This window comes from Actinacidiphila alni, from assembly GCF_900112845.1.
Taxonomy (GTDB): Bacteria; Actinomycetota; Actinomycetes; order Streptomycetales; family Streptomycetaceae; genus Actinacidiphila; species Actinacidiphila alni.
Map to the genome: position 1 here is coordinate 1 of NZ_FONG01000012.1, position 115079 is coordinate 115079.

Consider the following 115079-nt stretch of genomic DNA (forward strand, 5'->3'; position numbering starts at 1 on the left):
GCCCGCGACTCCGCCGCACAAGTCGTCAAACCCGCCAACGACGCCATCGAACTCGGCTCCCCCTACACCGAGACCGACGCCTCGGCAGGTCTGGCCGTCCTGACCGGACAGTCCTCCAAGACCCTCGCCGAACAACAGGCCGCCCTCGGCCAGGCCAAGGCCGACCAGGCCGCCAAAGCCTCCGCCCAGGCCGCCGCCCTCGCAGCCGCAGCCGACGCCGACGCCAAGGCCGCCGCCACCGCGGCAGCCGACGCCGCCGCCTCCGCCGCCAAAGCCCTGATCTCCCTCAACAAGGCCAGAGCCTCCGCAGCCGAAGCGGCCACCGCCGCCAAAGCCGCCGTCACCGCAGAACAGCACACCGTCACCTACAACCAGCAGGCCACCGACGACGCGGCAGCCGCCGCCGGCGCCTCCACCACCGCCGCCGGCTACGCCACCGACGCCCGCGCCTCCGCCGACGCCGCAGAACAGGACGCCGCCACCGCCCGCAACGCCGCCAGCGCCGCCGAAACCGACGCCGCCACCGCCCGCGGCCTCGCCGACCAAGCCGAAGCCGACGCCACCACCGCCGAACAAGCCGCCGCCAACGCCCAACAAGCCGCAAAAGACGCCCAAGACGCGGCGGCCGACGCTGAGGAAGAAAAGGACAACAAGCGGCAATCTGACCAGCTGAGCAGCGGCGTCACCAACGGTTCTAGCGGAATTTACCTCAGCTACGACCTTGACGACACGATGAGCTCAGACGGTTTCTGTTCAGGCACCCACACTGGTGATGGCATTGGTTGTGAATACACGGTCAAGCACCATGTCACCGGCACAATTATGTATTTCGTCGCCTTCTGCCCCGTCCCTGACACGCTAGTCGCAGAGTGCATCGGCGATCTCGATTTCCGGTATCTGACAATGGCGACAGTCGACATCACGCACGAGCAGAAAGAGCATGTCGATGGCCTCGAGCTGACCGAGTCTGTCCTGATCGCAATCAAAGATGCGATGCTGGGACACATTGTCGGATGCGCGCAGTCACCGAGCCTCGGCGACTGCGCCTGGGCCGCCCTGGACATCTCACCAGTACTGCTTGGGACGATTTCCAAGATCGTCGAGTCGATGCGAGCGGCGGTCGCTGCCGGCGAGTCGTTGGATGCGCTCCAAGCGGCAATGGAGGCTCAGGGCGTCGGCCGGGGCGTAGCCTCCGGAATCGCTGACGGCGCCAAGGTGTCGGAGATCGTCGCCGAGGAAATGGGCAAGGTCAAGGAAATCGCCACGGCGCGCGGGACGACGCTCAGCGCGATGGGCAAGGATCTGTGGGGCATGAAGGACGGCAGCCTCGCCCTGCGCACCGCGGAGCACGTCGCCAAGGTGAAGGAGCTCCGCTACACCAAGGACGAGATCCAGAAGATCTACGCCGCCTACAAGCGGGTCGACGAGGTCAGTCCGACCAACCCCAGTGCCAACCAGCGCTGGCAGCTCATGCAGTACATCCTCGACAACTGGGGCTGATGATGAGATTCCGAGTCCAGGCCGGCGCCGACGCGCCGACCACCGTCGTGTTCGAGCCGTGGGGCGAGGAGCATGTGCTCGCGCCCGGCGACCACCTGGAGATCGTCTTCCCCTCGGGAGTGGATGACGACGAGATCACCATGGGCGTGGAGTACGCGGCCGGCAGCGTGATCCTGCACCAAGAGGTCATCGCGACAGTGCGCGTCTGGGATTCTGCAGGGAGGGAAATCAACCTGGTCTGATTCCCTGGGCAGCTCACAGCCCCGGTGCGTGGTGCTCAACAGGCGCCACCCACCGGGGCTTGTTCACCGGGCCTTCAAGACTCCGGACCAGGACGCCCAGCGTCATATGCGGTGTCGGGCCGTGCTCCGACCTCAGTCGCACGACCACCCAGCGGCATCACGGCGCCCCGTTCATCGCACCCCATTCCGCCGCCTCCACGCCCGCCACGAAGTGGTCGAACTCCCCCGCGCGGACGCCCTTCACGAACGCCTCCCATTTGGCGGGGGTGGTCACGGCCACGATGTCCGGCTGTTCGGTCTCGCGGATGTGAATCATCCCGTCGTCGCCGACGGTCGCTTCGAGGGCCACGAACGTCCTTCCCTGGAAAGGGTGGGTGAGTGCGAGGCCTTGAGGCTACCCAGCGGACGGCCTGCTCAAGGGGCCGTGGCGGGCAGCGGACTACCCGAAGGACTACAGGTCAGAAGCGGGCGGGTTCGGTGTAGGTGCCCCATTCGGCGCGCAGGGCGTCGCAGATCTCGCCGAGGGTCGCCTCGGCGCGGACCGCGTCGAGCATCGGGGGGATCATGTTGGTGCCGCCGCGGGCGGCGGCGAGCATGGCGTCCAGGGCGGCGCGGACGGCCGCGTCGTCACGGGTGGTGCGGCGGGCGGCGAGGTCGCGGACCTGCTCGCGCTCGACCTCGTGGCTGACCCGGAGGATCTCCAGGTCGCCGGTGACCGAGCCGTGGTGGACGTTGACGCCGACGACCTTCTTGTCACCCTTCTCCAGGGCGCGCTGGTACTGGAAGGCGGACTCGGCGATCTCGCCGGTGAAGTAGCCGTCCTCGATGCCCCGCAGGATGCCGGAGGTGATCGGGCCGATCGGGTGTTCCCCGCTGGGTACGGCCTTGGCGCCGAGCGCCCGGATCCGGTCGAAGATCTTCTCGGCGTCCGCCTCGATCCGGTCGGTGAGCGCCTCGACGTACCAGGAACCGCCCAGCGGGTCGGCGACATTGGCGACGCCGGTCTCCTCCATCAGCACCTGCTGGGTGCGCAGCGCGATCTCCGCGGCCTGCTCGCTGGGCAGCGCCAGCGTCTCGTCGAGGGCGTTGGTGTGCAGCGAGTTGGTGCCGCCGAGCACCGCGGACAGCGCCTCGACGGCGGTGCGCACCACGTTGTTGTACGGCTGCTGCGCGGTCAGCGACACCCCGGCGGTCTGGGTGTGGAAGCGCAGCCACTGCGCCTTGTCGGACGTGGCGCCGTACTCGTCCCGCATCCAGCGGGCCCAGATCCGGCGCGCGGCACGGAATTTGGCGATCTCCTCGAAGAAGTCCAGGTGCGCGTCGAAGAAGAAGGACAGGCCGGGCGCGAAGGTGTTGACGTCCAGGCCGCGCGACAGGCCCAGTTCCACGTAGCCGAAGCCGTCGGCGAGGGTGTACGCCAGCTCCTGCGCGGCCGTCGCCCCGGCCTCGCGGATGTGGTAGCCGGACACCGACAGCGGCTTGTACGCCGGGATCGAGGCGGCGCAGTGCTCCATCAGGTCGCCGATCAGCCGCAGGTGCGGGGCGGGCTCGAAGAGCCACTCCTTCTGGGCGATGTACTCCTTGAAGATGTCCGTCTGGAGCGTGCCGTTGAGCACCGCCGGGTCGACGCCCTGCCGCTCGGCGGCGACCAGGTACATGCAGAAGACGGGGACGGCGGGCCCCGAGATGGTCATCGAGGTGGTGACGTCGCCGAGCGGGATGTCCTTGAACAGGACCTCCATGTCGGCGGCCGTGTCGATGGCGACACCGCAGTGCCCGACCTCGCCGAGCGAGCGCGGGTCGTCGGAGTCGCGGCCCATCAGCGTCGGCATGTCGAAGGCGACCGACAGACCGCCGCCGCCCGCGGCCAGGATCATCTTGTAGCGCTCGTTGGTCTGCTGCGCGTTGCCGAAGCCGGCGAACTGCCGGATCGTCCACGTACGGCCGCGGTAGCCGGTGGGGTGCAGGCCGCGGGTGAACGGGTACTCGCCGGGCCAGCCGATCCGCTCGAACCCGGGGACGTCCACGCCGGCCGGCGGGCCGTACACCGGCTCCACGGGGTCGCCCGAGAGCGTGCTGAAGTCGGCCTCCCGCGTGCGGGCCGAGTCGTACCGTGCCTGCCAGCGCTGGCGGCCTTGCTCGATGCCTTGGGAGTCCATACCTTCGAATTTACTAGGACGTCCTAGTAAATGTCGATGGGAACACGGCCCACCGGGTGGTGAGCCGTGTCTCAGATCACGTACGGCGCCTACGGACAGCGGCCGGGATCCGGCGTCGGGCGCCGCGGGACGCCTCAGGCGTTGACGGGCTCGGACTTCTCCGGGTGGACCACCTTCGGCGCCAGCTCGCGCGTGACGCGGCGCTCCACGAAGAACGCGGCGGTCGGGACGGTGCCGGCCAGCAGCACCCAGGCCATCCGGCCGAGCGGCCACTTCGCCTTGTTGCACAGGTCGAAGGCGAAGATCAGGTAGACGACGTACAGCCAGCCGTGGGCGAAGCCGACGGCGGTGGTGAAGGTGCCCGCGCCATTGATGTCGAGGACATATTTGGCGATGACGCCGAGGGTGAGCGCGATCAGCAGCACGCCCGTCACATAGGCCATCACCCGGTAGCGGGTCAGCACGCTGGATTTCATGGCATCGAGCGTAGCCGCCGCGAAATGCCGGGCTCATCCGGGTACCGCCAAGGCCCGGGCCCGGGCCGGACGGCCAGGTCAGCCCTCGTCCGGATCAGACCTCGTCGAAGTCGCCCGCGGCTATCCGCAGCGGCCGCAGCAGCGCGAAGATCTCCGCGCACTCCTCGTCGTCGTAGACGCCGAGGCCGAAGTCCATGGCGACCAGGTCGCGGGTGGCGGCCTCGACGATCTCGCGGCCCTTGTCGGTGATGGTGGCCAGGGTGCCGCGGCCGTCGTTGGGGTTGGGGCGCTTGGCGACCAGGCCGGCCGCGACCAGCCGGTCCACGGTGTTGGTGACGGACGTCGGGTGCACCATCAGCCGCTCGCCGATCTTGGACATCGGCAGCTCGCCCGCCTTGGAGAAGGTGAGCAGCACCAGCGCCTCGTACCGCGCGAAGGTGAGCCCGTACGGCCGGACCACCGCGTCGACCTGGCCGAGCAGGATCTGCTGGGCGCGCATGATCGAGGTGATCGCCCCCATCGACGGGACGCCGCCCCAGTGCCGGGTCCACAGTTCGTCGGCGCGGGCGATGGGGTCGAAGGGCAGGCTCAGGGGCTTGGACACGCGGCTGAGCCTACCCGTCGGTCACATAGCGGGCACAAGTGTCTCGTCAGGCGAGAGCGCTCAGCGCGCGCCACGCCTGCGTGCTCGGATTCCACTCGCCGTATCCGTTGCCCTTGTCGACGGTGGCCCGGGTGGAGCCGGAGGTGATGACGAGGTCGCCGCGGACCGACGGGTCGAAGAACCACTTGGCGTCCGCGGTGTGCATGCCGATGCAGCCGTGGCTGCCGTTCCGCACGCCCATCATCGCGTCGTTCCAGGGCGCGGCATGGGTGTACGTGCCGGAGGTGGTGATGTTGACGGCGTACTTCACGTCCTTGTCGTAGAAGTCCGCCGAGTCCTCGGAGGTGGCGATGTCGACCGACGAGGACGTCATCCGGACCGTGGACTGCTTGCCGAGGTGGGGAAGGCGGGCTTGCCGCCGGGGCGGAGCTGCCCCCGCCCTTGCCGGCGGCGCCCGCGCCGGACGGGCCCGCCTTCGACCTCGGACGCCCGCTCGGCTACTACCAGCGGCAGTACGCGGCGCTCAACGCCGAACGGCCGGGCCGTATGCGGCTGTACACCGCGCGGTACGAGGGCGAGCTGCTGGCCGCGCACACCTTGCTGGCGGCGCCGGACGGCGGCCGGGTCTGGTACCAGACGGGCGCGTCGGCGGACCACCGGCGCGAGGTGCGGCCGAGCAACGCGCTGCAGTGGCGGATGATGTGCGACGCGCTGGCGGCGGGCGCGGGCGTCTACGACATGCGCGGGGTGCCGGACGGGCTCGACCCGGACGGGCACGGCTACGGGCTGCTGCGCTGGAAGACGGGGACCGGCGGGGAGGCGGTGGAGACCGTCGGCGAGTGGGAGCTGCCGCTCCAGGGCACCGTCAACAAGACGCTGCACCGGGCGATGCACGCGTATCTCACGCGGCGCTGACCCTGCTGCGTGCCGCCTCGTACGGGCGGCCCCGGGACCTTACGTGGCCGGGCTCACCGAGCCGCCGACCGGGCGGCTGCGCCGCACCGAGCGCAGCACCGGGATCACGCTGAGCGTGCCGAGGATGCCGGCGCCCGCGATCACCGCGTACGGCGGCACCCATTCGGCGACCGCGCCGCCGACGGTCATGCCGACGCCTTGCAGCGTCATGATCCCGGCGCCCAGCAGGGACATGGCCCGGCCGCGCATGTCGGCGGGCACGTCGTGCACGAACCATTTGTCGATGCCGAGCGCGTAGGCGGTGCTCACCCCGGTGAGCAGCAGCAGCACGATCGCCAGCGGCAGCGGCGGGTGCGCCACGAAACAGATGAAGGGCAGCATCGACACCCCGGCGAGCGGGATGGCGATGCGTTCGCGGGCGGCCGGGCTGAGCAGGGTGCCGGCGACCACCTCGCCGACGACGGTGCCCGCGGGCATCGCGGCCAGCAGGATGCCGAAGCCCGCGGAGCCGGCGCCGGCCGCGTCCGCGTAGGGCGCCGCGACGCCCTCGGCGACGACGCAGAACATCGGCGGCACCCACCACATCAGCATCAGCGAGCGGATCCGCGGGTCGCGGAAGAGCCGCCCGGCCGAGCCGATCGAGTCGCGCATCATGGCGCCGGTGCCGGTGACCCGGGCGGGCCGGTCGCGGGTGCCGAAGCGCAGCAGCAGCGCGGAGCTGACGAAGGTGCCGATGGTGACCAGCAGCGCGGTGCGCGGCGACAGCCACACCAGCACCAGGCCGCCCACGCCGTAGCCGATGATCTGCGAGCTCTGGCCGACGATCCGCACCAGGGAACGGCCGAGCACGAACACGTCGCCGGTGAGGATGTCGGCCAGGCTCGCCGCCCGCGTACCGGTGAACAGCGGGGTGATCATCGAGACGGACACGCGTAGCACGAAGAGAACGGCGAGCGGTGTGGCGGGCACCGCCATCACCGCGACGAAGGCCGCGCACAGCAGGTCGCAGGCGACCAGGACGCGGCGGGTGGGGAAACGGTCGGCGATGCCGGACAGCAGGATGCCGCTGAGCGCGTAGGGCAGGAAGCCGAGGGCGAAGATCAGCGCGGTGAGGATCGCGGAGCCGGTCTGCCGGAAGACGAGGACGGCGAGCGAGACCTCGGCGAAGACGCTGCCGAGGACGGACAGGATGTGCGCGGCGAAGATCGGCCGGAATTCCCGGACGGCGAAAACGGCACCGTAACCGGTGGGGGCGCCGTTGCCGTTCCCCTTGGTGGTGGGAGCGGGCTGCGAACCGGCCGGCGTTGGCGTGCGTCCGCCTGGTGGGGGGTGCTCGCTGTCCGTTGTCATGACATCACCCTGGTGGCATGAGCACTGCATATCGTAGTGTTTCGGTCTGAGCCGAATCTTGGGGGTCGTGATGTCGTTTCGTATGCGATTTGCGGCTGAGGAGCTGTTGCGCTGCCGCTTCGCGATATCACCCCTGCGAGAGACCCAGGGAGCCATACGTACCCTGTCCCGGCCCGACCGACACGGATACCACCTGCCGTGGTTGCGGCAGGTCAGAGCCGCGGCGGCCGGTCTCGACCTGGCGCCGCTGCGGCTGCTGGCACCCGATCACGGCTATCCCCCGGATTTCCTGCACCCCGCTCCCCAGGTACCGCTCGGCACGCTCGACGACGAACTCGCGGCGGTCCGCGCGACGCCCCCCGACGAGGCGCACCGGCAGATCACCGCCGCACTTGCACAGACCCCCGGCGCGGGGACGAGCCGGCGGGGCCGCGCCATGCTGGCCGACCCGGCCGCGACCGTACGACAGCTGGCGGGGCTGTACGAGCAGGTGTGGGCGGCGCTGCTGGCGCCGCACTGGCCGCGGCTGCGGGCGGTGCTGGAGGCGGACATCGCCTATCACGCGCGGCGGCTCGCCGACGGCGGCATGCAGCGGCTGTTCACCGGGCTGCACCCGAAGCTGGTGTGGTCCGAGGGCGCGCTCACCGCGGCGGGGCACACCTCTTTCCTGCCGGAATTCGGTGACGCCGACGGGCAGGACCAGGGCGGCCTGGTGCTGGTGCCCAGCGTCTTCTTCTGGCCCGAGGCGGGCAACGCCTTCGACCCGCCGTGGCAGACCACCGTGGTCTATCCGGCGCGCGGCATCGGCGGGCTGTGGGCCGAGACCGGCCCCACCGCGTCGGCCGCGATGATCGCGCTGCTCGGCACCAACCGGGCCGCGATCCTCAGCGGCCTGGACGCGCCCAGCACCACGACGGCGCTGGCCCACCGGCACGCCCTCGCCCTGTCGTCGGTCTCCGCGCACCTGGCGGTGCTGCGCGACGCGGGCCTGCTGGCGTCGCGCCGCTACGGGCACCAAGTGCTGTACGAGCGGACGCCGTTGGGGATCGCGCTGACGACGGGCGGGCTGTTCTGAACGCCCCGCTCCGTAGCGTCGGCAGCCGCGCCGCTACTGCGACAGGAAGCGCTCGACCGTCTCGACCTTGGACGTCAGACCGTCCGTGACGCCCGGCCGGATGTCGGCCTTCAGCACCAGCGACACCCGCGGCGCGCGCTCCTCGACGGCGGCGACGGCCCGGCGTACGACGTCCATCACCTCGTCCCACTCCCCCTCGACGGAGGTGAACATCGCGTCCGTACGGTTCGGCAGCCCGGACTCGCGGACCACCCGGACGGCGTCGGCCACGTATTCGCCGACGTCCTCGCCGACGCCCAGCGGGGTGACGGAGAAGGCGACGATCACGCGCCCGCCCCCTGGGCCGCGGCCTGGTCGGCGCGGGCCGCGACGACCGACTCCTCGGACTCGCGGCGCAGCATGCGCTCGGCGAAGAAGCCGCCGGTGGGCAGCACCGACAGCACGAAGAAGAGCACACCGCGGCCGGCCGTCCACTTCGCGCGCCGCCAGGCGTCGGCCCAGAAGACGACGTAGAGGATGAACAGCACGCCGTGCACCATGCCCATGACGGGCACCGCGTTGAAGTCGGTGGTGCGCTTGAGCACCGAGCAGACCATCAGCAGCAGGAAGGACACGGCCTCCGGGCCGGAGATCAGGCGCAGCCTGCGCAGGGCGGTGGCGGTCTTCAGGTCCACGAGAACCTCACTGTCGGCGACGAGGGCGGCACAGCCTTGTGATCACGTTCACAAGGACCCTCCCATTATCACCGGACCGTATCGATGGCCCGCCCCCGGGGTAGGAAACCGCGCGGCGGGCGATAGCGTCCCTGTCCACGACACCACCAGGACACCCACCAGCGACCGAGCAGCACCCGACCACGCTCACCCACGGGGACCGAGAGACGATGACGATGGACTGGGACCGGCGGCACTGCGCCCGCAAGGGCCACATCACCTACGCGCCCGACGAGAACCACCTGCGGCGCAATCTGCACGCGAGCACCGCGGTGGGCACCGTCTGGCGCTGCCTGCGCTGCGGCGACTTCGTCCTCGGTGAGCCGCACGGCTCGGGCCCGGCCGACCGGGCGCCGCTGATGCCGCGCGGGCGGGCGCTGCGCGACCTGTTCATCCTGCGCTTCCTGGCCGTCGAGCGGGTGCTGCGCGGGCTGCTGGTGATCCTCGCCGCGTGGGCGGTGTGGAAGTTCAGCAATTCGCAGGACTCGGTGCGCCGGCTCTTCGACGACGACCTGACCGTCTTCCGTCCGGTGGCCCGCCACTTCGGCTACGACCTGGACCACTCGCCGGTCGTCGACACCATCCAGAAGACCTTCGACTACAAGAGGTCGACGCTGCGGATCGCCGCCGGCGGCCTGGGCCTGTACGCGCTGATCGAGGTGGTCGAGGGCGTCGGCCTGTGGTTCGGCAAGCGCTGGGCGGAGTATCTGGCGGTGGTCGCGACCGCGGCCTTCCTGCCCATCGAGATCTACGAACTGACCGAGAAGGTCAGCTACTTCAAGATCGGCACCCTCGCGCTGAACATCCTCGCCGTCCTCTACATCCTCATCGGCAAGCGGCTGTTCGGCATCCGCGGCGGCCACGCGGCGTTCGAGGCGGAGCGGCGCGGCGAGTCGCTGCTGGAGGTCGAGGTCGCGGCGGGCGAGACCGTGCCGCCCCTCCCGGTACGGCCGCGGTCCGCGGCGGACAGCGTCTGAACCGCCATGGCACGCTTCCGGCTCCAGGGCACCCGGGTGCTCGCCGTGGACCTGACCGGCGACTCGGTCAAGGCCAAGAACGGCGCGATGGTCGCGTACGACGGCGAGATGACGTTCAAGAAGATGACCGGCGGCGGCGAGGGCCTGCGCGGCCTGGTCACCCGCCGGATCACCGGTGAGCACATGGCCGTGATGGAGGTGAAGGGGCAGGGCACCTGCTACTTCGCCGACCGCGCCACCGAGATCAACCTCGTCCGGCTGACCGGCGAGAAGCTGTACGTGGAGGCGAGCAATCTGCTGGCCACCGACGCGGGGCTGCGCACCGGCACCACCTTCACCGGGCTGCGCGGCGCCTCGCAGGGCAACGGGCTGTTCACCACCACCGTCGAGGGCACCGGCCAGGCGGCCGTGATGTCCGACGGCCCGGCGATCGTGCTGCGGGTGTCGGCCGCGACCCCGCTGACCGTCGACCCGGGCGCGTACATCGCGCACACCGGCGAGCTGCGCCAGCAGCTCCAGCACTCGGTGGGCTGGCGCACGATGATCGGCGAGGGCTCGGGCGAGAGCTTCCAGATCCGCTTCGAGGGCGAGGGCCTGGTGTACGTGCAGCCCAGCGAGCGCACCACGATCGGGGGGCAGCTCTAGATGGCGTTCACCCGGATCAACTCCAAGATGGTGGAGGCCCGGATCGTGCCCGGGCAGCGGATGTTCAGCCAGCGCGGCGCGATGCTGGCCTACCGCGGCGCCGTCTCGTTCACGCCCAGCATCACCGGCGGGCAGGGCGGTGTGATGTCGATGATCGGCCGCCGGGTCGCCAACGAGGCGACACCGCTGATGGTCGTCGAGGGCGACGGTTCCGTGATGTTCGGGCACGGCGGCCACCACATCCACTGCGTCGACCTCGCGGGCGAGACGCTGTACGTGGAGGCCGACCGGCTGCTCGCCTTCGACGGCTCGTTGCAGCAGGGCACGATGTTCATGGGCTCGCAGGGCGGTGTGATGGGCGTGATACGCGGCCAGGTCACCGGCCAGGGCCTGTTCACCACCACGCTCCAGGGCAAGGGCTCGGTCGCGGTGATGGCGCACGGCGGGGTCATCGAACTGCCCATCACCCCGCAGGCCCCGGTGCACGTCGACCCGCAGGCGTATGTCGCGCACCGCGGCGACGTGCGCAACAAGCTGTCGGCCGCGCTCGGCTGGCGCGAGATGGTCGGGCGCGGCTCGGGCGAGGCGTTCCAGCTGGAGCTGTCGGGGCAGGGCATGGTCTACGTACAGGCGTCGGAGGAGAAGCTGTGAGCGGCGGTCCGGTGGTCGGCGGCTTCGGTGCCGCGGGGGGCGACGGCGGGCCCGTCGTGTACGACCCGTACACCCTGCCGGCGGACGACAACGTCAATCCGTACGCCTTCTCCGTCGCGCTGGACGGGCAGTGGTTCCTGCAGAAGGGGAAGATGATCGCCTATTACGGGCAGGTCGACTTCCACGCCATCGGGTACGGACCGCTGGACCGGCTGGTGGCCGCGAACTTCCACTCGCCGCTGCACGCGGCGGACTGGGTGGTGGCGCAGGGCCGCGGGAAGATGCTGCTCGCGGACCGGTCGTACGACATCAACTCCTACGATCTGGACGACGGCAATCTGACCATCAGGTCGGGGAATCTGCTGGCCTTCCAGCCGGGGCTCGCGCTCAAGCAGTCGATCATCCCGGGCTTTCTGACGCTGATCGGCACCGGCAAGTTCGTGGCCGCCTCCAACGGGGCGGTGCACTTCGTGGAGCCGCCGATCCGGGTCGACCCGCAGGCGCTGGTCGGCTGGGCCGACTGCCCCTCGCCGTGCCACCACTACGACCACGCCTATCTGCGCGGTGTGCTCGGCGGCATCCGGGCGATGACCGGGATCGGCGGGGCGTCCGGCGAGGAGCACCAGTTCGAGTTCGTCGGCGCCGGGCAGGTGCTGCTGCAGTCCACCGAGACGCTGATGGCCGAACAGGCCACCGGCGGTGTGCCCGGCCAGGCGGGGCCGGGGGTGCCGGGCGCCGGTGCCCAGGGGCCCGGCGCGGGGCCCCGCTTCGGACGGTGACCGGGTCGCTACCCTGACGATCATCCGTCGACGTACCGCCGGTAGAATTCACTCCATGGAGACCGTGACCGAGCACACCGCCACCGCCTGGCTCAGCGAGGACGAGCAGCGCGCCTGGCGTATCCACTTGGACGTCAGCCGCCTGCTCATGTACCAACTGGAGCGCGACCTCCAGGCCTTCGGTCTGACCAACAACGACTACGAGATCCTCGTCAACCTCTCGGAGGCGGAGGACCGGCGGCTGCGGATGAGCGATCTGGCCAGGTCCACGCTCCAGTCCAAGAGCCGGCTCTCGCACCAGATCACCCGGATGGAATCGACCGGGCTGGTCCGCCGGGAGAACTGCGAGTCCGACCGCCGCGGTCTGTACGCCGTACTCACCGAGCACGGCTGGGAGACCATGCGCCAGGTCGCCCCCCGCCACGTCGCCTCGGTCCGCGCCCACTTCATCGACCTGATCCCCCAGGAGTCCCTGGCCGCCTACCACGAGGCCCTCCGCCCGGTCGCCGACCACCTCCGCGCCGAACGCACCAAGTAGCCCCACCGGGGAGGGCCGCGGGCGGCAATGTGGACCACCTGTGCCTGGTGGTCGAGCCGCTGGACTGGCAGGAGGTCATCGACTCCGGCGCCCTGACCGTGGTCGACGGCCCCGGCAAGCGGTACGGGGCGCGGGGCACGGCCACGTCGGTGTACGTGCGCGACCCGGACGGCAACACCGTCGAGCTGCGCTGGTACCCGCAGGACGCCTGAGCGGCGTCAGGCCCGGAAGCCGCAGGCCGGCCCCGCGGTCAGGGCCCGGAGTCGCCGGGCAGCCCCGCGGTCAGGACCCGGAGCCGCCGTCCCCGGTCAGCCCGGCGATCAGCTCGTCGGCCGCCGCGTACGGGTCGAGGGTGCCGTCGGCCACCCGCTCGGCGAGCGCGTCGAGGCGCCGGTCGCCGCGCAGGTCGCCGATCCGCGAGCGCAGCGCGGTGAGCGCGATGTTCTCGATCTCGCCCGCGGCCCGGCGGCCGCGGCGCGCGGCGAGCACCCCGCGCTCCTCCATCCAGGCCCGGTGCTTGTCCAGCGCCTCGATGACCTCGTCGATGCCCTCGGAGCGCGCGGCGACGGTCTTGACGATGGGCGGCCGCCAGTCCCCCGGTTCGCGGGACTCGCCGAGGCCCAGCATGTGGTTCAGCTCGCGGGCGGTGGCGTCCGCGCCGTCCCGGTCGGCCTTGTTGACGACGTAGACGTCGCCGATCTCCAGGATGCCGGCCTTGGCGGCCTGGATGCCGTCGCCCATGCCGGGCGCGAGCAGCACCACGGAGGTGTCGGCCTGCGCGGCGATCTCCACCTCGGACTGTCCGACGCCGACGGTCTCCACGAGGATCACCTCGCAGCCCGCCGCGTCCAGCACCCGGATCGCCTGCGGGGCGGCCCAGGCCAGGCCGCCGAGGTGGCCGCGGGTGGCCATCGAGCGGATGTAGACGCCGGGGTCGGAGGCGTGCTCGGACATCCGGACCCGGTCGCCGAGCAGGGCGCCGCCGGAGAACGGCGAGGACGGGTCGACGGCGAGCACGCCGACCCGCTTGCCCGCCTTGCGGTACGCCGTGACCAGCGCCGAGGTGGAGGTGGACTTGCCGACGCCGGGCGAGCCGGTGAGGCCGACCACGTACGCGCCGCCGGTCAGCGGCGCGAGCGCGGCCATCACCTCGCGCAGCTGCGGCGAGGCGCCCTCCACGAGGGAGATCAGCCGCGCGACCGCGCGCGGCCTGCCCTCCCGCGCCTGCTCGACCAGACCGGCGACATCCACCATCTGCACTCCCGAGTACCCGAATCCGTAGCTACCGCCGGCCGACCGCGACCGTCAGTTGCCCGCGACCTTGATGATCAGCGCGTCGCCCTGGCCGCCGCCGCCGCACAGCGCCGCGGCGCCGGTGCCGCCGCCGCGCCGCTTCAGCTCCAGCGCCAGGTGCAGCACCAGCCGGGCGCCCGACATGCCGATCGGGTGGCCGAGGGCGATCGCGCCGCCGTTCACGTTCACCTTTTCAGGTGTGACGCCCAGGTCCTTCATCGACTGGACGGCGACGGCCGCGAACGCCTCGTTGATCTCGATCAGGTCGAGGTCGTCGACGGTCAGGCCCTGCTTGTCCAGCGCGTTCCTGATCGCGTTGGACGGCTGGGACTGCAGCGAATTGTCGGGGCCCGCGACATTGCCGTGCGCGCCGATCTCCGCGATCCAGCTCAGCCCCAGCTCCTCGGCCTTGGCGCGGCTCATCACGACCACGGCGGCGGCGCCGTCGGAGATCTGGGAGGCGGTGCCTGCCGTGATCGTGCCGTCCTTCGTAAAGGCCGGGCGCAGCTTGGCCAGCGACTCGGTGGTGGTCTCGGGCCTGATGCCCTCGTCCTGCGCGAAGATCACCGGGTCGCCCTTGCGCTGCGGGATCTCCACGGGTGTGATCTCCGCCTCGAACAGGCCGTTCTTCTGCGCGGCGGCGGCCCGCTGGTGGGACTGGGCGCCGAATGCGTCCTGCGGGGCGCGCTCGATGCCGAGCCGGGTGTTGTGGTGCTCGGTGGACTCGCCCATCGCGATGTTGTCGAAGGAGTCGGTCAGGCCGTCGTACGCCATCGCGTCGAGCATCTCGATCGCGCCGTACTTGTAGCCCTCGCGGGACTTGGGCAGCAGGTGCGGGGCGTTGGTCATGGACTCCTGGCCGCCGGCCACCACGATGTCGAACTCGCCGGCCCTGATCAGCTGGTCGGCCAGCGCGATCGCGTCCAGCCCGGACAGGCACACCTTGTTGATGGTGAGCGCGGGCACGCTCATCGGGATGCCGCCCTTGACCGCCGCCTGCCGGGCCGGGATCTGGCCCGCGCCCGCCTGGAGCACCTGGCCCATGATCACGTACTGGACCTGGTCGCCGCCGATGCCGGCCCGGTCGAGCGCGGCCTTGATCGCGAAGCCGCCGAGGTCCGCCCCGGAGAAGCTGCGCAGGCTGCCCAGCAGCCTGCCCATCGGGGTGCGGGCACCTGCGACGATCACGGATGTGCGTGCCTGGCTGGTCATGGCGCGGCCCCTTCGGCTGAAGAGAGAAGTTAACGAGGGTTATCGTCAATGTACTGACCGGTAGAGGCCGGGTCACCCGTCGGAACGTGTGACGGCGCGCACGTTGCGTGACCACATATCCGTACGGTGCACTGTGGTCATGGCTACTGGGCTGACCCGTATCGACCACATCGGCATCGCGTGCTTCGACCTCGACGCCACCGTCGACTTCTACCGTGCCACGTACGGTTTCGAAGTGGCGCACAGCGAGGTGAACGAGGAGCAGGGCGTGCGCGAGGCCATGCTCCGGATCAACGGCACCTCCGACGGCGGCGCCAGCTATCTGCAGCTGCTGGAGCCGACGCGGGAGGATTCCGCGGTCGGCAAGTGGCTCGCCAAGAACGGCGAGGGCGTCCACCACATCGCCTTCGGCACCGCGGACGTGGACGCCGAGTCCGCGGCGATCCGCGACAAGGGCGTACGGGTGCTGTACGACGAGCCGCGCAGGGGGTCGATGGACTCCCGGATCACGTTCCTGCACCCCAAGGACTGTCACGGCGTGCTCACCGAGCTGGTCACCTCGGCGGCCGTCCTGGCGGGAAATGCCCCGTCGGAGACCGCAGAGGGCTCGCAGGACCACTGACCCAACCCCCGTCCTGCCCGGTAGAGTGACCGGGCCGACCGGGGTGGGCACATAGGTACGCTCCCGCTCCGCGACGTTGATCTGACACCATTCCTCTTACAGCTCCGTCTTCGAACGGAGCGACGGGGAATCTCACCCGGTTGGCGGGTGAGAACGCCAGGAGACCGATGGGACCGCGGAGTGCGGGGCAACGACAGCTACCAGGCTGACGACCACCTCTCTCAGCTCGAAGCCGAGATGGAGCGGCTTCGTACCGAGCGGGGCAAGGCCGTCGACCACGCCGACGACCTCGGATACCAGGTCGAGGTGCTGCGCGCCAAGCTGCACGAGGCGCGGCGCAATCTGGCGTCCCGCCCTGCCTACGACAACATCGGCCACCAGGCCGACCAGCTGCTGCGCAACGCGCAGATCCAGGCCGACCAGCTGCGCGCCGACGCCGAGCGCGAGCTGCGCGAGGCCCGCGCCCAGACCCAGCGGCTGCTCCAGGAGCAGGCCGAGCACCAGGCCCGTTTCGAGGCCGAGTGGCACGCCGAGGCGATCGCCCGGCGGCGGCAGCTCGACGAGGAGCTGGGCGAGCGCCGGGCCACCGTCGAGACCCACGTCAATGAGAACGTCGCCTGGGCCGAGCAGCTGCGCGCCCGCAGCGAGTCGCAGGCCAGGCGGCTGCTGGACGAGACCAGGGCCGAGTCCGAGGCGGCGCTGGCCGCCGCCCGCGCCGAGGCCACCCGGGTCGCCGAGCAGACCCGCGACCGGCTGACGTCCGAGGCGCAGGCGGCCCGCAACGAGGCGGAGCAGCTGCTGCGCCGGGCCCGCGCCGACGCCGAGCGGCTGCTGACCGCCGCCTCGTCGCAGGCGCAGGAGGCCACCACCGAGGCCGAGCAGCTGCGCACCACCACCCGCAGCGAGTCCGACGAGGCCAGGTCCCGGGCGATCGAGCTGTCCCGGCTGGCCGAGGAGCGGATGCGGGAGGCCGACGAGGCGCTGCGCAGCGCGCGCGCCGAGGCCGAACGGCTGCGCGAGGAGGCCACCGCGGGCGCCGCCAAGCGCCTGGCGGCCACCGAGACGGAGAACGAGCAGCGCACCCGTACCGCCCGGGCCGAGATCGCCCGCATGGTCGCGGAGGCCACCAAGCAGGTCGACGCCGCCAAGGCGGAGGCCGAGCAGACCGTCGCCGACGCCACCGCGGAGGCCGAGCGGATCCGCACCGAGGCGCAGGAGAAGGCCCGCGCCGCCGCCTCCGAGGACGCCGCAGCCCAGCTCGCGCAGGCCGCGAGGTCCGCGGAGGAGATCCTCACCAAGGCGTCCGAGGACGCCCGCTCCACCACGAAGGCGGCCGGCGAGGAGGCCGAGCGGATCCGGCGCGAGGCCGAGGCGGAGGCCGAGCGGCTGCGCAGCGAGGCCGAGACGTCCGCGCAGGAGCTGCGGGGCGCCGCCCAGGACGACACCGAGGAGTACCGCGCCAGGACCGTCGAGCTCCAGGAGGAGGCCAGGCGGCTGCGCGGCGAGGCCGAGCAGCTGCGGGCCGACGCGGTCGCCGAGGGCGAGCGGATCCGCGGCGAGGCCCGCCGGGAGGCCGTCCAGCAGATCGAGGAGGCCGCCAGCCGGGCCGAGGAGCTGCTGGCCAAGGCCAAGGCGGACGGCGACGAGGTGCGGCAGAGCGCCGGCGCCGAGGCCGACCGGATGCGCACCGAGTCCGTGGAGCGCGCCTCGGCGCTGAACACCAAGGCCGAGGAGGCGCTGCGGCACGCCCGCGCCGAGGCCGAGGAGCTGCGGCAGGAGGCGGAGCGGCAGGCCGCGGCCGTCAAGGAGGAGGCCGAGCAGGCCGCCCAGGCGCAGCGCGCCGAGGGCGACACCGTCGTGGCCCGGATGCGCGAGGAGGCCGAGACCGATCTGGTCCGGCTGCGCGAGGAGGCCGAGGCCCGGGTCGCCGCCGCCGAGCAGACCGTGCGGGACGCCGACGCCGAGGCGGAGCGGCTGCGCCGGGAGGCCGGCGAGGAGGCCGAGCGGCTGCGCGCGGAGACCGCCGAGCGGGTCCGTACGCTCCAGGAGCAGGCCGAGGCCGAGGCCGTACGGCTGCGGGACGAGGCCGCCGCGGACGCCGCGCAGACCCGCGCGGAGGGCGAGAGCGTCGCCGTACGGCTCCAGGCGGAGGCCACCGCGGAGGCCGAGCGGCTGCGCGCCGAGGCGCAGGAGCATGTGGAGCGGGTCCGGGCGGAGGCGGCCGCCGCCGCCGAGCGGCTCGGTACGGAGGCCGCGGAGGCGCTGGCCGCCGCGCAGGAGGAGGCGGCGCGCCGCCGCCGCGAGGCCGAGGAGGTGCTCGGCAGCGCCCGCGGCGAGGCCGAGCAGGAGCGCGCGCAGGCCCGCAGGGAGAGCGAGGAGCTGCTGGCCGCGGCCCGCAAGCGGGTCGAGGACGCGGCGACGGAGGCCGACCGGCTGGGCGCCGAGGCCGATCAGCGGGCCGCGGAGGCGGTCGCGGCGGCCGAGGCCACCGCGCAGCAGGTGCGCGACGCGGTGGCCAATCTGCACCAGGAGGCCGAGGAGGAGATCTCCGGGCTGCGCTCGGCGGCCGAGCACGCGGCGCAGCGGCTGCGCACCGAGGCCCAGGCCGAGGCGGACCGGCTGCACGCGGACGCCAACTCCGAGCGCGAGCGGGCCTCGGAGGACGCGGCCAGGGTCCGCCGGGAGAGCCAGGAAGAGGCCGAGGCGGCACGGCAGTTGGCCGACCGTACGGTCTCGGAGGCGATCGAGGAGTCGGACCGGCTGCGGGCCGAGGCGCGCGAGGACGCCAACCGGATGCGGACCGACGCGGCGGGCCAGGCCGACCAGTTGGTCACCAAGGCCCGCGAGGAGGCCGAGCGGCTCGGCATCCTCGCCAAGGACGCGCTGGAGACCGCCGAGCGGGAGGCCGAGGAGTCGCGGACCACTTCGCAGCGCATCCTCGACGAGGCGCGCGAGGCGGCCAACAAGCGCCGCAGCGAGGCCGCGGAGCAGGCCGACGAGCTGATCGGCAAGGCGCAGGAGGAGGCCCGCAGGACCGCGGCGGCGGCCGAGGAGCAGGCCGACACGATGGTCGGCGCGGCCCGCGGCGAGGCGGAGCGGATCGTCAACGAGGCGACCGCCGAGGGCAATGGCATGGTGGAGCGGGCGCGCACCGACGCCGACACCATGCTCGGCGAGGCCCGCGCGGACGCCACGGCGATAAGGGAACGTACCGAGGAGCTGCGCGTGCGCGTGGAGTCCGAGGTCGAGGAGCTGCACGAGCGGGCCCGCAAGGAGGCCGCGGAGGCGATGAAGACCGTCGGCGAGCGGGTCGACAAGCTGGTCACCGCCGCCACCGAGCAGCTCGCCGAGGCGGAGCAGAAGGCCGCCGAGATCAAGTCCACGGCCACTTCCGAGGCGAGCAAGGTCCGTATCGCCGCGGTGAAGAAGGTCGAGGGCCTCCTGAAGGAGGCCGAGCAGAAGAAGGCCGAGGCCGAGCGCGAGGCGGAGCGGGTCAAGGGGGAGGCCCGTGCCGAGGCCGAGCGCATCGTGGCCGAGGGCAAACGCGAGTTGGAGATCCTCGTGCGCCGCAGAGAAGACATCAACGCGGAAATCTCCCGTGTCCAGGACGTGCTGGAGGCGCTGGAGTCGTTCGACGCGCCCGGCGGGGGCGTCACCGCAGGTGCCGGCGCGGGAACCACCCGATCGAGTGGCAAGCGTATCGACGATGCTCCACTCGATTGAGCGGACATTCTCCATACCTATACGGCAATGGCTCGGTGACACGCCGTCCGGGCCCCTAGGATTCCCCCTATCACCTCAACCGGTCTGAATTGACAGGAACCCCATGAGCGACACTTCCTCCCCCTTCGGCTTCGAGCTCGTGCGGCGCGGATACGACCGCGGACAGGTGGACGACCGCATTACGAAGCTCGTCGCCGACCGTGACAGCGCACTGACCCGGATCACCGCGCTGGAGAAGCGCATCGAGGAGCTGCACCTCGAAACCCAGAACGCCCAGGCCCAGGTCAACGACTCGGAGCCGTCGTACGCGGGTCTCGGTGCCCGTGTCGAGAAGATCCTCCGCCTCGCCGAGGAGGAGGCGAAGGACCTGCGCGAGGAGGCCCGCCGGGCCGCCGAGCAGCACCGCGAGCTGGCCGAGTCGGCCGCCGCCCAGGTGCGCAACGACGCGGAGGCGTTCGCCTCGGACCGCAAGGCGAAGGCGGAGGACGAAGGCGTCCGCATCGTCGACAAGGCCAAGGGCGACGCGTCGCAGCTGCGGGCCGACGCCACGAAGGACGCGCAGAACAAGCGCGAGGAGGCGGACGCCCTCTTCGAGGAGACCCGCGCCAAGGCCGCCCAGGCCGCCGCGGACTTCGAGACCAACCTGGCCAAGCGCCGCGAGCAGTCCGAGCGCGACCTGGCGAGCCGTCAGGCCAAGGCCGAGAAGCGCCTGGCGGAGATCGAGCACCGAGCCGAGCAGCTCCGTCTGGAGGCGGAGAAGCTGCGCACCGACGCCGAGCGCCGGGCCCGCCAGACGGTGGAGACCGCGCAGCGCCAGTCCGAGGACATCGTCGCGGACGCCAACGCCAAGGCCGACCGGATCCGCAGCGAGTCCGAGCGCGAGCTGGCGGCGCTCACCAACCGCCGCGACAGCATCAACGCGCAGCTGACCAACGTCCGCGAGATGCTGGCGACGCTGACCGGTGCGGCGGTCGCCGCCGCGGGCGCCCCGGCCGACGAGGAGCCGATCTCGCGCGGCGTCCCGGCCCAGCAGTCCCGCTGACCCGGCCGACGCCGACGGCCCGCTGACCGTTCGGTCCCGCTGAACGGGAGCTGAATCCCGGTCGACGCTTTGCCCGACACCCCCGTCCGTACCGGGCGGGGGTTTCGGTTTCCCGGACACCGGTTGCTAGCCTCGCCCCCATGATTGAGTTGCAGGGGCTCACCAAGCGGTACGGGGACAAGACCGCAGTCGACAATCTGACCTTCACCGTGCGCCCCGGCGTGGTGACCGGCTTCCTCGGGCCCAATGGCGCGGGCAAGTCCACGACGATGCGGATGATGCTGGGGTTGGACAATCCGACCGCCGGTAACGTGCGGATCGACGGCAAGCACTACGCGCAGCTCAGCGAACCGCTGAAGTACATCGGCGCGCTGCTGGACGCCAAGGCGATCCACGGCGGGCGGACCGCGTACAACCATCTGCTGTGCCTGGCGCAGTCCAACCGCATCCCCCGGCACCGGGTGGACGAGGTGCTGGACACCGTCGGTCTGACGGCGGTGGCGAAGAAGCGGTCCAAGGGGTTCTCGCTCGGCATGGGCCAGCGGCTCGGCATCGCTGGCGCGCTGCTCGGCGACCCCGAGATCCTGATGTTCGACGAGCCGGTCAACGGTCTCGACCCCGAGGGCATCCACTGGATCCGCAATCTCATGAAGGGGCTGGCCGCGCAGGGCCGTACGGTCTTCGTCTCCAGCCACCTGATGAGCGAAATGGCGCTGACCGCCGAGCACTTGATCGTGATCGGCCGCGGCCGGCTGATGGCCGACACCTCGATGGCGGAGTTCATCGAGAAGAACTCCCGCTCGTACGTGCGGATCCGCACGCCGCAGCCGGAGCGCCTCAAGGACGTGCTGACCGCTGCCGGGTTCACCCCGGTGACCACCAGCGACGGCACCTTCGAGATCCAGGACGGCGACGCGGCGCAGCTCGGTGAGCTGGCCGCCCAGCACCAGTTGGTGCTGCACGAACTCAGCCCGCAGCGGGCTTCGTTGGAGGAAGCGTTCATGCAGCTCACCGCGGAGTCGGTGGAGTACCACGCGGGCGGCGTCGCCCCGCCACCGGGCATCGACGGCGGTGCGGCGGGGATGCCGCAGGCCGCCGGTCAGCAGGCCCCGCAGCAGCAGTGGGGCGCGCAGTGGCGCGACTCCGGCACCGGAAAGGGGAAGTGACATGGCGTCACCTTCTGCCGTCCTCCAGTCGGAGTGGACGAAGATCAAGTCGGTGCGGTCCACGATCTGGACGCTGGCGCTGGCCTTCATCGTCACCGTCGCGCTCGGCGCGGTGATCTGTCTGGTGTTCAACAACACCTACAGCGACATGTCGGACTCGGACAAGGCCACCTTCGACCCGACGAACACCGCCTTCTTCGGCATGTCACTGGGCCAGTTGGCGCTGATCGTCTTCGGTGTGCTGGTGATCTCCAGCGAGTACAGCACCGGCATGATCCGCACCTCGCTGGCGGCGGTCCCGCAGCGCGGCATGTTCTATTTCTGCAAGGTCGCGGTGGCGGGCCTGCTGGCGCTGGTGGTGGGCATGGCCACCAGCTTCATCACCTTCTTCCTCGGCCAGTCGCTGCTGGGCTCGCACAAGGCGAGCATCGGCGACCCGGGGGTGCTGCGGGCGGTCTTCGGCGCCGGGCTGTACATGGCGCTGATGGTGCTGCTGTGCGTGGGCGCCGCGTCGATGCTGCGCAGCCCGATGCTGGGCCTGGGCATCCTGATGCCGTTCTTCTTCCTGGTCTCGCCGATCCTGTCGGCGGTGCCGAAGGTGAAGTCGGTGGCGAAGTACTTCCCCGACCAGGCCGGCCAGAAGATCATGCAGGTGGTCAACGACCCCGACAGCCACACCTCGTACGGCCCCTGGGGCGGTATCGCGATCATGGCGGTGTGGGTGGTCGTGGCGCTGATCGGCGGTTACGCGGTGCTGGCCAAGCGCGACGCCTGACGGTCGCGGGGCGCCGGCCCTGACGCCGGGCGGGCGCCGGGCCCGACTCCGGATCGTTGTCAGTGGCCCGTGGGGGGAACCAACCCCCACCGGCTACGCTTCCTCCCTCACGGGGGCGAGTCGCCTCCGTTGCAGCGAGGGGCGGAGCATGATCCAGGCAGTCGGCCTGACCAAGCAGTACGGCGGGAAGACCGCCGTGTACAACCTGTCGTTCCAGGTGCGGCCCGGCACCGTCACCGGATTCCTCGGCCCCAACGGCTCGGGCAAGTCCACGACGATGCGGATGATCCTGGGCCTGGACGAGCCGACGTCCGGCCAGGTGACCATCGGCGGGGTGCCGTACCGCCAACTGCCCAACGCGCCACGCAAGGTGGGGGCGCTGCTGGACGCGAAGGCGGTGCACGGCGGCCGCAGCGCCCGGCAGCATCTGCTCTGTGTCGCCCAGCTCTCCGGCATCCCGGCCCGCCGGGTCGACGAGGTGCTGGGCGTCGTGGGCCTCCAGGACGTGGCCTTCCGCCGGTCCAAGGGCTTCTCGCTCGGCATGGGCCAGCGGCTCGGCATCGCGGGCGCGCTGCTCGGCGACCCCGGGGTGCTGCTCTTCGACGAGCCGGTCAACGGCCTGGACCCCGAGGGCATCCACTGGGTGCGCAATCTGATGCGCAAGCTCGCGAGCGAGGGCCGCACCGTCTTCGTCTCCAGCCATCTGATGAGCGAGATGGCGCTGACCGCGGACCATCTGATCGTGATCGGCCGCGGGCAGCTGCTGGCCGACATGAGCGTCAAGGACTTCATCGCGCACCACTCGACCGGCTACGCGCTGGTCCGCACGCCCGCCGAGGGCAGTGAGCGCGAGACCTTCGACAAGGCGCTGGCCGAGGCGGGCGGCACCGTGCAGGCCGAGCCGGACGGTGCGCTGCGGGTGACCGGCCTGGAGCTGCCGAGGATCAGCGACATCGCGTACGACAGCGGCGTCCGGCTGTGGGAACTCTCCCCGCACCAGGCGTCGTTGGAGGAGGCGTACATGCGGTTGACCAGCGGCGCGGTCGACTACCGCTCGACGCAGGACCCGCGCCGGGGCCTCCAGTTCCAGCAGCAGGCGCAAGCCTGGGGCCAGCAGCCGTACGGGCCGCCGCAGCCGCCCTACGGACAGCCGCAGCCGTACGGACAGCCGGGATACGGCCAGCCCGGACACGGTCAGCAGCCGTACGGCCAGCAGCCCGGCTGGGGCTGGCAGCCGCCGCAGGGACAGCCACAGGGTCAGCCGCCGGCCGCGCTCCCGCCGCAGCAGCCCCCCGCCGTACCGACCGCCCCGGCCGCGCCTCCGGTGCCGGCCGCGCCCACGGCCCCCGCCACCCCCGCCCTGAACCTGGACAAGTCCGACAGCGAGGACGCCCGATGACCGCCCCGGCCCAGTTCCCGGCCCCCGCGCCCTTCGGCGGTGGCCCCCAACAGCCGCAGTACACCTCGCAGTTCGCCCCGTCCTTCGGCTCGCAGCTGCCGGTCGAGCCGACCACGCTCGGGCAGGCGGTGCGTTCGGAGTGGACGAAGATCCGTACCGTCCGCTCCACGGTGTGGACGCTCAGCGTCATGCTGGTCCTGGTGATCGGCATCAATCTGCTGGTCATCGTGCCGATCAACGACGACAACGACCCGACAGTGCCGGTGCTCGCGCCGGGCCTTTTCGGGCTGCTGCTCGGCCAGTTGGCGGTGATCACGCTCGGCGTGCTGGTGATCACCTCCGAGTACGGCACCGGCATGATCCGTACGACGCTGACCGCGTGCCCGAAGCGGTCGCGGGTGCTGACCGCCAAGGCGATCGTCTTCTTCCTGCTCTCCTTCGTCACCACCACGGTCGCCTGCACGATGACCGCGCTGATCAGCTGGAGCGTGCTGTCGGGCAAGACCCCGGGCGGCTACGACCTGCACGGCGACCACCCGGGCGTCGTCATCAAGGACGGGGTGACCTCGGCCAGCGGCACCGAATGGCTGGGCGCGACCATCGGCGTCGGCCTCTATGTGGCGCTGCTCGGCCTGCTGGCGCTCGCCGTCGGCACCCTGCTGCGGCACTCGGCGGGCGCGGTCAGCGCCATGCTCGGCGTGGTGCTGCTGCCGCTGCTGGTCGCGATCTTCCTGCCCAGCGGCCTGGACACGGCCCGCGAGAAGCTGGTGAAGTACTCCGCGCCCAACTCGCTCGCCTCGCTTTACCACTTCCCGATGATCGGCGACGGCGACCAGAACGGGGTGCCGCAGCTCATCGCGCTGGCCGTCGTCACGGCGGTGCTGCTCGGCGCGGCCTACGCGGCGCTCACCACCCGGGACGTGTAGGACCGTTCACGGACGGCCACAGGCGTTCACGGACGTTCACGGGGAAACCGACACTTCGTGATCAATAACGGGGAGCGTTACGGGACCGCTGCACCCTGCTGGTGCGGCGGTCCCTCGCGTTCCAGCACGCGCGGTGCCAGTGCCGCCGGTCGTCCACTCCCCCGTGCTCGCGCCAGGCCACCACATGACCGACACCCGGCGGGATCTCCTGGTCGCAGCCGGGGCAGCGGTAGTGCTTGGCGGAGGCGCTGCCCGCGATCGGGCGGACCACCCACTCCTCGCCCTGCCACTCCTCGGTGCTGCCCGCGCCGATCCCCGATTCCCGCTGTTCCTCGCGGTCCTCGGCACGGCCCGTGCGGGGCGGGCGGTTACGTCGCGGCGACACGGGACACCTCGCGCTCTGCTGGCTTTCGCGGACTCTGCGTCAAGGGTACGCGGACGCCGCGCCCGTACCGGAACGGCTCATCCCCGTCATGACTGCCCGAAAATCATGAAAACACCTCAGAAAGCCGTGCCTTTGGCACGTGCCAAGCGTTGGTCAGGCAGGAGGGATGAGCAATGCGAGTTGGGACATTCGTGATCGCGGCGCAGTTCCCGGGGCAGGGCCAGGGAGAAGCGCTGCACCGGGCGATTACCTCGGCCGAGGCGGCGGAGGCCGCGGGGCTCGACACCGTATGGCTGGCCGAGCACCATTTCGTTCCCTACGGCGTGTGCCCGTCGGCCGTCACCCTGGCCGGGCTGTTGCTCGGCCGCACCGAGCGGATCGGCGTCGGCACCGCGGTGAGCGTGCTGCCGACCGCGCATCCGGTGGCGCTCGGCGAGCAGGCGGCGCTGCTGCACCTGGCGTCCGGCGGCCGTTTCACGCTCGGCGTCGGCCGCGGCGGGCCCTGGGTGGACCTGGAGGTCTTCGGTACCGGGATGGCCGCCTTCGAGGCCGGTTTCCCCGAGTCGCTCGACCTGCTGCTGCGCTGGCTGCGGGAGCCGGCGGTCGGCGCGGACGGGCCGCGCTACGCCTTCCGCGAGGTGCCGGTCGTACCGCGCGCGGACGAACAGTACGGCGCGACCGCGACGGACCCGGCCGCGGGCTCGGGGCCGCCGGTCGTGGTCGCCTGCACCTCCCCCGGTACGGTCAGGCTGGCCGCCGAGCGCGGGCTGCCGATGCTGCTGGGCATGCACTGCGGGGACGAGGACAAGGCCGCGATGGTGGCGATGTGGCGGGAGACGGCGCTCGCCGCCGGGCGGCCGCCGGAAGAAGTGGCGGCGGCCGGTCATGTCTCGGCCGGGGTCGCGCAGGTCGCGGACACCCGGGCGGACGCGGTGGAGACGCTGCTCAAGTCGATGCCGGGCTGGCTGGCGCGCGGTCTTGGCGCTCACCGCACGGTGGACGGCAGCGCGCGGGCGATGCGCGATCCGCACGACTACACGGAGATGCTCTGCGATCTGCACCCGGTGGGCCCGCCCCGGCTCTGCGCCGACCGGCTCGCGGCGACCGCCGAGCGGACCGGTATCACCCGGTTCGCCCTGCTCGTGGAGGGCTCGGGCGATCTCACCGCGACGCTGGAGAACGTGGCGCGGCTGGGCGCCGACGTGCTCCCGGAACTGGCCTGATTACGCGTGCGCGGCCGGTCGCGGGAGCAGGTCACATTGTGCGGATGCCAGGTGAACGGTAGGTCGGCGCGGGCCTCAGCAGTCCCGCAACTCCGGTGACTGGTTGAGGATCTGGGACCGGATCGAGGTGAATTTGCCGTAGGTAGCGGCGATGCCGGGGTCCGACTCCGTCGCGCCCAACGGGAAGACCGCCACCCGGTGGCAGTTCTGGAAGGCGAGCCGCACCCCGAAGTGCCGCTGCAGAGCGCCTCGTATCGCATCACTGGCCAGTGCGCGGAGCAGCTGGCCGCGTTCCTGCTCGCTCGGCGGCGGCACCTGGTTGTCGGCGAACGGGCCGCCGTCGACCTTGAGCTGTGCCACCAGCGAGCTGATCATCTCCCACGCGTACGGGAGGGACGTCCGGACGCAGTCGACGAATTCCGCTTCGTCGACCTCGCCTCGCTCGGCCTGTTCGAGGAGGGCCGGTGAGACGTCGAGCGACATGGGTACTCCTCTCGTGACCCCGTGGTCACACGGAGTCAGACGGACGGGGTTGCGAAGGCCGGACCAGCGTCTCCCGCACGTCGGCCTCCGCGTCAACCGTAGGGTCGTTGGTCCGACCGCACCAGGAGGTAGCGCCCTTAACCGGCCAAGTTTCCGCAGTCGTCCGGAGTCGTACGCACGGGGCGCACAGGGGCGAATCCCACCGCCCGAATCGCGTACGGGGCGGGGCGTCGAGTAGCGTTGCGCACCATGCGTCTCGTGATCGCCCGCTGCTCCGTCGACTACGCGGGCCGGCTCTCCGCCCATCTGCCCTCCGCCACCCGGCTGCTGCTCGTCAAGGCGGACGGGAGCGTCTCGGTGCACGCCGACGACCGCGCCTACAAGCCGCTCAACTGGATGTCGCCGCCCTGCACCCTCAAGGAGGGCGACAACGACGTCTGGACGGTCACCAACAAGGCGGGCGAGCAGCTCATCATCACCATCGAGGAGATCCTGCACGACTCCTCACACGAACTCGGCGTCGATCCCGGGCTGATCAAGGACGGCGTGGAGGCGCACCTCCAGGAGCTGCTGGCCGACCGGATCGAGGTGCTCGGCGAGGGCTACACGCTGATCCGCCGCGAATACCCCACCGCCATCGGCCCGGTGGACATCCTGTGCCGGGACGCGGCCGGCGCGACGGTCGCGGTCGAGCTGAAGCGGCGCGGCGACATCGACGGTGTCGAGCAGCTCACCCGCTACCTCGAACTCCTCAACCGCGACCCCCATCTCGCCCCGGTGCGCGGGGTGTTCGCCGCGCAGGAGATCAAGCCGCAGGCACGGGTGCTCGCCACCGACCGCGGTATCGGCTGTGTCGTCCTGGACTACGACGGCATGCGCGGCATCCAGGACGACAAGCTCCGGCTGTTCTGACGCCCGGCACACGGCCGGCCGCCGCTCCGCCGGACCCCTAGTCCAGGCAGAATTCGTTGCCCTCGGGGTCGGTCATGACGATGTGGCCGCCGGCCAGCGGCGGTGCGGGCTCGAACCGCTCCACCCGGCGCGCGCCGAGCGCGACCAGCGCCGCCGCCTTCGCCTCAAGCGCCGCCATCCGCTCCTCGCCCGCCAGCCCGGGCGCGGCCCGCACATCCATGTGCACCCGGTTCTTGGCCGTCTTCCCCTCCGGCACCCGCTGGAAGAACAGCCGCGGCCCCTCCCCCGTCGGATCGGTCACCGCCGAGGCGTCGTTCCGCCGCTCCTCCGGCACCCCCATCGCCTCCAGCGCCTCGTCCCACGAGGCGAACCCCGGCGGCGGCTCCTGGAGCCGATAGCCCAGCGCCCGCGCCCAGAACTCCGCCTGGGCGCCGGGGTCGGCACAGTCGAACGTGATCTGAATCTCGGTCATACGGCCACCTTGCCGTACGGGTACGACAGCCCGTACGGACGTCAGCCGGTGGTGGGCGGGGCGAACGTGCTGGACGGGTGCACGGCGGTGGTGTCGGAGGGGTTCAGGGAGGAGGGGGCGGGGGCTTCGCCGGCGGCGGGTGACGTCGTCGGCGGCGTGGTCGGGTCCGTCGGAGGCGACGTGGTCGGATCCGTGGGCGGTGTCGTGGTGGGCTCGGTCGGCGGCGTCGTAGTCGGCTTGCCCGTCGGCTTCGTCGGCGGCTTCGACGTGTGCGTATTACGCGGCGGCGTCGGCGTCGTCCCCGGAGCCGACGTCGTGTCGCCGCCCGGGGCCGTGGTCGCGCCGTAGCCCGGAGCCGTCGTCGTACCGACGGTCGTGCCCGGGGTCGACGGCGTCGGGGACGTCGACGTGGCGGACGGGGACGGAGCCGTAGGGCCGTCCGTCTCCGTCGCGTCGGACGGAGTGTCCGTCGCGGGATCGTCCTGCTGGGCGGACTCGATCGGCTGGACCTGGTTGGGCGTGGAGTTGTCGCCCTTGCCCGAGGTGGCGCCCAGGGTGACGATCGTGCCGAGGACGCCCGCGAGGACGACGCCGGTGGCGACCGCCATCAGATTGCGGCGGGTGCCGACGATCGCGAGCCGGCGCGGGCCGGGCTCCTCGTCGTCGTGGCGCGGCGCCGCCCCGCCGCCCCCCTTGCTGATCACGGTGAGCGGCGACGTGCTCGGGACGGGCGCGAGCGGCGTCGTACTGCTCATGCCGCCGCCCGGCGGGAGTTCGAGCAGGGCGGCCGGAAGGTGCGAAGTGCCGCCGCCGTCACGGTCGTTGACGAGCGCGAGGGTGCGGCGGCCGACGACGGTGCCCTGCCGGTCGGCGAGGGCGCCGCGCAGCGCGATGGACGCCTCCAGCTCGGCGCGGGCCCGGTCGGTGTGCCCGGTGCACAGCGACAGGACGCCCAACTCGTGGTGGAAGTACGCCTCTTCGGCGACCTCGCCGGACAGCCGCGCGGCCTCCTGGCCGATCCGCAGCGCCCGCTCCCAGGCGCCCCAGTGCAGGGCCGCGGCGAAGGCGGGCGCGACCGTACGGGCCAGCAGCACGGCCGCGCTGGGGTTGCCGTTGTCGCGGCAGGCGGACATCGCGGCGAGGATCGCCTCGGACTCGGCGGCGGCCCGCTCGGGCGCGACCGAGGGGTGCCCGGTCCACCAGGCGTAGTGCAGGGCGGCGGTGTGCGCCTGCACCTCGCTCAGCTCGCCGTCGGCGGTGAAGCGCGGGGCGATCTGCTGGACGACACCGGCGGCGAGCCGGAAGTGCGCGGCGACGGGGACGGCCAGGCCGACGGCGGTGAGTTCGCCGAGCGCCGCGTCCCCGTGGGTGTCACCGACGAGGGCGGGCAGGTGCGAAGGGTGCGGGCACTCGCCGTCCAGGGCCACGGCGAAGGCGAGGGCCTCGCGGGCGGATTCGCTCAGCCGGGAGGCGAGCAGTTCGGCGGGGGCGGCGCTCTCGGCGAGCGAGGGCAGCGGGACCTCGACGGGCGGACCGGCGTACGCGGCGGGTGTTCCGGGTACGGGCGCGACCGGCGGTATCGCGATGGCCGGGGTCTCACCGGTGTCCAGACCGTGCGGCAGGGCGTCGGCGGGGTCCTCGGCGCCGGGTCCGGGCGGCGCGTCGGGACCCTCGAGTATCTCGAAGCCCGTGAGGTCCGGTATCGGGGGCGTGTCCGGGCCCTGGGCGGCCGGTGAGCCGTTCTCCCACACCGAGTCGTCCCAGTCGGGCTCGGGCGGCTGGCGCAGCGCGTCCCGCTGCCGCAGCAGGGCGCCGGCCTGCACGAAGCGCAGCGGCAGCCCCTCGGACTCGAACCACAGGTCCGCCGCCCACGCCGTCTCGTCCTCGCCCAGCGGGCGGCCGGTGACGAATTGCAGCAGGTCCACGCAGGCGACCCGGGTCAGCCCCGACAGGAAGACCTCTTCGATCATCGAGTCGGCGGACGGCGCCGTGATGTCGGGCGTCGCGGACATCAGGAAGGCGCACTCGGGCGCGGCCGAGAGCAGTTCCTCCAGGGCGGCACCGCCGAATTCCAGGTCGTCGACCACGACGACGGCGCCGGTCTCGCGCAGCAGCCCGGGCAGTTCCGCGCGGTCGGGGCGGTGGCCGTCGGCGGTGTAGACGGTGGCGAAGAGTTCCTGGAGGACGTCGGCGGGGGTGCGCCGGTAGCCGGACAGCCACAGCACGCCGTCCGGGGCGAGGTCGGCGCAGGCGTTGGCGACGGACTCCAGCAGCGCGGTGCGGCCCGCGCCGGAGGGTCCGGTGACGCGTACGGAGCGGCCCCTGGCGAGCAGCCGGATCAGCCGCTCGCGCTCCTCGTCGCGCTCCAGCAGCGGCAGTTCGGGGGCGGGCGGTCCGGGCGGCGGCGAGGGGCGGCCCGCGGCCAGGTGCGCGGCGCGCTCCTCGCGGGTGCGGCGCCGCGGCACCGGGCGGTCGGCGGGCGGGCAGAGGGTGACCTCGGTGCCGTCGACGGGGTTGACGGTCAGCAGGAAGTCGGAGGTGGTGACGCGCAGCACCCGCGCGTTGCCGCCGCTGGGGGCGCCGAGGTCGGCGGCCAGCGGGTCGCGGGCGGCGCGCGGGCCGCGGGACAGCGCGAGGGTGGTCTCGGCCGGTCCCGGCTCGGGGGGCGCGAAGCCGTCGGCGGCGAACGGGTCGCGGCCCGTCTGCCGCTGCGGCTGGAGCGACTGGTGCGGCTGGAGCTGCTTGTGCTGCTCGTGCTGCGGGAGGCCGTCGGACGCCGGTATCGGGCGCTCGTCGGCCGGCTCGCCGGTCAGGTGGTCCATCTGCTCATGCCCCCAGGCTGCGTCACGTACGGGGGCCTGTACGGGCCGCCCTTGGTGTCCGCTGGCGGACCCGGCCCGTTCCCCTATTCCGGCGTACGGGGTGGCACGCCTTACTGGCAATCTGCGGCAAACTCTAGAGGCTGCCACAGATTTCATGAAGTGCCGGGGCCACTGTGCCGCCTACATCACCTTTCGGCCTCGATCGCGAGGATTCGGTGCAGCCGGGTGGCGACGAGTACGCGCTGCATCCGCGGCGGTACGCCCCGCAGTACGAGCCGGCGGTTGGCGCGGCCCGCACGGCGGTGGACGCCCATGATGACGCCGAGGCCGGTGGCGTCCCACGAGTCCAGCTCCGTCAGATCGAGCACCAGGTCCCCGCGGCCGGAGTCCACGGCGCTGTGCAGGGCCGTACGGGCGTCCGCCGCGCTGCGGACGTCGAGGCAGCCCCCGACGACCAGCTCGGCGTGGTCGCCCCTGATGTGCATAGTCGCTCCCCGGGCTCGGTCGAATCGGCCGCACGGACGGCACGGATCATCCGTATGTCTTCACACAACTGACGGTCCGTCGCATCAAGAAGTTGCCGTCCGTGAGCGAACCGATACCGAATTCACTCCTGAGAGTGACGTCGGTTGGTACGCGTAGAAGATCAGTACGTGTAAAAGCCGTTGCCGCTCTTGCGGCCGAGGTCGCCCGCGTCGACCATTCGGCGCATGATCTCCGGCGGCGCGAACTTCTCGTCCTGCGACTCGGTGTAGATGTTGCCCGCGGCGTGCAGCAGGATGTCGACGCCGGTGAGGTCGGCGGTGGCCAGCGGGCCCATCGCGTGGCCGAAGCCGAGTTTGCAGGCGGTGTCGATGTCCTCGGCGGACGCGACGCCCGACTCGTACAGCTTGACGGCCTCGACGACCAGCGCGGAGATCAGCCGGGTGGTGACGAAGCCCGCCACGTCGCGGTTGACGACGACGCAGGTCTTGCCGATCTCCTCGGCGAAGGCGCGGGCGCGGGCCAGGGTGTCGTCGCTGGTCTTGTAGCCGCGGACGAGTTCGCACAGCTGCATCATCGGGACCGGCGAGAAGAAGTGGGCGCCGACGACGCGTTCGGGGTGCGCGGTGGCCGCGGCGATCTTGGTGATCGGGATGGCGGAGGTGTTGGACGCCAGGACCGTGTCGTCGCCGACGATCGTGTCGAGGGCGCGGAAGATCTCCTGCTTGACGTCGATCTGCTCGAAGACGGCCTCGACGACGATGTCGGCGTCGGCGGCGGCGTCCAGGTCCGTGGTGGTGGTGATCCGGGCCAGCGCGGCCTCGGCGTCCTCGGCCGCGAGCTTGCCCTTGGCGACGAACTTCTCGTAGGACGCCCGGATTCCGTCCGTCCCGCGCTTGAGCGCCGCGTCGGTCACGTCCCGCAGCACCACCTCGTAGCCGGCCTGGGCCGACACCTGCGCGATACCGGAGCCCATCAGTCCCGCTCCGACGACGGCGAGCTTCTTCGCCACGACGCACACACCTCTCCATTGGGGCCGAATGCCGATCTGGCCGGACCTTAACGCCCGTTCACCACCCGGCGCAGCAGGAAGTAAGCCGAGTCACCGTGTGTCCTTGGTCGCACCGCCGGGTCCGCGCACGCCGCGCGACCGCGGGCCCGGCACGCTCTACGCTCGACGGCATGGTCAACCTCACCCGCATCTACACCCGTACCGGCGACGACGGCACCACCGCGCTCGGCGACATGAGCCGTACGCACAAGACGGACTCCCGGATCGCCGCCTACGCCGACGCCAACGAGGCGAACGCCGCGCTCGGTGTCGCGCTCGCGCTCGGCGCGCTGCCGGACGAGGTCGCCGCCGTCCTGATCCGTGTGCAGAACGACCTGTTCGACGTCGGCGCCGACCTCGCCACCCCCGTCGTGCCCGACCCCGAGTACCCGCCGCTGCGCGTCGAGCAGAGCTACGTCGACCGCCTCGAAGGCGAATGCGACCGCTTCCTCGCCGACCTCGACAAGCTGCGCAGCTTCATCCTCCCCGGCGGCACCCCGGGCGCCGCCCTCCTGCACCAGGCGTGCACCATCGTCCGCCGCGCCGAACGCTCCACCTGGGCCGCCCTCCAGGAGCACGGCGACACGATGAACCCCCTCACCGCCACCTACCTCAACCGCCTCTCCGACCTCCTCTTCATCCTCGCCCGCACCGCCAACAAGTCCCGCGGCGACGTCCTGTGGACCCCGGGCGAGAACCGCTGACGCCCTCCGGGGCTCACCCCTGACGACCCTGCTGCCCGTGGCGCTCGTGCCGCGCCCGCTGCCCCTCGACCGCGACCGGCGGGCGTTTGGGCCAGAGGGTGTAGCCGGCGGCGACGGCCGCGTTGACGGCGGTGACGGCGGCGAGGCGGAGTTGCCACTGCTGGAGGGCGTCCGCCTGGTGGCGCGCGGCGACGGCATGATCGCGCCCGCCGTGACCCGCCGCCTGATCAGTGCCTTCGCCGCGAAGGCCGCGCCCCGCAGCGACGCCGACCTGGCGGCGGTGGCCGCGCTGACCCCGCGCGAGCGCGAGGTGCTGGCCGCGCTCGGCGGCGGCCTGTCCAACGCGGAGATCGCCGCGGCCCTGTCAATGGCGGAGGCGACCACCAAGACGCATGTGAGCCGCATCCTGGCCAAGCTGGAGCTGCGCAGCCGCGTCCAGGCCGCGATGCTGGCCCAGGACCTCGGACTGAGCCGGGGGACGGAGTGAAAGGCGCTACGCCACGTTGACCCGCTGGCCGGGCGGGGCCGCCTCCAGCCACGCGAGGAAGCCGGTGAGCGCGTCGTCGCTCATCGCCAGCTCGAGACGGTCACCGCGGTGCACACAGGTCAGCACGACCGCGTCCGAGAGCAGCGCCAGCTCCTCCGAGCCCTGCGGGTCGCGCCGCCCCAGCACCTCGATCGCCGGGCGCAGCAGCACCCGGCGCGGGCGCGGCGCGTACGAGAAGACCCGGAACCACTCGACCCGGTCGCCGCTGTAGCGCGAGACCCCGTACACCCAGCCCTTGCCGCCGGGATCGGCGCCCTCCGGCGGGGCGAGCCGCAGGCTGCAGTCGAAGGTGCCGCCCGGCCGCTGGATCAGCCGTCGGCGCAGGCCGAAGACGAAGAGCCCCAGCAGGCCGGCCGCGATCACCGCGCCGCCCACCTCGAATGCGAGGATCACGTCCACCGTCCTCCTCGCCTGGGGTTGTCCGTGTCGGCCCTTGCTGTACCACCGGAGCCGCGGACCGCCCGAGAGGGCAGTCCGCGGCACCGTGGTCGTTCGTCACGCCTGGTACTTCTGTGTATACGGTTGTGGTGGTGCGGTTGTTCAGCGAGTGCCGACCCCGGTGTTGCGGGTCGGTCAGCGGGCTCCCGTCGCGGCCGCGAGCCGGACCTCGGCGCGGCGCTCGGCGCCCGCGTCGGCCTCGGACTTGGACCGCTCCAGGGCGCGCTCGGCGCGCGCCACATCGATCTCGTCGGCCAGCTCCGCGATCTCCGCGAGAATCGAGAGCTTGTCGTCGGAGAAGGAGATGAACCCGCCGTGCACGGCGGCCACCACGGTGCCGCCGTCGCTGACGCGGATCGTCACCGGGCCGGACTGGAGCACACCGAGGAGCGGCTCGTGTCCCGGCATGATGCCGATGTCACCCGACGTGGTACGGGCGATGACCATGGTGGCCTCGCCGGACCAGACACTGCGGTCCGCGGCGACCAGCTCGACGTGAAGATCGGCCAAGACGGCTCCTCGGGTTGGCATCCGCCGTTCTCGGTGGATGCGTAAGACACAGAATAAGGGGTGTGAGAGGGGGCGGGTGCCCCGGGGCTTCGCCTCGGGACCGCCCGCCCCCTCTCACGCGCGCAGCGGCGCGCGAGCCCTGCGCGTCAGTTGACGCCGAGCTTGGCGGCGTTGGCCTTGAGGTCGTCCAGGCCACCGCACATGAAGAACGCCTGCTCCGGGAAGTGGTCGTACTCACCGTCGGCGATGGCGTTGAACGCGGAGATCGACTCGTCCAGCGACACGTCCGAGCCGTCGACACCGGTGAACTGCTTCGCCGCGTGGGTGTTCTGCGACAGGAAGCGCTCGATGCGGCGGGCGCGGAAGACGGTGAGCTTGTCCTCCTCGCCCAGCTCGTCGATGCCGAGGATGGAGATGATGTCCTGGAGGTCCTTGTACTTCTGCAGGATGCCCTTGACGCGCGAGGCGCAGTCGTAGTGGTCCTGCGAGATGTAGCGCGGGTCCAGGATGCGGGACGTGGAGTCCAGCGGGTCCACCGCGGGGTAGATGCCCTTCTCCGAGATCGGCCGCGAGAGCACGGTCGTCGCGTCGAGGTGGGCGAAGGTGGTGGCCGGCGCCGGGTCGGTCAGGTCGTCCGCAGGGACGTAGATCGCCTGCATCGAGGTGATCGAGTGACCGCGGGTCGAGGTGATCCGCTCCTGGAGCTGGCCCATCTCGTCGGCCAGGTTCGGCTGGTAGCCCACCGCGGACGGCATGCGGCCGAGCAGCGTGGAGACCTCGGAACCGGCCTGCGTGAAGCGGAAGATGTTGTCGATGAAGAACAGCACGTCCTGCTTCTGCACATCGCGGAAGTACTCCGCCATGGTCAGACCGGCCAGCGCGACGCGCAGCCGGGTGCCCGGGGGCTCGTCCATCTGGCCGAAGACCAGCGCGGTCTTGTCGAGAACGCCGGACTCCTCCATCTCCGCGATCAGGTCGTTGCCCTCACGGGTGCGCTCGCCGACACCGGCGAACACGGAGACGCCCTCGTGCAGCTTGGCCACACGCATGATCATTTCCTGGATGAGCACGGTCTTGCCGACGCCGGCACCGCCGAACAGACCGATCTTGCCGCCCTTGACGTACGGGGTCAGCAGGTCGACGACCTTCAGGCCGGTCTCGAACATCTCGGTCTTGGACTCGAGGTCGTCGAACTTCGGCGCCTTGCGGTGGATCGCCCAGCGGTCGGTGACCTCGGACTCGGCCTCCGGCTCGTTCAGGATCTGGCCCAGGGTGTTGAACACCCGGCCCTTGGTGACGTCGCCGACCGGCACGGTGATGCCGTCGCCGGTGTCGGTCACCGGGGCCTGGCGGACCAGGCCGTCGGTGGGCTGCATGGAGATCGCGCGGACCAGGCCGTCGCCCAGGTGCTGGGCGACTTCCAGGGTCAGCGTCTTGGTGCCGGACTCGGAGTCCGTGTCGACGACGTCGACGTGCAGCGCGTTGTAGATCTCCGGCATGGCGTCGACGGGGAACTCCACGTCGACGACCGGGCCGATGACCCGCGCCACGCGGCCGGTGGCCGTAGCGGTTTCAACAGTGCCAACAGTGGCAGTCATAGTGGTCAGTCACTCCCCGCGCTCGCGTCGGCGAGGGCGCTCGCGCCACCGACGATCTCGCTGATTTCCTGGGTGATGTCGGCCTGTCGGGCCGCGTTCGCAAGCCGCGTGAGCGACTTGATGAGGTCTTCCGCGTTGTCGGTCGCGGACTTCATCGCACGGCGGCGGGCGGCGTGCTCGGAAGCAGCGGCCTGGAGCAGCGCGTTGTAGATCCGGCTCTCGACGTACCGCGGCAGCAGCGCGTCCAGCACGCCTTCCGCGGACGGCTCGAACTCGTACAGCGGGAGGATCTCGCCCTTGGTGATCCGCTGTTCGAGGCCGGACGCGGCCTCCTCGTCGAGCGAGAGCGGCAGCAGCCTGCGGTCCACCGGCGTCTGCGTCATCATCGACACGAACTCCGTGAAGACGATGTGCAGTTCGTCGACTCCGCCCTCGGCGGTCTCCTTGAGCACCGCCTCGATCAGCGGGGCCGCGACCGCCTTGGCGTCCGCGTAGCTCGGGCTGTCGGAGAAGCCGGTCCAGGAGTCCGTGACCTGCCGCTCGCGGAAGCCGTAGTACGCCACGGCCTTGCGGCCGATGAGGTACGAGTCGACGTCCTTGCCCTCCGCGCGCAGCCGCTCGGTGAGCCGGTCGGCCGCCTTGATCGCGTTGGACGAGTAGCCGCCCGCGAGACCGCGGTCGCTCGTGACGAGCAGGACCGCGGCGCGCGTGGGGTTCTCGGCCTCGGTGGTCAGCGGGTGCTTGGTGTTGGAGCCGGTCGCCACCGCCGTCACCGCACGGGTCAGTTCCTCGGCGTACGGGGAGGAGGCCGCCACCTGCCGCTGCGCCTTGACGATGCGGGAGGCGGCGATCATCTCCATCGCCTTGGTGATCTTCTTCGTGGCGGTGACGGACTTGATCCGGCGCTTGTAAACCCGAATCTGTGCGCCCATGCGATCAGCCCTCGACCAGCAGCGCGCCCGAGGACGTCTCGAACTGCTTCTTGAAGGCGGCCACCGCGTCGGTGAGCACCTCGACGGTCTCGTCCGGCAGCTTACCGGTCTCGACGATCGCGGTGAGCAGCGACTTGTGCTCGCGGTGCAGGTAGTCCAGCAGTTCGCGCTCGAAGCGGCGGACGTCCTCGACGGGTACGTCGTCCAGCTTGCCGGTGGTGCCGGCCCAGATGGAGACGACCTGGTCCTCGATCGCGTACGGCGCGTACTGGCCCTGCTTGAGCAGCTCGACCATCCGCTGGCCGCGCTCGAGCTGGGCCTTGGAGGCCGCGTCCAGGTCGGAACCGAAGGCGGCGAACGCCTCCAGCTCGCGGAACTGGGCCAGGTCCACGCGCAGCCGGCCGGCCACGCCCTTCATGGCCTTGATCTGCGCGGAGCCGCCGACCCGGGAGACCGAGATACCGACGTTCAGCGCGGGGCGCTGACCGGCGTTGAACAGGTCCGACTCCAGGAAGCACTGGCCGTCGGTGATCGAGATGACGTTGGTCGGGATGAACGCCGACACGTCGTTGGCCTTGGTCTCGACGATCGGCAGGCCGGTCATCGAGCCGGCGCCCAGGTCGTCGGAGAGCTTGGCGCAGCGCTCCAGCAGGCGGGAGTGCAGGTAGAAGACGTCGCCCGGGTAGGCCTCGCGGCCCGGCGGACGGCGCAGCAGCAGGGAGACCGCGCGGTAGGCGTCGGCCTGCTTGCTCAGGTCGTCGAAGACGATCAGTACGTGCTTGCCCTGGTACATCCAGTGCTGGCCGATCGCCGAGCCGGTGTACGGGGCGAGGTACTTGAAGCCGGCCGGGTCGGACGCCGGGGCGGCCACGATCGTCGTGTACTCCAGGGCGCCGGCCTCCTCCAGCGAGGCGCGCACGCCCGCGATGGTGGAGCCCTTCTGGCCGATGGCGACGTAGATGCAGCGGACCTGCTTCTTCGGGTCGCCGGAACGCCAGTTGTCGCGCTGGTTGATGATCGTGTCGATCGCCAGGGCGGTCTTGCCGGTCTGCCGGTCGCCGATGATGAGCTGGCGCTGGCCGCGGCCGATCGGGGTCATCGAGTCGACGGCCTTGAGGCCGGTCTGCATCGGCTCGTGCACCGACTTGCGCTGCATGACCGTGGGGGCCTGCAGTTCAAGGGCGCGGCGGCTGTCGGTCTCGATCTCGCCGAGGCCGTCGATCGGGGCGCCGAGCGGGTCCACGACCCGGCCCAGGTAGCCCTCGCCGACGGGGACGGAGAGCACCTCGCCGGTGCGCTGCACCGGCTGGCCCTCCTCGATTCCGTTGAACTCGCCGAGGACGATCGCGCCGATCTCGCGCTCTTCCAGGTTGAGGGCGAGACCGAGGGTGCCGTCCTCGAACTTCAGCAGCTCGTTCGCCATGGCCGAGGGCAGACCCTCGACCTTCGCGATGCCGTCTCCGGCAACGCTGACCGTGCCGACCTCCTCGCGCGAGGCGGCGTCCGGCTTGTACGACTGGACAAAGGTCTCCAGCGCGTCCCGGATCTCCTCCGGCCGGATCGTGAGCTCCGCCATCTGGGTTCCCTGCTCTCCTTGTTGGGCCCGAAAGTCTTCTTGGGGGTTTCTGGGGTCAACCCCCAGAAAGGCTCTGTTAGGCTCCGTCGGCCCAACGCGGGCCGCTCGTGGTGCGTGGTACTGCTTCTTGCGTTGGTGGCTGCGTCAGCGCGCGGTGACGGTGGTCAGCCGGCCATCCGCCGGGCCGCCTCGTCGAGGCGGTCGGAGATGGCGCCGTTGATGACCTCGTCACCGACCCGCACCCGGACACCGCCGAGGACCTCGGGGTCCACGTCCAGGTTCAGGTGCACCTGGCGTCCGTAGATCCGGGCCAGCGCGGCGCCGAGGCGCTGCTTCTGCTGGTCGCTGAGCGGCGTCGCCGACACCACTTCCGCGACCATCCGGTCGCGGCGGGCCGCGGCCAGCTTGGACAGGGATTCGATCCCCGCCTCCAGGCTACGTCCCCGCGGCGCGGTGACCAGCCGGACGACCAGTCGTTCGGTGACCGGATTGGCCCGCCCGCCGAGCAGCCGGTGCAGCAGGTCGGCCTTGGCCGTACCGCCGACCACCTGGTCGGTGAGCGCGGAGCGCAGTCCGGTGCTGCCGGAGACGATCCGCCCGAAGCGGAACAGCTCGTCCTCGACGTCGTCGAGCTGGCCGGCCCGCTGAGCGGCGGCGAGGTCGGCGCCTGACGCCAGCTCCTCCACCGCGTCCACCAGGTCGCGCGAGCGCGACCAGCGGGACCTGACCATGCCGCTGACCAGGTCGAAGCTGTCGCTGCCGAGCTGGCCGGCGAGCAGCTGCCGGGCCAGCGACGCCTTGGCCTCGCCGGACTTCGCCGGGTCCGTCAGGGCCCGGCGAAGCGTTCCCTCGCGGTCCAGCAGCGTGGTGACGGCGGCCAGCTCGTCGGCCAGCTTCGTCGCGTCGACGGACGCGATGTCCGTCAGCGCGTCGAGTCGTTCCCTGGCGGCGGCCAGTGCGTCGCGGCTCGCGCCGTTCACCGGGCCGCCTCGGCGGTCGCGGAACCGGTGGCCGTAGCGTCCAGTCCGTCCAGGAAGCGGTCGATGGTGCGGCTCTGCCGGGCGGAGTCCTCCAGGGACTCGCCGACGAGCTTGCCGGCCAGTTCGGTGGCGAGCTTGCCGACGTCCTGGCGCAGCGCGGCGGCGGCCGCCTTGCGGTCGGCCTCGATCTGCGCGTGGCCGGCCGCGACGATCTCCTCGCGCTGACGCTGGCCTTCGGCGCGCATCTCCGCGATCAGCGCGGCACCCTGCTCCTGCGCCTCCTGGCGCAGCCGCGCGGCCTCGTGCCGGGCCTCGGAAAGCTGCTCGCGGTACTGCTCCAGCGTCTGCTGCGCCTCGGCCTGGGTGGCCTCGGCCTTCTCCATGCCACCTTCGATGGCCTCACGGCGCTCTTCCAGAACCTTGTTGATGTTCGGGAGGAGCTTCTTGGCGAGGAAGATGAAGACGATGGCGAAGGCGATCAGGCCGATGATGAGCTCGGGGATCGGCGGGACGAGCGGGTTCTCCGCGTCATCGGCCGCCATCTGTACCAGGGCGATCACATCAGTGCCTTCCGTCTGAGGTTCTGTCCGTCTGCCGCGGTCAGGAGGTCGGGTAGACGAACGGCATGACCAGACCGATCAGGGCGAGCGCCTCACAGAAGGCGAAGCCGAGGATCTGGTTGGCGCGGATCAGACCGGCCGCCTCGGGCTGGCGGGCCAGGGCCTGGGTGCCGTTGCCGAAGATGATGCCGATGCCGACGCCGGGGCCGATGGCCGCGAGGCCGTAGCCGATGGAGCCGAGGTTGCCCTTGATTTCGGTGGCGGCGAGGGTCGCCTGCGCGAGAGCGGACATGCCGGTTCTTCCTTCTCTTTCACGGACCGGTGGGGGTTGGCCACCGGACATCTATCGGTTCGTGGAGGCGGGGGCTCAGTGGTGCTCGGCGAGCGCGCCCTGGACGTAGCTGCAGGCCAGGAGTACGAAGACGTACGCCTGAACGGCCTGGATGAACAGCTCGAAGCCGGTCATCACGATGGTCATCACGAAGGAGACGCCCGCGTACGCGATGCCGATGCCGTTGAGCATGTACCAGCTCGCGAGGGTGAACAGCAGCAGCAGCGTGTGCCCGGCGAACATGTTGGCGAAGAGCCGGACCGCGTGGGTGAAGGGCCGCACCAGGACGTTCGAGAAGAACTCGATCGTCATGGAGAGCGGGAGCACCTTGCCGAGCGTCGGGTCGTAGCCGGTGATGTTCTTGAGCGCGCCGACGAAGCCGTGCTTCTTGAACGTCAGGTACATCCACGTGATGTAGACGATCGCGGCCATCCCGACCGGGAAGGCGATGATCGCGGTCACGGGGAACTGGGCGACCGGGATGACCGACCAGATGTTCATGATCCAGACGAAGAAGAACAGCGAGACCATCAGCGGGACGTACTTCTCGCCGACCTTCTTGCCGAGCGTCTCGTAGACGATGCCGCGGCGGACGAAGTCGTAGCCCGCCTCTCCCACCATCTGGACCTTGCCCGGCACCACCTTGGGCTTGTTGAAGGCGGCCCAGAAGAATCCGACGACCACGATCGTGCTCAGGAACGCCAGCAGCATCGGCTTGTTGAAGTCGAAGCTGCCGATCGAGAAGATCGGGTCGAAGACGAACGAGTGCAGTCCGGGGGCCGGGAAGCCGCACCCGTCGAAGAGGTGGCAGTTCGTCTCGGAGGCGAGAACCTGGTCAGCACTCACCGCGAGCTCCTTCAGCGTGGCGCATGGGTACGGCAACCTCGATGTGTCGGCGGGCCTGGCGGCCACGGAACGGCACTGGACTGGTGGGTCGGATGTGTACGCGGCGAGTCGGCGCTGAACCGAGCGGCTGGGCGTGCCCCAGTGGCGCTCGCGGCAGCTCCGCCGCAGTTGAGTCCGGACGATAGCAAACGAGCGGCAGGGTCTTTACACCGGCCCTACCGAACCCGCCGCTCACGACGGTGTTCCCGCCGATCCGGGCTCGACGTAAAGGATCTTGGTCTTCATGTGCGCGCGGGCCTGGGCGGCGATCCAGATGATCGCGGCGGCCAGCAGCGAGAAGGCGAATGCCCGGGTGTTGAACAGGGAGGTGTGCTTGAAGACGGCCAGCACGATGGCCAGCAGCAGGATCTGCACGGTGTAGAGCACCAGACCCATCATCTGGAACAGCGACGGGTACGACTTGGCCGTGCGCTGCAGCACCACCATCCCGATCGCCATGAAGGCGATCACGACCAACGTGCCGGCGGCGGCGCCGATCGCTCCCTTGCCACCGGCCACCGCTCCGCTCACGGCGGTGGCGATGACACCGGCCGCGGCAGTGGGGACGGTGCAGTTGAGGAGTGTTCGGACGTCGTTGGACTGCATGGGGGCAGCTCCTCCGGCGGGAGTTGGGGAAAGCGGGTGTCGTCGGAGACGAGCGTAGTCCGGGGCCGAGGACGTGCCTCACGCCGGAAGACCATCTCACTACGGTCTTTCGGCTTGTTTCCCGGGTTTCGTGAACGGTATCACAAAGTATTTAGCCAGGGCTTTACCATGGAGATGTGCTGACCGTCACACGGGAGAGGTATCGACACGCCGGTCAACTGACGCCCTATTTGCCCAGTTCGGGGAAATAGCCGGTTATGTCGGAAATGCCGTTCCTATTGCTTCTTTATCGGCGGCTCTCCACCGGACGCCGGTCCGGCAGCCGGGACCGGTCGCCGATCGCGGTCGACCCGTGCAGTACCGGCGGCTCCCCCGACCGCATCTCCTGCTCGGCCGCGGCAGCGGCGGCGGCCAGCCGGCGGCGCCGCCTGCGGAAGCGCGGCGGCACGAACGCCTCGGCCCACTGCGGCGCGTGCGGCCGGAACCGCGGCAGCAGCAGGACGAGCAGACCCAGCGCGCTCAGCCCGACGATCACCATGACGATGCCGAGGCTGGAGGAATTCACCGAGAAAGCCACCGCGGAGAAGGCGAACAGCGCCGACCAGAAGTACATGATCAGCACCGCCCGGCTGTGCGAATGCCCGATCTCCAGCAGCCGGTGGTGCAGATGCCCGCGGTCGGCGGCGAACGGCGACTGTCCCTTCCACGTCCTGCGCACCACTGCGAGCACCAGGTCGGCCGCCGGAATCGCGATCATCGTCAGCGGCAGCAGCAGCGGCATGTAGACCGGCACCATGAAGTGCACGGTCTGCCGGCTGGATCCGGTGAAGTCGGTGATGGCGTCCGGGTCGACCTGGCCGGTGATGGAGATCGCGGACGAGGCCAGCACGAGACCGATCAGCATCGAGCCCGAGTCGCCCATGAAGATCCGCGCCGGGTGGATGTTGTGCGGCAGGAAGCCCACGCACATGCCGATCAGGATGGCGCTGAACAGCGTCGCGGGCGCGGCGGCCTCGACGCCGTAGCCGTACCACATGCGGTACGCGTACATGAAGAACGCGATGGCGGCGATGCACACCACGCCCGCGGCCAGGCCGTCGAGGCCGTCCACGAAGTTCACCGCGTTGATGGTGATGACGACCAGCGCGACGGTGAGCAGCGTCGACTGGATCGGGGTGAGCGCGACCGGGCCGACACCGGGCACCGGCAGCCACAGAATGGTGAGGCCCTGGAAGACCATGACGCCCGCGGCGATCATCTGCACGCCGAGCTTGACCAGCGCGTCCACGCCCCACTTGTCGTCCAGCACGCCCAGCAGCCAGATCAGTCCGGCACCGGACAGCAGCGCGCGCGGCTCGTTGGACTGCGAGAAGACGTCCCCGATGTTGGTCAGGTGGGCGGCGACCAGCAGGCCGGCGCACAGACCGCCGAACATCGCGATGCCGCCGAGCCGCGGCGTGGGCTCGCGGTGCACGTCACGTGCGCGGATGGGCGGCATGGCGCCCGCCGCGATGGCGAACTTCCGCACCGGCCCGGTCAGCAGATACGTGACGGCGGCGGCGACGCACAGGGTCAGCAGATACTCGCGCACGAGCAGCCTCCGGCGGTCATTTCGGGCGCTTCATGAACGCGGCTGGGCCGCGCGCACGTCCGGGGGATCCTCACAGCGTCACACCCTAGTGGTGGGCGGGCCGACACGGCCAACATCAAGGAAGACTCACAGGGAGCGTCCACGGTTGCGGTGGGCCGAACCGGGGAATGGTCAGGGGTTCGCCCGCCGTGCCGGACGGGCCCGGTCACGGATACGGCGGGAAGTCCCGTACGAGGCCGGCGACCGCGGCCGCGACGCCGCGCTCCTCCCGCAGCGCCCGGACGATCAGCGCCGCGACCTGCGCCATCTCGTTCTCGCCGAGGCCCTGGGTGGTGATCGCTGCGGTGCCGATCCGCACCCCGGAGCACTCGTCGGCGGGCCTGGTGTCGTACGGCAGCGCGTACTTGTCGAGGACGATCCCGGCGGCGGCGCACAGCGCGCGGGCCCGCAGGCCGCTGACGCCGAGCGGTGAGACGTCGGCGGTGACCAGGTGTGTGTCGGTGCCGCCGGTCTGCACGTCCAGGCCCTCGGCGGCCAACGCGCCCGCCAGCAGGCGGGCGTTGGCGACCACCTGGTGCGCGTACGCGGCGAAGGCCGGGGTGGCGGCCTCGCCGAAGGCGGCGGCCTTGGCGGCCACGGAGTGCATGTGCGGGCCGCCCTGGGAGAACGGGAAGACCGCCCGGTCCACCCGGCCGGCCAGCTGCTCGCCGCACAGGATCAGCCCGCCGCGCGGCCCGCGCAGCGTCTTGTGGGTGGTCGCGCACACGACGTCCGCGTACGGCACCGGATTGGGGGCCGCGCCGCCCGCGACCAGCCCGAGGGTGTGCGCGGCGTCCACGATCAGATACGCGTCCGCCTCGTCGGCGATCTCCCGGAAGGCGGCGTAGTCCGGGTGCCGGGGGTGCGCGATGCCGCCGCAGACGATGGCCTTGGGGCGGTGCTCGCGCGCCAGGTCGCGGACCTGGTCGTAATCGATCAGGCCGGTGTCGCGGCGCGTCCCGTAGCCGACGAAGCGGAACCAGCGGCCGGAGAAGTTGGACCGCGAGCCGTGCGTGAGGTGGCCGCCGTGCGGCAGCGCGGTGGCGAGCACCGTGTCCCCTGGCACCAGCAGCGCCGCGTAGGCGGCGAGCACCGCGGAAGAGCCGGAGTACGGCTGGACGTTGGCGTGCCCGGCCCCGAACAGGCCGGTGGCGCGCTCGACCGCCAGCCGCTCGGCGAGGTCGACCAGCTCGCAGCCCGCGTGGTGGCGGTGGCCCGGATAGCCCTCGGCGTACTTGTTGGCCAGCGGTGAGCCGAGTGCGGCCAGCACGGCGGGCGACGCGAAGTTCTCCCCCGCGATCAGCTGGAGGCAGCCGCTCTGCCGGTCCTTCTCGGCCAGGATCAGCCCGGCCAGCTCCGGGTCCTGCCGGCGCAGCGCCCCGAAGTCCGGCCCCCAGTGCTCGGCGGCGCCGGGCGCGGCGGAGACGGCTGGCGTGACTGCGGTACTTCCGGCGACCGGCATGGCGTGCTCCCGGCGGAGGCGGACATCTCGGCGGAGGCGGAGATCTCGCTTCCACTGTAGGGGCGGGGCGGTGGGACCGCCCGGGATGCGGGCGAACGCGGGACCACAGGGGGGAAGGGGTGCGCGTGGGGCGCGGGAGCGATGAGGGGTGCGGCTCAGACGGCCGCGGGGATGCCCGTCAGCGCGGTCACGACGGGGTCGAGCGCGGTGTGGATCTCCTCGCCGATGCTGCGGAAGTACGAGATCGGCGCGCCGTACGGGTCGTGCACCTCGTCGGCGTCGGGGCTGGGCGCGAGCAGCCAGCCGCGCAGCGCGGCGGCGGCGCCGACCAGCGCGCGGGCCCGGTCGGTGACGCTGCCCTCGGGCAGCGTGGTCGGGTCTATCGCCCGCACCAGCCGGGTGAACTCCTTGAGCGTGAAGGTGCGCAGGCCCGCCGCGTGCCCCATCGAGATCACCTGGGAGCGGTGGTCGCGGGTCGCGGTCAGTACGAGGTCGGCGTCGATCACATGGTCGTCGAGCAGTTCCCGGCCGGTGAAGCCCGCCGGGTCGGCGCCGTACTCCGCGAGCACGGCGGCGGCGTGCGCCTCCATCGGCGCGCCCTCGTGGCCCCAGGTGCCCGCGGACTCCACGACGATGCCGTGCTCGCCCAGGACGGCGCCGTCCCCGAGGCGGCGCGCCAGCCCATGCCGGGTCAGCCGCTCGGCCATCGGCGAGCGGCACACGTTGCCGGTGCAGACGTGGAGGATGCGGAAGGCGTCACCGCCCTGTCCGGGGACCGTCCCCGGCCGGACGGCGAGGCCCGGTATGCCACGCCCGTCGGGCGCAGTCAACGGCGCTCCTCCAGGTCGGGTACCACCTTGCGCAGCTCCTCCGCGCTGATCGCGCCGGCCCGCAGCAGCACCGGCACCTTGCCCGTCACGTCCACGATCGAGGACGGTGTGGCCGCCGGGGTGGGGCCGCCGTCCAGATAGACCGCGACGGAGTCGCCGAGCATCTCCTGGGCCGCGTCGCAGTCCTGCGGCGACGGGTGTCCGGAGAGGTTGGCGCTGGAGACGGCCATCGGTCCTGTCGCGGTCAGCAGCTCGATCGCGACCGGGTGCAGCGGCATCCGGACCGCGACGGTGCCGCGCGCGTCCCCGAGGTCCCAGTTCAGCGACGGCTGGTGCTTGGTGACCAGGGTGAGCGCGCCCGGCCAGAAGGCGTCGACCAGCTCCCACGCCTGCTCGGAGAAGTCGGTGACGATGCCGTGCAGGGTGTTCGGGGAGCCGACCAGCACCGGCGAGGGCATGTTGCGCCCCCGGCCCTTGGCCTCCAGCAGGTCACCGACGGCCTCCTTGTCGAAGGCGTCCGCGCCGATGCCGTAGACGGTGTCGGTCGGCAGGACGACGAGTTCACCGCGCTTGATCGCCGAGGTCGCCTCGCGCAGGCCGGTGACCCGGTCGGTCGCATCGGAGCAGTCGTATCGCCGTGCCATTAGCTGACCTCCAGAAGATGCTGCTGCTGTGCGGGTTGTGCCGACTGTGCGGGCTGTGCTCGCTGTGCGGGCGCCATCATGGCGTGGCCTTGCGCGCCGTAGTGAACCGGGGACGGTTGTTGAGGTCGGGGTGGTCGGCCGCGTCCGCCCACCCGGCGTCCTCCTTGAAGATCCACGGCACCTGGCCGCCCTGCGAATCGGCGTGCTCGATCACGACGACGCCGCCGGGCCGCAGCAGCCGGTGCGCGGTGCGCTCGATGCCGCGGATGGTGTCAAGGCCGTCCTCGCCGGAGAAGAGGGCGAGTTCGGGGTCGTGGTCACGCGCTTCGGGCGCCACGTACTCCCATTCGGTGAGCGGGATGTACGGCGGGTTGGAGATCACCAGGTCGACATGGCCGTTGAGGTCGGGGAAGGCGCTGAGCGCGTCGCCCTGCCGCAGGTCGACCTTGCTGCCCGCGACATTGCGGCGGGCCCATTCCAGGGCGTCCTCGGACAGCTCCACCGCGTGCACCCGGGAGCGCGGCACCTCCTGGGCCAGCGCCAGCGCGATCGCGCCGGAGCCGGTGCACAGGTCCACGATCAGCGGTTCCGCGACGTCCATGGCACGTACGGCGTCTATCGCCCAGCCGACCACCGACTCGGTCTCCGGGCGCGGCACGAACACCCCCGGCCCCACCTGGAGTTCGAGGTAGCGGAAGAAGGCGCGGCCGGTGATGTGCTGGAGCGGTTCGCGGGCCTCGCGGCGCGCCACCGCCTCCCAGTACCTGGCGTCGAACTCGGAGTCGGCGACGCCGTGCAGCTCCCCGCGTTTGACCCCGTGCACGTACGCGGCCAGTTCCTCGGCGTCGAAGCGCGGCGACGGTACGCCCGCGTCGGCCAGTCGCTGGGCGGCCTGTGCCACCTCGGCGAGCAGCAGGTTCACTCTGCCTTCCCCCTCAGCTGCCGTCACCGGCGGCGGCCAGCTTGGCCGCCGAGTCGGCGTCCACGCAGGCCTGGATCATCGCGTCGAGGTCCCCGTCGAGGACCTGGTCCAAGTTGTACGCCTTGAAGCCGACCCGGTGGTCCGAGATCCGGTTCTCGGGGAAGTTGTACGTACGGATCCGCTCGGAGCGGTCCACGGTACGGACCTGACTGCGGCGGGCGTCGGAGGCTTCCTTCTCCGCCTCCTCCTGGGCGGCGGCCAGCAGCCGGGAGCGCAGGATGCGCATCGCCGACTCCTTGTTCTGCAACTGGCTCTTCTCGTTCTGGCAGGAGACGACCAGACCGGTGGGGAGGTGGGTGATGCGCACCGCGGAGTCGGTGGTGTTGACGGACTGGCCGCCGGGTCCCGACGAGCGGTAGACGTCGATCCGCAGGTCGTTGGGGCCGATCTCGACCTCGACCTCCTCGGCCTCCGGGGTGACCAGCACACCGGCGGCGGAGGTGTGGATACGGCCCTGCGACTCGGTGGCGGGCACGCGCTGCACGCGGTGCACGCCACCCTCGTACTTCAGCCGGGCCCAGACGCCCTGGCCCGCCTCATGGCTGGCCTTGGCTTTCACGGCGACCTGGACGTCCTTGTAGCCGCCGAGGTCGGACTCGTTGGCGTCGAGGATCTCGGTCTTCCAGCCGACGCGCTCGGCGTAGCGCAGATACATCCGCAGCAGGTCGCCGGCGAACAGCGCGGACTCCTCGCCGCCCTCCCCCGCCTTGACCTCCAGGATCACGTCCTTGTCGTCGCTGGGGTCGCGCGGCACCAGCAGCAGCCGCAGCCGCTCGGTGACCTCCTCGCGCTGCTTCTCCAGCTCCTTGACCTCGGCGGCGAAGTCCGGGTCGTCGGCGCCGAGTTCGCGGGCGGTCCCGATGTCGTCGCCGAGCTGCCGCCAGGAGCGGTACGTGCTGATGATGGGGGTCAGCTCGGCGTAACGCTTGTTGAGCCTGCGGGCGTTGGCCTGGTCCGCGTGCACCGCGGGGTCGGCAAGCTGCTTTTCGAGGTCGGCGTGCTCGCCGATCAGTTCCTCGACCGCCTCGAACATCTTCGGTTCCCTAGCTGGATGAAGTGGCTGCCTGGCCTGGCTGGCCCGGGACGACAAAGCGCCGGTCCGGTCGCCCTGGGGTGGGCGACCGGGAACCGGCGCTTGCGGGTCGCTACTTCTTGGCGGACCCGGCGGCCTTGCCGAAGCGGGCCTCGAAGCGGGCCACACGGCCGCCGGTGTCGAGGATCTTCTGCTTGCCCGTGTAGAACGGGTGGCACTCGGAGCACACGTCGGCGCGGATCTGGCCGCTCGTCTCGGTGCTGCGGGTGGTGAACGAGGCGCCACAGGTGCAGGTGACCTGGGTCTCGACGTACTCGGGGTGGATGCCTTGCTTCAAGGGATGCTCCTAGGTTCGGGAGGGCGCCGGGTCGCACCGCGGGTTTGCGAGCACGTGAACCGGGGCCAGCGGTCCAGTCTGCCAGGACTGGCCGCATCTCCCAAAACGAGGGGTGGGGCCGGATAATTCCCGGCCCGAAACCGCAGGTCACAGCGGCGCCGGGGAACGTACGTGCGGGGCGGGCGCGGCCTTACGGGGTCGCGCTGTCCGAGGGCCGCGGGGTCGAGCCGCCACCGCCGCCGACGACCTTCCCGGCGTTGACGTCGTCGGCCGCTGAGCCCTTGGTGGCGGCGGCCGGGATCGGCCGGTCGGCCTTGAGCGCGGCCCACACCATGGCGGCCTGCGCCTGGATCGGCTCCACCCGGTTGGGATCGCTGACCGCGTACTGGACCGGCAGTGTCACCATGTGGACATCACTGGAGTCCAGGCCGCGCACGCTCTCCGCGAAGCCCATCAGATCGCCGACCGACGCCAGGTCGGAGTCGGTGGTGACGGCCTTGGTGGCGGTGTCGGCGACGCTGATCAGCTTGGTCGGGCTGGTCAGCAGGCCGAGGCCGCTCACCCGGTTCATCAGCGCCTTCATGAACGCCTGCTGGAGCTGGATCCGGCCGAGGTCGCTGCCGTCGGCGACGCCGTGCCGGGTACGGACCAGGCCGAGCGCCTGCTCGCCGTCGAGCGTATGGGTGCCGGCGGCCAGGTCGAGATGGCTCTTGGGGTCGTGGATCGCCTCGGTGGTGGTCAGCGGGACCCCGCCGAGCGCGTCGATCAGGTGCTTGAAGCCGGTGAAGTCCACCTCGATGTAGTGGTCCATCCGCAGCCCGGTCAGCGCCTCGACGGTCTTGACCGCGCACGCCGGGCCGCCGACCTCGTAGGCGCTGTTGAACATCGCGCTCTGCGCGGCCGGCTCCAGGCTGCCGTCGGGCTTGGTGCACTCCGGGCGCGGCACCAGGGTGTCGCGCGGGATGCTGACCACGCTGGCGGTCCTGTGGCCCTTGGCCAGGTGCACGATCATCGCGGTGTCCGAGCGGGCGCTGCCGCCGTCCCTGCCGTATTCGGCGTTGGCCCCGGAGCGGGAGTCGGAGCCGAGCACGAGGATGTCCATCGCGCCGTTGCCGAGGGCCGCGGGGCGGTCGGAGCCGAGCGCCGAGTTGATGTCGACGCTGTTGATGTTGCCGTTGAGCCGGAAGTACAGATAGCCGGCGCCCGCGCCGCCGAGCAGCACCAGGCCCGCGGCGGCCCAGGCGACCAGCCGCAGCGCACGGCCGCGTCTGGACCTCTGGTGCCGCCTGCCGCCCTTGCCGTCGGCGACGGCCGTGGCACCGGCGGGTCGCTGGTCGTCGGACATGGCTCCATCCTGCGCCCAGATTCCCCCTCCCGGCATCCGGGGAAAAACGCCGACGCCTGCGTACCCCCAGGCCAGGAGGCACGCAGGCGCCTTTTGCTTACTCTGTGCAATTGGAGTGACGCTGAGCGACGGCGATCAGCCGAAATACTTGTACGCGTTCCAGCCGGGGCCGATCTTGACCTTGGCCGCGAAGGGCCCGGACGCGGAGCCCGTGCCCTTGTACAGCCACAGATTGCCCGAGGAGTCCCGGGCGACCAGGTCGGCCTTGCCGTCGCCGGTGATGTCACCGACGGCCGCGAAGGCGTTGTAGGCGTTCCAGCCGGGGCCGATCTTCGTACGGGCCGCCCAGGGCGCCGACGCCGAACCTGTGCCCTTGTACAGCCAGAGGGTGCCCGAGGAGTCCCGGGCGATGATGTCGGGGCGCCCGTCGCCGGTCAGGTCGCCCTTGCCGTAGATCTGGCCGTTGTAGGTGTTCCAGCCGCCGCCGATCTTGATGCGGGAGCCCAGGGTGCCCTTGCCGTTGCCGGGGTAGGTCCAGGAATTCCCGCTGCTGTCGGTGGCGACCACGTCCGGCAGGCCGTCCCCGGTGATGTCACCGGGGGCGATGATCGACGCCATCGAGTTCCAGCCGGGACCGATCAGCACCGCGTCGCCGGTGTTGCCGTCGAGCGCGTAGAGCTGTCCCGAGGTGGTCCGGACGATGAGGTCCTGGTAGTCGTCCCGGTTGAAGTCGGTCTGCCGGAACAGGTTGAGCCCGCTGAAGTCGCCCATCGCGGCCTTCGGCGCGAACGCCGAGCCGGTCGAGTCGTACTCGTACGCCGCACCGCCGGACGTCACGGCCATCAGGTCGGCCCTGCTGTCCAGGCTGAGATTCGCGTCGTCCAGCCGGGGGTTGATCGCGCCGACGTAGGCGCCGACCCGGCTGAACACGCTGTACGTGCCCTGCTCGACGCAGTCCTCGACGCCCCACGAGACGACGCCGACGATCTTGCCGCCGATGACCAGCGGACCGCCGGAGTCACCGTTGCAGGTCGCCGTGGTGCCGGCGTCCGTACCGGAGGCCGGCGGGCCCGCGCAGACCATGTGCCCGGCGACGAAGGTCGGCCCGTACACCGCGGAGCACGCGGAGTTCGAGACGACCGGCAGCGTCGCCTTCTTCAGGGTCTGCGAGATGTCCTGGCTGCCGGAGCTGGTGCGCCCCCAGCCGTAGACGGTCCCATTGGTGCCGGTGACGTACGACGCGCTGTCGCCGGCCGTGGTGATCGGCAGCGGCTTGGCCGTCACCGGGGTGTCCAGCGTCAGGACGGCCACGTCGTTGTCGAACTTCGGGGTGTTGTACGACGGGTTGTTCCACTGCCGCCACACACCGGTGACGGTGCCGCCGTGCAGATTCGCGGTGCCGTCGGCGTTGGAGGTGGGCAGCTGGTCGGTGCCGGTGACGATGGCGCCGTTGGCCGCCCAGTCGTAGCCCGCGACGCAGTGCGCGGCGGTCAGGATCTTCGACGGGGACACCACGGTGCCACCGCAGAAGAAGCTGTCGCCCGACGGGTCGTCGTACCAGAGCTGGGCCATCCACGGCGCGCTGGAGATCGTCGTGGTGGTGCCGCCGATGATCTGCGGGGTGACCTTGTGGGTCGTCCCGCCCGTGCCGGGCGGGGTGGGCTCGGCGGACCGGGTGGTGCTCGACGGGCCGCTGTCCGCCGCCAGCGCGCCCGCGACGCGGGCCCGCAGTTCCGCCCCGGACGGCGCACCGGAGTGCGCGGCCGGGTGCAGAACGGGCGGCTGCGGCGTACCGGCCTGGGCCGGTGCCGCGAGGAACAGGCTCGCGGCGCCCGCGGCGACCGCGACGACGGAGACCGCCGTACGGCCGAACCGCCGGCGCCCCCGGCCCTCATGGGCAGAGAACACTCAGAACTCCTGTCGTTGAAAGGCGCGGCTGCCGCCGGCACGCGGCGGCAGCGCGAAGGATGCGCACAGGAGCGAGTTGCTGACCGGACGTCGGCCCGAAAAGGGCGCGCGGGCAGGCCGAATACCACCGGCGGCCCGGTCGGACGTCCGAAGATGGTTCCCCCCACCTGCGACTGGCAGATCATATGACTGCCAGCCGACGCAAACCAGCCTCACAGGTTGCGGCGGCCACATGTTTGGGCAAAGAAAAACTCCGCCCGCCGGAAGAACCGGCGGGCGGAGCCTCGCGTACCGCTGGAGCGGCCTGAACTGGGCGTCAGTCGCCGCTGCCCGGCGTCGTCTTCGCGATCTGCATCAGGAACTCGGCGTTGGACTTGGTCTGCTTCATCTTGTCCAGCAGCAGCTCGATCGCCTGCTGCGAGTCCAGCGCGTGCAGCACCCGGCGGAGCTTCCAGACGATCGACAGCTCGTCGCGGTCGAGCAGGATCTCTTCCTTGCGGGTGCCGGACGGGTCGACGTCCACCGCGGGGAAGATCCGCTTGTCCGCGAGCTTGCGGTCGAGCTTCAGCTCCATGTTGCCGGTGCCCTTGAACTCCTCGAAGATCACCTCGTCCATCCGCGAGCCGGTCTCGACCAGCGCGGTGGCCAGGATGGTCAGCGAGCCGCCGTCCTCGATGTTGCGCGCGGCGCCGAAGAAGCGCTTGGGCGGGTAGAGCGCGGTCGAGTCGACACCACCGGACAGGATGCGGCCGGAGGCCGGCGCCGCCAGGTTGTAGGCGCGGCCCAGGCGGGTGATCGAGTCCAGCAGCACGACCACGTCGTGGCCCAGCTCCACCAGCCGCTTGGCCCGCTCGATGGCCAGCTCGGCGACGGTGGTGTGGTCCTCGGCCGGGCGGTCGAAGGTCGAGGAGATGACCTCGCCCTTCACCGACCGCTGCATGTCGGTGACCTCTTCCGGACGCTCGTCGACCAGGACGACCATCAGGTGGCACTCGGGGTTGTTCGTGGTGATCGCGTTGGCGATGGCCTGCATGATCATGGTCTTGCCGGTCTTCGGCGGGGCCACGATCAGACCGCGCTGGCCCTTGCCGATCGGCGACACGAGGTCGATGATCCGGGTGGTCAGCACGCCCGGGTCGGTCTCCAGGCGGAGCCGGTCCTGCGGGTACAGCGGGGTGAGCTTGTTGAACTCCGGCCGGCCGCGGCCGGAGTCGGCGCCCATGCCGTTGGCGGAGTCCAGCCGCACCAGGGCGTTGAACTTCTCGCGGCGCTCGCCGTCCTTGGGCTGCCGTACGGCGCCGGTGACGTGGTCGCCCTTGCGCAGGCCGTTCTTGCGGACCTGGGCGAGCGAGACGTACACGTCGTTCGGGCCCGGCAGGTAGCCGGAGGTCCGGATGAACGCGTAGTTGTCGAGGATGTCCAGGATGCCCGCGACGGGGATCAGGACGTCGTCCTCGGAGACCTGGACCTCGCCGCCGCCGAACTCGTCCCTGCGGTTGCCCCGGCCGCGACGGTCGCGGTAGCGCCCGCGGCGCCGGCCGCGGCCCTCGCCGAACTCGTCGTCGTCCTGCGCGTTGCCGCCCTGGCCGCCCTGCTGGTTCTGGCCGCCGCCCTGCTGCTGGTTGCCGCGGTCGCGGTTCTGCCGGTTGCCGCCGTCACGGTTGCCGTCCCTGTTGCCGTCGCGACCGCCGTCGCCGTCCTCGCCGCGTCCGCGGCGGTCGCGCTGCCGCTCCCGGCGGTCGCCGCGCTGGCCGCGCTGGCGCTCCTGGCGGTCCTCGCCGGAGCCGCCGCCCTGCTGCTTGCCGTCACCCTTGGCGTCGGTCTTGCCCTCGGCGGTGTCGGCGGCGGCCTCCGCGGCGCGCTCGGCCTTCGTCGCGGACTTGGCCTCGGCGGACTTGCCCTGCTCACCGGCGGGCTGGCCGGGAATCTCGATCTGCTGGGGCTCGGCGGTGGCGGTCGCCTTCGCGGCCGCGGCCGGAGCCGCGCCGTCCGCTTCGGCGCCGGCCTCGGCCAGCCGGGCCCGCGACGTCGCGCGGCGCTTGGGCTTCTCGGCGGCGGGCGCGGGGGCCTCGGCCGCCGCGGGAGCACTGGCCTGGGCGGTCGTGCTGCCGCCGCCCGCCTGCTTCTCCTTGATGGTCTCGATCAGCTGGCTCTTGCGCATCCGCGCCGTGCCCTTGATGCCGAGACCGGAGGCGAGCTGCTGCAGTTCGGCCAGGACCATGCCGTCGAGACCGGTCCCGGACCGGCGGCGCCGTGTGGTGCCGGCGGGGGCAGCACCGGAGGCAGGCGCGTCGGCGTCGGACGCGGCGACAGAGTTCTCTGCGCGCACGCCCATCAGATCGGTGGTGTCGCTCACGAAGGGTCCTTCCCTGGAGCGGACGTCGGCCTGTCTGGCTCGGCGACCGGTCGTGCTGTCCGGTTCTGGGCGTTACCGCTGCTCAGACCCGGGGCGGTGGTCCGCCTGACGGCGGCAGAAATACATGCGGGGCTCGGCACGGAAAGATTGCTGGTGCCGACTCCGGAGCGTGCTCGACACTGCGCAGGACTGCTGCTTTTGCGGCGCCTATGCGGTGTGGGAGGCTCCCGGAAGATAAGCGGTCCCACGGAAGGGACACAGTGCATCGTGCCCAGCGGGCGTCGAATGCAGGCTTGAGGTTAACACTACCGGATCCAACAAACATTCCCCCTCTCTACGACCGGCAATCGTGTCACTGCCCTCCGGACAGGGGCAGCACACTGGCTCCGGCCGTGTCGAGCACCAGACGGTTGGCCGCCCAGCCCTCGCCCGCGAGCCGGGAGACCTTGTCGGCGGCGCCTTCCTCGGTGAACGCCAGGACGGTGGGGCCGGCGCCGGAGATGACGGCGGGAACGCCGTCGGCGCGCAGCCGGTTCACCAGCGCCAGGCTCTCGGGCATGGCGGGCCCGCGGTAGTCCTGGTGCAGCCGGTCCTCGGTGGCGGGCAGCAGCAGCTCGGGGCGGCGGGTGAGCGCCTCCACCAGGAGCGCGGCCCGGCCCGCGTTGGCCGCGGCGTCCACATGCGGGACGGTACGCGGCAGCAGCCCGCGGGCGGTTTCGGTGAGCAGCGGGGTGGCGGGCACGAACACCACCGGGACCAGCGACTTCGCCGGTTCGAGCCGGATCGCGCGGGCGGCGCCGCCCTCGGTCCAGGCCAGGGTGAAGCCGCCCATCAGGCAGGCGGCGACATTGTCGGGGTGGCCCTCGATCTCGGTGGCCAGCTCCAGCAGCGCGACGTCGTCGAGCACGGCGGGCCCGCCTATCGTCACCGCGCGGGCGGCGATGATGCCCGCGCAGATGGCGGCGGAGGAGGAGCCGAGGCCGCGGCCGTGCGGAATGCGGTTGGCGCACACCACCTCAAGGCCGCGCGGCTGACCGCCCAGCAGGTCGAAGGCGGTCCGCAGCGACCGTACGACCAGGTGTTTCTCGTCCCGCGGCAGGGTGTCGGCGCCCTCGCCCGCGATGTCCACGTGCAGTCCGGAGTCGGCGACGCGGACCACGAGGTCGTCGTACAGCCCCAGCGCCAGGCCGAAGGCGTCGAAACCGGGGCCCAGATTGGCGCTGGTCGCGGGGACGCGCACTCGTACAGCAGCGGCGCGGAACGCGGGACCGGCCATCGTTCGACGAATCTCCTTGTGCGGTTCGCCCCGCGGGCGCGGCTCCATTGCCGGGCGGCGGGGCGGGGGCGGCACTGCCCATTGGCAACTGCCGGAATCGGGCACACAACGGTGCCCGCTGAGCCAAGCCTATCGAAGGAAGGTTCTCCTGCGACATAGGGCGCACGAAGAGCGCGCGATGCGTGTCGCCCACCCGCCGTGCGCCCCTGCCTGCGGCACGCTCACGAGGAAGGTCAAGCCCCTTCAGGGGCGCGGTGTCAGGCCAGGCCGAGCCGCTCCGCGGCAGCATCGGCGTCGACGGGGACGATGATCGGCTGCGGCGCGCCCTCGACGGCCCAGCCCGGGTCCTTCAGGCCGTTGCCGGTGACCGTGCAGACGATCCGCTGGCCGGGGTCGACCTTGCCCTCGTCGCGGGCCTTGAGCAGACCGGCGACGGAGGCGGCCGAGGCGGGCTCGACGAAGACGCCCTCCTTGGCGGCCAGCAGCCGGTAGGCGGACAGGATCTGACGGTCGGTCACCGCCTCGATGAGACCGCCGGACTCGTCCCGCGCCTGCTCGGCCTGCTGCCAGGACGCCGGATTGCCGATCCGGATCGCCGTCGCGATCGTCTGCGGCTGGCGTACGGGCGCGCCGTTGACGATGGGCGCGGCGCCGTGCGCCTGGAAACCCCACATCCGCGGCCGCGCCGTCGACACCCCGTCGGCGGCGTATTCGCGGTAACCCTTCCAGTACGCGGTGATGTTGCCCGCGTTGCCCACCGGGAGGATGTGGATGTCCGGGGCGTCGCCGAGCGCGTCGACGATCTCGAAGGCGGCCGTCTTCTGCCCCTCGATCCGCGCCGGGTTCACCGAATTGACCAGCGCCACCGGGTACTTCTCGCTCAGGCCCCGCGCCAGGTCCAGGCAGTCGTCGAAATTGCCGTCGACCTGGAGGATGCGGCTGCCGTGCACCAGCGCCTGGCCCATCTTGCCGAGCGCGATCTTGCCCTGCGGCACCAGCACCGCGCAGACCATGCCCGCGCGCACCGCGTACGCGGCGGCCGACGCCGAGGTGTTGCCGGTCGAGGCGCAGATGACGGCCTGCGCGCCCTCCTCCTTGGCCTTGGAGATGGCCATCGTCATCCCGCGGTCCTTGAAGGAGCCGGTCGGGTTGGCGCCCTCGACCTTGAGGAAGACGTCGCAGCCGGTCAGCTCGGACAGCAGCTGGGCCGGCACCAGCGGGGTGCCACCCTCCAGCAGCGTGACCACCGGGGCGCCCGGGGCGACCGGCAGCCGGTCCCGGTACTCCTCGATGATGCCGCGCCACTGGTGGGTGCCGGACATTCGGGGCTGGTCAACGGTTGCGTTCATGGCCTGCTATTCCCCTTCCACACGCATGATGCTGGCGACGCCGCGCACGGTGTCGAGTGTGCGCAGACTGGCGACGGTGGCCGAGAGGGCCGAGTCCAGTGCGCGATGAGTGACGACGACGAGGGACGCCTCGCCGTCCTTCCCTTGTTGACGCACCGTGTCGATGGACACGTCGTGCTCGGCGAACACCGTGGCGACCTGAGCCAGGACGCCCGGTTTGTCCGCCACGTCGAGGCTGATGTGGTAGCGGGTGACCACATCGCCCATCGGGCTCACCGGCAGTTGCGTGTACGCGGACTCGCCGGCGCCGGTGGTCGCCGCCAGCTTGTTGCGGCAGGCGGCCACCAGGTCGCCGAGGACGGCGGAGGCGGTGGGTGCACCGCCCGCACCAGGACCGTAGAACATCAGCCGCCCGGCCGCCTCCGCCTCGACGAAGACCGCGTTGTACGCCTCGCGGACCGAGGCCAGCGGGTGGCTGAGCGGGATCATCGCGGGGTGCACGCGGGCGGTCACCGAGCGGCCGTCGGGGCGGCGCTCGCAGATGGCCAGCATCTTCACCGTGCAGCCCATCTTCTTCGCGGACGCGATGTCGGCCGCGGTGACCTCGGTGAGGCCCTCGCGGTGCACGTCGTCGATGGTCACGCGGGTGTGGAAGGCGATCCCGGCCAGGATCGCGGCCTTCGCGGCGGCGTCGAAGCCCTCGACGTCGGCGGTCGGGTCGGCCTCGGCGTACCCGAGCGCGGTGGCCTCGTCCAGCGCCTCGCTGTAGCCGGCGCCGGTGGAGTCCATCTTGTCGAGGATGAAGTTCGTGGTGCCGTTGACGATGCCGAGCACCCGGTTGACCTTGTCGCCGGCCAGCGACTCGCGCAGCGGCCTGATCAGCGGGATCGCGCCGGCGACGGCGGCCTCGTAGTACAGGTCGACGCCGTGCTCGACGGCCTTGGCGTGCAGATTCGCGCCGTCCGCGGCCAGCAGCGCCTTGTTCGCCGAGACCACGGACGCGCCGTGCTCGAAGGCGGTGGTGATCAGCGTACGGACCGGCTCGATGCCGCCGATCACCTCGATGACGACGTCGATGTCGCCCCGTTTGACCAGGGCCGTCGCGTCCGTGGTGAGCAGCTCGGCGGGCACGCCCTCGCGGACCCGGTTGGGGCGGCGGACCGCGATCCCGGCCAGCTCGATCGGCGCGCCGATCCGGGCCGCGAGGTCGTCGCTCTGCGTCGTGATGATGCGCGTGACCTCTGAGCCGACCACTCCACAGCCCAGCAGCGCCACTTTCAGCGGACGCGTACGCATCATCCGACCTCGTCTCTCGTACGTCTCATGGGATGTCCCCCTGAGTGGGGTCCAGTCTCACTCACCGGACGGGAGAAGCCACGCCCTGTCCGGTCCGTGAGACCAGGTGTTCACCCGGCGATATTTCACGTCACCGAGCGCGTTCGGCCGGTGAGATTACGCGTCACCGGCCCCTCGCACTGCCGAATCGCCTCAACCGACGTCGAGACGCAGCAGATCGTCCTCCGTCTCGCGCCGCACGATCACCCGCGCCGCGCCGTCCGCGACGGCGACCACCGGGGGTCGCAGCGCGTGGTTGTAGTTGCTGGCCATGGCCCGGCAGTACGCGCCGGTGGCCGGTACGGCGAGCAGGTCGCCGGGCGCCAGGTCGGCGGGCAGGAAGGCGTCCTTGACCACGATGTCGCCGCTCTCGCAGTGCTTGCCGACGACCCGGCTGAGCATCGGCTCGGCGTCACTCGTACGGGACACCAGCGCGACGGTGTACTCGGCGTCGTACAGCGCGGTGCGGATGTTGTCCGACATCCCGCCGTCCACGCTGACGTACGTCCGCAGGCCCTCCAGCGGCTTGACCGTGCCGACCTCGTACAGCGTGAACGCGGTCGGGCCGACGATCGCCCGGCCCGGCTCCACCGACAGCCGCGGCACCGCCAGCCGCGCCGCCTCGCACTCCCGGGTGACGATCTCGCCGAGCGCCTTGGCGATCTCCTGCGGCTCGCGCGGGTCGTCGTCGGAGGTGTACGCGATGCCGAGGCCGCCGCCGAGGTCGATCTCCGGCAGCTCCACGCCGTGCTCGTCGCGCACCTCGGCCAGCAGCGACACGACGCGGCGGGCCGCCACCTCGAAGCCCGCCATGTCGAAGATCTGCGAGCCGATGTGGCTGTGGATGCCGGCCAGCTCCAGGCTCTCCAGCTTCAGCACCCGGCGGACCGCCTCCGCGGCCTGCCCGCCGGCCAGCGCGAGACCGAACTTCTGGTCCTCGTGCGCGGTCGCGATGAATTCGTGGGTGTGCGCCTCGACGCCGACCGTCACCCGGATCTGCACCCGCTGCCGCTTGCCCTGCCGGGCCGCCTCCGCCGCGACCCGGGCGATCTCCTGGAAGGAGTCCAGCACGATCCGGCCGACCCCGGCCGACACCGCCCGCTCGATCTCGGCGTACGACTTGTTGTTGCCGTGCAGCGCGATCCGCTCGGCGGGCATGCCCGCGTCCAGCGCCACCGCCAGCTCCGTACCGGAGCACACGTCGAGATTGAGGCCCTCCTCGTTCAGCCACTTCACGACGGCCCGGGACAGGAACGCCTTGCCCGCGTAGAAGACGTCCGCGTCGTGCCCGAAGGCCGCCCGCCAGGCGCGGCAGCGGGCCCGGAAGTCCGCCTCGTCCAGGATGTACGCAGGCGTGCCGAACTCCTCGGCGAGCGCCCGCACGTCGAGCCCGCCGACCTCGGCGGCGCCGTCGGCGGCCCGGGTGACGGTACGGGACCAGACGCGCGGGTCGAGGGTGTTGAGGTCGGCGGGCGGGGCGGCGTAGTGGCCCTCGGGCAGCACGTCGGCGTGCCGGGGCCCGGCGGGGTGTGCGGAACGGCTCACGGTGGTCGTCTTTCTTTGCGGAGGTCTGGTCTTTTGCTGGGGTCTGGTTCTTTTGCTGAGGTCTGATCTTTTGCTGAGGCCCGGTCTCTTGCTGAGGTCCGGTCTTTTGCTGAGGGCGGGGGTGCCGGCCTCTCCGGGACCCTCAGATGCGTTCGGGGGCGGTGATCCCGAGGAGCTGGAGGCCGTTGGCGAGCACGGTGCCCGTGGCGTCGGCGAGACGGATCCGGGCGGCGTGCGCGGCCGAGGGTTTCTCGTCGCCCTTGGGCAGGGCGGGGCACTCGTCCTGGAACCGGAGGAAGGCGTCGGCGAGCCGCTCCAGGTGCCGGGCGAGCCGGTCCGGCGCGCGGCGCCGGGCGGCGGTCTCGACGACGCGGGGGAAGTCGGCGATCAGGCCGAGCAGTTCGGTCTCCGCCGGGTGGTGGTACGGGTCGTCCACCGTGCTCTCGATGTCCACGCCCAGGTCATGGGCGTTGCGGAGCAGCGCCCGGGTGCGGGCGTGGGCGTAACGGATACGGAAGAGAGGGTTGGCGGCGCGCTGGGCGAGCAGCGCTTCGGCGTCCGCCGGGGCCGTCGTACGAGGTGCGTCCTCGGCCGGGGGCCGGAGCAGCGCCCAGCGGGCGGCGTCGGGACCGAGGCGGCGGAAGAGGTCTTCTTGTGTTGTGCGGTCTTCCTCGGTGAGGCTCAGCGGCTCGGCCGGCCCGGGTACGGCGCCGGCGGCACGCAGCAGGTCGTTGACGGTCTCGGCGACGAGCCGGCCGCGTACAGCGCCGGCGTCGGCGGGGACCACGGTGACGGCCTCCCCCGTAAGGCCCTCGCCCCGGCCGTACTCGCCGCGCTGCGCCCGCACCTGCCGTACGACATCGGCGTACGCCCACGCGTCGAGGGTGATGTTGAGGAAGCCGGGACCGGCGATCTCGACCTGGGCGATGCCGGGCTCCGCGCTGAGCAGGCGGCTGAGGATCTCGGCGACCTGGCGGGGCGTACGGCCGGCGGGACCGGCCAGTTGCAGCGCCACATTCGTGGCGTAGTCCCCGCACCCGGGCCGCGGCGGGCGCTGCACCACCACCCGGTCCGGCACCGCGACCCGCAGCTCGTCCGCCGCGACGGCACGCCGCACCGTACCGATCACGGTGCGGGACAGCTCGGCAGGGGTCACGCGGCAAAGCCTAGGCGAGGAGTGGGTGCCCGGGTCGAGCGGGTTTTGACCCCCGCGCGGCTACGCGGGCCCTGGTGCGGAGGCGGCCCGGCCCCTCGGCTCGGGCGGCACACTGCCGCGCCGTACAAGCCGGCGGACGGTCTCCACCAGATCGGCGGGTTCAAAGGGCTTGGCGACATATGCGTCGACGCCGCTCGCCGCTTCCGGCAGCGTCCCGGCGCTCACCATCACGATGCCGACCCGCCGCATCACCGGATCCGTGTCGGCCCGCAGCCGCGCCGCCGTCCGCACCCCGTCCAGCCGCGGCATCACCACGTCCAGCGTCACCACGTCCGGCCGCACCTGGTGCACGATCTCCAGGCACTCGGCACCATCGGCCGCGGTCACGACCTCGAAGCCCTCCAGCTCCAGGTTGACCCTGATCAGTTGCCGGATCACCTTGTTGTCATCCACAACAAGCACCCGGCCGGACGCACCCGCCACACCTCGAAGAGTAGGCGCGCCCTTCGCGATGCGTCCGCGTTTTGCCCATTTCTTCCCCGCCAAGGGTGAACCCGGCCTCCCCCGGCCCCCCGCAAACCCTGTCCAACCCACCCCCTCCAACCTGCTACTGTTCTACCCGTCGCCACCACAACGGCGACGCCGCCCCCGTAGCTCAGGGGATAGAGCAACGGCCTCCGGAGCCGTGTGCGCAGGTTCGAATCCTGCCGGGGGCACCCTGTATTGGGTGCCAAAAGACCCCGCCACCAGCGTCAACGCTGAGGTCGGGGTCTTTGCGTATGCGCAGCCGCACGCGGCCCGCCGCAGCCGTTTGCCAGTGATCACGTAATGACGACGTAATGATCTTGAGGGCTCTCTCCGCAGGTCACGAGGAGCCGGCGGACATCCCTTCAGGTCACGGCGAGAAGCCGTCCGACTGATCCAGATGGAACAGCAACCCATGTGTTTCGGGCGTCCAGCCGCACATGACGGCGGCCTGCACGGCAGCGGCGACGTCTGACGGGAGCACAGGCTTCCCCGGCAAAGAGATCACGTTTCGCATGTGCGGCTGATCCGTTCTGACTGTGAGGAGTGCACCCGGGCGATCAGCGCGTTCGACCGTGTACGTGCAAAGCGTCCAGCCCATGAGCTGGTCGTACGTCGGTCTGCGCCGCAGTCGCCATCGATAGGTCACGCCATCGACCACGATCCGTCGCGAACCCTTTTCCACCCGCGCCATGCGCCCCCTCAGCGGCGCTGACACTAGCGGATCACGCACGAGGCAACGATTGGTTTCCGTGGAGGCCGAAGGATGCTTCAGCGTCTGTCGAAGCTCCGACCAGCACGAACCGCACTTCGTGGTTCTCCCGCTGCTGGAAGCCGATCCGGTGATGCGTCTCGCCGGAATCGGTCGAGGCGATGCCGGCAGAGGCCCCGTAGCAGAGGCAGCCCGAGAGCGACTGCGGCCGTCGACCGCGCGGCGCCGGTCGATGCGACCGTCGTGGCGGACGCCGGTCAGGCGGTTTACGTGCACCTGCGCAAGCCCAGGGTTCCCCGGGAATCGGCATCGACGTACACCTGGGAGAGATATCCGTGTCGCCCGTCCTTCCACAGGACGGAGTACCAGCGGTCGGAGGAGAAGGCGTACGGATTGCGCTCGATCCCGGCCGACGTGACGTCTTCGTTGGTGAGTTTCTCCCCCGTGCGCCAGCAGGACACGACGACCTTCGCGCCGCTCCACATCTCCGTACCAGCCACCTCGCAGCCTCGGGCCGCGCACCGGGAGACCGTCCGGGAGGAGAGGTAGACCGGGGTGGTGTCCTCGCTGAAGCCGGACGCTCCGAAGGCGACCTTGTTCTGGACGGTGGCGGAGGCGAAATCCACGGAAGGGGACTTGTGGCCCGAGTACAGCAGTGCCGCCGTCGTGGCCAGCGCGGCGAGGCCGCAGCTGGCCAGGGCGAGTAATCGGGTGCGCAGGCGCCAACGCGATTCCGCGGACACCGCGGTACCCGGCGGCACGGTGTCGCCTTCCTGTGCCGCGTCCCGGACGGCCGGCGGACCGGGGGGACCCGACGGCTGCCCGAGGTCAGTCGCCTCGGCGACGGTCGGCGCCACTCTCCCCGTATCGGCGGCCTCGGCAACTGCCCGGTGCGCATGGAGCCAATGGGCCCGCCACTCCTCGACGTCCGCTCCGCACGCGGTCGCGAAGGCGATGGCGACATCGAGCGTGGGCAACCGGCGTCCGGCACAAGCCTCTTGCAGCGTGCTCACGGAGTAATTGCTTCGAGCGGCAAGCTGGGTGTAGGTCAGGCCACGCGAGGCCCGCAGATCGCGCAGCCGCAGGGCGAAGTCGATCAGCGGGGTGCCGTCAGGCTCCAGCGGGCGCTCGGGACGGGCCATATCCGCTCCTTCGGTTTTCCGGCTCTTACGGAAATCATCCTGTGTGTGGACCGGAAAAACGCCCCGAACTGCGGAAATACGCCGCAGTCCGTAGCGGGTTCTCCGGGATTCAATGGACTTCGTCCGCGACGTGATCCGGACTTCCGCCCCACGGCAACACTCCTTCTCGAGCCACTGCGGCCGACGTCAGCGGCGGCGCACAGTCCCGATCCCCGCGTCGTCGGACGCGACGAGGCCGCACCGAAGCCGCACTACGAAGGAGACCTTCCGTCATGAACAACGCCACGACACGGTCCGGCAAGTCCGCCGCTCCCACGGCCTCACGCCCCGCCTCCTGGTACCGCCGGTCGGCCAGAGCTGCGGCGGCAGTCGCCACGATCGGCGTGCTGGCCCTGGGCGCACCGGCCGCGACAGCCGCGGGGAACACCTATGTCTGGGACGACGGCGCGAGTTCGGTCCCCATGTACTTCGCGCCCAACACCTCGGCGTCGAACGTGAAGATCTGGATGCCGAACGGCACCCGCTTCACCATGAACTGCTGGCTGGACAACGCAGGCCACCGCTGGTTCTACGGGCAGGAGTTCACTCACGGCTACTGGGGATACGTCACCTCAGGGCCGGTGCGGAACCAGACGGCGGTCGGGGGATGCTGACACGGCGGCCGACCGCGGGCCCGGTCACGGTCGTCCCCCGGTGGTCGGGCGGCGAGCGCGTCACGGCCGTCCCGCCACGGGTCGCCCACTCACCTCGTCCCGGACGGGGGGCACGGCACCGTGCGTGTACTGATCACCGGTGACCGGGGCTATCTCGGCACGGCCTTGCGCCGCCGCCTCCGGCGGACCGGGCACGAGGTCATCGGCCTGGACGCCGGATACTTCACCCTGGACGCCGTGGACCGCGGGAGAGATCTGCGAGACATCGGCCCGCACCAACTCGCCGGCTGTGACGCCGTGGTGAATCTGGCCGCGATATGCAACGACGCGTGCGGCGACCTCTCGGCGGACGTCACGGACGCCGTCAATCACCAGGCAGCCGTACGGCTCGCACAGCTCGCACGCGATGCCGGTGCAGCGCGCTTCGTCCAGGCGTCGTCGTGCAGCATCTACGGAGCCGGCGGCGCTACGGCCGTCGACGAATCCGGCACGCCGGCGCCGCGGACCGCATACGCCGCCAGCAAGCTGGACGCCGAGAAGGGGCTGGCCCGGCTCGCCGAACGGCATTTCACTCCGGTCATGCTGCGTTTCGCGACCCTGTACGGGCCGTCGCCCGCTTTCCGCAGCGACATCCTTCTCAACCGCATGGTCGGCACGGCAGTACGGTCCGGAGTCGTACGCGTCCACGGGGACGGAACGCTGCACCGCCCACTGCTGCACGTCGAGGATGCCGCCCGGGCAATCGAGACCGTGTTGTGCGCGGATACCGGCCTGCTCTCCGGCCAGGTCTACAACGTCGGTTCGAACGAGCACAATTACCGCATCGGTGACCTTGCCAAACAGGTCGTCGCGGTCCTCCCCGGAGCCCGAGTCGTGTACTCCGCGGCGGCCGACGACCGGAGTTACACCGTCCGTTTCGACAAATTCGGCCGGGCATTTCCCGATTGGAGTCCGGCCAACAGCCCCAGAACAGCCATCGCCCCGCTCGTCGACGCCCACGACCGATTGCGTGCCGCAGCCGGTACGGGCCCGATCGAGGCCACCGGGACTTCCCTACTCCCCCCGGTCGGGAATTCGGCCCCGGACGAGGACTGGAGTACGAGCGACCGGCGGAACCATCTGGTGAAGCTCCGCTCGCTCGGGCTGATCACTCCGGACTTCCGCTGGTCGGCAGCCGTCTCCGGGCCCTGACCGCACACAGCCCGGCCTCGACCGCGCGGCCCGTTCCCACCCCGTCGCCGTTTCCGTCCGCCTCTTCCACGACCACCTACCGACATCGCGTTCCGCTCTTTCCCCTTTCCTCTTTGGAGCAGGCCGGCCATGGATCCGGAATTGGTCACACTCACCGCGAGCGCGGCGTCGGCGGTGGCCGGCGCCATGGCCACCGACAGCTGGGCTGCCGTCAAGAGCCGGATCGTCGGCCTCTGGCGGCGGTACCAGCCGGAGCAGGCCGACGAGGTCGCCACCGCCCTCGACCGGGACACAGCACGCCTCACCGGCCCAGACGGGGCGTCGCACGTCCCCGGTCCGACCGACGAGGTCGCGGAGCAGTGGACGCGCAGGCTAACGGCCTTGCTCGCAGGGCATCCCGAGGCTGCGGCAGCTCTCACCGAGCTGATGGGCCGTCCCGGCGGTCCCCCGTCGGCCGTCATACCCCATCAGCTACCGGGCGCCATGGTGACGTTCGTCGGCCGCACCGGGGCGATTGCCACACTCGACACGCTGCTGGAGGACCCGGACCAGGACGTGGTCACGCCAGACGGGCAGCACGGACACGCGGTGGTCGTCGCCGTCGACGGCGCGCCCGGCATCGGCAAGACCACACTCGCCGTCCACTGGGCTCACATGGCCGCCGACCGCTTTCCCGACGGACAGCTCTATGTCAATCTGCACGGCTACGCACCGTCCACCGCACCGCTGGAACCGCGCGACGCCATCCGCGGCTTCCTCGACGCCCTCGGCGTATCGCCCCAAGCGGTACCCGTCACCGAAGCCGCGCAGGCCGGGCTCTACCGCAGCCTGCTGGCGCACCGCCGGCTGCTCATCGTGCTGGACAACGCCCGCGACACCGATCAGGTACGTCCCCTGCTGCCCGGCGGCTCCGGCTGCCGGGTACTCGTCACCAGTCGCAGTCGACTCACCGGACTCGCCGCCACGGACGGTGCGCGCCTGGTGACCCTTGGCCTGCTGAGCACGGACGAGGCACGCCAGATTCTCCGGCAGCACCTCGGCACGGCCAGGGTCGGGGCCGAGCCGGCCGCGGTCGCGGCGCTGCTCGACCGGTGCGCCTGCCTGCCGCTGTCCCTCAGCGTCGTTGGTGCGCGGGCCGCAACCGAGGAACATCTGACGCTGGGCGACCTGGCCGCTGAGCTGAACGACGCGGAACAGCTCCTGGACGCACTGCACGCCGGGGACTCCGCCTCTGACGTACGGGCGGTGTTCTCGTGGTCCTACCGAAGACTTTCCAGTCCGTCTGCGCGTCTGTTTCGGCTCTTGGGGCTGCCCGCCGGGCCGGACATCGCTCTGCCCGCCGTCGCCAGCCTGTCCGGGCTGCCGCGCAGGTCGGCTCGGCGCGTGCTCGGCGACCTCGTCGACGCGCATCTCGTCACCCGTAAGGGCCCCGGGCGGTACGACTTCCACGACCTGCTGCGCGCCTACGCCGCCGAGCGCGCCGAACTGACCGACCCTGAGCCCGACCGCCAGGCGGCGCTCCACCGGCTCGTCTCGCACTACCTCCACACGACGTCACGCGCCGCGCGGCTGGTCAATCCGCACCAAGAGCCGGCCGACCTGACACGGCCGATGCCGGGAGTCGTACCCGAGGACTTCTCCGGCTACGATGCGGCGGTCGCCTGGTGCGAGGCCGAGCGCGCCGTACTGATCGGCACCGTTGCCCAAGCCGTCCGCGTCGGCCTTTTCGCGGAAGGGTGGCGACTGGCCAGGTGCCTGACTGATGTCCTGGACCGCCAGGGGCACTGGCACGATCAACTGCGGGTCCAGACCCTCGGGTTGGAGGCCGCCGACCGGCTCGGTGATCCGCTCGGCCAGGCGCACGGTTGCCGCGGGCTCGCTCACGCCCTGACCAGACTGGGCCGTTTCGAGGACGCCGAGCCACTCTACCGTCGGGCCATCGCCTGCTTCTCCAGCCTCGGCCTGCTCGCTCGCGAGGCCGGGGTCGAACTCGACCTGGCCTGGATGTGGGAGGAGAATGCCGGAGCGTACGACCTTGCCCTGCGGCAAGCCCGCAGGGCGCTCGACCTGTACACGGAGACCGGTGACGAGGTGGGCCGGGCGCGGGCGCTGAACGCGGTCGGCTGGTACCAGACACTCGGTGGGGATCACGAAGCCGCGCTGCGGAACTGCGAGCGCGCCCTCGCCCTGCTGCGGACCCTCGATGTGCCGCATGACGAGGCATACACGCTGGAAAGCCTCGGCCACGCCCATCAGCACCTGGGCCACTTCGCGTCAGCGGCCGAAAACTACCGTGCATCTCTGTCTGTCTTCCACCGCCTCGGGGACTCCCTCTACGAGGCGACCATCCACATCCGCCTCGGTGATCTGCACATCGAGGGCGGCGACACCGCGTCGGCGGCCGAGGAGTGGCACCGCGCCCTGATGCTCCTGGAGCCGCTTCAGCACCCGCAAGCGGCAGGCGTCCGGGAGCGGCTGGCACGTCTGTCCCAGGGCTCCTCGCGGCGGCACCGTCCAAGGGCAGGACGGACGCCCCTGACCACCTGACGCTGGGGATGCGGAACCGCGGGCCTGAACGGGGCGCGCGCCGCGCGGAGTTCGACCGATCACGGAGAACCGCTGCGGCTCGTCACGTCAAAAAAGGGCTGTCGGGGACGACCGCTTCGGCGATATCGGCCGCCCGGCCGGGGGCGGCATTTCAGCGGAAGTTCAGTCGCCGCCGAACATGCGGCCTACGGGACCGACGCCTTTCCGCCGCCTGCGCCGACGCGGTGGCTCGTGGACGAGATCATCGCGCCGGCGGACAGCGGGGCCGGGAATGCGTGACGCCTCCCACGGCCCCCGTCGGCACGCGGATCGACGCGGTTCAGCGCAGTGTGACGACCAGCGTCGCGGCGAGAATGAGCAGGACGGCAGCCGCGAGCAGGACGCCGCGGGTGAGCTGAAGAAGGCCGTCGGGACGGCGGTGGGTTGCGGCGTGAGCGTGATGGTGATGCGGGCCGCGGTGGCTGTGGCTGCTGGGGCTGTGCGTTTCCGTGTAAGCCATGGAGTTCTTCTGACCGTTCCGCGTCCGGGTAAAAGTCCCCTTTCGGGGGGGGGGACGCCCCGAGGCATGGCGGGGCGTCGCTGTCTACGGCACCACACGAACCCCGCGCGGCCGGATCCACGTCAGCGGATGTCGTCGGGGCCGCCTGAGAACCGCGCCTCCGTCGTCGCCGGGCTTTCGCCCAGGGTGCGGGCGATGGTGTCCCAGGAGACGAGGGCGCGGCGGGCGGCGTGGACGGCGGTGCGGGTGTGGGCGGGGGCGGACTCTTCGAGGCGGGCGGCGGCGCGCAGGGCCGTGACGGGCTGGTGGCGGGAGAGGTCCTCGATACGGGCGCGCAGCGCGGTGAGCATCTGCTCGAGGTCGTACGGGATGGCGCCCTCGGTGGCGGTGACGTGGTACTCCCAGTCGGCGTAGGGGCCGGTGCGGGCGGCGGCGCCCTCGGTCGCCTCGTCGTCGCCCCGGGTGATGGGGTGGGTCTCGGCGCCGCGCCAGCCGCATACGCAGGCGCCCCTGACCCCGACGGCGCGGGGGCCGTCCGCGCCGTTGTAGGACCACCAGGGCTTTCTGCGGCCGGAGTCGTCGGCGCCCGCGGCGACCCGCGCCGGTTCGGCGCCGTCGGCCAGCACCGCCGCCACGTACCCGGTGTGGCGTCCGGTCTCGTCGACCCATTCCATGTCCATGTCTGAGCCTTCCGCATCGGCAATGTCCGGCTCGTCCATGATGGTGCGCGCGGCGCCGCGGGCGCAGCCGTCCGGCAAAGCCGGCCGGCAACCGACGGCGCCGGTCGTCGACCGGCGAGGAGCCGGCGGCCCCGTCGCCCCGGAAGTGCCCTGTCGTCACAGGTGTTTACAGCTTCTCGATCCGCTGTTAGCTTCACGAATGGGAGCGCTCCCACAACCCGGCCGCGCCCCTCCCCCCACACCGCCCCGGCCGCGGTGGGCCGCGGTCCCGGGTCGGTACCCGGAAAGGTCACCCTTGTGAAGAGAAACTGGAAACTGTCCTTATCGGCCGTCTTCGGCCTGCTGTGCTCGGCCCTCGGAATCGTCTTCCTCGGCCAGGGCTCCGCGCAGGCGCACGGCGTCGCGATGGCGCCCGGGTCCCGGACGTACTTGTGCTACCAGGATGCTCGGACGGACACGGGCGCGCTGGAACCGACCAACCCGGCCTGTGCCGCGGCGGTCGCGCAGAGCGGGACGTCGTCGCTGTACAACTGGTTCGCGGTCCTCGACTCCAACGCGGCCGGCCGGGGCGAGGGTTACGTGCCGGACGGCAAGATCTGCAGCGCGGGCGACAAGTCGCCGTACAACTTCACCGGCTACAACGCGGCCCGGGACGACTGGCCGCGGACCCACCTGACGTCCGGCGCGACGATCCAGCTGCAGTACAGCAACTGGGCCGCGCACCCGGGCACGTTCCGCGTGTACGTGACCAAGCAGGGCTGGTCCCCGACCACCCCGCTGGCGTGGGCGGACCTCGAGCAGATCGGCAACGCGACCAACCCGCCCGCGGTGGGTTCGCCGGGCACGGACGGCGGCCACTACTACTGGGACCAGGCGCTGCCCTCCGGCCGGAGCGGTGACGCGCTGCTCTTCATCCAGTGGGTCCGCTCGGACAGCAACGAGAACTTCTTCTCGTGCTCCGACATCGCCTTCGACGGCGGCAACGGCGAGGTGACCGGGATCCACAACGGCGGTACGACCACCGGTGGTACGAGCACCGGCGGCACCACCGACGGCGGTACGACCAACGCCGGCACCACCAACGGCGGGACCACTACCGGCGGCACCGACCCGGGCTCCTGCATGGCCATGTACTCCGTGACCAACGCCTGGAGCGGCGGGTTCCAGGGCCAGGTCGAGGTCATGAACCACGGCACCACCGCGTCGAGCCACTGGAAGGTCAACTGGACACTCGGTAGCGGAACACAGATCACCAGCCTGTGGAACGGCACCCGGTCCACCAGCGGCAGCGACGTCAGCGTGACCAACGCCCCCTACAACGGCGCGATCCCACCGGACGGCGCTTCCACCACCTTCGGCTTCACGGCCGACTCGGCCTCGGGCAACAACCTCCCCGCCGGCTCCATCACCTGCACCTTCGCCTAGCGCGCCTCCGCCTCCGCCTCCGACGCCACACCGGCGTCCGTCCCGTACGGTCTCCCGGGACCGTGCGGGACGGTACGCGCGACGCGGGCGGAAAACCGCAGGTGCGCGGGGAGGCGGCTGCCTATACTCGCCCGTCATGACGGAGATCGACGAACAGGGCAGGGCGGTGCCGCCCACCGCCGGCGGCGAGGCAGAGACACTGCTGGGCTTCCTGGAATTCCACCGGGCCACGCTGGCCTGGAAGTGCGCGGACCTCGACGCGGCCGGGCTCGGCGCGACGGTCGGGGTGTCCACGATGACGCTGGGCGGCATGCTCAAGCACCTGGCGTACGTCGAGGAGTGGTGGTTCTCGCAGGTGCTGCACGGCCGGCCACCCGAGGCGCCGTGGTCCACCGTGGACTGGGCCGCCGACGAGGACTGGGACTGGCACTCGGCCGCGGACGACACCCCGGAGCAGATCCGTGACCTCTGGCAGGAGTCGGTGGAGCGCTCGCGCGCGCTGACCGGTCAGGTGCTGGCGGACGGCGGCCTGGACACGCTCGCCGTCCGCGTCGGGGAGAAGACCGGCTTCCAGCCGTCGCTGCGCTGGATCCTCTTCCACATGGTCGAGGAGTACGCCCGGCACGTCGGCCACGCCGACCTGATCCGCGAGTCGGTGGACGGCCTCACCGGGGAGTAGCCCCGGGTCACTCCGCCCCCAGGTCCCGGTCGGCCAGGGCCCGGTCGACCAGGGCGCCCGCGGCGCCCGGGTAGGCGGTCGGGTCGCACAGCGCGGCCAGCTCGGCCGGGGTGAAGCGGTCGGCCAGCTCCGGGAGCCCGGCCAGCACGTCGGCGAGCGGGCGGCCGGTGGCGGTGGCGTCCCCGGTGGCGGCGGTGAGCAGCGCGCGGGCGGCGGGCTTGCCCAGATGCGGGGTCAGGACGGCGACGATCCGCTCCGAGACCAGCTGACTGCCCGTCATGTCCAGGTTGCCGCGCATCCGTTCGGCCCGCACCTCAAGACCTTCTGCCAGCTCCACCGCGGTGTGCGAGGCGCCGCCGACCAGCCGCAGGATCTCCCGCAGCAGCGACCACTCGGCGTGCCAGACGCCCGCCGAGCGCTCGTCCTCGGCGAGCAGACACTGCGTCAGACCGGCGCTGAGCACCGGGACTTGCAGCGCCGCGCTGCGGATCAGCGTGGACAGCACCGGATTGCGCTTGTGCGGCATCGCGGAGGAGGCGCCGCGGCCCGCGACGCCCGGTTCCGCGACCTCCGCTACCTCGGTCCTGGCCAAGGACTGCACGTCGACGGCGATCTTGCCGAGCGCGCCCGCGGTGAGCGCGAGCGCCGCCGCGAGGTCGGCGACCGGGGCGCGCAGCGCGTGCCAGGGCAGAACGGGCCTGGCCAGGCCCGTCTCCTCGGCGAAGGTCGTGACCAGCTCGTCCAGGTACTCCCCCGGGTCCCACGCCTGGCCCCCGCCATGGTCAGGACTGCCGCCGGAGCCACCGGACCCGCCGTAGCCGTCGATGCGGGCGTACTCCAGATAGCCCGCCAGCGTGCCGGCCGCGCCGCCGAGCGAGACCGGCAGTCCGCCGTCCAGCAGCGCGGCCAGCCGCGCGTCGGCGTCGCGTACGCCCTGCCGCCAGCCCGCGGCCTTGAGGCCGAAGGTCGTCGGCACCGCGTGCAGCGCGAGGGTGCGGCCCGCCATCGGGGTGTCCCGGTGCGCGGCGGCCAGCGCCGCCAACGCCCGGTCCACGCGCGCCAGATCGGCCCGGATCAGCCGCAGCGCCCGGGCGCTCACCAGCATCATGCCGGTGTCGAAGACGTCCTGGCTGGTGGAGCCGCGGTGCACGTACTCGGCCGCCGCCGGGTCGTGTTCCGCGACCACCCGGGTGAGCGCCGCGACCAGGCCGACCACCGGGTTGGCGGTCTCGCGGGCGGCGAGCGCCAGCGCGCGCAGGTCCATCCGGTCGGTGTAGGCCGCCGCCGCGATGGCGGTCGCCGCCGACTTCGGGAGGGTGCCGAGCCTGGCCTGGGTGCGGGCGAGCGCCGACTCGGCATCCAGCATCGCCTGGAGCCAGGCGGTGTCGCTGACCGCCGCCTCGACGGGGGTGCCCGCGCGCACCGGCGAGAGCAGCCCGGCGTCCACCAGGACGTCCGCCGCCCCGCCCCTGCTGCCGTCGTCTGCGGGCTCGCTCATACGATCACTCCGATGGTCTGGTATTCGGCCGACTCCCCTGACTCCCGCGACTGCGCGGCGTTCCCCGCGGCCGGCGCCGACCGGTCGCGGGCCAGTTCCAGCACCGCGCAGGCGATCGCCTCGGAGTCGCCGAGGGTCACCGAGTCGACGCCGGGCCTGATGCCCGCCGCCGTCACCCAGTGGACGGACTCGGTGGGCACACCGTAGGCGAAGCGGCGCGGGTGGGCGCGGCCCTGCGGGTCGATGATCCGGTACGGCCGCTCGGTGACGGCCAGGCCGCCGGTCTCGTACCCCGGGCCCTCGGTGCTGGGGATCAGATAGGTGGTGCACTGCTCGGTGTCCATCAGATACCGCAGCAGCGGCTCCGAGGTGCGCCGGACGTCGGGCTCCGGCAGCCGGGCCTCGATCAGGGCCGTGGCCCGTACCGGCGGACCGGGCACGACATGGGAGAAGGCGACGAAGGCGGGTCCCGACGGGTCGATCCGCACCTCGGTGCCGGGGCCGGTGACGACCAGCACCCCGGCTTCGATCAGCGCGATCATCTCCTCGATCCGGGAGGCGGGCGGCCCGATCGACAGGAAGGCGTTCATCGCGGTGTACCAGCCCTCCAGTTCGTCCCGGTGCGAGGCGCCGTCGAGACCGCCGTGGTCCACCGCGAGCCGTATCTCGTTGCGCAGGTCGCGCAGCACGTCGAGGGCGGCCTTCAGCGGGCCCGCGACATTGCCCGCCCTGGCCTCCCGGACGTCGCGGGCCAGGTAGTCGAGCAGCCAGCTCCGGAAGTCCTCGGGACTGCTGAAATCGCGCCCCTCGTACGGGCGTTGCAGCGTCTCCCAGTTCCAGCGGCCGGCCGGGGCGACGCCGTACGCGTCCAGCAGTTCGCGTTCCTCGCGCTCGTCGGCCGCGCCCAGGAACCGCTCGCCGAGTGCCGCGCCCTCCGCCGCGCGGCCCTCGGCCTTGAGCAGGGCCTGGTAGTAGACGCTCTGCACTTCCTTGGAGATCAGCGGCCAGAGGTGTTCCTTGAACTGCATCCGGCGTTCGCCGGCCGAACTCCCCCTCAGCATCGCGATGTGAGAGGGCGTCAGTAAGCGCGGGTTGTAACGGCCGTACGCACCCTTCTGGTTCTCGCCGCGCGCGTGGAAGGGCACACCGCGCCGCGAGGTGGCGTACATCAACGGCTCGCGTCCGGACGGCAGATAGACCAGCCCGCCATTGTCCGCGCGCCGGAAGGCGCCGCCGCGGCCGGCGGTGAGCAGCGTCATGTGGTCGAAGAAGTTCAGGCCGAGGCCGCGCAGCAGCACCGTCTCGCCGGGCTCGATGACCGACAGGTCGAGGTCGGCCGGATTGCCGGGTTCCAGGTATGTGAGGCCGTGGATGCGGGCGAGCGTCGCGGTGCGCTGCTCGCGCGGTGTCGGGCGGCGCGAGACATGGCCCTGGGCCAGGACGACGGCGGCCACCCCGTGCAGCCATTGGCCGTTGGCCAGTTGCAGGCTCTGCGGGCCGTCCGGCACCCCGGCGGCGTCGGCGATGGCCACGGCGCGGCTGCGGTGCTCCACGATCCTGACGTGGGCGGGCGCGCCGCCGCTGATCCGCCGGAAGCAGGCCCGCAGATAGCGGCCGTAGAAGGCGCGGGTCGGGTAGGAGTCGGGGTCGAGACGCCGGGCCTCGGCCAGGTCGTCCGGGTCACCGGTCCACTCGGCGAAGGACCCTTCCCCGCCCGCGCCCTCACCGCCCGGCTCCAGCAGGCCGCGGGCCCATTCGTACAGCGTCGGTCCCGGCTCTATGGGGCCGTCGATGCTCACCCGGTCGTCGGTGAAGACGGTGATCTGGGACGCGACGGTGTTCATCAGCAGGTGGCGCGACTGGTCGGTGCGCCAGACACTGCCGGCACCGGGCTCGGCGGGATCCACCACATGGACGGTCAGCGAGGTGCACGAGGGCGACTTGCGCTCATGGGCGCACAGGCGCTCAAGAACGGACAGGCCCCGAGGGCCGGCGCCGACGAGGCAGACGGCGAGATCCGCCGCAGTGCTCATGGGTCTTCTCCATCCGTTGGCCTGGTCCCCCGACCGGGCACGGGTGCGGCGCGCAGGCGTTTTCGGGCAGGGCGAAGCGTACGAGCGGCTCAAAGACGTGTCGCGAAAACGTGTACGGGTGGTGCCGGCGGCCCGGGCGGGCGGTGGGTGCCGCCCGGGCCGCCGCGGTCGGCGCTTACCGGCGGGTTCAGCTCTTGCTGGTGAACTCCCGGATGGCCTGCGCGAATTGGGCGGGCTGGTCGAGGGAGAGCAGGGAGTAGCTGTCCGCCACCTCGACGAGCCGCCCCTGCGGGAGGATCTCGGCGAGCCGGCGGCCGTGCGCGGGCGGCATGACCTTGTCCTTCTCGGCCCACACCACCAGGGCGGGCCGGTCGAAGGAGGACAGTCCTTCGCTGACACCGACCAGCAGCTTCTTGTCGGCCGCGATGCCGCGCAGCACCCGTACGGTGTCGCGCCGGATGTCGGCCTGGCTCAGGATCGGCTTGATCCAGTGCTTGCTGACCGCGTCACCGCGTTTGGTGAGCCAGCCGAAGGCGATCGGCTGCCGCCTGACCAGTTTCAGCCGCATCTGCTGCATGAAAAGGCCGAAAAAGGTCGGCGACAGCTTTCCGGTCAGCACCACCGTCTTGCCGGTGAGTCCGGGCGGGAAGTTGTCGAATGCGTCGCAGGAAGCGAGCACGATGGAACCGACGCGCGGCGCGCCTTCGTCGACGAGCAATTGCACGATCGCGCCGCCGGTGTCATTGCCGACGAGAGTGACATTGTTCAGATCGAGCCGTTCCAGGAACTCCCCGACGAGCCGGGCGATTCCGCGCGGCGAAAGGTCGGCGTCCTCCTTGACCGGCTTGGTGTGGGCGCCCATGGGCAGCACCGGCACCACGCACCGGTGGTCGGCCCGGAGGTCGGCGACCACGTCGGCCCAGAGCGTCTCGTCCATCAGGAGGCCGTGCAGCAGGACGAGCACCGGCCCGTCGCCGCCGGTGTCCAGGTAGTCGATCGTCCCTGCCGAAAGTTCGATCTGTTCCATGGTCATGCGTCAAACCCGTCTGTCGGCTCGCCGTACGGGGATTTCCGGCGGGACGCTGCGATGTCCCGTTCCGTCAGAAACCCCCGTCATGACGTCAGTTGGTGGTCAGCGGCTTGAGCATATCGAGCGGATTGCGCCCGCTCCAATGTCCGTCGACCGCGTACGGGCGGAGCCGTACGAAAATCGTCTCGTGATGGAAATCCTGTTCTTCGTGCCGCTTCATCGCCCGTACGTGACCGCCCGGGTAGGAGCCGACGGTGTACTGCCGCATTTCCTTCACGCTCCGCCAGAGCGAGAAGGTGGCGACCTGATTCGGCGGCTTGATGAGCGAGGTGCCCTCCAGGAACGCCGGGTGGTGCGCGGCGTCCCGTTCGGCGTGCGAGGCGGCGGCGACGAACGGCACCATCTTGTTCATCCGCACCCGGGCCAGGGTGAGCACCCCGACCGGGTGGTCGTCCACCGGTATCTCGCGCCGGGGAAGTTCCAGCAGCCCGGGCCAGGCGCCGATGGTGCGCACCGGCTCGAAGCGGGCCCGGAAGCCGTTGTCGTACGCGGCGGCCGAGGAGTGCGACAGGTAGCGGTCCAGCGCCTCGTCGTTGTCCCAGGCGGCCAGCAGCGCGGCGCCCGACGGCTTGACGTCGAACATCGCGCTGTCGGCGCGCAGCGGGCTCATCAGGAAGGTGCTGGCCCAGTGCAGGCCCTCGTGCTGCGCCGGCACCGGGCCGGAGCGCAGGGCGCTCATCGCCTTGCCGGGGCTCACCTCGGCAAGGTGCAGTGACATGATCATTCCCGAGGTGATCCGGGAGGTCTGCACGCTATCGGACACGGTGCCAACCGCCTTTCATCGTGCGGGTTCTTCGACGGACAGGGCGGTGGTGGACGGTCGCAGCGGGGTCGCCGGCTCCTCGCCGGTCTCGCGGCCGACGATCTCGGTCGCGACCCGGCGGCCGGAGTAGATCGCGCCGGACATCGACCCGTACTCGTGCGGCACGGACTCCGCGCCGGCCCAGTGGATCCGGCCGACCGGCTGCTTGAGGAAGGTTCCGTAGGTGGTGTACAGACCGGGCGGGGCGTAGGCGTGGTAGCAGCCGCGGGTGTACGGCTCGGCCATCCAGTTCTGCTCCAGCAGGTCGTACGGCTTGGCGGCCTTGGGGCCGAAGAAGCGCTCCAGCTCGCGCAGCACCAGGGCGCGCCGCTCGCCCACCGGCAGCTTGGCGACCTGGCGGGCCGCGGGGCCGGTGACGAAGCCGGTGAGCACGCCGGGCGTGCCGTCGGGCGGGCAGCTGTCCACCGTGGCGCGGACCGGGCTGGCGTGGCTGATCACATGGCCGGTGAAGCCCTCCGCGCGCCAGAACGGCTCGTCGTACAGCGCCAGGTACTTGATGGCGGCGCCCATCGTGAGCCGCTGGCTGACGTGGTCGCGGTGCTCGGGCAGCGGCGGGTCGTACTCGATCCGGCCGGCCAGCGGCACCGGCACCGCGACCACCACGAAGCGGCCGGCGGCCTCGAAGCCGGGGCCGCTGATCCGGACCCGGTCACCGCTGTGCTTGATGGTGCGGACCTCGGCGTTGAGATAGGTGTCGGCGAGCACCGGCTCGGCCATCTTCATCGCCAGGTTCTGCGAACCGCCGACGAAGCGGTTCTCCAGCGTGCCGCCGGTGATCTGGGTCATCGCCCGGAAACCGCCGGTGCCGTTGGAGTAGTTGAGGACGTGCAGCAGCGAGACATCGGCCGGTGCGGCGGCCATGCCCGCCTCGATCATCAGCCGCATCAGATTGCGGCCGCCCCGGGTGCGCACATTGCGCCGGGTCCAGGACCACATCGTCTCGCTGTCCCACTGCTTGGCGTGCGGGGCCTCCCAGGGGGCGTCCTGCGGCACTTCGCGGCGCATCCGCTCGATGCGCAGCGCCGCCTGGCCGAAGTCCAGCAGCGTGGCCGCGCTGACCTTGGGCGCCATGCCCTTCCAGGGCGAGATCTTGCCGTCGTCGTCGATCAGCCGGTAGCCGGTGTCGTAGACCTTGGCGGTCTCGATGCCCAGCGACTGGGCGGCGCGGTGGCTGATCGTGCCGGGCTGGCCGTAGAACTCGCAGCCGAGTTCGGCGACCTTGCCGTCGCCGATCGGCTTGCTGTACGACCGGCCGCCGAGCCGGTCGCGGGCCTCCAGCAGGGCCACGCTCTTGCCCGCCAGCTTCAGTTCGCGCGCGGCCGTGATCCCGGCGAAGCCGGCGCCGACGACGATCACATCGGCTTCTATCGATGGGTACTCGCTGATGTCGTGCAACGCCCTCTCCTACAGTTCAGGTCTCGGTCCGCGCTTGAAGGGCCGTACGAAGTGCCGTACGGATCAGCCGGGTTCAGGCGCCGTCGCGCAGCACGATCTCCTGCTCGACCGCCTCCAGGCCGCCGTTGTCCCGGTGCTTGATCATCTCGGTGAGCAGATAGCGCCGGGCCTTGACGGTCGCGGTGCGCTGCAGGTCGTCGGGCGTGACCTCCAGCGGGACGCCGAGGCCGGTGATGCCCGCCGAGGCGCTGCGCCAGACCTCGGGGTCGAGCGGCTTGCCGTCGCGCATGCAGACCACCGGGACGGGCTTGCCCTTCTCGTCCGGGACGACCACGATCTCCTCGGCGTTGGGGATCCGCTCCAGGAGCACGTCCTCGATCCACAGGCAGCTCTCGACGCCCTCGATCCGGTCCGCGATGCGGTCCAGGATCTCGATCTGGCCGAGCCGGCCGCGCCGGCCCCAGTCGCCGGTGTCGAACCACTTGCCGTGCCGCCGCTCGGCGAACTTCTCCGGCGTGCCGATGAAGGACATCGCGCGGGACGGCGTCTTGACCTGGATCATGCCGGGCTGCGACTGGTCGGAGCGGCGCTTGCCGGTCTCCGGGTCGGCGATCCGGGCCCGGATGCCGGGCACCTCCCAGCCGACGCTGCGCAGGTCGCGGCCCTTGAGCCGGGCGAAGGAACCGCGGGTGTACGGGCGGACGGAGACCACTTCGGTCTCGGTCATGCCGTAGCACTGCAGCCAGACCGGGAACTTCCGCTTGGACGCGTCGAGCATCGCCTGGATGGTGCGCGGGTGCATCGCGTCGAAGGAGTTGAAGTACAGCCGGATGCTGGAGAACGGCTCCGACGGGTCGTCGATCAGCGTCTCCCAGCCCATGAAGTTGTTGGGGTGGGACTCCAGGATCGTCGGCCGGTACTGCGGCAGCAGCCGCAGCATCGTCTCGTTGTCGGGCTTGGCGATGCCCAGCAGCGGGGTGCCGCGCGAGAAGGACGCGGCCTGGGTGATCGCGGCCCGGATGTGCACGTGCGAGATGGCGCTGGCGAACAGGTCGCCGGGGGTGTGGAAGCCCGGGAAGATCGACTCCATCAGGGAGTTGTAGCTCACGCCCTTGGCGCACGCGTCGGCGAGCTTGGACACACCGGTGGTGCTGGAGGTGTGCGTGATCATCATCGGCTCGTCGTCCTTGAGCGGACTCGGCGCCGGGATCCGCCCGCCCCACAGGTCGGCCACCGGTATGCCGCCGTCGATGTCGGCGATGGCGGTCATGCCCAGGTGCCGCAGCCGCTCGCCGTCAAGACGGGCGTACTTGGCGACCTCGGGGTCGGTGATCAGGAACTTCGCCTGGAGCCGCTCCAGCAGGATGTTGATGATGTCCGGGTCGAGGCGGGCGGACAGCAGCGCCGGGATGGCGCCGATCCTGGCCGCGGCCCAGGCCAGCGCCTGGATGTCGTAGTTGGGCGTCTTGACGATGACGACGCGGTCCCAGCGCTTGACGCCGGCCGCCTTCATCACCGCCGCCATCTGGTCGACCAGCGTGGCGAATTCGACGTAGTCGAGTTCGACGCGCTGCTCGGGGTCCCAGGTGAACGGCTGGTCGAGGTAGATCGGCACGCGGCCGTGCTTCTCGGCGGCGCGCTCGGCGACCAGACCGACGTTGAGCGGCTTGACCAGCGCGACCCGGTCGGGTGCGAACTGGGCCTTGAGCAGCTTGACGGCATCAAGCCGCCGCGCCGCCAGCGGAATCTTGGACCGGGACCGGTCCGCTGCGGTCGAAACCATACGACTCATCCCTTCGTGCGGCGCGGGGCGACACCCGTGCGATCGGTGGTTGCGTACTTGCGGCGCTCTTCCGCGATGAGTCGCTCGTACTCGTTGGGGTCCACCAGCAGGTGGCCCGAGGAGTCGTGGAACCGCTTGTCCTGGCGGCGCCTGGCGTTGCGCAGCTCCGCCCACATCTGCGCGCGCGACGGCAGTGCGACCGTTTCGGTCAGCAGGTCACCGACCCACTCCGCCTGATGCTCGGCCAGCGGCATGAGCGACATCATCGAATGCAGCAGCCCGATGAAATACAGGCCCTCGGTCTCCGGGGGCACGACCTGGTGGTAGAGCGGCGGGGCGTCGATGCCGTCGCCGACGAGGGTGTCGTCGAGGAAGGGGTAGGAGATCTTGTAGCCGGTGCAGTGGATGATCGCATCGGCCTCGACCTCGCCCTTGCCGTCGGCGAAGCGGACTGTCCTGCCGTCGACGCTCTCGATGACCGGCTTGGCGGTGATGCGGCCGTGCGCGATGGCGGGCAGCAGCTCGCTGCTGGCCACCAGCGGGCCCTGGCCGACTTTGTACGGCGGGTCGGGCAGCCCGTACGCCGACATGTGGCCGTGCACCAGCTTGATCATCAACGACACCAGCGGGCGGCGCTGTTCGACCGACAGCTTCTTCATCATCGGCGAGAGCTTGTCGATCGGGCCGCCCTCGAGGATCTTCGGCACCACGTAGTGGCCGGTGCGGACCGACAGGTACGTGGCCTCCGCGACCCGGGAAACCTCGGTGGCGATGTCCGCCGAGGTGGCGCCGAGACCGATGATCACGACCTTCTTGCCGGCGAAGTCGGCCGGGCCGTCGTAGTCGAAGGAGTGCAGCTCCGTACCGGTGAACTTGCCCTCGTAGGAGCCGTGGACGGGCAGTCCGTGCCGGCCGCCGGAGGCCACCATCACCGCGCGGTACAGGTGGCTGGTGCCGTCGGCGAAGGACACCGACCAGCCGCCGCCCGCCACCTGCTCGACCCGGGTGATCTCGGTGTCGAAGCGGATGTGCTCGCGCAGCCCGTAGTGGTCGACGTACTCGTCGAAGTACGCGGCCACCTGGGAGTGGTGCGGGTAGTCCGGGTAGTCGTCCGGCATCGGGTGGCTCGGGAAGGACATGACGGTCTTGGAGGTGTTGGCGAACAGCGCCGGGTAGGCGCAGCTCTGGCCGCCCTGCGCCGGGTAGCGCCACAGGCCGCCCAGCTCCGAGCGGCGCTCGAAGGCGTCGAAGGCGATGCCGCGCACCTTCAGCGAGCGGCACATCGCGATGCCGGCGGAACCGGCGCCGATGACGCAGACCTTGTCCCTGCGGTCCTCGGGCGCGGCGTCGCCCGCCACGGCCGACTCGTCGGTGGCGGTCATCAGAGGTCACCCGCCCGCTCGGTGGCGGACAGCGCCAGCAGGCCGAGCAGCGTCGCGGTGGCGGCGGCGCTGGTGTCGACCACGGTGGACTTCTTCAGCCGGCCCTTGCGGTGGCCGAGGATGCCGGCCGCCACGTCCAGGCCGTCGCAGAGGATGCCGGCCTTCAGCAGCAGCCTGCGGGTCTCGCCCTTGCTGGCCAGGACGCCCACGATCAGCGCGATGTTGCGGGCGGCGAACAGCCGCACCAGGTACTCGCCGTCGGCGTCCTCGTTGATGTGCAGCTTCTTCGCCCCGACCGCGGGTGCCAGGAACGCCGCCGCGCCGACGGTACGCAGGGTGCTGAGCAGGACTGCCGGCGTGTCGCTCTTGTTCATAGTGATGCGAGTTCCTCTCGCGCCTGGGCCATCGGCGTCACGCCGTGGCGGTGGGGGCCGGTGTCGGTGGGAATTCCTTGGCGAAGCCGGTCAGGCGGACGACGACGCCGGCCTGCCGCAGCATCTCGATGTCGGTCTCGGGTTCCGCGGACTGCTCGGGGAAGGAGATCCCCGGCGGGAGGTCGCGGGCGAGCACCCGCTCGGCGGCGCGCACGGCGCCCATCGCGCTGAGGTGGCCCTGGCCGCGGGTGTCCAGCAGGTCGATGGAGACCGACCGGTTGGCGTTGTGCGCGGTGACGGTGAGCCCGCAGAAGTCGCCGGTGCCCGAGGACTGGAAGAGCGCCGCACGGACTCCGTGCAGCGCGGGCCGTGTCATGGCGCGCAGCGCCCCGGACCGCTTGAGCCCGATCATCGCGTACAGCGACGGTACGGACTGCAGCGCGATCCTGGTCTCCACCGTCGGCACGCCGAGCGTCAGCGGCACCGTGGTCTGTTCCAGGGTGCTCACCAGGGCGGCGGGCCGTTCGTTGCCGTCGGCGCAGCGCACCGGGCGGCGGCCGGTCAGCGGGTGCGTGGGGGTCCGCTTGCCGTCCCGCATCCCGTAGTACGGCCAGGCGAGCCGCTCGGCGAAGCCCCAGGAATCCGGGCCGACCTTGTCGTCGGACGAGGACAGCACCGCGAATTCGATCCGGTCGGCCTGGCCCAGCTCGCGGACCGCCGCCGCGGCCATCAGCGCGTTGAGCCCGGCGTACCAGGCACCCGACAGCAGTACGGGCGCGGTCGGCCGTTCCATGGAGACCGCGACGGTGACGTCGAGGATGCCGGCGTGGCCGGCCCGGTTGATGTCGGCGATCGGGATACCGCGGCGCATCGCGTCCACGATCAGGTGGTCGCCGGGGTCGCTGACCACGGCGAGTACGGCCGCGGGCGGTTCGGCCAGCGAGCCGAGCGGGCGTTCGGCGCGGACGTCGACGACGGCGGTGGTGGCGCCGATCTCGGCGGCCAGCGCGCGGCCCTGCTCGGGGTTGCGGCCGGCCAGCACGATCGGCAGCTCGGGGTGGCGCTGACGGAGCGTACGTGCCACGTGCTCGCCGACCACGCCGTAGCCGCCCACGATGAGCAGCGGCTGCGGCGCGGTGGCGGCGCGCTTGGCTCTAGCGGCCACGGCCCACCGCCTCGGTGATCGTGGTGTCCGGCTTGCTCTCCTCGCCGCGCTCCTCCGCCGCCCGGGCGAACAGTTCGCGGGCCACCCGGCGGCCGGAGTCGACGGCGCCGCCCATCGAACCCATCTGGTGCACACCGCTCTCGGTGCCCGCCCAGTGGATCCGGCCGATCGGCTCGCGCAGCGCGGGGCCGAAGGCGGTGTAGAGCCCGGGAGGGCCCCAGCCGTGGTAGCAGCCGCGGGTGAACTCCTCGTCCAGCCAGTTCTGTTCGACGAATTCGCGGGGCTTGCCCGCCTTCGGGCCCAGGCCCGCGACCAGTCCGTCGAGCACGGCCGTACGGCGCTCCGCGGGCGTCAGGCGGGTCAGCTTGCGGGCCGCGGAGCCGGTGACGAAGGCCGACATCACACCGGGGCTGCCGTCGGCGGGCGAGGTGTCGAAGGCGACCCGGAACGGGCCGTCGCTGCTGGTGATCTGGCCGCTGAGCCCGTCGGCGCGCCAGAACGGCTCGTCGTACACGGCCAGGCACTTCATGGCCGAGCCCGCGGGCAGCCGCTGGGTGAACTGGTCGCGGTAGCCGGGCAGCGCGGGCGCGTAGTCGATGCGCCCGGCCAGGGTGACCGGGATGGCGACGACGACCCAGCGGCCGCGGTACTCGAAGCCGGGGCCCGAGACCACGACGGAGTCCGAGCGCTGCTCGATCCGGCGGACCGGGGCGCCGGTGCGCACCTCGTCGGGCAGCTTGGCGGCGAGCCGCTTGGGGATGCTGTGCGCGCCGCCGTCGAAGCGGTAGCGCTGGATGCCGCCGCTGACCTCCAGCAGGTAGCGGAAGCCGCCGGAGGCGTTGGCGTAGTACAGCACGTGCATCAGCGACACGTCGGACGGCCGGGTGCAGAAGGCGGCCTCGATCATCATCGTGATGAAGGCCCGCGCGGTGGCGGTGGTGACATTGCGCTGCATCCACGACCAGAGCGTCTGGCTGTCCAGCTTCTCGGCGTTCGGCGCGTTCCACGGGCCGTCCGGCGGGACCTGCTTGGCCAGCCGCTCGATCTTCAGGATGGCCTGGCCGAGGTCGGCGATCGCGGCCGGTCCCATGCGCCAGGGGAACAGGCCGGAGTACGCGTGCCTGCGCCCGTTGACGAAGGTGAGGCGCTCGCCCTCGTCGTAGCTGCGGAAGCCCGTGATGCCGACGGACTTGGCGGTCTCGGCGATCATCGTGCTCTTGTCGCCGAAGTACTCGCCGCCGAGGTCCACGGCCTTGCCGTTGCCGAGGTCGAGGCCCTTGAGCCGGCCGCCGACGCGCTCGCGCGCCTCCAGCGTCTTGACCGTCCAGCCGGCGTCCTTCAGCTCACGGGTCGCCGTCAGGCCGGCCAGGCCCGCGCCGACGACGATGACGTCGGCTTCCGCGCTGGGTTCTTCCGTCACATGGAGCACGTTCAGACCTCCGCGTTCTTCTGATCGCTCTTGCCGTTCATCGCGCTCTTGGCGCTCGTCGCGGTGGCGTCCGCCGCCGGAGCCGTCACGGGCGCCGCGGGCGCGGCGGGCGCCGTCACGGGCGCGGGGACCGGGCGGACCCGGACCGGGGGCGCCGCGGTGACGTCGGAGGAGACCAGCTGCGGATGGCGGTTGATCCAGCGCCGGCGCGGCTCGCGGGCCAGCAGCTTGACCGTCTCCCGGATCAGCGGCAGCCGCTTGTGCTTGCCGGAGAGCAGCATCTTCGCGGTGATGCCCGCCATGTCGGTCAGCGGGAAGACCTCGTAGTACTTGGAGCGGTGGTGGTAGAGGTCGAGGAAACGGCCTATCTCGCCGCGGTCCACCATGCCGCGCAGCGCCTCGGGCACCGCGGAGGGCAGCGCGCCGGCCTCGCCGAGGATGTTCGCCAGCCAGTAGTGGCCCGCGAAGCGCTCGTCGCGCCACTGGGACCACAGCCGCAGCGTCTCGTCCTGGCCCAGCTCCGAGACGCCGGCGCCGGCCCGGCCGAGGGCGGCGACGATGGCGGGCGCGAGCCGCTCCACCTGACGGAAGGCGTCACCGATGCCGCGGCCCGCCGACGGGTCCTTGAAGTGGCCGGCGTCGCCGACCAGCACCCAGCCGGGTCCCGCGGACTGCCGGAAGTAGCCCTCGAACTTGACGATGCCGGAGATCTTCGTGGCGATCTTGGCGTCGGCGAGCGCCTTCGCGGTGGGCTCGCACGCCCGCATGTGGGCGAGCAGCCCTTCCTCGGTGTTGCGGCGGAAGTATTCGCGTTCGTGTCCCTCGGGCGAGACGCCGACGAGATACAGGCCGTTGTCGGCCGGTCCCGCCCACACCATCCGGTCGCCCCAGCGGTGGAACACGAAGGTGTCGTCCGAGGACGGGTCGGCGCCCTCGAAGAACGTGAAGTAGTAGGAGCGTTCGTTGGGCACCACGTTGTACTTGCGGGAGCCGACCATGTAGGCGACGGTCGAATTGCGGCCGTCGGCGCCGACCACGAGGGGCGCGCGCAACTCGGTCTCGCGGCCGTCGTGCTGGGCGCGCACCCCGGCCACCCGGCCGCGCTCCCAGATCAGTTCGACGACCTTGGTGGCCATCCTGACGTCGGCACCCGCCTCGACCGATGCCTCGTGGAGGATCATGTCGAGCAGGTGCCGACGCAGGAAGGTGGCGCCGCCCACGTCGTCGAACCGCAGCGGGAACTGCGAGACGACGTGGAAGTCGTTCAGCTTGGTGTCGGCACGCCGCATGAAACGCACACCGGTCTTCTCGACCTGGTCGAGCACACCGAGCCGTTTCAGGAACAGGAGTCCGTCCGCCTCCATGAGGTGCGAGGAGAGCACCTCACGGGGGAACGTCGCCTGTTCGACCACGACGACCTTCAGGCCTGCGCGTGCGAGCAACGTGGCGAGTGGCGACCCCGCACAGCGGGCGCCCACGATGATGACGTCGAAGTGCTCGACGTCCGTACCATTGCGCCGGATGTCGCTCCCGGCCAGGCCCTTGGTCGTCATGTTCTAGCTCCGCACCCTTTCGCCGGCCGAGACGATCTGCGAATCCAGCGGACGCGGATCACCGTCACCCCACGAGATGCCCTGGAGGTGCGTGGTGCGGAGTCCCGCGTAGTTCAGCTCTCCGTACGGTCCGCCGGTCAGGCCGTTGCCGCCGTGGGTGGAGAGGATGGAGTTGAACCCGATGTGCGAGTCGTTGACCTTGAGCAGACCGCCGTTGGTCACGCCGTCGGCGAACCGGTGGGCGGTCTCCTCGTCGGCGGTCCACACCGAATTGCGCAGCCCGTACTTGTTGGCGTTGAGGAAGTCGATGATCTCCTCGAGCAGCGCCTCGTCGTCCGTGGTCGCCTCCGGGACCACGACCGGCAGCAGCGGGAAGAAGGTCTCCTCGCGGACGCAGGACAGGTCCCGCGAATCGGTGAGGCCGTCCACCCTGACCACCGTCGGCAGGCAGAACATTCCGGTGCTGGACGTCTCGCCGTCCACGTCGACGCGCTTGCCGCCGATGAGGACCCGGGCGCCCTTGGTCTCCGCCTCCGACAGGAAGTCGAAGAAGCCGTCGACCTTCAGCACGGGGCTGAGCAGGATCTCCGGATTCTCCGGATAGCCGGGCTGGATGTCCGCCACCCGCGCCACGAAGATCTCGAGGAAGCGGTCGGCGACGTCCGGGTGCACGATGGCGTACTTGGGCACCATGCAGATCTGGCTGGAGCCGTAGAACGACTCCTCCAGCGCCCGGGCGGCGGCCTCCAGGTCCGCGTCCTTCCAGACCACGAAGCCGTCGTTGCCCGCGAGTTCGAGGATCGCCTTCTTGCCGTTGCGCAGGCACTCCTCGCCGAGCTTGAGGCCGGCCGCGCTGTCACCGAAGAACATGATGTCGTCGACCAGCGGGCTGGCCAGCCAGGTGCGCAGCACCTGTTCGGTGTGGCCGCAGATGATGTTCAGCGTTCCGGAGGGGGCGCCGTGCTTCTCCAGGATCGGCGCCAGGATCTCGCGGTAGACGAAGAACACGCTCAGCGGTGTGGTGCGCGGCGCCTTGACGACGAGCGCGTTGCCCGCCAGCAGGGCGAGCACGCCCAGCGTGGAGTTGGAACCCGCCGCGTTCTGCGGGGGGTTGACGCACACCACGCCGTCCGGCTTGCGGATGAGTTCGAGCTTGTTGCCGGCCGGGGCGAACTCCTGGTGGAGCTGGCTCTCGTACCAGCGGACCGTCGGCTCGTCGCAGCAGCGCAGCATGCCGCTGACTTCCCACTGGGCGAGCCGGCGCGGGTGCCCCTCGGCGATCAGGATGTCGATGAGTTCCTCTGCCCTTTCGGCCAGCGTCGCGTTGAACTCAAGGACGATCTGGCTGCGGGTCTCCAGCGGGAGGAGCCGGAAGGTCCGGCTCGCCCTGCGGGCCGCTTCCAGCGCCCGGTCGTTGTCCTCAGGGGCACCCACCGCACACCGGGCGACGACGTTCTCGGTCGACTCCACCGGCCGGCCGAGTTCGAGGGCCCGCTTGAGGTTGAAGGCGGGCCGGTTCTCTTTCAAGTACGCCGAGGCGCGCAGGACATACGTCCAGCGGGTGCCCTCGACGTCCTTGCCGTCGATGTACTGGGGGTAGGACCTCATGCCTTGAGGCCCTCCACCATGCTGGGCGTGGGGGCGACGAAGTCTTCCTTCTCCACGTCGCGCAGCAGGCCGTCGTTGTAGCGGCCGTACGCGCCCAGGTCCAGCAGGCCGTGGCCGCTGTAGTTGAACACGATGGTGGCCTCGCGCCCGGTCCGCTTGCACTCCAGGGCCTTGTCGATGACCGCACGGATGGCGTGCGAGGTCTCCGGCGCCGGGAGGTAGCCCTGCAGCTTCGCGAACGTCGTGCCGGCGTCGAAGACCGACACCTGCCCGTACGCCTCGGCGTCGAGCAGCCCCTCGTGCCGCATGAGACCCACGATCGGGGCACAACCGTGGTAGCGCAGGCCGCCGGCGTGGATGGGCGGCGGCACGAACTCGTGGCCGAGGGTGTAGGTGTGCACACCGGGGCCGCGGCCGTTGGAGTCGGCCCAGTCCAGCCGGTACTCGCCGTAGGTCAGCGGCGCGCACGCCTCCGGCTCCGCGGCGAGGATGGTGATGTCGGCCCCGTTGAGCTTGTCCTCGACGAAGGGCGAGGCGAAGCCGCTGAGGTTGGAGCCGCAGCCGACCGACGCGATCAGGTAGTCGGGGGTGCGGCCGATCATCCGGAGCTGCTCCTTGAGCTCCAGACCGATCACCGAGTGGTGCAGCAGGCAGTGGTTGGAAAAGGCGCCGACCGCGAAGCGGGTGCCCTCGTCCGCGTCCACGCACTCCAGCGCCTCGCTGACCGCGGTGGCCTCGCTGCCGGGGTGGTCGGGGTACTCCGCGAGGAGCTTGCGGCCGTACTCCGTGGTGTCGCCCGGGCTGGGCCGCACCTCGGCGCCGTAGGTCTCCATCAGATTGCGGCGGTACGGCTTGTTGTGGAAGCTCGCCCGCACCATGAAGACGGTGAGGTCGAGTCCGAAGATCTGGCACGCGATGGCCAGGGCGCTGCCCCACTGGCCGGCGCCGGTGTCGGTGACCAGCCGGGTGTGGCCGTCACGCTTGGCGTAGTACGCCTGCGCCAGTGCCGAGTTGAGCTTGTGACTGCCGCTGGGCGAGGTCGCCTCGTACTTGAACCAGATCTGCGCCGGGGTGCCCAGCTCCCGCTCCAGCGCGACGGCGCGGATCAGCGGGGTGGGGCGCCAGAGCTTGTACGCCTCGCGCACCGGCTCGGGGATGGTGATCCAGCGCTCGAGCGAGGTCTCCTGCGCGGCCATCGACTTGACGAACAGGCGCTCCAGCCACTCCCTGGTGACCTTCTTGCCGGTCGAGTTGTCGATGTACTCCTCGGGCAACCGGGGAAGATCCGGGATGACGTTGTACCAGCGGGTCGGAATCTTATCGACCGGAAGGTCGACACGGTCGATTAAGCCGAGAGGCTTCATACCTTGCGTCCCCTTAAGAGCGTGGTTGCGGACGAAATGCAGGACACTCGTACGGACCTGTACATGCCTGACCGGGCCGGCACTCCCCCGTGAGGAATTGTTTTCCGGCATGGCAAAGCCAGGCATTGAGCTTTTTTGGGTGCGAAAATCTCGACGCGCTGAGCATGGAGACGTGCCTCGGCACAACGATTACGCGGTGCCTTGGCTGTGCTTCAGGCTCCGGTCGAGGTCACGAGTTGTGCGAGATCACGAAAAGCGGTGAGTTGGCTCTGGCCGAACTGCGGCCGCGGTGAAGAAGTCGGCTGGGATCGACCGGCTCGTGCGGTTCCTGCGGATCCGTTCCAGCGGGCCCTGATTGCCGGGACGTCCGCGCTTCACCGGCCGAAGGGCCTGGTGGAGCAGGATCGATCAACCGTGCGCGAGAGGCCAACCCTGTGTCGGACCTCGAATATTCTCGTGCCAGCACTCGCATACCCCCGTATCAGTACTGGAATTGTTCGACAGCCTAGCGTCCGGCTCATCCGATGGCAATAGCATACTGGAGCGCGTCCCGATGACCGGAATCACCGCCGTGACCAGCGCCTTTTACCGTACGGATCGCAAAATACGCTGGTCACCGTGACACGGCCTCAATGCCGACCAGATCGGGCAAAGTGAATTCCTGTACAGCGGGGCGTGACACGGGTCTCACCCTGCTGTTCATCCGGTCCCGCGGACCCCGGACGCGGAGCGGCGGCGGACCCCGTTCGGGGTCCGCCGCCGCTCGGACGGTGCGGGTGGTGCCGGTCGGCGCCGACCGGTGCCGGCGGGTGCCGTACCTAGTGCTGCGCGGCCGGCGTCGCCTTGTCGAGGGAGGCCGGCTCGGCGCCGGGCTCCGGCAGCTCCGGCGGGATGCCGGTGAGCGCGCTCTCGTGCAGGTCCTTCTGGCGCAGCGTCAGCGCCGCGATGATGGCCGCCGCGAAGGCGAAGACCGCGCACAGCGTCATGGCGTCGTGGAAGCCCGTGGTGAACGCCTCGCGCCCGGCGTTGAGCACCTGGTCGGCCAGGCCCGGGCCCGCCGAGTGCGCGGCCTCGTCGATGCTGCCCGCGCTGACGGCGTGGGCGATCTGGTCGCTCTGCGCGTCGGTGAGCTTGGCGGCGGCGTCGGAGCCCTTGAAGGCGCTGGTGACGTGGTTCTCGAAGAACGCGCCGGCCACCGCGATGCCCAGGGCCGTGCCGACCTGCTGGAACGTCTCGCTGATACCGGAGGCGACACCGGCCTTGGCCGGTTCCGCGACACCGATGGCGAGCGCCGCACGGGTCGGGTTGAACAGGCCGAAGGCGAAGCCGATCACCACCAGGGCCGGGATCAGCGAGGTCCAGCTGTCGTCGGCGTGGCTGAGGTGCAGCAGCAACAGACCCACGCCCAGGGCGAGTTGGGAGGTCGCCACGATGATCTTGAAGGGCACCTTGCCGATCAGGCCGCCGGCCATGGCGCCGAAGAAGAACATCGCCAGTGTCAGCGGCAGGAAGCGCAGGCCCGCGGACCAGGCGGAGGCGCCCTCGACGCTCTGCAGATAGGTCGTGACCAGGAAGATCGGCGGCAGACCCGCGGCGTTGGCCAGGAAGGTCGCGCCGGACACGCCCAGGAAGGTGCGGTTGCGGAACAACTGGGTGTCGAACATCGCGTGTTCGCCACGCTTGCGAGCCACCGCGACGAAGACGGCCAGGAAGACCGCGGCCACCACGTACAGCGCGATGTTGGTGCCGGAGTACCAGCCGTCGGTGTTGCCGCGAATGATGGCCAGCACCAGCGCGGCCAGCGACAGCGTGAAGGACACCATGCCCGCGAAGTCCGGCGGCGCGGCGCTCGGCAGCCGCGACTCGCGCACGTTGCGCAGCGCGATCAGCACGGTGACCAGGCCGATCGGCACATTGAGGTAGAAGATCCAGCGCCAGCCGGGGCCGTTGGTGAGCGCGCCGCCGATCAGCGGTCCGGTGGCGACGGCGAGACCGACCGCGGCGCCGAACGCGCTGAATGCGGTGGCGCGTTCCTTGCCGCGGAACTCGTGTCCGAGCAGTGCGGGACCGACCGCGAACATGATGGCGCCGCCGACGCCCTGCACACCGCGGCTGACATTCAGAACACCGATATCCCCGGCCAATCCGCAGGCGAGCGACGCCGCGGTGAAGATGACCAGACCGATCAGGAAGAGGCGCTTGCGACCGGTACGGTCCGCCACGGAACCGGCGGTGACCAGGAATGCGGCAAGGGTCAGCGCGTAGGCGTCGAACACCCACTGCATGTCGCTGAAGCTGGCGTTCAGCGAATCATGAATGCCGGGCAGGGCCACCGAGATCACGCTCAGGTCGAGCATGAGCATGAATGTCCCGATGGATACCACTGCCAGCGTCCACCACCTTAAAGCGGCGGGGGGATGGGTCGTTTCGGTCATGCCGACTCCATAGTGGTAGAAGATCGCCCTGCCGGACGAACCGGGCCGCTGACTGTGCCGTCAAGAACGCTTCTCCGCCGAGGCGGCACCGTCGGCTCTGCCGACGGTGTACCGTGCTCGCCGATGATCGCGGTCGGTGCCGGTGCCGTCAATTGCCCTCATGGTGGTCTGAGAGACTATGTGTACAGCGTATACCCTCTCGGTGGGCGCGCGCATCCCCGGCAAGGTGTACGTCAGATGTCCACGGTGTCTACGCGGCGTCCGGACAACGGACGGGCAACGTACGGGCACACCTCGGCGCATATGCCGGTCGGCGCGCAAAGACGGCGCCATTTTTATCGGCAACTGGCGTGAGCGCGACGGTATATGGTGTATAGGCGATAGTCGCCGGCGGCCGGTGCGGTGATCCGGGTCCAGCGGCCCGCGGGCCGTACGCAGGCGCCGGGCGCCCGCAGCCACGGCGACCACACCACCTTGACGACGGTGCTGCCCGCGGCGGGCAGCCGTACGGTCAACTCCGCCTCGCCGGCCCGCCGTACGCTCGCGGGCGCGGTGGCCATCGGCGCCGGGCGGGCCACCGCGAAGACGGTCCAGTACGCGTCGTGCCAGACCGGCCGCAGCCAGCCGGGGCGGGCCGCGGGGGCCAGCAGCGCGGCCTCCGCCCTGCCGGGTCCGTCCAGCAGGCCGTGGGGCAGCACGACGTACGCCACCGCCCATTCGTCCAGCCACTCGCGGTAGGCGGCCGCCGAAAACGTCCCGTCGTAGAACAACCGGCCGCGCTCGACGTCGAGTTGACGGTTCCAGCCGCGGGCGGTCTGGACGACTCCGGCGAAGACCGTCGACTCCCGGTGGTTGCGGGCCGGGACGACCTCGACGCGGTGCCGGTCGGCGTGCAGCCGGCGCAGTGCGCCGGTGACGCCGTCGGTGTGCGTGGCCCAGCCGGGCACGGGCACGGAGACTCGCAGGTCGCCGACGGTCTTGTCGAGCAGCCAGTAGCCGTTGTCACCGAGGGCGGCGGCCAGGACGGCGACAAGCACGGCGCCGGTCGCCAGGGGCCCGCGCACGCCCGGACGGCGGGTGAACAGCCTTCTCTCCCGCCGCCATTGGTCCCAGCGCTCGCTCAACGCGGCGGCCAGCAGCGGGAGTCCGGCGATCCCGGCGAGCCGCTCGACATTGGTGCCGACCGGTGAGTCGACGCACGCGGTGAGCACCGTGCCGAGCGCGTACGCGACGGCTCCGGCGCGGACCGTGCGCCAGGACCGGGGCGCGGCCACCACCAGCGCGACGGAGGTGACCAGCGGGCAGACCGTCGTTGCCGCACTGATCGGCTGCACGCCCGCGAAGGGGAAGAGCAGCCACACCGCCCCGAGGACGAGCAGCGGCGGCAGGACGGCCGCCGCGGCGGCCACGGGGCGGCGCGCGGCCAGCAGTCCGGCGCCGGCCACCCAGAGGAAGAGCGCGGCGACCGGGCTGGCGGCGGCGGTCAGCGCCGCGAGCAGCGCGGCGGCCGCCCAGCGGTCCGGCGCCCTTTGCAGGCGGCGCAGCGCGAGCAGCCCGAAGGCGACACCGACCGCGAAGGTGGTACGGCCCGAGGCCACGTCGCACCACAGGCACACGGCGCCGAGCAGCGCCGGGAGCACCGGCCGCCGCACCCCCGACCCGGCGATCAGCGCGGTCATCGCCCAGGTCGCGACCAGCCCGGCCACGACCGAGACGGTGCGCACCCCGGCGTACGCCATCAGCGACGGGGTCAGCACGCTGTAGTTCATCGTGTGCATGCCGCCGTACCAGGACATGCTGTACGGCGCGCCCGGGTGGCGGTGCGCGAACCCGGCCCAGGCGAGCTGGGCGGCGAGGTCGTAGCCGCCGGTGGCCAGCAGCCACGCCCACAGCCCGTAGAGCGGCGTCATGACCGCGACGGTCAGCGCCGGCAGTTGCCACGCCGGCCGCCGCCGGACCGGCTCCACCGTCCTGACCTGCGGCGTCTGCCGCGGCAGCACCGCCGGGAGCACGCTCGACACGTTGTTCACACTTGCCGCCTTCCCCTGGCGCGGGGGTGCGGGGCGGACCAGCAGGGAGTCACCATACTGAGTATGTATACCGAGTATGGTGGGGTCGTGGCCACCCCGCTGTCGTCGTACGAAGTCGCGGTCACGGGTCAGGACGCGGGCGGCCGCGCCCCGGGTTGCCCCGTGCCCGGGGGCGGCATGACAGCATCGGGAAACGAATCGAAGACGCAGAAGACCTGGAAGACGTATCGGAGCGGCGTCGGGGACGGGCGGGAGGTGCCCCGACGTGGCGGGCGACCGGAGCGAGAGGCGCACAGCATGCCGTTGCAGATCAGGGCCACCGACGCGGAGCACCCGTCGGCGCTGCTCGACCTGGAGTGGGGCCTGCCGCTGGAGCAGTGGCCGGACAGCTCGCTGGTCAACCTGCCGCGCGGCATCTCCCGGCACGTCGTGCGCTTCGCGCGGGCCGGCGACGAAGTGGTGGCGATCAAGGAGGTCAGCGAGTGGGCGGCCTCCCGCGAGTACGAGCTGCTGCGCGACCTCGACCGGCTCTCCATACCCTCGGTGGACCCGATGGCCGTGGTGACCGGCCGTGTCGCCGCCGACGGCACACCGCTCGAACCCGCCCTGATCACGCGGCACTTGGGCGGTTCGCTGCCCTACCGTTCGATGTTCGAGACGACGATGCGCCCGGACACCGTCAACCGGCTGCTGGACGCGCTGGCCGTCCTGCTGGTCCGGCTGCATCTGGTCGGCTTCGCCTGGGGCGACTGCTCGCTGTCCAACACCCTCTTCCGCCGCGACGCGGGCGCCTACGCCGCCTATCTGGTGGACGCCGAGACCGGGCAGCTCCAGCACGAACTCAGCCGCGGGCAGCGGGACTACGACATCGAGCTGGCCCGGGTGAACATCGCGGGCGAGCTGATGGACCTGGAGGCGGGCGGTTCACTGCACCCGTCGGTCGACCCGGTGACCTTCGGCGAGGCGATCGTCAAGCGCTACGCGGACCTGTGGCACGAGCTGACCCGCGAGTCGGTCTACCCGACCAGCAAGCGGCACTACATCGACCGCCGCATCCGCCGGCTCAACGACCTCGGCTTCGACGTCGCCGAGATGCAGATCGAGCGGTCGCCCGAGGGCGACACCGTGACCTTCCTGCCGAAGGTCGTGGACGCGGGCCACCACCAGCGCCAGCTGCTCCGGCTGACCGGCCTGGACACCGAGGAGAACCAGGCCCGCAGCCTGCTCAACGACCTGGAGAGCTGGATGGCCGGCCAGGACGACTACGCCCCCGCGGACGGCCTGCCCGCCGCCCGCCCCGAAGTGCTCGCCCACCGCTGGGTCCGCGACGTCTTCCGCCCCGCCGTCCGCAGCGTCCCGCCCGAACTGCGCGGCCGCGTCGACGCGGCGCAGATCTACCACGAACTCCTGGAACACCGCTGGTACCTGTCGGAACAGGCCCAGCACGACGTGGGCCTGGAGGCGACGGTGCAGAGCTACATCACCGACGTCCTGCCGCACCGTCCCTGACGACTCGTCAGGACATCTTCTGACGACTCATCAGGAGCGTTCGAAGGCGTCCGGGGCGTCGCGGACGGCGACCGTGGCATGGCTTTCCTGGAAGCTCTGCTCCGAGACGACGGTGAGGCGGGCGGTGGACTGGAAGTCGGGGATGGTCAGGGCGCCGCAGGAGACCATGGTGGCCCGCATCTTGGCGATGGTGACCGCGAGGCCCTCGTTGAGGTCGCCGGCGTAGGGGACGTAGCCGTCCACGCCCTCCTCGAAGACCAGGGACTGGCCGCCCTGTTCGTAGCGCTGCCAGTTGCGGGCGCGGCCGGAGCCCTCGCCCCAGTACTCCTTGACGAAGCCGTCGCGGGTGGGGAGTTTGGCGCCCGGGGCCTGGTCGAAGCGGGCGAAGTAGCGGCCCATCATGACGAAGTCGGCGCCCATCGCCAGGGCCAGGGACATGTGGTAGTCGTGCACGAGCCCGCCGTCGGAGCAGATCGGCACGTACTGGCCGCTCTCCGCGGCCCACGCGTCGCGCGCGGCGGCGACGTCGAGCACGGCGCTGGCCTGGCCGCGGCCGATGCCCTTCTGGTCGCGGGTGATGCAGATGGAGCCGCCGCCGACACCGACCTTGACGAAGTCGGCGCCCGCGCCGGCGAGGAAGCGGAAGGCTTCGCCGTCCACCACATTGCCGCCGCCGACCGGGAGTCCGGGGAAGTGCTCCTTGGTCCAGGCGATGGCCTGCGCCTGCCAGTCGCTGAAGCCGTCGGAGGAGTCGAAGCAGAGCACATCGGCGCCCGCGGCGGCGAGTTCGGGGATCCGCTCGCGGTAGTCGTGGGTGTTGACGCCCGCGCCGACCCGCAACCTCTTGTCGGCGTCGACGAGTTGGTTGGGGAAGCGCTTGTTGTCGGAGTAGTCGGAGCGGAACACCAGATGGCGCAGCCGGCCGTCGCCGTCCACCACCGGGAGGCAGTCGAGCCGCTCGTCCCACAGCCGGGAGTTGGCCTGCGACAGCGTGATGTCGTCGGTCGCTACCGGCAGGACGTCGACCGGGATCATCCGGCTGGAGACCGGCTCGTCGGCCGGGTGCCGCTGCGGGTGGAAGTCGCGGGAGGTGACCAGGCCGAGCAGCCGGCCGGTGCCGGTGCCGTCGTCGGTGACGGCCGCGGTGCTGTGGCCGGTGCGGCGCATCAGCTCCTGGAGCGTGCTCAGCGGGTCACCGGGCCGGACATTGGTGTCGCTGACCACGAAGCCGGCCTTGAAATTCTTCACGGCCCGGATGTCGGCGGCCTGGTCGGCCACCGGGCGGTTGTGGTGCAGAAAGCTCAGGCCGCCGTTGCGGGCCAGCGCGATGGCCAGTTCCGGCGAGCCGACCGCCTGCATGATCGCCGAGGTGAAGGGCGCGCGCAGCGCGATCGGCGACGGGTCGCCCACGGCGTGCCGGACCAGCGGGGTGCCCAGGTCCACCGCTTCCGGCGAGCAGTCGGTGCGGGTGCGGTTGGGCAGCAGCAGGAATTCGTTGAAGGTGCGCGAGACCCCGTCGATGATCTGAGCCATGCACCGGGACTCTACACAGGTACGGCGCCCCGGCGCGTGGCGCCCGGCCGCAGGTCAGCCGTCCTCCGCTCGGGCGTGCGCGGTCAACTCCGCCTGGAGTTCGGCGTACGGTGTCGCGTCCGGGACCGCTCCCCCGTCGCGTACGGCCTCGGCGGCGGTCAGGGCCGCGCGCATCGCCGCCCGGTACGGCAGCGAGCCGGTGCTGATCCGCCGTACGCCCAGCTCGCCGAGGGCCGCGGGCGACAGGCCGGGCACGGCAAGGACGTTCAGGGGGACGGGGATCGCGTCGGCCAGCGTGCGCAGCACGTCGGGGTCGGTGACGCCGGGGACGAAGACGCCGTCGGCGCCCGCCTCCGCGTAGCGTGTGGCGCGCGCCACCGTGGCGGCGATCTCCGCGTCCTGACCGAACCAGTAGGTGTCCACCCGGGCGTTGACGAACAGGCCGGGGCGGCGTTCCTTGACCGCGGCGACCTTGGCGGCGTGCGCCGCCGGCGGGACGAGCCGGCCCGCGGTGCTGTCCTCGATGTTGACGCCCGCGATGCCGCCGAGACCTGCCGCGTAGTCGGCGGCGCGCTCCGGCTCGTCGGTGTAGGCGTCCTCGATGTCCATCGTCACGTACACCGGCAGCCGGCCCAGCCGCCGGGCCAGTTCGGCGTTGGCCGCCGCTGTGGCGCGGTCGCCGTCCGGCCGGCCGAGCGCGGACGCCACCCCGAAGCTGGTGGTCCCCACGGCCGGGAACCCGGCCCGTACGAAGGCCAGCGCCGACGGCACGTCCCAGGCGTTGGGCAGTACGAGCGGCAGCTCGCCGTGGTGCAGCGCGTGAAAACTCATGACGGTCCCCTCCCGGCCGGCTCTCCCGCAGCGTACGGCCTCCGGCCGGGCTCACGACAAAGGTCCGGGCCGGTCCGGCCGGGCTCACGACGGAGGCCGAATCGGTGCGGCCGGTGTCAGAGTTCGGCCAGCCGCGGCAGCAGATCGGCGGCGGCCGTCACGTCGGGGGTCAGGGCGCGGTCCTCGGTGCCGGCCGGGAGGGTGGGCTCGTCGAGGACGGCGAGGACGGGGGCGTCGGGGCGGGCCGGGAGCAGGCGCAGGGCACGGACGGCGGCGACGAGTTCGCAGGCGAGGACGAGGCGGTAGGCGTCCACGGCGCGCAGCGCCTGGCGGGCGGCCTGGGGCGCGAAGCTCGCGGCCTCCTCGACGCCGCGGGAGAGCACGGTGTGCCCGGCGGAGGCGGGCGCGGCGCTGGCGCGCAGCTCGGCGAGGGCCGAATTGGCGCTGTATTCGAGGATCATGATCCCGGAGCTGGCGGCGGCGCCGCTCGCCAGGTACGAGCGCAGCCCGGTGATCTCGGGGTCGCCGAAGGCGGTGAGCCGGGCGGCCGACAGCTGGCCGGTCTGGAGCACGGCCAGGCACAGCTGGTCGAGCGCGAGCCCCACGGGCGTGGCCATGAAACCGCCGTGGTGATACGCGGCGGGGCCGCCGTCGGCGCCGCCGTCCTCGCTGATCAGCGGATTCTCCGAGGGGCAGTTGACCTCGACGGCCACGATCCGGCGCAGCGCCCAGGCGGCTTCCAGCGCGGGGCCGTGCACCTGCGGGAAGGCACGGAAGCCGTACGGGTCCTGGATCCGGCGGCCGGCGGACCGCGGCCGGTCGGGCTCGCCGAGCAGGCGGCGCACCTCGGCGGCGGCGTGCAGCGCCCCCGGGTACGGGCGGATGGCGACGGCGGGTGCCGCGTACGCCTCCAGCGAGCCGGAGACGGCGGCCAGCGACAGGGCCGCCACCGCGTGCGAGGCGCGCAGCAGGATGTCGAGGTCGTGGCAGACCAGCGCGGCCTGCCCGAGGGTGAAAGCGCTGCTGCTCATCAGCGCGAGCGCGTCGCCCTGCTGGAGGGTGACGGGCGCGGGCACCGGCGCCGGGACGGCCCGGGGGTGCAGCGCGGCGGCCGGGTCGGCGGGGGCAGCGGGCGCCCCGGGCGTACGGTCCCGCTCGCCGGAAACGGAAGCGGAGGCGGAAGCTGAGGCTGAGGCGGAAGCCGAAACGGGAGCCGCGGCCGGGTCCTGAACCGCGCCCGACAGCCCCTCGCGCAGCCCGTCCAGCACCGACCGTTCGCCGGGCGCGGCCGGATCGGCGGGCCAGGGGCCCTCACGGAAGGCGTGCGCCGGGTCGGGCGCGGGGTCCGGGTCCTCGTGCAGCCACGGCCGTTCGCCGATCAGCGCGAGCCCGGTCTCCGCGAGCGCGGTGAGATCACCGGTGCCGACCGCGCCGTATTCACCGACCGCCGGGTGGACGCCGAGCCGCAGGGCCTCGACGAGCGCCTCGACGACGGCGGGCTGCAACCCGGAGCCGCCGGCCAGCGCCTGATTGGCGCGGACCGCGAGCGCGGCCCGGACCTGCCGGACGGGCAGCAGCGACCCGACGCCGCCGGCGTGGCTGCGCAGCAGCCGCAGGTCCTGGCCTGCCTGGTCCTCGTCGCCGACCGCGACCAGCCGGTTGGCGCCGACACCGGTGTGCCGCCCGTACATCCGGCCCGAGGCGGCGGCCTGCCGCGCGGACCGCCAGGAGCGGTCCGCGCGGGCCAGCGCCTCGGGCGGTACGGCGGGCACCGCGGCGCGATCGGCGATCCGGGTCACCGCGTCGGCGTCGAGACCGGCGCCGTCCAGCACCACGAAGGCGCCCTCCCCCACGGAGGGCGCCGCCGTGCCGTGCATCGGCGCCTCGGATGCCGTACCCACCGCGCGATCAGTGCCCTTCTGCCGGTCGGACGATCAGCGGATCAGCGGGTCAGACCAGACCGGCCGAGGTCAGCCAGGTCTTGGCCACCTCCAGCGGGTCCTTGTTGTCGCTCTGCACCTGGGTGTCGAGGTCCAGCAGGGTCTTGGTGTCGAGCTTGGCCGAGACCGCGTTGAGCGCGTCGACGCCCGCCTGCGACAGGCCGGACTTGTAGACCAGCGGGATCACGTTCTCGAAGCCGAAGAGATTCTTCGGGTCCTGGAGGACGACCCACTTCTCCTTGGTGATGGTGGGGTCCGTGGTGAAGATGTCCGCGGCCTGCACATTGTTGTTCTTCAGCGCCGCCTGGGTCAGCGGGCCGCCCGCGTCCAGCGCCTTGAAGCCCTTGGGCGTCAGGCCGTAGACCGACTTCAGACCGACCAGGCCCTGCTGGCGGGTCTGGAATTCCGGCGAGGCGCCGATGGTGATCTGGTCGCCGTACTTCGCGAGGTCCGCGATGGTGGAGTCCGCGGTCAGGTGGAACTTCGCGGCGGTCTCCGCGTTGACCGTCAGCGAGTCCTTGTCCTCGGCCGGCGAGCCCTTGAGCAGCGTCAGCTTCGGGTCGAGCTTGGCCTGGGCCGCCGCGTTGGTGGCGTCGGCCGTGGTGGGCGTCGCCTTGGGGTCGAGGTAGGCCAGGAGCGCGCCGTTGAACTCCGGGAGCACGGTCAGCGAGCCGTTCTTCAGCAGGCCGTAGGTGGTCTCGCGGCTGCCGATGTTCGGCTTGTAGCTGACCTTGATGCCCTTGGCCTTCAGGGCCTCGCCGTAGATGTCACCGATCAGGATGCTCTCGGGGAAGTTGTTGGAACCGACGACCACGGTGTCGCCGCTCGCCTTGGACCCGGCCAGCGGGTCCTTCTTGTCGGAGCCGGAGTCACCACAGCCCGCGAGCAGGGGCGTCGCCAGGGCGGCGACCACCGCGACCGCGGCGAGGCGGCGAGTGTGTCTCGGGCTTGACCAGGTGCTCTTCACGTGGGAGGTCACGATTTCCGCTTCCGTGCTCGGGGAGTTTCGGCTGTTGAACGGGCGTACTCGTGGCGCGTGCGCAGGTGCCGTACGGACGGATGAGCCATCGGACATCCATGCGTACGCACGTGCTACCCAGCGATCCAATCCAGCCGGTTCCGCACGAGTCAAGAGCAGCCTGATCACCGATCGGCATCGATGTCCGGGCGGCGGCGAAATGTTCCGCGCCTCCCGGTCCGTACGGCACCGCCCGTCACAGAATATTGATGGTCCGGACAAGTGGGCGCCGTCAAGACGAGGTAGTCTCCCCGACGTTGGACACGGTGCTCGGACAACGGCGGGGGAAATCCGGTCACTTCGTTCCGGTTACGCGCAAAAGCAATCAGTTTGCGCCATGAGTAGCCGGTGGTCGGCGAGTCGGTGGCGGTTCCTGAGGAGGCGTTGGTGTCCGTGCACGAGGTGGACGGGTCGGCACGCCCTGATCCGGCGCCGCGCACCGGAGGCGGGATCGGCGGCTTCGCCGACCGGTGGCCGTTCCGGCGCAAGCTGAACGTCCTGGTGGGTGTTCCGCTTGTCGTGGTCGCGGTGCTGCTGGCCTATGTGATCGCCGGTCTGGTCGGCCGCGCGCAGGACGCCGCCGCGTCGGCCCGGCTGGTCCGCGACAGCCGCCAGGTCGCCGAGCTGGTCGACCTGGTGGAGACCGAGCACCAGCAGGCGCTGCTGCTGTCGGTGCGCTACGAGTCGGCGACCTCGGGCAAGCGCCCCTCGCTCACCGCCTACCGGCAGTCACGCACCGCCGTGGACAACCAGGTGCGGCAGGTGCGCGACACCTTCGGCTCACGGCTGCCCGCCGCCGAGGCGCAGGTCCTCAAGGAGATCGAGGGCCTGAGCAGCCTGCGCAGCACGATCGAGCAGAGCTATCTTCCCGCCGACAACATCGACCCCGCGTACACCGCGACGGTGGACGGCCTGATCGACGGCCTCGGCCTGGACCTGAACAAGAACCTGTCGTCCACCAGGACCGGCAGCATGCTGGACTCGCTGCTGCGCGCTGAGGCCGCGCACAGCTCCTTCGAGACCAGCGTCTTCTCGGCGCAGACCGGTGACACCAACGCGCTGATCGAGTTCAACAACGCGGTCGGCTACGAGCAGCTGTACACGTACCAGGCCGCCCGCTTCGGCAAGTTCGCCACCGAGGCGCAGCACACCGAGCTGACCGGCATCGAGATGAATCCGGTGTGGAACGGCATCGCGTTGCAGTACGCGGGCCTGCAGATCGACCCGAGCTCGCTGGAGGCCACCGACAAGTCGCAGGTCAGGGCGGCGTTCAGCAAGGCGCTCCGGACGTATCCGGACTATCAGAAGCAGGCACAGCACCGGCTGGCGATCACCGGGTCGCTGATCGACCAGATCGCGCACCGGGCCGACCGGGCGTCCGACGACGCCTGGTGGCGGGCGGCGTGGCTGCTCGGCGGCGCGCTGCTGGCGTTCGTGCTGTGGCTGGGCTTCTCGGTGGCGGTCCGCCGCTCGGTGATCCGGCCCGTGCAGGTGCTCACCGGGGCCGCGACGCAGGTCGCCGAGGTCGCCGGCCTCGAACTGGCCCGGGTCGCCGACGACGAGGCGGACTTCACGGGCGCGCCCCGCCTCCAGGAGGTGCCGGTCACCGCGCACGACGAGATCGGCGACCTGGCCGAGGCGTTCAACCGGGTGCAGTCCACGGCGGCGGCGCTGCTGGAGCGCCAGGTGGTCAGCCGCCGCAACGTCGCCGAGATGTTCGGCAACGTCGGCCGCCGGGTCAGCAATCTCACCGCGCGGCAGCTCACCCTGATCGACGCCCTGGAGCGCGGCGAGACCGACGCCGCGCTGCTGGACCGGCTGTACCGGATCGACCACCTGGCGGTGCGCCTCCAGCGCAACGCGGACAGCCTGATGCTGCTGGCCGGCATCCGCGAGGCCGGGCTCGACGCGAGCCCCACCGCGCTCACCAATGTGGTGCGCGCCGCGCTCGGCCAGATCGAGGGCTACCAGCGGGTGTCACTGCTGGCCGACACCGATGTCACGGTGGCGCCGGACATCATCGCGGACCTGACGCTGATGCTGGCCGAGCTGCTGGAGAACGCGGTGGCGTTCTCGCCCGCCCGCAGCCCCGTCGAGGTGACGGTGCGCGACGGCGGCGACGGCGCGCTGATCGAGATCACCGACCACGGCCTCGGCATGAGCGCCGAGCGGCTGGCCGAGGAGAACGCGCGGCTGATCCGCCGCGAGCGGCTCGACCTGGTGCCGACCAAGGTGCTCGGCCTGTTCGTGGTCGGCAGCCTGGCGCGGCGCTGGGGCGTACGGGTCACGCTGGCGCGTACGCCCGGCGGCGGTGTCACCAGCCGGGTGACGATCCCGGCGGCGCTGCTGCTGCTCATGAGCCCGTTCGCGGAGCCGGCCGCTGGGACCACGAGCCCCGCCGGGGACACCCGCTACGCCCTGGCCGAGGAGCAGCACCCGCTGCCCGGGCGGCGCGGCCCGCAGCCCCCGGCGGAGAGCGGCGGCCCGCAGGCCCCCGCCGCCCCGGTGCCCGCGCCGCGTACGGCGGAGCCCGCCGCGCCGCACGGCCGCCCCGACCTGACCCCGCTCCCCCGCCGCGTCCCGCAGCGCAAGCAGCAGTCCGCCGAGGAGCGCGGCACGGCGGCGCACGCCGGACCGGCCGGACCGGCCGGACCGACCGGCAACGGCCCCGGGGCGGGCGCACCGCCCCAGGCAGCGGGCGGCCGCCACGCCGCCGGGTCCCGCCCCGAGCACGCCAGGACCGAGCACGACAGGACCGACGCCCGCGCCGACAGCGGCGCGCACGGCGAGCGGCCGTACGACGGACGTGCCCACGGCGCCGGCCCCGACGCCGCGCACGGCGGCACGTACGACAGCCGCGCCGGGGACAGCCGTACGCCCGACGCCGGGGCGGGTCAGGGCGCCGAGCGCGGCGCCGACGAGGGGCCGCGGCCGCTGCGGCGGCGGGTGCGCGGCGCGACCCTCGCCACCACACTCGCCGACGCGGGACGCGGCGCACGCCGTGCGCCGCGCACGGTGGACGCAGAAGAAGTCCGCTCGGAACTCGACGAGTTCGAGGCCGCAGTGGAACGGGCCAACCGTGACGTCGCGAACGGCACGGCACCCGGTACGACGAACAGCCAAGCAGGGCTTCCGGAAGGAGCGGACCAGTGACAACGCCGACAGGTGAAACCCCGGCCGGACAGGGTCCGCCCACCGACCTGCGGGCCGCGGCAGCCGATTTCACCTGGCTGCTGAACCGTTTCGCCACCGAGACCGCCGGCGTGGTCGACGCCATCGCCGTATCGTCCGACGGCCTGCTGATCGCCGTCTCGCAGCTGGGCGACCCGGCCGACTCCGAGCGGCTGGCGGCCATCGTCTCCGGCATCACCAGCCTGGCGGCCGGCGCCTCGGGCAACTACGGCCTCGGCGCGCTCAACAAGGTGATCATCGACCTGGAGGACGGCCATGTGCTGGTCTCCGCGATCGGCAGCGGCGCGGTGCTCGGCGTGGTCACCTCCAAGGAGGCCAAGCTCGGCAACATCGCGTACGAGATGACCGTCTTCGCCAACCGCGCCGGTTCCGCGCTCAGCCCGCAACTGGTGCTGGAGCTCAAGAACAGCGTCGCCGTACCGGCGCCCCGCGGCCGGTCCTGGAACTAGGCGAGGGGCTGAGGGGAGCAGGCGGAAGGAGGAGGCAGGCACATGGCGGCCGGTGATACGCCAGTCGGCGAGGAGGCCCGTCCCGGGCGGCCCGACGACCCGGTCGGCAGGGCGCCCGCGGTACGGCCGTTCCTGGTCACCGCGGGCCGGGTGGCAGGGGCCAGGTCGGGACCGCCGATCCCGGTCGAGACCCAGGTCGTGACGACAGCGGCCGGTGTCACGGCGCTCGACGGGCTCTCCTTCGAGGCGCACGACATCGTCGCGCTGTGCCGGCAGCCGCAGTCGCTCGCGGAGATCGCCGCCAAGCTGCGCCTGCACCTGAACGTGGTCCGTGTGCTGGCCGAGGACCTCAGGTCCGAGGGCCATCTGTCGGTCTACGTCCCGAACGCCGATCTCGCCCAGGACATCTCCGTACTGCGAAGGGTTATCGATGGGCTCCGCACCATCCCCGACTCCAGGGGGGCACTACGTGACACCGACTGAACCGGCGGCCCGCGGCGCCGCCGCGCCCACCGCCGTCCGGCCGCCGCTGCCGGTGAAGATGGTGATCGCGGGCGGCTTCGGTGTCGGCAAGACCACCACGGTGGGCTCGATCTCGGAGATCAGGCCGCTCACCACCGAGGCCGCGATCACCGAGGTCGCCGCGGGCGTGGACGACCTCAGCCACACCCCGCACAAGACGACCACCACGGTCGCGATGGACTTCGGCTGCATCACCATCGACAGCACGCTGAAGCTGTACCTGTTCGGCACCCCGGGCCAGGACCGGTTCGGCTTCATGTGGGACGACCTGGTGGAGGGCGCGCTCGGCGGCCTGGTCATCGTCGACACCCGCCGTCTTGACGACTGCTACGCGGCGGTCGACTACTTCGAGCACAAGGGCATCCCGTTCGCCGTCGCGGTGAACGCCTTCGACGGCCGGGTCGAGCACGCCCTGGACGAGGTGCGCTGGGCGCTGGACATCGCCGAGCAGGTGCCGGTGTTCACCTACGACGCGCGCGAGCGCGGTTCGGTGCGCGACGCGCTGCTTGTGGTGCTGGAACTGGCGCTGGCCCGCGCCCAGGGCTGACCGCCGGCCCGCGCGGAGGGGGCCGCTCGCCCCTGGTCCCCCGCGCGGGCACCGTACGTACGCTCAGCGGCCGCGCCGCACGCCGGGCGACACGGCCAGCCGCTCCACCAGGTAGAACACCCCGATGGTGACGATGGCCAGGCCCGCGACCAGCGTCGCGCCGCCGACCACCTTGCCGTAGGTGTGCTGGGCCAGGCCGTCGATGATGTACCGGCCGAGGCCGCCGAGGCCGATGTACGCGGCGATGGTGGCCGTGGAGACCACCTGGATCGCCGCGGACCGCAGCCCGCTGAGAATCAGCGGCAGGGCGGCCGGGATCTCGACCTGGAAGAGCACGGCCGCCGAACTCATGCCCATGCCGCGGGCGGCGTCCACCGGCGCCGGGTCGACGCTCCTGATCGCCTCGTAGCTGGTCACCAGGATCGGTGCGACCGCGAGGGCCACCAGCGGGATCATGGCCGGTGTGGTGCCGATCTCGCCGAGCCAGACCGTCATCAGCACCAGCAGACCGAAGCTGGGCAGGGCGCGGGCGGCGGTGGAGAAGGCGGCCAGCGCGTAGCCGCCGCGCCCGGCGTGCCCGGCGAACAGGCCGATCGGCAGTCCGATGACGGCCGAGATCAACAGCGCGAGCAGGCTGTACTCGACGTGCTCCAGCAGGCGGTGCGGGATGCCCGTCGTGCCGTGCCAGTTGGCGCTGTCCGAGAAGAAGTCATTGATGAAGTTCAGGACGTTCATCGGACGGCGTCCTCCAGGGCCGCGCGGGCGGCGGCGGGTTCGGGTTCACGGGCCGCGGACGTCGTACGGCGGCGCAGCAGGGACGGCCGGCCGGACTTCCCCGCGCCCTTTCCTGCGGACTTTCCGCCGCGCGGGGCCCACGGGGTGAGCAGCGTCTGGATCAGGACGAGCAGCCCGTCCACCAGGATGGCCAGCAGCGCGGTGGTGACGACGGACGTCACGATGAGCGGGGTGCGGTGGTAGAACTGCCCGTCGGCCAGCAGATTGCCGAGCGCGCCCTGGTTGCCGATCAGGGTGCCGACGCTGACCAGGCTGATGCTGGAGACGGCGGCCAGCCGCAGGCCGGCGAAGATCGCCGGTACGGCGATGGGCAGTTGGACCTTGAGGTAGCGCTGCACCGGGCCGAAGCCCATGGCGGTGGCCGCGGCCATCGTGTCGGGCGACACCGAGCGGACGCCGTCCACGATCGCCGGGACCAGCAGCACGAGGCTGTAGACGGTCAGCGGGATCATCACGGTGGTCTCGGTCGCGCCGGTGTAGTCGATGAGGACGACGAAGAAGGCGAGCGACGGGATCGCGTACAGCACCGTGGTGACCCACAGCACCGGCGAGTACAGCCACTTGAAGCGCACGCACAGCTGCGCCACCGGCAACGCCACGACCAGGCCGAACAGCACGGGCAGCAGCGCCTCGCGCAGGTGCAGGCCGATCAGCCCCAGGTAGGAGTGCTGGAGGTCGCTCGGCATGTCGAAGTAGGCGTTCATCACACGGCCTTGCTCTCGGCGGCCTTGCTCTCGGCGATCGCCGGGTCCACCGCCGCCGCCTCGGCCGCGGCGGCCTTGGCCGACGCCGAGGGGCTGCCGGCGGCGCCGCGTTCGGCGTGGGCGCCGCGGATGGCCTCGGCGATCGTCGTCTGCGAGGTGACGCCGACGACCCGGCCGCCGTCGTCCACGGCGACGGCCCAGCCGGTCGGCGAGAGCACCGCGCAGTCCAGCGCGTCGCGCAGCGACTCCTTGCCGAAGACGAACGGCCGCCCGTGCGGCAGCAGTTCGGCGACGCTCAGGGCCGCGCCGCCCTTGGCCGCGGCGGCCGGCCCGGTCCAGCCGAGCGGCTTGCCGTCGGTGTCGGTGAGCAGCAGGTACGGGGCGCCGGACGCCTTGGTGCGCTCGGCGACCTGGGCGGCGCTGGAGTCGACGGCGATGATGGGCGCGGTGGTGAGTTCCAGACCGGCCGAGGTGAAGAAGGACAGCCGCCGGATGCCGCGGTCGGTGCCGAGGAAGTCCTCGACGAAGGCGTCGGCGGGGGCGGAGAGCAGCTCGTCCGGCGGCGCGTACTGCGCCAGCTTGCCGCCGGTGCGCAGTACCGCGACCATGTCGCCGAGCTTGATCGCCTCGTCGATGTCGTGCGTGACGAAGACGATGGTCTTGCCCAACTCGGCCTGGATGCGCAGGAGTTCGGCCTGGAGCACCTTGCGGACGATGGGGTCGACCGCGGAGAAGGGCTCGTCCATCAGCAGCACGGGCGGGTCGGCGGCGAGCGCCCTGGCCACGCCGACGCGCTGCTGCTGGCCGCCGGAGAGCTGATACGGATACCGCTTGGCGAGCGAGGCGTCCAGGCCGACCCGGTCCATCAGGTCGCGGGCGCGCTTCCTGGCGCGGTCGCGGTCCCAGCCCAGCATGCGCGGCACGGTGGCGATGTTGTCCACGATGGTCCGGTGCTGGAAGAGCCCGGCGTTCTGGATGACGTACCCCATCGACCGGCGCAGCGCGTTGACCGGCTGGGCGTGGATGTCGGCGCCGTCCAGCAGGATCCTGCCGCCGGTCAGCTCGACCATCCGGTTGATCATCCGCAGCGTGGTGGTCTTGCCGCAGCCGGAGGGGCCGACCAGGACGGTGATCGAGCCGTCGGGTATCTCCAGTGACAGTTCGTCGACCGCCACCGTGCCGTCGGGGTAGCGCTTGGTGACCGAATCTATCTGTATCAAGTTCCTGATCCCCTTCGGGGCTGGGCAGGGGGCTGTTCGTAAAGGACTGTTTCTGGCCGTAGCGAAGAGACTATCCCGCACGGGTGTCCGACCCGGGGAACGCCCGGAGCAGCAATCGAAGGGTGACCTTCTGGTCGTCTTGACATGGGCAAGCCACGAGCGGTGTCCTGGTCCGGACCAGTAACCCCCAACCCCCCACGCCCCCGGGTCATTCCCCCACCCCCCTCGTCGTACAGGCGGCGCCCAGGCCGCCGGAAAGCGGAGCCATGTCCGCACGCGTACGTCCGACCCATGTGCTCGTCCTCGCGCTCGCCCTGTGCTGCCTGCTGCTCGGCCTCGTGCCCGCGGCTTCCAAGGCGCATGCGGCGGCCGCGGTCTGCAACACCTACTGCGATGCCCGCGACCCGGCCGCCGCGCCGTCGGAACGGGTGCCGGTGACCGCCTCGATCTACTCCCGCACGATCCAGCTGCACATAGATGACAACGATGCCATGGGCTGGGCGTCGATCGGGAACGGCAATCCCGGTGACGAGGTCTGGCTCGACCGGTCCTTCGACGGCGGCGCCACCTGGGGTTCCGGCAGCAAGCTCGGCGACACCAGCACGCCCGCGGGCGGCAGCGGCTGGCGCACCCTGATGTACAACGTCGACGACTGGAACAACAACGGCGTCGGCGCCCTGCGCGCCTGCGGCAAGGCGGGCGACCGCCCGGAGATCGCCTGCACCGCCTGGGCCCGCTCCAACTGGAACGCCTGGAGCAGCAGCACGGCCGCCGCCACCGGCCTGATGATGAAGTGGGACCGCGGCACCGGCCTGTTCGGCGGCAACGGCTGGTGGACCGCCGCCAACGCCCTGACGTCGGTGATCGACAACATCCGCACCAGCGGCATGCCCAGCTACAAATACGCCGTCTCGCGCACCTACGACCTCAACGTCAACGCGCGCGAGGGCCAGTTCAGGAACGACTACCTGGACGACACCGGCTGGTGGGGTCTGGCCTGGGTCGACGCGTACGACCTGACCGGCGACAGCCGCTATCTGAACACCGCGCGCGCCGACGCCGATCACATGTTCGGCTACTGGACGAGCAAGTGCGGCGGCGGTGTGCAGTGGAACGAGACCAACGCGTACAAGAACGCGATCACCAATGAGCTGTACCTCCAGCTCAATGCCGCCCTGCACAACCGGATCTCCGGTGACACGGTGTATCTGGGCCGGGCGAACAGCGAGTGGAGCTGGTTCCAGGCCAGCGGGATGATCAACTCCTCGCACCTGGTCAACGACGGCCTCAACGACTCCTGCGCCAACAACGGCCAGCAGACCTGGACGTACAACCAGGGCGTGATCCTCGGCGGGCTGAGCGAGCTGTACCGGGCGACCGGGAACAGCGCGCTGCTGACCACCGCGCGCACCCTGGCGAACGCCTCGACGTCGGCCGCCGCGATCAACTCCGGCGGTGTGCTGCACGAGCCGGGCGAGGGCGACGCGTGCGACAACGACGGCGCGTCCTTCAAGGGCGCGTACGTGCGCGGGCTGCGCGATCTGGACAAGCAGCTCTCCGACCGCCCGTACAGCGGCTATCTCGACACCCAGGCGAACGCGGCGCACACCCACGACCGCAACGCGCTGGACGTCTACGGGCCGCACTGGAACGGCCCGCTGGCCGGCACCGGTTACGGCTGCCAGCAGAGTGCCTTGGACGCGCTCAACGCGTCCGAGGCGACCTGAGCCGGGACGCCGTCCCGGCTCCCGTGCGTACGCCGCCGCCCGCCCCGGATCTCCGGGACGGGCGGCGGTGTCGGCTGCTTCCGGTGCTGTCCGCTCAGCCGACCGAGATCGCGAACACGTGGAAGCCGCTGTCGTTCGGCAGCGTCACCGACGCGACGGCCTTGTCCGGGTCGAGCGCGCCCCCGGTGGTGTACAGGCTCACCGCGTGGTCGCCGAGCGTGTCACCGGGCGGGCGGTTCCAGTTGGCCGTGGTGACCGCCAACTGGCTGTTGCCGCTCGCCGCGTTGCTGTACCAGTCGGGCAGGTAGACCGCGAGGTCAGCCGTCGTCCCGTCGGTGTACGTCACCGTCACCGTGCCCGCGTGCGCGGAGCTGATGCCGGTGCCGAGCAGCCCGAGCCTGCTGCCCTGGCCCTGGACGCGGATCACCTGTCCGGCCGCCGCCACATTGTCGGGCTCGCCGGGCCGCGTGTCCGGCCAGGTGTAGTCCAGGCCGCCCGCCGTCACCGTCGCGCCGGGGGTGTAGCCGACCTTGGCGAGCTGGGTGGCGGAGAGGCTGTAGCCGCCGGGATCCAGGTCGCCGGTGCCCGGGTCGCTGTCGGCGCTGATGCCCTTGTTGTTGTACGCGGCGGCCGTGGTCGCGTACGGGACGGTGGTCGCGGCGTCGGCGGTCCTGGTCTGCCGTCCGTCGAGCAGATACGTGGCCTTGCCGGTGACCGTGGCGGGCCCGGGGGTGGCGTCGGCGGGCGCCTGGACGACCCAGGTCGCGCTGACCGAGCTGTGCGGCGCGACCGTACGGCCCGCCGCCTTGCCGGGTGCGGGCGTGGCCTTCCAGCCGGCCGGTACCGACAGGCTCAGCGACAGGTCGCGGACGGCGCTGTCGCCGGTGTTGGTGAAGGTCTGCTTCACCGGGTAGGACGCGCCGGCGTCGGTCTGCGCGGGCACCGACACGGCGGTGTACTGCGCGCCGACGGTCCTGGTGACGGTCACCGCGCCCTTGAGCGGGGTGTCGGCCGAGGACTGGCCGACGTAGACCGGGTAGCGGCCCGCGAGGACCGTCCAGTCGTGCGCGGCGCTGTCCCAGGTCCTGAAGGCGTCGGCGTCCAGCGTGAGCCGTACGGTCTTCGTCCGGCCGGGCTTGAGCTCCACCTTGGCGAAGGTCTTCAGCGCCTTCGGCGGTTCGCCCGCGCCGGCCGGGTAGCCGACGTAGAGCTGGACCACATCGGTGCCGGTGCGGCGGCCGGTGTTGGTCACGTCGACCGAGACCCGGATCTTTCCGGTGCCGCGGCCGGTGGCCTCGACGCGGTCGTCGTCGATCCGCAGGTGCGACTGCCGGAAGGTGGTGTAGGACAGGCCGTAGCCGAACGGGAAGAGCGGCGTCTGCTGCTCCTGGTCGTACCAGCGGTAGCCGACGTCCAGCTTCTCGCTGTAGTCGTACACGCCGTCGACCGCCGGGTAGCGGCCTGGCGCCGCGGCGGTCGCGGTCTGGGTGTCGGTCCTGGGGAAGCTGACCGGCAGCCGGCCGCCGGGTTCGGCGTCGCCGGTGAGCAGCGCGGCCAGCGCGTTGCCGTCCTCCTGGCCCGGGTACCACATGTCGAGCACGGCGGGCACCTGCGACAGCCACGGCATCAGCACTGGGGCGCCGGCCCTGATCACCACGACGGTGCGGGGGTTGGCGGCGGCGACCGCGCTGATCAGCTGGTCCTCGTTGCCGGGCAGCGCCAGCGTCGTACGGTCCGAGCCCTCGCTGGAGGAGTCGCCGACCACGACGACCGCCGCGTCGGCCTTCTTCGCCGCGTCGACGGCGGCCTGGATCGTCGGGTCGGGCAGGTCGGGGGCGAACCAGCCGACGGAGACCGAGGCGTTCTGCGCGCTGTCGTAGAACTCGACGCGCAGGCTGTGCGGTTCACCGGCGGTGAGCCGCACCGGCGTGCTCTTGACGGTGCTCGACCCGTGGTCGGACCAGTTGTCGACGATGAGCTTGTCGTCCAGGTAGATCCGGCTGCCGTCGTCGCTGGTGGCGGAGAAGGTGTACGCGGCGGTGGCGGGCGCGGTGAGCGTGCCCGTCCAGCGGGCGGAGAAGTTGTCGACGGGTATGCCGTCGGCCGGGGAGCCGAGCACCCAGTCGAAGTCGATGTTCGGGTCGTCGCGGGTGACCGCGGGCGTTCCGGAGAGCGTCTTGTTGGCGAAGTACTCGCCCTTGAGGCCGGTCAGCGCGGAGGCCGGGATCGCCGGGAAGCCGCCGTTGCCGCCCGCCTTCACCGAGGTGACGTCCACCCCGCTGCCCAGCCGGGCCTTCAGCCCGGAGACCGGGTCGACCTTCTTGTACGGGGTGACCGCGGAGCTGCCGCCACCACCGGTGATCGCGGTCTCGGCGTTGGGGCCGATGACGGCGAGCGATGTCAGCTTCTTGGTGTCCAGCGGGAGGGTGCCGCCGCTGTTCTTCAGCAGGACGCTGCCGTCCTCGGCGGCCTTGCGCGCGAAGGCGCTGTCGGCCTCGTAGTCGACGGTCGTCGGGGTCTTCCTGTCGAACTGCCCGGTGCGGAACTCCAGTCGGAGGATGCGGCGGGCCGCGTCGTCCAGCACGGACTGCGGGACCTGGCCCGCGGCGACGGCGGCCGGGAGCTGCTTGAAGTAGCTGGTGCCCGCGAATTCCTGGTCGAGGCCGGCGAGCGCGGAGGCGACGGTGCTGTGGTTGGCCGGGTAGTCGGTGTCGACCACGCCGTCGTACTTCCAGGTGTCGATCAGGATCTCGCGCAGGATCTGCGCGTTCTCGCAGGCGTAGGTGCCGTTGACCTTGTTGTACGCGCACATCAGGGACCAGACGTGGGCGTCCTTGACGGCCTTCTCGAAGGCGGGCAGATAGATCTCGTGCAGGGTCCGCTCGTCGATGTCCGAGCTGGACGTCATGCGGGCGTTCTCCTGGTTGTTGCCCGCGTAGTGCTTGACCTGCGCGGCGACGCCCTGCTTCTGGATGCCCTCGATCTCGGCGGAGCCGATGTCACCGGCGAGCGCCGGGTCCTCGCCGAGGGTCTCGAAATCGCGGCCGCCCAGCGGGGTGCGCACGATGTTCACCATGGGGCCGTAAATGACCTGGTATCCACGGGACTTGGCCTCGGAGCCCATCACCGTGCCGTACTGCTTGGCGAGTTCGGTGTTGAAGGAGGCGGCCAGCGAGACGGGCGACGGCAGCGCCGTGGCGGGCTGGCCGTCGCGTACGCCGCCGGGCCCGTCGGTGAACTGCAGGCCGGGGACGCCGAGTCGGTCGATGCCGGGGGTGTAGCCGGTGGCGTGCGAGCCGCTCGGCACACCGACCGACGTCATCAGCGACGCCTTCTCGGCGTTGGTGAGCTGTCCGAGCAACAGGTCGACGCGTTTCTCCAGCGGGAGACGGGAGTTGAGCCAGGGTTGCCGGGCGGTCGCGGCCGGGGTGTCGCCGGCGGACGCGGGTCCTGCCACTGCGAGGGGTACGGCGAGGGCGGCGGCAGCCGCGGCCGCCACCGCGAGACGGGCCATGCGCATACGTTCTCCAAAGGGGCGTCATTGCCGGTGGATTCAGGAGGTGAACGCAAACGCCTCGAAGTCTGCGCTCGCCCGTGGAGAGCGTCAAGAACATGAACACGGCACCGTGTGCTGAACGGATGTGATCCTTCAGTGGGGTGCGGAGTGTTTCGTCCGCGAGTCGCGCATGCCGGGTTCGCGCGTCGCGTCGCGCGGGCGCGACGGGTCAGCGGCCGAGGACGGCCGCGCGGGCCCTGGACAGCGCCTGGTGGATCCCGGCGCGCACCAGAGGGCGGGGCGGCCGACTTCTTTGGTGAGGTGGAGGACGCGATCGGGGGCGAGGTCGCCGGGGCGGTGGAGACGGGGTCGCGGTCGTACGCGTACGGGACGTCCCGCAGGTGCGGCGGCAGGAAGCCGAGCGGGTCGCCGGGAGGTCCTTCGGTGATGAGCGCCACGTCGGCCGGTGTGGCAGCGGGCCGCAGGGCGGGGCGATCATGGGCCGGTACGCGAAGCGGCGGGACGCGCGGGGAGGTCGTATGACGGCGGCGTTGGTGGTGCAGCACGGGCCCGGGGGCGGGCCGGGACGGTGGGAGGGCTGGCTCGCCGAGGGCGGGCTCGGCGTCGAGGTGGTCGCCGCCTACGACGGCGCGCCGCTGCCGGAGCGGCTGGGGCCGCGCCCGCTGATCGTGCTGGGCGGCGGCTATCTGCCGGACGACGACGAGCGCGCGCCGTGGCTGGCGCCGACCCGGGAACTGGTGCGGCAGGCGCTGGACGCGGGCACCCCCGTCTTCGGGATCTGCCTCGGCGGCCAGATGCTGGCGCAGGTCGCGGGCGGCGAGGTGCGCGGCGAGCACGGACGGCCGGAGTTCGGCAGCACGGAGCTGACGCTCCGCCAGGAAGCCGCGGACGACCCGCTGTTCACCGGTCTCCCGGAGCACCCGACCGCGATCGAGAACCATGTCGACGCCATCGTCGAGCTGCCCGACGGCGCCCGGTGGCTGGCCGAGAGCGAGAACTGCCCCTATCAGGCGTTCCGGGTCGGCGCGAACGCCTGGGGCGTCCAGTTCCACCCGGAGACCACGGCGGACCGGATCAGCGGGTGGAACGTGGAGCGCCTGGACCGGCACGGCGTGGACCGCGACGAACTGCACCGCGCCGCGCTGCGGCACGACGCCGCCGCGGCCGGTGTGTGGCGGCGCGTGGCCCTGCGGTTCGCCGCCGTCGCCTCCGCGACAGCGGCCTGAGGCCGCCGCTCGGCCCGCGACACGGCGCCGCTACTCGGCCGGGCGCAGATCCTCGGCCCACTCCAGCGACACGAGCACCGTCTCCACCCTGGAGCGCAGCCCCAGTTTCCGGGTGATGCTCGTCAGATGCGCCTTCACGGTCCGCTCGGCGATACCGAGCCGGGAGGCGAGGGCCCTGTTGCCCTCGCCGAAGCCCATGACGCTCAGCACCTCCCGCTCGCGCGGGGTGAGGGTCTGGAGCGCCGAGCGCTCGATGGGCGCCAGCGCGGCGCCGCTCCCCCGTCCCCGGTCGAGACGGCTCAATCCTTGACGGTCAGTTAGAAGCTTGTCCCCGTACACGCTACTCCCCAACTCAATGAAGAAGTTCAACCCGGATGGTGCCGCGGGGGCCGAACACACCAATCGCCCGGCCGAATTCGACCGCTCATATCGCACTCCCTCCGCCGGGCTTCATCGGTTCACCGTGATCGACCGGAAATCGGTGCTCGGCCCTCCCCCCAGACACTAAACAACGGGGGCTGTCCGCCGCCCGGTTAGCGCCAGGCAATCACGTGACCTACGCCACATCCGTGACACCCCGCGGCATGTTTGACCGCGCCGACGTGCCAAACTCCCAGGCCAGCACGGCCGTTGAGAAGCATGGTTGAAATCGCACACAATTCACCGGCGCACGGCCCTGCACCGTTTCGTGTCACACGGACGCACCGGCGGCGGCCACATCCTTCGTACGACTCCCGTACGACTCCCGGTGCCCGCAGCATATGACCGGCGTAGCACCGTATGTCCGCCGCGACCGCCTTTCCGCCGCGCGCGCGTCACCTCCCGGCAATCCGCGCGGGCCGGGCCGCAATCGGACCCCGCATAGG

Annotated in this window: 99 protein-coding genes, 1 tRNA gene and 4 pseudogenes; 34 read left to right on the forward strand and 70 right to left on the reverse strand. The window is 71.3% G+C overall.

Features of this window, described 5'->3' with window-relative positions; genetic code table 11:
* Together BM076_RS36705 and BM076_RS20310 are read left to right on the forward strand one after the other, a co-directional pair.
* Positions 1-1500: pseudogene (locus BM076_RS36705) on the forward strand (hypothetical protein); the annotation flags it as partial.
* Positions 1500-1742: a hypothetical protein gene (locus BM076_RS20310; RefSeq protein ID WP_093715069.1), complete on the forward strand. Its 243-nt coding sequence runs from the start codon at positions 1500-1502 to the stop codon at positions 1740-1742. The pseudogene BM076_RS36705 and the gene BM076_RS20310, both read left to right, overlap by 1 nt.
* Positions 1743-1899: 157 nt before the next feature.
* Here BM076_RS20310 and BM076_RS20315 read toward each other — a convergent pair whose 3' ends face one another.
* The 5 genes from BM076_RS20315 to BM076_RS20335 all read right to left on the reverse strand — a co-directional run bounded on the left by BM076_RS20315 (position 1900) and on the right by BM076_RS20335 (position 5354).
* Positions 1900-2091: a DUF397 domain-containing protein gene (locus tag BM076_RS20315; protein ID WP_245796169.1), complete on the reverse strand. Its 192-nt coding sequence runs from the start codon at positions 2089-2091 to the stop codon at positions 1900-1902.
* Positions 2092-2200: 109 nt separating this feature from the next.
* Complete coding sequence (locus tag BM076_RS20320) at positions 2201-3901, reverse strand: acyl-CoA mutase large subunit family protein (protein WP_093715070.1); 1701 nt, start codon at positions 3899-3901, stop codon at positions 2201-2203.
* 134 nt (positions 3902-4035) lie between these two features.
* Complete coding sequence (locus BM076_RS20325; RefSeq protein WP_093715071.1) at positions 4036-4377, reverse strand: DUF3817 domain-containing protein; 342 nt, start codon at positions 4375-4377, stop codon at positions 4036-4038.
* Between the two features lie 94 nt (positions 4378-4471).
* A complete protein-coding gene (locus BM076_RS20330) occupies positions 4472-4981 on the reverse strand; it encodes a MarR family winged helix-turn-helix transcriptional regulator (RefSeq protein WP_093715072.1) in 510 nt (169 codons plus the stop codon).
* Positions 4982-5027: 46 nt separating this feature from the next.
* On the reverse strand, positions 5028-5354 hold the full coding sequence (locus BM076_RS20335; protein WP_093715073.1) for a L,D-transpeptidase: 327 nt from the start codon (positions 5352-5354) through the stop codon (positions 5028-5030).
* 101 nt (positions 5355-5455) lie between these two features.
* Between BM076_RS20335 and BM076_RS20340 the strand changes: the two are divergent.
* A pseudogene (locus BM076_RS20340) lies at positions 5456-5896 on the forward strand (lipid II:glycine glycyltransferase FemX); the annotation flags it as partial.
* Positions 5897-5935: 39 nt separating this feature from the next.
* Here the strand turns inward: BM076_RS20340 and BM076_RS20345 are convergent.
* The gene (locus BM076_RS20345; RefSeq protein WP_093715074.1) at positions 5936-7246 is read right to left on the reverse strand and encodes an MFS transporter; all 1311 of its coding nucleotides are present in this window, start codon (positions 7244-7246) and stop codon (positions 5936-5938) included.
* Between the two features lie 70 nt (positions 7247-7316).
* On the opposite strand from BM076_RS20345, the gene BM076_RS20350 reads away from it, so the two are divergent.
* Complete coding sequence (locus BM076_RS20350; RefSeq protein ID WP_093715075.1) at positions 7317-8321, forward strand: ArsR/SmtB family transcription factor; 1005 nt, start codon at positions 7317-7319, stop codon at positions 8319-8321.
* Between the two features lie 33 nt (positions 8322-8354).
* Here BM076_RS20350 and BM076_RS20355 read toward each other — a convergent pair whose 3' ends face one another.
* Both BM076_RS20355 and BM076_RS20360 read right to left on the reverse strand, forming a co-directional pair.
* The gene (locus tag BM076_RS20355) at positions 8355-8648 is read right to left on the reverse strand and encodes an MTH1187 family thiamine-binding protein (RefSeq protein WP_093715076.1); all 294 of its coding nucleotides are present in this window, start codon (positions 8646-8648) and stop codon (positions 8355-8357) included.
* Positions 8645-8995 (reverse strand): DUF3817 domain-containing protein, encoded by a 351-nt coding sequence (locus BM076_RS20360; protein WP_093715077.1) that lies wholly within the window; start codon positions 8993-8995, stop codon positions 8645-8647. The genes BM076_RS20355 and BM076_RS20360 overlap by 4 nt, the downstream gene beginning before the upstream one ends.
* A 209-nt stretch (positions 8996-9204) precedes the next feature.
* Between BM076_RS20360 and BM076_RS20365 the strand changes: the two genes are divergently transcribed.
* The 6 genes and pseudogenes from BM076_RS20365 to BM076_RS20390 all read left to right on the forward strand — a co-directional run.
* Positions 9205-10011 (forward strand): DUF2127 domain-containing protein, encoded by an 807-nt coding sequence (locus BM076_RS20365; protein ID WP_093715078.1) that lies wholly within the window; start codon positions 9205-9207, stop codon positions 10009-10011.
* 6 nt (positions 10012-10017) lie between these two features.
* Entirely contained in the window at positions 10018-10656 is a 639-nt protein-coding gene (locus BM076_RS20370) for an AIM24 family protein (protein WP_093715079.1), read from the forward strand.
* Complete coding sequence (locus BM076_RS20375) at positions 10657-11307, forward strand: AIM24 family protein (protein ID WP_093715080.1); 651 nt, start codon at positions 10657-10659, stop codon at positions 11305-11307.
* Positions 11308-11318: 11 nt separating this feature from the next.
* Positions 11319-12086, forward strand: a complete 768-nt coding sequence (locus BM076_RS20380) for an AIM24 family protein (protein ID WP_093715241.1) — start codon at positions 11319-11321, stop codon at positions 12084-12086.
* A 55-nt stretch (positions 12087-12141) separates the two neighbouring features.
* Positions 12142-12624: a MarR family winged helix-turn-helix transcriptional regulator gene (locus tag BM076_RS20385; RefSeq protein ID WP_093715081.1), complete on the forward strand. Its 483-nt coding sequence runs from the start codon at positions 12142-12144 to the stop codon at positions 12622-12624.
* Positions 12625-12647: 23 nt separating this feature from the next.
* Positions 12648-12836, forward strand: a pseudogene (locus tag BM076_RS20390) (VOC family protein); the annotation flags it as partial.
* A 70-nt stretch (positions 12837-12906) separates the two neighbouring features.
* Here BM076_RS20390 and meaB read toward each other — a convergent pair.
* Both meaB and BM076_RS20400 read right to left on the reverse strand, forming a co-directional pair.
* On the reverse strand, positions 12907-13878 hold the full coding sequence (gene meaB, locus BM076_RS20395; RefSeq protein ID WP_093715082.1) for a methylmalonyl Co-A mutase-associated GTPase MeaB: 972 nt from the start codon (positions 13876-13878) through the stop codon (positions 12907-12909).
* Between the two features lie 51 nt (positions 13879-13929).
* Positions 13930-15129 (reverse strand): acetyl-CoA C-acetyltransferase, encoded by a 1200-nt coding sequence (locus tag BM076_RS20400; RefSeq protein ID WP_093715083.1) that lies wholly within the window; start codon positions 15127-15129, stop codon positions 13930-13932.
* A gap of 139 nt (positions 15130-15268) precedes the next feature.
* Between BM076_RS20400 and mce the strand changes: the two genes are divergently transcribed.
* From mce to BM076_RS20435, 7 genes are all read left to right on the forward strand, one after another.
* Positions 15269-15751: a methylmalonyl-CoA epimerase gene (gene mce / locus BM076_RS20405; protein WP_093715084.1), complete on the forward strand. Its 483-nt coding sequence runs from the start codon at positions 15269-15271 to the stop codon at positions 15749-15751.
* 180 nt (positions 15752-15931) lie between these two features.
* Positions 15932-19474, forward strand: a complete 3543-nt coding sequence (scy, locus tag BM076_RS20410; protein WP_093715085.1) for a polarized growth protein Scy — start codon at positions 15932-15934, stop codon at positions 19472-19474.
* 103 nt (positions 19475-19577) lie between these two features.
* Positions 19578-20516, forward strand: coding sequence for a coiled-coil domain-containing protein (locus BM076_RS20415; RefSeq protein ID WP_093715086.1), 939 nt, complete (start codon positions 19578-19580; stop codon positions 20514-20516).
* A 140-nt stretch (positions 20517-20656) separates the two neighbouring features.
* Positions 20657-21682, forward strand: coding sequence for an ABC transporter ATP-binding protein (locus tag BM076_RS20420; RefSeq protein WP_093715087.1), 1026 nt, complete (start codon positions 20657-20659; stop codon positions 21680-21682).
* Between the two features lies 1 nt (position 21683).
* A complete protein-coding gene (locus tag BM076_RS20425; protein ID WP_093715088.1) occupies positions 21684-22457 on the forward strand; it encodes an ABC transporter permease in 774 nt (257 codons plus the stop codon).
* Positions 22458-22605: 148 nt separating this feature from the next.
* Positions 22606-23856, forward strand: coding sequence for an ABC transporter ATP-binding protein (locus tag BM076_RS20430; protein ID WP_093715089.1), 1251 nt, complete (start codon positions 22606-22608; stop codon positions 23854-23856).
* On the forward strand, positions 23853-24782 hold the full coding sequence (locus BM076_RS20435; RefSeq protein ID WP_093715090.1) for an ABC transporter permease subunit: 930 nt from the start codon (positions 23853-23855) through the stop codon (positions 24780-24782). Before BM076_RS20430 ends, BM076_RS20435 begins: the two co-directional genes overlap by 4 nt.
* A gap of 61 nt (positions 24783-24843) precedes the next feature.
* Here BM076_RS20435 and BM076_RS20440 read toward each other — a convergent pair whose 3' ends face one another.
* The gene (locus tag BM076_RS20440; RefSeq protein ID WP_093715091.1) at positions 24844-25167 is read right to left on the reverse strand and encodes an ATP/GTP-binding protein; all 324 of its coding nucleotides are present in this window, start codon (positions 25165-25167) and stop codon (positions 24844-24846) included.
* A 173-nt stretch (positions 25168-25340) separates the two neighbouring features.
* Between BM076_RS20440 and BM076_RS20445 the strand changes: the two genes are divergently transcribed.
* Entirely contained in the window at positions 25341-26390 is a 1050-nt protein-coding gene (locus BM076_RS20445) for an LLM class flavin-dependent oxidoreductase (protein WP_093715092.1), read from the forward strand.
* A gap of 75 nt (positions 26391-26465) precedes the next feature.
* On the opposite strand, the gene BM076_RS20450 is transcribed toward BM076_RS20445, so the two are convergent.
* Complete coding sequence (locus tag BM076_RS20450; RefSeq protein WP_093715093.1) at positions 26466-26873, reverse strand: SCO5389 family protein; 408 nt, start codon at positions 26871-26873, stop codon at positions 26466-26468.
* 249 nt (positions 26874-27122) lie between these two features.
* On the opposite strand from BM076_RS20450, the gene nucS reads away from it, so the two are divergent.
* Positions 27123-27785 (forward strand): endonuclease NucS, encoded by a 663-nt coding sequence (gene nucS / locus BM076_RS20455; RefSeq protein WP_177246523.1) that lies wholly within the window; start codon positions 27123-27125, stop codon positions 27783-27785.
* A gap of 37 nt (positions 27786-27822) precedes the next feature.
* On the opposite strand, the gene BM076_RS20460 is transcribed toward nucS, so the two are convergent.
* The 4 genes from BM076_RS20460 to BM076_RS20475 all read right to left on the reverse strand — a co-directional run bounded on the left by BM076_RS20460 (position 27823) and on the right by BM076_RS20475 (position 32574).
* A complete protein-coding gene (locus tag BM076_RS20460) occupies positions 27823-28257 on the reverse strand; it encodes a VOC family protein (RefSeq protein ID WP_093715095.1) in 435 nt (144 codons plus the stop codon).
* Positions 28258-28298: 41 nt separating this feature from the next.
* Positions 28299-31079, reverse strand: a complete 2781-nt coding sequence (locus BM076_RS20465; RefSeq protein ID WP_093715096.1) for an ATP-binding protein — start codon at positions 31077-31079, stop codon at positions 28299-28301.
* Positions 31080-31264: 185 nt separating this feature from the next.
* A complete protein-coding gene (locus BM076_RS20470) occupies positions 31265-31564 on the reverse strand; it encodes an STAS domain-containing protein (RefSeq protein WP_093715097.1) in 300 nt (99 codons plus the stop codon).
* A 161-nt stretch (positions 31565-31725) separates the two neighbouring features.
* Complete coding sequence (locus BM076_RS20475) at positions 31726-32574, reverse strand: 3-hydroxyacyl-CoA dehydrogenase family protein (RefSeq protein WP_093715242.1); 849 nt, start codon at positions 32572-32574, stop codon at positions 31726-31728.
* 170 nt (positions 32575-32744) lie between these two features.
* Between BM076_RS20475 and BM076_RS20480 the strand changes: the two genes are divergently transcribed.
* Positions 32745-33317 (forward strand): cob(I)yrinic acid a,c-diamide adenosyltransferase, encoded by a 573-nt coding sequence (locus tag BM076_RS20480; RefSeq protein WP_093715098.1) that lies wholly within the window; start codon positions 32745-32747, stop codon positions 33315-33317.
* Between the two features lie 157 nt (positions 33318-33474).
* Positions 33475-33804 (forward strand): annotated as a pseudogene (locus BM076_RS20485) (response regulator transcription factor); the annotation flags it as partial.
* A gap of 6 nt (positions 33805-33810) precedes the next feature.
* Here BM076_RS20485 and BM076_RS20490 read toward each other — a convergent pair.
* The 26 genes from BM076_RS20490 to BM076_RS20615 all read right to left on the reverse strand — a co-directional run bounded on the left by BM076_RS20490 (position 33811) and on the right by BM076_RS20615 (position 61921).
* Positions 33811-34257, reverse strand: coding sequence for a DUF2550 domain-containing protein (locus BM076_RS20490; RefSeq protein WP_093715244.1), 447 nt, complete (start codon positions 34255-34257; stop codon positions 33811-33813).
* 180 nt (positions 34258-34437) lie between these two features.
* Complete coding sequence (locus BM076_RS20495; protein WP_177246524.1) at positions 34438-34833, reverse strand: F0F1 ATP synthase subunit epsilon; 396 nt, start codon at positions 34831-34833, stop codon at positions 34438-34440.
* Positions 34834-34958: 125 nt separating this feature from the next.
* Positions 34959-36410, reverse strand: coding sequence for a F0F1 ATP synthase subunit beta (gene atpD / locus BM076_RS20500; RefSeq protein ID WP_093715100.1), 1452 nt, complete (start codon positions 36408-36410; stop codon positions 34959-34961).
* A 5-nt stretch (positions 36411-36415) separates the two neighbouring features.
* Positions 36416-37342, reverse strand: a complete 927-nt coding sequence (locus tag BM076_RS20505; protein ID WP_093715101.1) for a F0F1 ATP synthase subunit gamma — start codon at positions 37340-37342, stop codon at positions 36416-36418.
* Positions 37343-37346: 4 nt separating this feature from the next.
* On the reverse strand, positions 37347-38918 hold the full coding sequence (atpA, locus tag BM076_RS20510; protein ID WP_093715102.1) for a F0F1 ATP synthase subunit alpha: 1572 nt from the start codon (positions 38916-38918) through the stop codon (positions 37347-37349).
* 164 nt (positions 38919-39082) lie between these two features.
* Positions 39083-39898, reverse strand: coding sequence for a F0F1 ATP synthase subunit delta (locus BM076_RS20515; RefSeq protein WP_093715103.1), 816 nt, complete (start codon positions 39896-39898; stop codon positions 39083-39085).
* Positions 39895-40458, reverse strand: coding sequence for a F0F1 ATP synthase subunit B (locus BM076_RS20520; RefSeq protein ID WP_093715104.1), 564 nt, complete (start codon positions 40456-40458; stop codon positions 39895-39897). Before BM076_RS20520 ends, BM076_RS20515 begins: the two co-directional genes overlap by 4 nt.
* Before the next feature lie 40 nt (positions 40459-40498).
* Complete coding sequence (atpE, locus tag BM076_RS20525; RefSeq protein ID WP_093715105.1) at positions 40499-40750, reverse strand: ATP synthase F0 subunit C; 252 nt, start codon at positions 40748-40750, stop codon at positions 40499-40501.
* A 75-nt stretch (positions 40751-40825) separates the two neighbouring features.
* Complete coding sequence (gene atpB / locus BM076_RS20530; protein ID WP_093715245.1) at positions 40826-41650, reverse strand: F0F1 ATP synthase subunit A; 825 nt, start codon at positions 41648-41650, stop codon at positions 40826-40828.
* A 216-nt stretch (positions 41651-41866) separates the two neighbouring features.
* Positions 41867-42280, reverse strand: a complete 414-nt coding sequence (locus BM076_RS20535) for a hypothetical protein (RefSeq protein ID WP_093715106.1) — start codon at positions 42278-42280, stop codon at positions 41867-41869.
* A gap of 286 nt (positions 42281-42566) precedes the next feature.
* Positions 42567-43871 carry an MraY family glycosyltransferase gene (locus BM076_RS20540; RefSeq protein ID WP_093715107.1) on the reverse strand — a complete coding sequence of 435 codons (1305 nt, stop codon included), beginning with the start codon at positions 43869-43871 and terminating at the stop codon, positions 42567-42569.
* Between the two features lie 205 nt (positions 43872-44076).
* Complete coding sequence (locus BM076_RS20545) at positions 44077-45372, reverse strand: serine hydroxymethyltransferase (RefSeq protein WP_093715108.1); 1296 nt, start codon at positions 45370-45372, stop codon at positions 44077-44079.
* 155 nt (positions 45373-45527) lie between these two features.
* On the reverse strand, positions 45528-46202 hold the full coding sequence (locus BM076_RS20550; RefSeq protein WP_093715109.1) for an arsenate reductase/protein-tyrosine-phosphatase family protein: 675 nt from the start codon (positions 46200-46202) through the stop codon (positions 45528-45530).
* A complete protein-coding gene (locus BM076_RS20555) occupies positions 46199-46846 on the reverse strand; it encodes an L-threonylcarbamoyladenylate synthase (protein WP_093715110.1) in 648 nt (215 codons plus the stop codon). Before BM076_RS20555 ends, BM076_RS20550 begins: the two co-directional genes overlap by 4 nt.
* Positions 46847-46922: 76 nt before the next feature.
* Positions 46923-47768 (reverse strand): peptide chain release factor N(5)-glutamine methyltransferase, encoded by an 846-nt coding sequence (gene prmC / locus BM076_RS20560; protein WP_093715111.1) that lies wholly within the window; start codon positions 47766-47768, stop codon positions 46923-46925.
* A 13-nt stretch (positions 47769-47781) separates the two neighbouring features.
* Positions 47782-48861, reverse strand: coding sequence for a peptide chain release factor 1 (prfA, locus tag BM076_RS20565; protein WP_093715112.1), 1080 nt, complete (start codon positions 48859-48861; stop codon positions 47782-47784).
* A gap of 112 nt (positions 48862-48973) precedes the next feature.
* A complete protein-coding gene (gene rpmE, locus BM076_RS20570) occupies positions 48974-49198 on the reverse strand; it encodes a 50S ribosomal protein L31 (protein WP_093715113.1) in 225 nt (74 codons plus the stop codon).
* Positions 49199-49388: 190 nt separating this feature from the next.
* Positions 49389-50543, reverse strand: a complete 1155-nt coding sequence (locus BM076_RS20575) for an LCP family protein (RefSeq protein WP_093715114.1) — start codon at positions 50541-50543, stop codon at positions 49389-49391.
* Positions 50544-50678: 135 nt separating this feature from the next.
* A complete protein-coding gene (locus BM076_RS20580) occupies positions 50679-52451 on the reverse strand; it encodes a trypsin-like serine protease (RefSeq protein WP_245796171.1) in 1773 nt (590 codons plus the stop codon).
* A gap of 316 nt (positions 52452-52767) precedes the next feature.
* The gene (gene rho, locus BM076_RS20585; protein WP_245796172.1) at positions 52768-54807 is read right to left on the reverse strand and encodes a transcription termination factor Rho; all 2040 of its coding nucleotides are present in this window, start codon (positions 54805-54807) and stop codon (positions 52768-52770) included.
* 352 nt (positions 54808-55159) lie between these two features.
* Complete coding sequence (thrB, locus tag BM076_RS20590; protein ID WP_093715115.1) at positions 55160-56083, reverse strand: homoserine kinase; 924 nt, start codon at positions 56081-56083, stop codon at positions 55160-55162.
* 257 nt (positions 56084-56340) lie between these two features.
* Complete coding sequence (gene thrC / locus BM076_RS20595; protein WP_093715116.1) at positions 56341-57405, reverse strand: threonine synthase; 1065 nt, start codon at positions 57403-57405, stop codon at positions 56341-56343.
* A gap of 33 nt (positions 57406-57438) precedes the next feature.
* Positions 57439-58731 (reverse strand): homoserine dehydrogenase, encoded by a 1293-nt coding sequence (locus BM076_RS20600; protein ID WP_093715117.1) that lies wholly within the window; start codon positions 58729-58731, stop codon positions 57439-57441.
* Between the two features lie 189 nt (positions 58732-58920).
* Complete coding sequence (lysA, locus tag BM076_RS20605) at positions 58921-60312, reverse strand: diaminopimelate decarboxylase (protein WP_093715118.1); 1392 nt, start codon at positions 60310-60312, stop codon at positions 58921-58923.
* A gap of 142 nt (positions 60313-60454) precedes the next feature.
* Positions 60455-61468: an ArgS-related anticodon-binding protein NrtL gene (nrtL, locus tag BM076_RS20610; RefSeq protein WP_093715119.1), complete on the reverse strand. Its 1014-nt coding sequence runs from the start codon at positions 61466-61468 to the stop codon at positions 60455-60457.
* 60 nt (positions 61469-61528) lie between these two features.
* Positions 61529-61921 (reverse strand): response regulator, encoded by a 393-nt coding sequence (locus BM076_RS20615; protein WP_245796174.1) that lies wholly within the window; start codon positions 61919-61921, stop codon positions 61529-61531.
* 191 nt (positions 61922-62112) lie between these two features.
* Between BM076_RS20615 and BM076_RS20620 the strand changes: the two genes are divergently transcribed.
* Positions 62113-62184, forward strand: a tRNA-Arg gene (locus BM076_RS20620).
* Positions 62185-62363: 179 nt separating this feature from the next.
* Here the strand turns inward: BM076_RS20620 and BM076_RS20625 are convergent.
* Together BM076_RS20625 and BM076_RS20630 are read right to left on the reverse strand one after the other, a co-directional pair.
* Entirely contained in the window at positions 62364-62687 is a 324-nt protein-coding gene (locus BM076_RS20625) for a hypothetical protein (protein ID WP_093715120.1), read from the reverse strand.
* 284 nt (positions 62688-62971) lie between these two features.
* Positions 62972-63847, reverse strand: a complete 876-nt coding sequence (locus tag BM076_RS20630; RefSeq protein ID WP_093715121.1) for a helix-turn-helix domain-containing protein — start codon at positions 63845-63847, stop codon at positions 62972-62974.
* Between the two features lie 272 nt (positions 63848-64119).
* Between BM076_RS20630 and BM076_RS20635 the strand changes: the two genes are divergently transcribed.
* The 3 genes from BM076_RS20635 to BM076_RS20645 all read left to right on the forward strand — a co-directional run bounded on the left by BM076_RS20635 (position 64120) and on the right by BM076_RS20645 (position 68238).
* Entirely contained in the window at positions 64120-64500 is a 381-nt protein-coding gene (locus tag BM076_RS20635) for a hypothetical protein (protein ID WP_093715122.1), read from the forward strand.
* 120 nt (positions 64501-64620) lie between these two features.
* The gene (locus BM076_RS20640; protein ID WP_093715123.1) at positions 64621-65691 is read left to right on the forward strand and encodes an NAD-dependent epimerase/dehydratase family protein; all 1071 of its coding nucleotides are present in this window, start codon (positions 64621-64623) and stop codon (positions 65689-65691) included.
* A 129-nt stretch (positions 65692-65820) separates the two neighbouring features.
* Positions 65821-68238: an ATP-binding protein gene (locus tag BM076_RS20645; protein WP_093715124.1), complete on the forward strand. Its 2418-nt coding sequence runs from the start codon at positions 65821-65823 to the stop codon at positions 68236-68238.
* Positions 68239-68557: 319 nt separating this feature from the next.
* On the opposite strand, the gene BM076_RS20650 is transcribed toward BM076_RS20645, so the two are convergent.
* Both BM076_RS20650 and BM076_RS20655 read right to left on the reverse strand, forming a co-directional pair.
* Positions 68558-68737, reverse strand: coding sequence for a hypothetical protein (locus BM076_RS20650; RefSeq protein ID WP_093715125.1), 180 nt, complete (start codon positions 68735-68737; stop codon positions 68558-68560).
* 122 nt (positions 68738-68859) lie between these two features.
* The gene (locus BM076_RS20655) at positions 68860-69417 is read right to left on the reverse strand and encodes a hypothetical protein (protein ID WP_093715126.1); all 558 of its coding nucleotides are present in this window, start codon (positions 69415-69417) and stop codon (positions 68860-68862) included.
* Positions 69418-69714: 297 nt separating this feature from the next.
* Here BM076_RS20655 and BM076_RS20660 point away from each other — a divergent pair, with 297 nt between their 5' ends.
* Both BM076_RS20660 and BM076_RS20665 read left to right on the forward strand, forming a co-directional pair.
* A complete protein-coding gene (locus BM076_RS20660) occupies positions 69715-70842 on the forward strand; it encodes a lytic polysaccharide monooxygenase (RefSeq protein ID WP_177246525.1) in 1128 nt (375 codons plus the stop codon).
* A gap of 136 nt (positions 70843-70978) precedes the next feature.
* A complete protein-coding gene (locus tag BM076_RS20665; protein ID WP_093715127.1) occupies positions 70979-71521 on the forward strand; it encodes a DinB family protein in 543 nt (180 codons plus the stop codon).
* 7 nt (positions 71522-71528) lie between these two features.
* Here BM076_RS20665 and BM076_RS20670 read toward each other — a convergent pair whose 3' ends face one another.
* The 15 genes from BM076_RS20670 to BM076_RS20740 all read right to left on the reverse strand — a co-directional run bounded on the left by BM076_RS20670 (position 71529) and on the right by BM076_RS20740 (position 93483).
* A complete protein-coding gene (locus tag BM076_RS20670) occupies positions 71529-73019 on the reverse strand; it encodes a lyase family protein (RefSeq protein WP_093715128.1) in 1491 nt (496 codons plus the stop codon).
* Positions 73016-75052, reverse strand: a complete 2037-nt coding sequence (locus BM076_RS20675) for an FAD/NAD(P)-binding protein (RefSeq protein WP_093715129.1) — start codon at positions 75050-75052, stop codon at positions 73016-73018. The genes BM076_RS20670 and BM076_RS20675 overlap by 4 nt, the downstream gene beginning before the upstream one ends.
* A gap of 187 nt (positions 75053-75239) precedes the next feature.
* Complete coding sequence (locus BM076_RS20680; protein WP_177246538.1) at positions 75240-76079, reverse strand: alpha/beta fold hydrolase; 840 nt, start codon at positions 76077-76079, stop codon at positions 75240-75242.
* 94 nt (positions 76080-76173) lie between these two features.
* Positions 76174-76860, reverse strand: coding sequence for a hypothetical protein (locus BM076_RS20685; protein WP_177246526.1), 687 nt, complete (start codon positions 76858-76860; stop codon positions 76174-76176).
* A gap of 60 nt (positions 76861-76920) precedes the next feature.
* Complete coding sequence (locus BM076_RS20690) at positions 76921-78360, reverse strand: flavin monoamine oxidase family protein (protein ID WP_093715132.1); 1440 nt, start codon at positions 78358-78360, stop codon at positions 76921-76923.
* Between the two features lie 73 nt (positions 78361-78433).
* Positions 78434-80143 (reverse strand): class I adenylate-forming enzyme family protein, encoded by a 1710-nt coding sequence (locus tag BM076_RS20695; protein ID WP_177246527.1) that lies wholly within the window; start codon positions 80141-80143, stop codon positions 78434-78436.
* Between the two features lie 5 nt (positions 80144-80148).
* Positions 80149-81525 carry a flavin-containing monooxygenase gene (locus BM076_RS20700; protein WP_093715134.1) on the reverse strand — a complete coding sequence of 459 codons (1377 nt, stop codon included), beginning with the start codon at positions 81523-81525 and terminating at the stop codon, positions 80149-80151.
* A complete protein-coding gene (locus BM076_RS20705) occupies positions 81525-81899 on the reverse strand; it encodes a hypothetical protein (protein WP_093715135.1) in 375 nt (124 codons plus the stop codon). The genes BM076_RS20700 and BM076_RS20705 overlap by 1 nt, the downstream gene beginning before the upstream one ends.
* 37 nt (positions 81900-81936) lie before the next feature.
* Complete coding sequence (locus BM076_RS20710) at positions 81937-83064, reverse strand: saccharopine dehydrogenase family protein (RefSeq protein WP_093715136.1); 1128 nt, start codon at positions 83062-83064, stop codon at positions 81937-81939.
* Positions 83054-84484 carry a flavin monoamine oxidase family protein gene (locus BM076_RS20715; protein WP_177246528.1) on the reverse strand — a complete coding sequence of 477 codons (1431 nt, stop codon included), beginning with the start codon at positions 84482-84484 and terminating at the stop codon, positions 83054-83056. Before BM076_RS20715 ends, BM076_RS20710 begins: the two co-directional genes overlap by 11 nt.
* Before the next feature lie 11 nt (positions 84485-84495).
* Complete coding sequence (locus BM076_RS20720; protein WP_093715138.1) at positions 84496-86046, reverse strand: NAD(P)/FAD-dependent oxidoreductase; 1551 nt, start codon at positions 86044-86046, stop codon at positions 84496-84498.
* A gap of 3 nt (positions 86047-86049) precedes the next feature.
* On the reverse strand, positions 86050-87654 hold the full coding sequence (locus tag BM076_RS20725) for an aldehyde dehydrogenase family protein (RefSeq protein ID WP_093715139.1): 1605 nt from the start codon (positions 87652-87654) through the stop codon (positions 86050-86052).
* Positions 87651-89144 (reverse strand): TrpB-like pyridoxal phosphate-dependent enzyme, encoded by a 1494-nt coding sequence (locus BM076_RS20730; RefSeq protein ID WP_322936046.1) that lies wholly within the window; start codon positions 89142-89144, stop codon positions 87651-87653. Before BM076_RS20730 ends, BM076_RS20725 begins: the two co-directional genes overlap by 4 nt.
* A 692-nt stretch (positions 89145-89836) precedes the next feature.
* Positions 89837-91453, reverse strand: a complete 1617-nt coding sequence (locus BM076_RS20735; protein WP_093715141.1) for an MFS transporter — start codon at positions 91451-91453, stop codon at positions 89837-89839.
* Between the two features lie 335 nt (positions 91454-91788).
* Positions 91789-93483, reverse strand: a complete 1695-nt coding sequence (locus BM076_RS20740) for a hypothetical protein (RefSeq protein WP_245796176.1) — start codon at positions 93481-93483, stop codon at positions 91789-91791.
* Positions 93484-93780: 297 nt separating this feature from the next.
* On the opposite strand from BM076_RS20740, the gene BM076_RS20745 reads away from it, so the two are divergent.
* The gene (locus BM076_RS20745; RefSeq protein ID WP_093715142.1) at positions 93781-94992 is read left to right on the forward strand and encodes a DUF4032 domain-containing protein; all 1212 of its coding nucleotides are present in this window, start codon (positions 93781-93783) and stop codon (positions 94990-94992) included.
* 30 nt (positions 94993-95022) lie between these two features.
* On the opposite strand, the gene BM076_RS20750 is transcribed toward BM076_RS20745, so the two are convergent.
* From BM076_RS20750 to BM076_RS20765, 4 genes are all read right to left on the reverse strand, one after another.
* Positions 95023-96525: an IMP dehydrogenase gene (locus BM076_RS20750; protein WP_093715143.1), complete on the reverse strand. Its 1503-nt coding sequence runs from the start codon at positions 96523-96525 to the stop codon at positions 95023-95025.
* A gap of 54 nt (positions 96526-96579) precedes the next feature.
* The gene (locus tag BM076_RS20755; RefSeq protein ID WP_093715144.1) at positions 96580-97356 is read right to left on the reverse strand and encodes an isocitrate lyase/PEP mutase family protein; all 777 of its coding nucleotides are present in this window, start codon (positions 97354-97356) and stop codon (positions 96580-96582) included.
* Positions 97357-97472: 116 nt separating this feature from the next.
* On the reverse strand, positions 97473-99233 hold the full coding sequence (locus tag BM076_RS20760; protein WP_093715250.1) for an aromatic amino acid ammonia-lyase: 1761 nt from the start codon (positions 99231-99233) through the stop codon (positions 97473-97475).
* Between the two features lie 73 nt (positions 99234-99306).
* Positions 99307-100275, reverse strand: coding sequence for an ABC transporter substrate-binding protein (locus BM076_RS20765; protein ID WP_245796177.1), 969 nt, complete (start codon positions 100273-100275; stop codon positions 99307-99309).
* A gap of 426 nt (positions 100276-100701) precedes the next feature.
* Here BM076_RS20765 and BM076_RS20770 point away from each other — a divergent pair, with 426 nt between their 5' ends.
* Genes BM076_RS20770 through BM076_RS20785 form a run of 4 tightly spaced genes read left to right on the forward strand, consistent with a single transcriptional unit; the run spans position 100702 to position 105024 of the window.
* The gene (locus tag BM076_RS20770; protein ID WP_093715251.1) at positions 100702-103467 is read left to right on the forward strand and encodes a sensor histidine kinase; all 2766 of its coding nucleotides are present in this window, start codon (positions 100702-100704) and stop codon (positions 103465-103467) included.
* Entirely contained in the window at positions 103464-103955 is a 492-nt protein-coding gene (locus BM076_RS20775; protein ID WP_093715146.1) for a roadblock/LC7 domain-containing protein, read from the forward strand. The genes BM076_RS20770 and BM076_RS20775 overlap by 4 nt, the downstream gene beginning before the upstream one ends.
* A gap of 42 nt (positions 103956-103997) precedes the next feature.
* Positions 103998-104438 (forward strand): DUF742 domain-containing protein, encoded by a 441-nt coding sequence (locus BM076_RS20780; protein ID WP_093715147.1) that lies wholly within the window; start codon positions 103998-104000, stop codon positions 104436-104438.
* The gene (locus BM076_RS20785) at positions 104425-105024 is read left to right on the forward strand and encodes a GTP-binding protein (RefSeq protein ID WP_093715148.1); all 600 of its coding nucleotides are present in this window, start codon (positions 104425-104427) and stop codon (positions 105022-105024) included. Before BM076_RS20780 ends, BM076_RS20785 begins: the two co-directional genes overlap by 14 nt.
* 63 nt (positions 105025-105087) lie before the next feature.
* Here BM076_RS20785 and BM076_RS20790 read toward each other — a convergent pair whose 3' ends face one another.
* Genes BM076_RS20790 through BM076_RS20800 form a run of 3 tightly spaced genes read right to left on the reverse strand, consistent with a single transcriptional unit; the run spans position 105088 to position 107743 of the window.
* A complete protein-coding gene (locus BM076_RS20790) occupies positions 105088-105759 on the reverse strand; it encodes an ABC transporter permease (protein WP_093715149.1) in 672 nt (223 codons plus the stop codon).
* Entirely contained in the window at positions 105756-106523 is a 768-nt protein-coding gene (locus BM076_RS20795; protein ID WP_093715150.1) for an ABC transporter permease, read from the reverse strand. Before BM076_RS20795 ends, BM076_RS20790 begins: the two co-directional genes overlap by 4 nt.
* Positions 106523-107743 carry an ABC transporter ATP-binding protein gene (locus BM076_RS20800; protein WP_177246529.1) on the reverse strand — a complete coding sequence of 407 codons (1221 nt, stop codon included), beginning with the start codon at positions 107741-107743 and terminating at the stop codon, positions 106523-106525. The genes BM076_RS20795 and BM076_RS20800 overlap by 1 nt, the downstream gene beginning before the upstream one ends.
* A gap of 266 nt (positions 107744-108009) precedes the next feature.
* Here BM076_RS20800 and BM076_RS20805 point away from each other — a divergent pair, with 266 nt between their 5' ends.
* On the forward strand, positions 108010-109470 hold the full coding sequence (locus BM076_RS20805) for a glycoside hydrolase family 76 protein (RefSeq protein WP_093715151.1): 1461 nt from the start codon (positions 108010-108012) through the stop codon (positions 109468-109470).
* 94 nt (positions 109471-109564) lie between these two features.
* On the opposite strand, the gene BM076_RS20810 is transcribed toward BM076_RS20805, so the two are convergent.
* Positions 109565-112990, reverse strand: coding sequence for a glycoside hydrolase family 3 C-terminal domain-containing protein (locus BM076_RS20810; protein WP_093715152.1), 3426 nt, complete (start codon positions 112988-112990; stop codon positions 109565-109567).
* Positions 112991-113505: 515 nt separating this feature from the next.
* Between BM076_RS20810 and BM076_RS20815 the strand changes: the two genes are divergently transcribed.
* The gene (locus BM076_RS20815; RefSeq protein ID WP_093715153.1) at positions 113506-114213 is read left to right on the forward strand and encodes a type 1 glutamine amidotransferase; all 708 of its coding nucleotides are present in this window, start codon (positions 113506-113508) and stop codon (positions 114211-114213) included.
* Between the two features lie 30 nt (positions 114214-114243).
* Here the strand turns inward: BM076_RS20815 and BM076_RS20820 are convergent, their stop codons facing one another.
* A complete protein-coding gene (locus BM076_RS20820) occupies positions 114244-114516 on the reverse strand; it encodes a helix-turn-helix domain-containing protein (protein ID WP_245796178.1) in 273 nt (90 codons plus the stop codon).
* Between the last annotated feature and the right edge of the window lie 563 nt (positions 114517-115079).

What these genes read in the sequence shown, in the direction of transcription:
- BM076_RS20335 (WP_093715073.1), bottom strand. Translation starts at nt 5,354, where the DNA reads ATGACGTCCTCGTCGGTCGACATCGCCACCTCCGAGGACTCGGCGGAC.
- BM076_RS20420 (WP_093715087.1), top strand. Translation starts at nt 20,657, where the DNA reads ATGATTGAGTTGCAGGGGCTCACCAAGCGGTACGGGGACAAGACCGCA.
- BM076_RS20555 (WP_093715110.1), bottom strand. Translation starts at nt 46,846, where the DNA reads ATGGCACGGCGATACGACTGCTCCGATGCGACCGACCGGGTCACCGGC.
- BM076_RS20670 (WP_093715128.1), bottom strand. Translation starts at nt 73,019, where the DNA reads ATGAGCGAGCCCGCAGACGACGGCAGCAGGGGCGGGGCGGCGGACGTC.
- BM076_RS20645 (WP_093715124.1), top strand. Translation starts at nt 65,821, where the DNA reads ATGGATCCGGAATTGGTCACACTCACCGCGAGCGCGGCGTCGGCGGTG.
- BM076_RS20435 (WP_093715090.1), top strand. Translation starts at nt 23,853, where the DNA reads ATGACCGCCCCGGCCCAGTTCCCGGCCCCCGCGCCCTTCGGCGGTGGC.
- BM076_RS20805 (WP_093715151.1), top strand. Translation starts at nt 108,010, where the DNA reads ATGTCCGCACGCGTACGTCCGACCCATGTGCTCGTCCTCGCGCTCGCC.
- BM076_RS20695 (WP_177246527.1), bottom strand. Translation starts at nt 80,143, where the DNA reads ATGGTTTCGACCGCAGCGGACCGGTCCCGGTCCAAGATTCCGCTGGCG.
- BM076_RS20535 (WP_093715106.1), bottom strand. Translation starts at nt 42,280, where the DNA reads ATGCAGTCCAACGACGTCCGAACACTCCTCAACTGCACCGTCCCCACT.
- BM076_RS20350 (WP_093715075.1), top strand. Translation starts at nt 7,317, where the DNA reads ATGTCGTTTCGTATGCGATTTGCGGCTGAGGAGCTGTTGCGCTGCCGC.
- thrB (WP_093715115.1), bottom strand. Translation starts at nt 56,083, where the DNA reads ATGGCCGGTCCCGCGTTCCGCGCCGCTGCTGTACGAGTGCGCGTCCCC.
- BM076_RS20415 (WP_093715086.1), top strand. Translation starts at nt 19,578, where the DNA reads ATGAGCGACACTTCCTCCCCCTTCGGCTTCGAGCTCGTGCGGCGCGGA.
- BM076_RS20705 (WP_093715135.1), bottom strand. Translation starts at nt 81,899, where the DNA reads ATGAACAAGAGCGACACGCCGGCAGTCCTGCTCAGCACCCTGCGTACC.
- BM076_RS20445 (WP_093715092.1), top strand. Translation starts at nt 25,341, where the DNA reads ATGCGAGTTGGGACATTCGTGATCGCGGCGCAGTTCCCGGGGCAGGGC.
- BM076_RS20735 (WP_093715141.1), bottom strand. Translation starts at nt 91,453, where the DNA reads ATGACCGAAACGACCCATCCCCCCGCCGCTTTAAGGTGGTGGACGCTG.
- atpA (WP_093715102.1), bottom strand. Translation starts at nt 38,918, where the DNA reads ATGGCGGAGCTCACGATCCGGCCGGAGGAGATCCGGGACGCGCTGGAG.
- BM076_RS20755 (WP_093715144.1), bottom strand. Translation starts at nt 97,356, where the DNA reads ATGAGTTTTCACGCGCTGCACCACGGCGAGCTGCCGCTCGTACTGCCC.
- BM076_RS20365 (WP_093715078.1), top strand. Translation starts at nt 9,205, where the DNA reads ATGACGATGGACTGGGACCGGCGGCACTGCGCCCGCAAGGGCCACATC.
- BM076_RS20450 (WP_093715093.1), bottom strand. Translation starts at nt 26,873, where the DNA reads ATGTCGCTCGACGTCTCACCGGCCCTCCTCGAACAGGCCGAGCGAGGC.
- BM076_RS20790 (WP_093715149.1), bottom strand. Translation starts at nt 105,759, where the DNA reads ATGAACGTCCTGAACTTCATCAATGACTTCTTCTCGGACAGCGCCAAC.
- BM076_RS20680 (WP_177246538.1), bottom strand. Translation starts at nt 76,079, where the DNA reads ATGGAACAGATCGAACTTTCGGCAGGGACGATCGACTACCTGGACACC.
- BM076_RS20730 (WP_322936046.1), bottom strand. Translation starts at nt 89,144, where the DNA reads ATGCCTGGCTTTGCCATGCCGGAAAACAATTCCTCACGGGGGAGTGCC.
- BM076_RS20630 (WP_093715121.1), bottom strand. Translation starts at nt 63,847, where the DNA reads ATGGCCCGTCCCGAGCGCCCGCTGGAGCCTGACGGCACCCCGCTGATC.
- BM076_RS20425 (WP_093715088.1), top strand. Translation starts at nt 21,684, where the DNA reads ATGGCGTCACCTTCTGCCGTCCTCCAGTCGGAGTGGACGAAGATCAAG.
- BM076_RS20460 (WP_093715095.1), bottom strand. Translation starts at nt 28,257, where the DNA reads ATGACCGAGATTCAGATCACGTTCGACTGTGCCGACCCCGGCGCCCAG.
- BM076_RS20720 (WP_093715138.1), bottom strand. Translation starts at nt 86,046, where the DNA reads ATGACGACCAAGGGCCTGGCCGGGAGCGACATCCGGCGCAATGGTACG.
- atpD (WP_093715100.1), bottom strand. Translation starts at nt 36,410, where the DNA reads ATGACTGCCACTGTTGGCACTGTTGAAACCGCTACGGCCACCGGCCGC.
- BM076_RS20400 (WP_093715083.1), bottom strand. Translation starts at nt 15,129, where the DNA reads ATGACCAGCCAGGCACGCACATCCGTGATCGTCGCAGGTGCCCGCACC.
- BM076_RS20430 (WP_093715089.1), top strand. Translation starts at nt 22,606, where the DNA reads ATGATCCAGGCAGTCGGCCTGACCAAGCAGTACGGCGGGAAGACCGCC.
- thrC (WP_093715116.1), bottom strand. Translation starts at nt 57,405, where the DNA reads ATGTCCGGCACCCACCAGTGGCGCGGCATCATCGAGGAGTACCGGGAC.
- BM076_RS20815 (WP_093715153.1), top strand. Translation starts at nt 113,506, where the DNA reads ATGACGGCGGCGTTGGTGGTGCAGCACGGGCCCGGGGGCGGGCCGGGA.
- BM076_RS20325 (WP_093715071.1), bottom strand. Translation starts at nt 4,377, where the DNA reads ATGAAATCCAGCGTGCTGACCCGCTACCGGGTGATGGCCTATGTGACG.
- BM076_RS20310 (WP_093715069.1), top strand. Translation starts at nt 1,500, where the DNA reads ATGATGAGATTCCGAGTCCAGGCCGGCGCCGACGCGCCGACCACCGTC.
- BM076_RS20505 (WP_093715101.1), bottom strand. Translation starts at nt 37,342, where the DNA reads ATGGGCGCACAGATTCGGGTTTACAAGCGCCGGATCAAGTCCGTCACC.
- BM076_RS20750 (WP_093715143.1), bottom strand. Translation starts at nt 96,525, where the DNA reads ATGGCTCAGATCATCGACGGGGTCTCGCGCACCTTCAACGAATTCCTG.
- BM076_RS20745 (WP_093715142.1), top strand. Translation starts at nt 93,781, where the DNA reads ATGCCGTTGCAGATCAGGGCCACCGACGCGGAGCACCCGTCGGCGCTG.
- mce (WP_093715084.1), top strand. Translation starts at nt 15,269, where the DNA reads ATGGCTACTGGGCTGACCCGTATCGACCACATCGGCATCGCGTGCTTC.
- atpE (WP_093715105.1), bottom strand. Translation starts at nt 40,750, where the DNA reads ATGTCCGCTCTCGCGCAGGCGACCCTCGCCGCCACCGAAATCAAGGGC.
- BM076_RS20700 (WP_093715134.1), bottom strand. Translation starts at nt 81,525, where the DNA reads ATGACCGCCACCGACGAGTCGGCCGTGGCGGGCGACGCCGCGCCCGAG.
- BM076_RS20385 (WP_093715081.1), top strand. Translation starts at nt 12,142, where the DNA reads ATGGAGACCGTGACCGAGCACACCGCCACCGCCTGGCTCAGCGAGGAC.
- BM076_RS20575 (WP_093715114.1), bottom strand. Translation starts at nt 50,543, where the DNA reads ATGTCCGACGACCAGCGACCCGCCGGTGCCACGGCCGTCGCCGACGGC.
- BM076_RS20600 (WP_093715117.1), bottom strand. Translation starts at nt 58,731, where the DNA reads ATGATGCGTACGCGTCCGCTGAAAGTGGCGCTGCTGGGCTGTGGAGTG.
- BM076_RS20665 (WP_093715127.1), top strand. Translation starts at nt 70,979, where the DNA reads ATGACGGAGATCGACGAACAGGGCAGGGCGGTGCCGCCCACCGCCGGC.
- BM076_RS20760 (WP_093715250.1), bottom strand. Translation starts at nt 99,233, where the DNA reads ATGCACGGCACGGCGGCGCCCTCCGTGGGGGAGGGCGCCTTCGTGGTG.
- BM076_RS20345 (WP_093715074.1), bottom strand. Translation starts at nt 7,246, where the DNA reads ATGACAACGGACAGCGAGCACCCCCCACCAGGCGGACGCACGCCAACG.
- BM076_RS20810 (WP_093715152.1), bottom strand. Translation starts at nt 112,990, where the DNA reads ATGCGCATGGCCCGTCTCGCGGTGGCGGCCGCGGCTGCCGCCGCCCTC.
- BM076_RS20320 (WP_093715070.1), bottom strand. Translation starts at nt 3,901, where the DNA reads ATGGACTCCCAAGGCATCGAGCAAGGCCGCCAGCGCTGGCAGGCACGG.
- BM076_RS20655 (WP_093715126.1), bottom strand. Translation starts at nt 69,417, where the DNA reads ATGGACATGGAATGGGTCGACGAGACCGGACGCCACACCGGGTACGTG.
- BM076_RS20675 (WP_093715129.1), bottom strand. Translation starts at nt 75,052, where the DNA reads ATGAGCACTGCGGCGGATCTCGCCGTCTGCCTCGTCGGCGCCGGCCCT.
- BM076_RS20725 (WP_093715139.1), bottom strand. Translation starts at nt 87,654, where the DNA reads ATGAGGTCCTACCCCCAGTACATCGACGGCAAGGACGTCGAGGGCACC.
- nucS (WP_177246523.1), top strand. Translation starts at nt 27,123, where the DNA reads ATGCGTCTCGTGATCGCCCGCTGCTCCGTCGACTACGCGGGCCGGCTC.
- BM076_RS20375 (WP_093715080.1), top strand. Translation starts at nt 10,657, where the DNA reads ATGGCGTTCACCCGGATCAACTCCAAGATGGTGGAGGCCCGGATCGTG.
- BM076_RS20780 (WP_093715147.1), top strand. Translation starts at nt 103,998, where the DNA reads ATGGCGGCCGGTGATACGCCAGTCGGCGAGGAGGCCCGTCCCGGGCGG.
- BM076_RS20650 (WP_093715125.1), bottom strand. Translation starts at nt 68,737, where the DNA reads ATGGCTTACACGGAAACGCACAGCCCCAGCAGCCACAGCCACCGCGGC.
- BM076_RS20685 (WP_177246526.1), bottom strand. Translation starts at nt 76,860, where the DNA reads ATGTCACTGCACCTTGCCGAGGTGAGCCCCGGCAAGGCGATGAGCGCC.
- BM076_RS20625 (WP_093715120.1), bottom strand. Translation starts at nt 62,687, where the DNA reads ATGGCGCGGGTGGAAAAGGGTTCGCGACGGATCGTGGTCGATGGCGTG.
- BM076_RS20545 (WP_093715108.1), bottom strand. Translation starts at nt 45,372, where the DNA reads ATGCCGGTCGCCGGAAGTACCGCAGTCACGCCAGCCGTCTCCGCCGCG.
- BM076_RS20480 (WP_093715098.1), top strand. Translation starts at nt 32,745, where the DNA reads ATGGTCAACCTCACCCGCATCTACACCCGTACCGGCGACGACGGCACC.
- BM076_RS20370 (WP_093715079.1), top strand. Translation starts at nt 10,018, where the DNA reads ATGGCACGCTTCCGGCTCCAGGGCACCCGGGTGCTCGCCGTGGACCTG.
- BM076_RS20635 (WP_093715122.1), top strand. Translation starts at nt 64,120, where the DNA reads ATGAACAACGCCACGACACGGTCCGGCAAGTCCGCCGCTCCCACGGCC.
- prfA (WP_093715112.1), bottom strand. Translation starts at nt 48,861, where the DNA reads ATGTTCGAGGCGGTCGAGGAACTGATCGGCGAGCACGCCGACCTCGAA.
- BM076_RS20495 (WP_177246524.1), bottom strand. Translation starts at nt 34,833, where the DNA reads ATGCCAACCCGAGGAGCCGTCTTGGCCGATCTTCACGTCGAGCTGGTC.
- BM076_RS20795 (WP_093715150.1), bottom strand. Translation starts at nt 106,523, where the DNA reads ATGAACGCCTACTTCGACATGCCGAGCGACCTCCAGCACTCCTACCTG.
- BM076_RS20465 (WP_093715096.1), bottom strand. Translation starts at nt 31,079, where the DNA reads ATGGACCACCTGACCGGCGAGCCGGCCGACGAGCGCCCGATACCGGCG.
- BM076_RS20470 (WP_093715097.1), bottom strand. Translation starts at nt 31,564, where the DNA reads ATGCACATCAGGGGCGACCACGCCGAGCTGGTCGTCGGGGGCTGCCTC.
- meaB (WP_093715082.1), bottom strand. Translation starts at nt 13,878, where the DNA reads ATGGTGGATGTCGCCGGTCTGGTCGAGCAGGCGCGGGAGGGCAGGCCG.